Below are 111,614 nucleotides of genomic sequence, written 5' to 3' on the forward strand. Positions count from 1 at the left end.
CAGAAACGCCACGACGCGTTCTTCGCGATGATCCAGGCCGCCTCACGCGCCGCCGAGACCCCCACCCTCGGCGGCGCCGCCCCCACCGTCATGATCCACATCACCGCCGACGACCTCACCACCACAGACACCGGCGACGGCCGGCACGGCATCGCGCACCTCGACGGCGTCGACGCGCCCGTCCCCGCCACCGTGGCCCGCCGGATCGGATGCACCGGAGACATCCTCCGCGCCGTGTTCACCCCCGAAGGACGCATCCTCGAGCTGCGCAGCATCCAACGCTGCTTCACCCCCACCCAACGCAAAGCCATCGTCGCCCGCGACGGAGGCTGCATCATCCCCGGCTGCACCATCCCCGCCGCCTGGTGCGAGATCCACCACGTCCAAGACCACGCCCACGGCGGACCCACCGAAACCGACAACGGCGTCCTGCTCTGCTGGTGGCACCACCACCACCTCGACACCTCCGGCTGGACCATCCACATGCACCACGGCGTGCCCTACATCGTCCCGCCCCGCTGGATCGACCGCGACTGCACACCCCGCCCCGCACAAGGATCCGCCACCCGCATACGCACCCGCATCCGCCGCACCCTCACCCGCATCCGCACCTGACCCACCACGGCACACCTTGCTGACTGCCTCGACTGCCGACTGCCCCGACCTGGGTGGCTGGCCGGTACGCTCGCGTTCGTGAGCGCAACCGACACCCGGACATCCGCCCTCGTCGACCTCGGAGACGACCTGCGCGTCTCACCGCAGGGATACGGCGGCATGTCCCTCACGGACGTGTACGGCCCGATCTCCGATGACGACGCCCTCCGCACGCTCACGCACGCGGTCGATGCGGGCGTGACGTTCATCGACACCGCGAACGTGTACGGCGAGGGCCGCAGCGAGCGCATCATCTCGCGGCTCCTCGCCACGCGTCGCGACGAGGTGCAGCTCGCGACGAAGTGCGGCATCGTGCCCGGCGGCCGCATCGGCGAGAGGTCGGTGCGCGGCGACCGCGCCCACATCCGCGAGCAGATCGACCTGAGCCTCAGCCGCCTCGGCACCGACCACGTCGACCTCTACTACCAGCACCGCGTCGACCCGAACGTGCCCATCGAGGAGACCGTCGGCGCGTTCGCTGAGCTCGTGCAGGAGGGCAAGGTCCTCCACATCGGCCTCTCGGAGCCCACCGGAGACGAGCTGCGCCGGGCCGCTGCGGTCCATCCGATCGCCGCCGTGCAGAGCGAGTGGAGCATCGTCAGCCGCGACGTCGAAGCGCACGTCGTCTCGGCAGCGCGCGAGCTCGGCGTGGGCTTCGTGCCCTACTCCCCGCTCAGCAGGCAGTGGCTCACCGGCGCGTTCGACGCCGCGGCGATGGTCGAGGGCGACGGGCGGCCGAAGTTCCCGCGCTTCGCGCCCGAGGCACTCTCAGCCAACGCGCCGATCCTCGCCGAGGTGCGCGACCTCGCGGCCGACGCCGGCGTGACACCCGCACAGCTCGCGCTCGCCTGGCTCTCCGCGAAGGGCGAGCAGCTGGGGCTCCCGGTCGTGCCCATCCCCGGCACGCGCTTCGCCGACCGCGTCGACGAGAACCTCGGCGCCGTCGGAGTGCGCCTCGACCCGGAGGTCGTCGCGCGACTCGACAGCATCGCAGACCGGGTCACGGCGCACCGCTCGTTCGACCCGCTGTGGGTCTCGGATGGCCGCGAGCAGCCGGGCGCTCCGCAGAACCCGCGGCCGACCACCTGACCGTCAGGCCCGTTCGTCGACGAGCGGCTCCAGCGCAAGGGCCGCGACGACCGCGATGAGCGGAAGGGCGACGAGCGCCTGCAGGATCGCTTCCATGATGCCTCCTCCCCGGATGCACCCTGCATCCAGGCATCCAGAGAACAGGCCGCGCCCCAGCGGTGCCCCTGTGCGGGCTCAGAACGGCCTGCGCGGAGCCTGATGAGGTCGCAGGGAACGCTCGGAATCCCCTGACGATGCGGCCTATGCTGACGGGCATGACCGCCGATGCGCTCCTCGACCCGCTCTTCCTCGATGTCGCGGATCCGGCCATCCGAGACCTCCGCACCCTGCGCGAGGATCTCGCGGTCGCGCCGACGCCCCTGCAGCCGCTCGACCGCCTGCGCGACAAGCTGGGCGGCGGTCCACGGCTCTGGGTCAAGCGCGACGACCTGACGGGTCTCGCGCTGGGCGGCAACAAGACGCGCAAGCTCGAGTACCTCCTCGCCGACGCACGGCAGCACCGTGCCGACGTGATCGTCACCGTCGGCGCCGGCCAGTCGAACCACGCCCGCCAGACGGCAGCCGCCGCGGCCAAGGCCGGGCTCGAGTGCGTCCTCGTGCTGCGGGTGCCCGCCGACGCGACGCCCGAGTACCGCGGCTCGGGCAACGTGCTCCTCGACCGAGCGCTCGGGGCGCAGGTCGTGCTCGTCGAGGAGACGGCGGATGACGCGCACCCCGAGATCGCGGCAGCCGACGCGGTCGTCGCGCAGCTGCGGCAGGACGGCCTCCGGCCGTACCTCATCCCGACGGGAGGCTCGACACCGGTCGGCGCCCTCGGGTATCTCGAGTCGTACGCGGAGCTCGCCGACAGCGGCCGCACCTTCGACGAGATCGTCTTCGCGAACGGCAGCGGCGGCACGCATGCGGGCCTCCTCGCGGCCCGCGAGCTGCTTCCCGGCGCCGGTCGCCCGCGGATCCACGGCGTCGCCGTCTCGCCCGAAGTCGACGCCCTGACCGACACCGTCGAGTGGATCTCGCGCGAGGTGCTCGGGTTCTTCGGGCGCGAGCCCGCCGAGTCGCCCTGGCTCGACGCGGCGCACATCGGCCCGGGCTACGGCGTCCTGACGGAGGGCGGCACCGAGGCCATCCAGCTCTTCGCGCGCACCGAGGGCATCCTCCTCGACCCGGTCTACACGGGGAAGGCGGCGGCCGCGCTCATCGCCGGCGTCCGCTCGGGCGCGTACTCCGACGACGAGGACGTGCTGTTCCTCCACACGGGCGGCGCTCCTGCGCTGTTCGCGCACGCTCCCGCGCTCACGGAGGCGTTCTCGAGCTGAGCCGCGCGGTGCTCCCGCCCTGCCCATCCCGGCGGATAGTCTCGGCGGCATGACCGCAGATTCGCGCGCCTGGACCACGGCATGGCAGATCGCGCGCATCGCGACCGCGATCGCCCTCGTCTCGGCGACCGCTGCGCAGTTCTCGCGGACGGTCGGCAACGCGCTGACGAAGACGGAGGCGCACGCGTCTCACCTGCCGACCGTGATCTCGAACTTCTTCAGCTACTTCACGATCGAGTCGAACCTCTCGAGCGCCATCCTGCTCGTGGTCGCCGCGATCTGGACGTGGACCCGCGGTCGCGACGGCCGCCGCGAGCCCGCGGGGCTGTCGCTTCTGCTCGCCTGCGTCTCGACGTACATGATCGTGACGGGCGTCGTCTACAACATCCTCCTTCGCGGCATCGAGGACCCGACGACCTCGGTCGCGTGGGCGAACGAGGTGCTCCACGTCGTCGGCCCGCTCTTCCTGCTCGCCGACGTGCTCGTCGCCCCGCGACGCGGCGCCCTGCCCTGGCGCGCGCTGGCCGTCGTGATCGCCTTCCCCGTCGTCTGGGCCGTGTACACGCTGCTCCGCGCGAACGCGATCACGGGGCCGGCGACCGGCAATCCCTGGTGGTACCCGTATCCGTTCCTCGATCCGCATCTCCAGGGCGGATACGGCGGGGTCGCGCTGTACATCGTCGGCATCGCCTCGGCCATGGGCGTCATCGGCGCCGCCGTCATCGGCGTGGGGCGCTGGCGCGCAGCGCGCACGGCGGCCGAGCGGATGGCCGCCGGCCGGCTCCCCGAGGAGCGCACGCCGATCGCGTAGCGCCGGATGGCCGCCGAATCGGGCGGGGAGCCGCGCGGCTCTAGGATGGAGAGCATGTCGAAGGTCCTGGAATCCCTCCCCGTCGGCGAGCGCGTCGGCATCGCCTTCTCCGGGGGTCTCGACACCTCCGTCGCGGTCGCGTGGATGCGCGACAAGGGAGCCATCCCGTTCACCTACACCGGCGACCTCGGGCAGCCCGATGAGGACGACATCGAGTCGATCCCCGGCCGCGCCCTGACCTACGGCGCGGAGGCCTCGCGCCTTATCGACTGCAAGCCGCTGCTCGTCGAGGAGGGCCTGTCGGCCCTTGCATGCGGCGCGTTCCACATCCGCTCGGCGGGTCGGACCTACTTCAACACGACGCCCATCGGGCGCGCGGTCACGGGCACGCTGCTCGTGCGCGCGATGAAGGAGGACGGCGTCGACATCTGGGGCGACGGCTCGACCTACAAGGGCAACGACATCGAGCGCTTCTACCGCTACGGCCTGCTCGCCAACCCGCGCCTGCGCATCTACAAGCCGTGGCTCGACGCGCAGTTCGTCTCCGAGCTCGGCGGGCGCAAGGAGATGAGCGAATGGCTCGTCGCGCATGACTACCCCTACCGCGACTCCGCGGAGAAGGCGTACTCGACCGACGCGAACATCTGGGGCGCCACGCACGAGGCGAAGACCCTCGAGGAGCTCGACGTCTCGCTCGAGACCGTCGAGCCCATCATGGGCGTCCGCTTCTGGGACCCGGCCGTCGAGATCGAGACCGAGGACGTCACGGTCACGTTCGACGCCGGCCGCCCGGTCGCCCTCAACGGCGTCGAGTTCTCCGACCCGGTCGCGCTCGTCTTCGAGGCCAACCGCATCGGCGGCCGCCACGGCCTCGGCATGAGCGACCAGATCGAGAACCGCATCATCGAGGCGAAGTCGCGCGGCATCTACGAGGCGCCGGGCATGGCGCTCCTCTTCATCGCCTACGAGCGCCTCGTGAACGGCATCCTCAACGAGGACACCCTCGCGACCTACCACGAGCAGGGTCGCCGCCTCGGCCGTCTCATGTACGAGGGCCGCTGGCTCGAGCCGCAGTCGCTCATGCTGCGCGAGTCCATCCAGAAGTGGGTCGGATCGACGATCACCGGCACCGTCACCCTGCGCCTGCGCCGCGGCGAGGACTACACGATCCTCGCGACCGAGGGCCCCGGCCTGTCGTACGCACCCGAGAAGCTCTCCATGGAGCGCGTCGGCGACGCGGCGTTCGGCCCGACCGACCGCATCGGCCAGCTCACCATGCGCAACCTCGACATCGCCGACTCGCGCTCGCGCCTCGAGGGCTACGTCTCGCGTGGCCTCATCGGCGGCACGACGGGCGAGCTCATCGGCGCCCTCGAGAAGGGCGAGGCCGAGGAGATCACGGCCGGCACGGAGGCCGACGAGGCGCTCGACGCCGCGGGCGAGTCCGCCGCGTTCGACACCGGCACGGACTGAGCCCGGCGAGCGCAGCGAGCTGCCCGGTCATTGAGCGAGCGCAGCGAGTCGAAATGCAGTCTTGACGAAGCGGCCCCTCCGATCGGAGGGGCCGCTTCGTCGTACCGGATCAGCGCCCGATGCTCGCGTTGATCCGGTCGTGCGCGATGACCCAGATGATGAGCCCCACGAGCGGGAACGCCAGGATCACGATGATCCACAGCAGCTTGAGCACACCGCCGATGGCGGGGTCGGCGATGGTCTTCACGATGGCGTAGATGATCGCGCCCAGCCAGATGAGGCCGGCCACACCGATCCCGATCACGCCGATGATGCCGAGGATGTCCATGGCCTCACCCTAGGTCGGGTCGCGTCGCGATGCGTTCACGAGACGGCCTTCCGGATGTCGGCGCCCCGTGCCATCCTCATCTCGGATCCGGGCAGCGGGCCCGGCGGAGAGAGGACATCCCATGGCCTTCAAGATCTCGCCCTACATCAGCTTCGTCGACAACGCCGCGGAGGCGCTCGAGTTCTACCAGAGCGTGCTGGGCGGCACGCTCAACATCTCGAAGATGAGCGAGTACCCCAGCCCCGAGCTCGATGAGGCCGATGCCGACAAGGTGATGCACGGCCAGCTCGAGCTCGAGAACGGCTTCACGCTCATGGCCTCGGACACCCCGACCGGCATGCCGCGCGACGAGGGCGCGAACCTGTCGGTCACGATCTTCGACGGCGACGCCGAGGAGCTCCGCGGCATCTTCGAGAAGCTCGCCGACGGGGGCAGCGTGGTCGTTCCGTTCGAGCAGGCGCCGTGGGGCGACTGGTTCGGCATGCTGTCCGACCGCTTCGGCGTGCAGTGGATGGTCAACAGCGGAGCCTGACGACCTCCGAGGCGGGCCTCCGGCGCTTCGGAGGCCCGCCTCAGCGCCGCAGGATGCGCCGCGCGAGACCGTTGCCGATCGCCTGCACGAGCTGCGTCACGATGATGATGATCACGAGCGCGCCGGCGGTCACGACCGGATCGAACTGACGATAGCCGTAGGCGATGGCGTAGTTGCCCAGGCCCGTGCCGCCGATCATGCCCGCGACGGCCGACATGTCGATGATCGCGATCGTCGCGAAGGTGTAGCCCAGCACGAGGGGGCCGAGTCCTTCGGGCAGGATCACGGTGAGGATGATGCGCCACGGCCCGGCGCCGGTCGAGCGGGCCGCCTCGATCACCCCGGTGTCGACCGTGACGAGGTTCTGCTCCACGATCCGCGCGATGCCGAACGTCGCGGCGATCGAGATCGCGAAGATCACCGCGGCGTTGCCGATCCCGATTCCGATCACATAGCGCGCGAGCGGCTGCAGCGCCGCGAGGAAGATGATGAACGGGATCGGGCGGAACGTGTTGACGAGCAGGTTCAGCACCCAGTAGACGACGGGCTGCTGGAGCACGCCGCCGCGACGCGTGACGAAGAGCGCTGTGCCCACGACGAGGCCCGCGATCCCGCCGATGACGAGCGAGGCTGCGACGAGCCACAGCATGACGCCGGTCTGCTCGACGAGCTCCGGGAAGATATCGCCGATCTGCTCCAGGATGTCGTTCACGCGGCCACCTCCGTCACCGTGACGCCGTCGCCGATCTCGGCGAGAGCGCCGCGCACGGCCTGCTCGTCGCCGCGCACGGCGATCGTCAGGAGGCCGTACACGCGTCCCTGGATGTCGTCCACGCCGCCGTGCACGAGGTTGAAGTCGACCCCCGCTCGCGCGAGGGCGCCGAACACGCGGGCCTCCGACGCGCCCTCGTCCGTGAACGAGATCGTGAAGAAGCGGCCCTCGTGCTGCGTCCGGAGCGCCGCGAGGGCGTCCCCATCGGGAAGCGCGCGGACGACCGTGCGCACGAAGCGCTTGGCCGTCTCCGTCTGCGGCCGCGTGAAGACGTCGTATGTCAGGCCCGATTCGACCACCCGACCGCGCTCCATGACTGCGACCTTGTTCGCGATCCGCGCGATCACGTCCATCTCGTGCGTGATGACGACGATCGTGATGCCGAGCTCGCGGTTCACTCGCGCGAGCAGGTCGAGCACCTCGTCGGTCGTCTCCGGGTCGAGGGCGCTCGTCGCCTCATCGGCGAGCAGGATGCCCGGGTTCGCGGCGAGCGCGCGGGCGATCCCGACGCGCTGCTGCTGGCCCCCTGAGAGCTGCTCGGGGTACGCATTCGCCTTGTCCGCGAGCCCGACGAAATCGAGAAGCTCCGCGACCCGCTTCGCGCGCTCGGCCCGGGGCATCCGCGCCACCTCGAGCGGATACGCGACGTTGCCGCTGATCGTGCGCGAGCGCAGCAGATTGAAGCGCTGGAAGATCATGCCGATGCCCTGCCGCAGCTCACGCAGCCGCCGCTCGGGGATGGCCGTGATGTCGGTGCCGTCGACGTCGATCGAGCCGGCCGTCACCGGCTCGAGGCCGTTGATGAGCCGGACGAGTGTCGACTTCCCGGCTCCGGAGTAGCCGATGATGCCGAACACGTCGCCCCGCTCGATCTCGAGCGAGACGCCGTCGACGGCGACCACCGGCCCGTCGCCGCGCCGCTGCGGCGGATAGCTCTTCGTGACATCGGAGATCGTGATGTGCGGCATGGCTCCTCGGCTCTCGGAAAGCGCGATACGCGGGCGGCCTCGGGCCACCCGCGTATCGTAACGCGGCGGGGTCGGTCAGCCGGCGCTCTGCGCCTGCTCCTGGACCTCCTCGAGCGACGCCTGGAGCTCCTCCTTGGGCGTCTGCACGAACTCGGCCGTGCCGCTCGCGCTCTCCTGAGCGCCGTCGAGCACGTCCTGGTTGGTCTGGTAGATCTCGACCAGCTTGTTCAGCACCTCGTCGTCGACGTCCTCGGCGCGCGTCGCGAAGATGTTGACGTACGGGAGCGCCGAGGGGTCCGACGGGTCGTCCGACGCGATCGCGTCCTCGCCGGTGAGACCGGCGTTCTCCAGGAAGTCGTTGTTGATGATCGCGGCCGCGACGTCGGGCAGCGACGTGCCGATGAGCGATGCGTCCAGGCCCTCGACCTTCACGCGCGACTCGTCCTCGACGACGTCCTCGAGCGTCGAGAAGGGGCTGCCGCCATCCTTCAGCTCGATGAGGCCCGCCGACTGGAGGACGAGCAGGCCGCGGGCCTGGTTCGTCGTGTCGTTCGGCACGATGACCGTCTCGCCCTCGGGGATGTCCTCGACGCTGTCGTACTTGTCGGAGTAGAGGCCGAGCGGGTAGATGGCCGTCGAGCCGATGGGCTGCAGGTCATCTCCGGCCGAGACGTTGTAGTCGGCGAGGTAGAGGATGTGCTGGAACTGGTTGATGTCCAGCTCGCCCTCGCTGAGCGCGGGGTTGGGCTGCGTGTACTCGGTGAAGTCGACGATGTCGACGTAGATGCCCTCCTCCTCGGCCGCGGCCTCGAAGACGGCCCAGTAGGGCTCGCTCGCGCCGACGACGCCGAGCTGAACGGGGTCGGCCTCGGTTCCGCGGGTCTCCGCGGCGGGCTCTTCGGCGGCGTCGCCGCCACCGGAGGCGCAGCCGGCAACGGCCAGGAGGCCGACGACGGCGAGGGGTGCCAGAGTGCGAATGCGGAATGCCATGTGAAGCTCCTCGGGTGCAGGGATTCCACGGTAGGCAGACGCGCCGCCGACCCGCCAACCAGGCGACACAGAGCGCAACAGGATGGCCGTCCGCGCGGGTCAGCGGAACGGCGCTGCCACGGCGTTGCGGTGGTACTCGAAGATGATGCTCGTGCGCGTGGTCGCGACCGACGGCTGCGCGGAGAGATGGTCGACGACGAACTGCCGGACGTCCGATGCGCGCTCGACCGCGATGTGGACGAGGAAGTCGTCGGCGCCGCCGATGAAGAACAGCTGCACGACCTGCGGCAGGCGCCGCACCTCGTCGGCGAACGCGACGATGCTGTCATGTCGTGACCCGGGGCGCAGCGTGACCCCGACCATCGCCTGCAGGCCGCGGCCGAGGCGCTCCTGGTCGACGCTGGCGTGGAAGCCGGTGATGACACCGCGCTCGACGAGCGAGCGCATGCGCGCGTGGGCGGTCGAGGGCGCGATGTCGAGAGCCGCCGCGAGGTCGGCGTTCGTGATCCGCCCCTCGCGCTCGAGGATGGCGAGGATGCGGGCATCGAGGTCGTCGAGCCGCTCGGTTCGAACATCCTTCGATCGCGGGTCGCGTCCGGGGCCGTCCATGGACGAAAGCGTAGCGACATCCGCTCCCTTTCCGAAGGATCTTCGGGACCGGATGACCTCGGGCGATGATCCTGCGAGCATCGAAGGAGAGCGGCTCACGAGGCCGCGCGCCGTCGACGGAGACCAGGAGCCCCACCATGCGCATCGGAATCCCCACCGAGATCAAGAACAACGAGAACCGCGTGGCCCTCACGCCGGCGGGCGCCGACGCCCTCGTCCATCGCGGTCACGAGGTGCTCGTGCAGGCGGGCGCGGGGGCCGGATCGCACTTCTCCGACGATGACTACCGCTCCGCGGGCGCCCGCATCGTCTCGGACGCGGAGACGGTGTGGGGCGACGCCGAGCTGCTCGTCAAGGTCAAGGAGCCGATCGCTTCGGAGTACGGCCACCTGCGCGACGACCTGACGCTGTTCGCCTACCTCCACCTCGCCGCCGACCAGCCGCTGACCGACGCGCTCATGGCGGCCGGAACGACGTCCGTCGCGTATGAGACGGTGCAGCTCGCCGACCGGTCGCTCCCGCTCCTCACGCCCATGAGCGAGGTCGCCGGACGCCTCTCGATCGCCGTCGGCGCCTATCACCTCACTCGGCCGCAGGGTGGCCGGGGGATGCTGCTCGGCGGCATCGCCGGCGCCCCGCGTGCCGAGGTCGTCGTCATCGGCGGCGGTGTCGCGGGCGAGCATGCCGCGGCGAGTGCGCTCGGCCTCGGCGCGCAGGTCACTGTGATCGACGTGAGCCTGCCGCGCCTGCGCGAGCTCGAGCACCGGTACGGCGGAGCCCTGCAGACGCGGCATTCGACGCGGTACGCGATCGGGGAGGCGCTCGAGCGCGCCGACCTCGTGATCGGATCGGTGCTCATCCCCGGGGCAGCGGCCCCCAAGCTCGTCACCGACGAGATGGTCGCCGCGATGAAGCCCGGATCGCTGCTCGTCGACATCGCGATCGACCAGGGCGGATGCTTCGAGGGCTCGCACGCGACGACCCACGACGACCCGACTTTCCCCGTGCACGACAGCCTCTTCTACTGCGTCGCGAACATGCCCGGCGCCGTGCCCGAGACGTCGACGCGTGCCCTGACGAACGCGACGCTGCCCTACATCGCCGCCATCGCCGACCGCGGCTGGCATGCGGCCGCGCAGGCCGACCCCGCCCTCGCGAAGGGACTCAACGTGTTCGGCGGCTCCGTGACGAACGCGGGCGTCGCCTCGGCCTTCGGCTACGCACTCGCCAGCTGAGGAGGCTCCTCCTCGGATCAGCCTCGGAGGAATGCGAGCACGGCGAGCACACGCCTGTTCACCGTCGAATCCTGTGCGATCTCAAGCTTGCCGAAGATCGTGTTGATGTGCTTCTCGATCCCGCTCTGGCTGAGGTAGAGGCGCTGCGCGATTGACGCGTTGCTGTGCCCTTGCGCGATGAGCTCCAGGACCGAGCGCTCTCGATCAGTGAGCGCCGTGATGCGCGTGTCCGGCGACTCCTTCGCTGCGATGAGCTGTCGGATCACCTCCGGATCGAACGCGGTCCCTCCGTCGCGCACCCGCGAGAGGGCATCGAGGAAGCCCGTGATGTCCGAAACGCGGTCCTTCAGGAGGTATCCGACGCCGCCGCGCCCGTCCAGAAGGCGGCTCGCATGCCGTTGCTCGACATACTGCGAGAGGACGAGCACACCCACATCAGGGTGGTCGCTGCGGATCCGCAACGCCGCGTGGATGCCCTCATCGACGAAATCGGGCGGCATCCGGACATCGAGGATCACGAGATCCGGCGGATCGGCCTCGACGAAGCGAAGGACCGCATCCGCCGTTCCCGCGGCGTAGACGACGGTGTGGCCCTCGGCGGCGAGGAGCTGGCTGAGCCCCTCACGCAGGAGTGCCGAGTCCTCGGCGAGTGCTATGCGCAAGGGATCACCGCCTCCACCGTCGTCGGCCCTCCTCTGGGGCTGTCCACCGTGAGGACGCCGCCGCGCGCCTGCACGCGGGAGGCGATGCCGGAGAGCCCGGGGCCATCCGGATCCGCCCCGCCGCGTCCCTCGTCTCGCACGGTGAGGACGAGCGCGCGTCCCGTGAACGCGAGGTCGATGTCGATGCGCGGCGCGCCCGAGTGCTTGAGTGCATTCGTGACCGCCTCGCTGGCCACGAAGTAGGCCGCGGCCTCGGCCGCACGATCGGTGAGACGCGGGATGTCGGCGCGCAGTCGGATCGGGATCTCGGTGCGCTCCCGCAGCGCCGCGAGCGCCGCGGAAAGACCGTCGCGGATGAGCATGGCGGGGTATGTGCGCCAGGCGACCGCGCGCAAGTCGTCGAGGATCCGCTGCGTCTCCTCCCGCGCGCGCCGATGCAGCTCGCGTCGGTCGGCGGCCTCGGCCGCGCGTTCAGCGCGCGCCAGAAGGATCGACAGTGCCACCACGCGTTGCTGCACGCCATCGTGGATGTCCCGCTCGATGCGGCGACGCTCCGCGTCGACCGCGGCGACGACGTCGTCGAGCGTCCCGTGGAGCCGGGACAGTTCACGCGCGAGCTCCCCGGCCCCGGGTCGTGCGAACCGCGCCCACGCTCGCCGGTCGAGCCACGCAATCCCCGCGAGGCCCGAGACGGCGAGGAACAGCAGGAGGACCCCGGGGAGCGCGTACCCGGCGACGACCGGCCAGGTGACCGCGCCGGGGGCGGCCGCGAAGATCGGCACGGCAGCGCCCGTCGCCGCGCCGAAGAGCATCTCGACGGCCACCACGATCCCGAGGGCGAGCAGGACGAGCACCGCGCAGGCGATGACGCCGAGTACCGTCTGCACGAGGAGGAGGAGGATGAGTCGCTCCCCTGGCGGCGGCACGCTCCGGTCGTTGCCGTCCACGCGCGTCAGGCGTCTCGCCGACCACGCCGCGATCGTCCGTGCGGGTGCCGTCGAGAGCGGCGCTGCGAGGATCGCGAACAGGAGAGCGGGCACGAGAAGAGCGCCGAGCACCAGCGACCCGGATGCCGCTGCGGCACGGCGGACGAAGCGCCCGTCGTGCCGCCTGATGGGGCGTGCCGCCGAACTCATGAGACCATCTTCGCCCGGCTCCGCTGTCGGACACGCACGACGACGAAGATGAGGGCCGCTGCCCCGATTCCGACGATGACAAGCAGCTGGAGGACGTCTGCATACCGCTCGACGACGTGCCAGTGCTCGCCGAGACCGAAACCTGCCAGCACGAACGCGGTGTTCCAGAGAGCGCTTCCGGCGGCCGTGAGGAGGGTGAACCTCATCAGCGGCATACGCTCGATCCCGGCAGGGATCGAGATGAGGCTCCGGACGAGCGGCAGCATGCGCCCGAAGAGCACCGCCTTCGAACCGTGGCGCGCGAACCATGCCTCCGCCCGGTCGACATCCTGCACCTTCATCAGAGGGACCCGGGCCACGATCCGACGCAGGCGCTCGCGGCCGAGCAGCGCGCCCAGGCCGTAGAGCACGAGCGCGCCGTGAACCGAGCCGACCGTCGTCCACAGGAGCACCTCCAGCAGGCTGAAGGTGCCGCGGCTCGCCGTGAAGCCGGCCAGAGGGAGGATGATCTCGCTCGGAAGCGGCGGGAACAGGTTCTCCAGGGCGATCGCCAGCCCCACCCCCGGCCCGCCGAGGGTCTCCATCAGGGAGACCGCCCATTCGGCGATCGCGTTCAGGTTCTCCGCGTCATTCTGCATGCTGTCGACGCTACGGAGCGGCCGCATGAGGGGCAGTGGGGCGCTCCTCCGTAAGTGGTGGGGTTTTCCGCAGTTCTCCCGAGAAACGGCCGCTCGGCCGACGGCGATCCCTACTCTGGCGTGCAGACGGGCAGGGAGGTGCGCAGATGGGCAACTGGTCGGACGTGCTGGGTGCGGTGCGGCTGCCGGATGGCCGGACGGTTCGGGGAACGGGCCTCCGCAGGCCGCGCGGGACAGCGCCCGACCCGGAGTTCGCGGTCTACCTGCTGTCCCGCGACCCCCACGTCGCCGCGTGGCCGAGCAGATGGGTGCGGTGGGGCGACTTCCGGCTTCCACGCCACCCCGAGGATGCGCTCGACGCGCTCCGTGAAGCGCACCGGCGCGCGGCGCTGCATCGCGTCGAGATCGTGTGCGGCGGAGGGGTCGGCCGGACGGGGACGGCCATCGCCGTCCTGGCGCGGATGAGCGGGGTCCCGGCATCCGAGGCGGTCGCCTGGACGCGCGCGCACTATCACCCGCGCGCCGTCGAGACTCCGCGTCAGCGGGCGTGGGTGGCCTCCGTCGCGGTCGAGACTAGCCCCGGTCGTCGAGACCGACGCACGGAGCACTAGCCTCGACGACGAGCGCTAGTCTCGCGGGTGGGGCGGGCTCGCGAGCTCGTCGCTCGAACCGGCGTCGGCGGCGAGCTCGTCGACGAAGAGGCTCTCCTCGTCGATCGTCCTGTTCCGGTACGCCTGGCGGCCGACCATGTGCGCCGAGAGCGGCGCGGTCGCCATCTGGATGACGACGATCGGCACGAGCATCGCCACGGCCGCCCACGACCGCAGCGACAGCGCGGCCGCGATCGCGATGAGGAGGAGGCCCAGCACCTGGGGCTTCGTCGCGGCGTGGAGGCGCGACGGCACGTCGCGGAAGCGCAGGAGGCCGATCGCGGCCGTGAGGCACAGCAGCGCCCCCACCAGGACGAGAACGAGGGCCGTGGTGTCGAGGATCTCGTCGCCGCTCATCGGTCCTGCTCCTTCCGCGCGACGAAGCGGGCCACCGCGATCGAGCCGAAGACGCCGATCGCGGCGATGATGAGCATGATCGGCAGCGTGCGCGTGTGCTGGTTGATGACCGCCTCCGCGCCGAGAACGCACAGCACCATGCTCAGCAGCACATCGCTCGCGACCGCGCGATCCAGGATCGACGGGCCCACGACCATCCGCACGATCGTGAGCGCGGCAGCGATCGCGAAGACCGCGAGGATGGCGATGACGAGCGGGTTCATCGGGCGCCTCCCTGCGCGATGCGGTCCTCGACGGCAGGTGCGCCGTCCCGGATGAGCGCGACATCCTCGCGCGAGCCGACCGCGCGCACGGCGCGCGCCTCCCAGCGGAGGGCGGACGCGCGCTGGCTCTCGACATCCGCCGCCGAGCGGACGCCGATCACGTGCAGATACAGCACGCGGTTCTCGCGATCGGCCTCGACGACGAGCGATCCCGGGATGAGCGAGGTCGCGACCGCGGTGTGGGTCATCACGAGGTCGTCGTCGATGCGCAGCGGGACGCGGATGATCGCGGCGCCGGGCTGCCCGGGCGTCAGGGTCTGCCACGCCACGGTGACCGCACCGCGGACGAGCGATGCGAGGAAGACGACGACGAAGACCACGCCGAACCAGATGTTGACGCGTCCCGAGAGCTCGGCCGTCGGCAGGCGGAACACGGTCGTCACGAACAGCGCGATGACGAGGCCCGTGACCGCGGCGAGCACCGTGAACTGGCCCCAGAGCAGCATCCAGAGCACGACGAGCCAGACGAAGAACGGAAGCTGCCGCCAGACCCGGCTGAGCAGCGTGCGGGGAGCTGCCGGGCTCATGCTCCGCCCTCCACGTCCTCGAGCTGGACGAGCGAAATCGGCTCGAGCAGCGACTGGCCGATCCGCTCGCAGACATCGTAGAGCGGGCCCGCGAAGACGGTCAGGCCCACCGTGACCGCGACCATCCCGACCGTCGCGGTCGTCATGATCCGCGGGATGACCCGGCGCTCGGTCTGCACACCCGCCGCGGGGGCGTCGGAGAGGTGCGAGATGCGGACCTCGGTCTCGGTCGAGTCCTCCTCCTCGCGCCAGAACGCGAGATTCCACGCGCGCATGAGGGCGTACAGCGTGAGCAGCGACGTGATGATGCCGCCCGCGATGACGACGTACATGAGCGGAGTGCCCACGCGGGCGGCCGCCTCGAAGAGGGCGAACTTGCCGATGAAGCCCGAGAACGGCGGCAGGCCGCCGAGGTTGAGCGCGGGGATGAAGTACAGCGCCGCGAGCAGCGGCGCCGCCGCGAAGAGGCCCTTGACCTTGAGGATCGACGTCGACCCCGCGCGGCGCTCGATGAGGCCGACCGCGAGGAAGAGGGTCGTCTGCACCACGATGTGGTGGACCATGTAGTAGATCGTCGCCCCGACGGCCTCCTCGGTCGCGATCGCGAGCCCGAAGATCATGTAGCCGACGTGGCTCACGAGCGTGAACGAGAGGATGCGCTTGAGCTCGGCCTGCGCCACGGCGCCGAGGATGCCGACGAGCATCGTCGCGAGGGCGACGACGAGCAGCAGCGCGTTGATGTCGGAGTCGTGGAAGAGCTGGGTCTCGGTGCGGATGAGCGCGTACACGCCCACCTTGGTGAGGAGGCCCGCGAAGACGGCCGTGACCGGCGCGGGCGCGGTCGGGTACGAGTCGGGCAGCCAGAACGACAGCGGGAAGACGGCCGCCTTGATCGCGAACGCGAGCACGAGCAGCACGTGGATGACGAGCTGCACGTCGGAGGGGAGCTCGACCATCCGCTCGGCGATCTGCGCCATGTTCACGGTGCCGAGCGCGCCGTAGATCACGGCGATCGACGACAGGAAGAGGATCGACGACACGAGCGAGACGACGATGTAGACGACGCCCGAGCGGATCCGCGCCTTCGTGCCGCCGAGCGTGATGAGCACGTACGACGCGACGAGCAGGATCTCGAACCCCACGTAGAGGTTGAAGAGGTCTCCCGCGATGAAGGCGTTGAAGATGCCCGCCGCGAGGATGAGGTACGACGGGTGGAAGATCGAGACGGGGGTTTCGTCGTCGCCGTCCGCCGCGCCCTGGCCGACCGAGAAGAGGAGGACGGCGAGGAGCACGACGCTCGACACGGCGACGAGAAGGGCTGCGAGCCGGTCGACGTACAGGACGATGCCGAACGGCAGCGGCCATCCGGCGACCGAGACCGCGAGCGGCGTGCCGAGGTCGACCGCGATGAGGAGCACGACCGCGAGCACGAACGTCACGCTCAGCGTGAGGATCGACAGCGTCACCTGGAGGCGGCGCCGGCGACCGAAGATGAGGGTCAGGGCCGCTCCGAGGAGCGGGATGGCGACGAGGAGCGGCACGAGGTTGCTCACGGGCTCTCCTCCCCTCGGTCGTCCTGATCAGCGCGGCGTCTGTATTCCGAATCCGGTATGTCGACGGGGGCGTCATCCTGCAGGCCCGGGGCATCCGCCGCGTGCAGGAGTGTGATGGGCGACGCGGCGACGCCCACGAAGTCGGTGACCGACTCGTCGCCGGTCTCCGCGTCCTCCTCCTCGACCTCGAGCACGTCCTCCGTCTGGATCGCGCGCTCGCGCAGCGACAGGTCCTCCTCGTCGTCCTCGACCGTGTCGGCCCGGCCGAGCTGCCACGACCGGTAGATGAGCGCGAGGAGGAATGCGCTCACGGCGAAGGTGATGACGATCGCCGTGAGCATGAGGGCCTGCGGGAGGGGATCGCTCTGCGGCCCGTCGTCGCCGTAGAACGGCGAGACCCCGGGGTACCCCATGACGGTCAGCAGCAGGAGGTTCGTCGCGTTGCCGAGGAGCAGGAAGCCGATGAGCACGCGCGTGAGGCTCCGCTCGAGCATCGCGTAGACGCCCGCCGCGTACAGGCCGGCCATGATCGCGATGAGCGTGAACGAGGTGGTCATCGGGTCACCGCCGTCTGCTCCTGCGCATCCTTCTCGGTGCGCAGCTGGCGATCCACCTCGGCGCCGAGGCTCCTCAGGACGTCGAGCACGAGCCCGATGACGACCAGGTAGACGCCGATGTCGAAGATCGTCGACGTGACGAACTCGACGTGGCCGACGAGCGGCAGATCGGCCTCCCAGACCCCGCGCGTGAGCGGGTCGAGCCCGAACAGCAGCGGCACGACCGCAGTCCCCACCGCGAGCACCATCCCGATGCCCAGCAGCTGGCCGGCGTCGCCCGGCGCCGCGACACCGAGCTCATATCGCCCTCCGGCGATGTACCGCATGACGAGCGCCATGCCGGCGACGAGCCCGCCCGCGAATCCGCCGCCGGGCAGGTTGTGGCCTGCGAAGAGCAGATAGAGCGACACGACGATGATCGTGTGGAAGAGGATGCGCACGATCACCTCGAGCAGGATCGAGCGCGCCTCGCGGCTCATCCGCTGTCCGCCGACGAGCCACGCGCGCGGCCGGTCGCGGTTGGCGCTCGTCTCGGTGCGGATCCCATCCGTCGTCTCCACGAGCGGGCGTGTGCGGCCCGCCTTGCGCGCGGCCCGCGGGAGCTTCCGGGTCGTCGAGCGCAGCGTGTCGGAGCGGTGCGTGACGAACACGAGCGACGCGACGCCGGTCGCCGCGAGGACGAGCACCGAGAGCTCGCCCATCGTGTCCCACCCGCGCAGGTCGACGAGGGCGACGTTCACGATGTTCCGGCCGTGGCCGATCTCGTAGGCCATCTCGCCCCACGCCGTCGAGATCGGCTCGTGGATGCGCGCACTCGAGGCGAGGACGGCCACGACCGCCATCGTGATGCCGACCGCGATCGCGAGGACGGCGCGCGCCACGGGGGCCACCGAGTCGTTGTGGCTTCCGAGCCGAGACGGCAGTCGGCGCAGCACGAGCGCGAAGGCGATGAGGGTGATCGCCTCGACGAGCACCTGCGTGAGCGCGAGGTCGGGAGCGCCCTCGACCGCGAAGAGCACGACCATCCCGAGCCCCGTGACCGAGACGAGCACGACGCCCGTGTAGCGCTTCCGCGCGCGCACCGCGAGGATGCCCGCGGCGATCATGAGCGGTGCGGCGGCGAGCTGCACGGGGTGCTGCCACGCGTCGAGCGCGACGCGCCACTCGTGGCCGGCGATGAGCACGGTCCCCTCCGCGGCCACGAACACGACGAAGATCGTGCCGACGTACAGGGGCAGCGACCCGCGCTGGGTGAGCGAGGTCACCGCGACCGACAGGCGGTCGACCGTGCGGGTCGTCGCGTAGTAGACGTCGGCCGCCTGGATGCGCAGGACGCGGCCCGATGCATCCCAGCCGGTGCGGCGCGCGACCCAGAAGACGCCGGCGCCCGCGACGATCGTGAGCAGCGACAGCAGGAGTGCGGGCTCGAGACCGTGCCAGAGCGCGAGGTGGTAGTGCCCGTCGCCCAGGGCGGTGTCGGCATAGCCCGACAGGACGTCGTCGAGGAGCGGCGCGACGAGCCCGCCCGCGAGCGCGAGCGACGCGAGGATGAGCGGGGACGTGAGGAACCCGAGCGGCGGATCGGGCCAGTGCGTCTGCTCCCGCTGCGCGCCGCTCGCGTCGCGCTTCGTCCAGAACGCGCCCCAGACGAAGCGGAGGCCGTACGCGAGCGTGAGCGCCGATCCGAGCACCACGCCGACGAGGGCGATGAGACCCCAGACGTCGCCCGCGAGCGCCTCGTCGAGGAGCGCCGTGAAGGCGGCCTCCTTCGCCACGAACCCGAGGGTCGGCGGCAGGCCGGCCATCGTCGCGACGGCGACCATCGAGAGGGCCGCCATCGTCGGCGCCTGACGGCCGACGCCGCTCAGCTCGTCGATGTCGCGCGTCGAGAGCTGACGGTCGATCACGCCCACGACGAGGAAGAGGGCCGACTTGAACAGCGCGTGCGAGAGGAGGAGCGCGATGCCCGCGAGCGCGGTGTCTCGCGCGCCGAAGCCGATCACCGTCGAGATGAACCCGAGCTGGCTCACCGTGCCGAAGGCGAGGATGCGCTTGAGGTCGGTCTCGCGCAGCGCCTGGACGCCGGCGAGGATCATCGTCACGACGCCGAGCGTGACGACCACGGGGCGCCAGGGGTCGCTCTCGGCGAAGGCGGGAGCGAACCGGGCGAGCAGGTAGATGCCCGCCTTCACCATGGCGGCGGCGTGGAGGTAGGCGCTGACCGGAGTCGGCGCGGCCATCGCACCGGGAAGCCAGAAATGCAGGGGGAACAGCGCCGACTTGCTGACGGCGCCCACGAGCAGGAGCACGAGCGCCACATCGACGAGCGGGCCGGTCGGCGCGAGCTCGAGGATGCCCGACAGGCTCGTGGTGCCCGCGACCACGACGAGGATCACGACGCCGACGAACATGACGAGGCCGCCGAGCGTCGTCACGAGGAGTGCCTGCAGGGCAGCACGGCGGCTCGCGGCACGTGTGTGATAGTGCCCGATGAGGAGGTACGAGAGGATGCTCGTCATCTCCCAGAACATGACGAGCATGACGGCGTCGTCGGTCAGCACGAGCCCGTACATCGCCCCCGCGAAGGCGAGGAGCACCGCCGAGAAGCGGCCCAGACCCGACGTCTTGCCGCGGAAGTACACACGGCAGTAGAGCATGACGAGCGCGCCCACGCCGGTCACGACCAGGGTCATGACCCAGCTCAGCGTGTCCATCCGCATCGAGAGCGCGACGTCGAGCGGCCCGATCCAGGTGTATGACTCGAACGGAATGGGGCCGTCGATCACACGGGGCGAGACGACCACCGCATGCACGAGCGCCGCGAGGGGGAAGAGGGCCGCGACCCAGAAGACCCGCGCTCCGAGCCACTTCGCCAGAACCGGAAGCAGAAGGGCTCCGCCCGCGAACATCGCCAGGAGCACGAGCATAGGCATCTCCTCTGGCTCGTCGCGCGCGGCGGGTCAGGTGCGGGGTTTCCCTCCATTCTAGGTGCCGATCCGCGTGATCCTGCCGAAAACCTGGGAAATGCCCTCTGCGGCACGCATCTTGAGGCGCTCCAGAGCCCCTCTCGACGGTTAGGCTCGTGCGGTGCGTCTCGTCATCGCCCGCTGCTCCGTCGACTACACCGGTCGACTCAATGCGCATCTGCCGCTCGCCACGCGCGTGCTCATGCACAAGGGCGATGGGAGCCTGCTCGTGCACTCGGACGGCGGCTCGTACAAGCCGCTGAACTGGATGAGCCCGCCCTGCCGTCTCGACGTCGTCGAGCCGGATGAGGAGCTCGCCTCGGCCGGGGTCGTGCAGGTGTGGAAGGTCACGCACAAGAAGACCGGCGACGCCCTGACGGTGCGCATCCACGAGGTGCTGAGCGACACGCAGCACGACCTCGGCGTCGACCCCGGCCTCATCAAGGACGGCGTCGAGGCCGACCTGCAGCGCCTGCTCGCCGAGCAGGTCGATCTCATCGCAACCGGCGCGACCCTCGTGCGCCGGGAGTACCCCACCGCGATCGGGCCCGTGGACCTCCTCGTGCGCGACTCGACCGGCGTCGCGATCGCGGTCGAGGTGAAGCGCCGCGGCGACATCGACGGCGTCGAGCAGCTCACGCGGTACCTCGAGCTTCTCGGCCGCGACCCCCATCTCGCACCCGTGCAGGGCGTGTTCGCTGCCCAGGAGATCAAGCCGCAGGCCCGCGTGCTCGCAGAGGACCGCGGCATCCGCTGCCTGACCCTCGACTACGAGGAGATGAAGGGCATCGAGTCGGGCGTCCCGCGCCTGTTCTGAGGCCGCTCGGGCGCGAGCATGGACCGCAGAAGCGCGGCGGGTGCATCCGCGGCCGCGCGTGCGCGCTCTGCGGGCGCAGCGAGTGCCCATTCGTCGAGTCCGCGCAGAAGGCCGAAGGCGGCCGCCGCGAGGACGTCGACGGGCAGATCCGCGCGCACCTCGCCTGAGGCGACCCCGACATCCAGCACCTGTCGGACCCATTCGCGGACGCGGTCGAGCAGGGCGATGCGCGCGTCGTCCGCTCCGGGTGCCGGCAGATAGAAGATCCGCCCGAGAAGCTGGAGAGCACGATCCTCGGCCCCGAGCTCGGCGAGGTCGTTCAGCACCTCATCGACGAGGGGCCAGAAGGCGCGCCCGGCGAAGCGCTGCGGGTCCGGCGGGCTCCAGCGCATGCGCACCTCGCCGATGAGCGCACTCACGACGGCGTCGAGGAGCTCCGCCTTCGATGACACCGCGTGGTAGAAGGAGCTCTTGCTGATTCCCGCCGACCGGATGATGCGGTTGAGCGACGCGGCTTCGTAGCCGACCGCGGCGAATTCGACGACCGTCGCCTCGATGAGCGCGTCGCGATGCGGACCGGTGAGCTGTGCCATGCCTACATCGTACTGGACCAGGTGGTCCAGTACGATGTAGGGTGCCAGTGGACCAGATGGTCCAGAGGAGGAACATGCTCATCCCCACCGCGCTCGATGCACAGCTCGCGGCCCAGCGCCACGATCGTCTCCGGGTCCTGGTGATCGGCGCCGGCGTCGCAGGGATCACGGCCGCTCAGCTGCTCCGCCGACAGGGGCTGCATCCGGTGCTCGTGGATCACCTGCCGACGATGGACCATCCGGGCTACATGCTCGCCCTGATGCCGACGGTCGACGGCGCGTTCGCCGATCTGGGCGTGCAGGAGGCCTGCCGCGCCGCCGGGACGCCACTCGCTCGCTACCGGTTCCGCTCGCACCGCGGCCGCCCGTTGCGGACCGATCCGCTCGGCGAGCTGCTCCGTGTGTACGGCGACTACAACGGGATCGCACGCGGAGCGCTGCTCGACGTGCTGACGTCGCACGGCTGCCCTGTCACGTGGGGGACGACGATCGATCGGGTCGATGCGGACGGACACGCGCGGTTCGTGGATCGGGAGGGGTCGCCACAGGCTTCCGCGCCGTTCGACCTCGTGATCGGCGCGGACGGCATCCGTTCGCGGATGCGCGCCGTGCTCGGGGCGGCCGAGCCCGACGTCGTCACAACGGGATGGTCGGGCTGGGTCGCGTGGGCTGACGACCTCGGCGAGCACGACCTTGGCGAGGAGGTCTGGGGCGACGGCTTCTTCCTCGGCGTGTACCCCGTGAAGGATCGGCTGGGCGTGTTCCTCGGCGGGCCCGATGAAGAGCTTCTCGACGGGCCGGCGGCATTCGCCGAACGCGTCCGGCAGAAGACCTCCGGGCTCGGCACGCGGCTCGAGGCGGCCCTCATCGCGGTCGTCGAGGCGCCCGACCCGCACCTCTGGCGCCTCGACGACGCCCGGGCACGGCGCTGGGTGCTGTCACGCGGCGTCCTCCTGGGCGATGCAGCCGCGGGCTTCCTCCCAACGGCGGGCATGGGCGCCGGGATGGCCATCGAGTCGGCATGGATGCTCGCGCGCATGCTCGCGCACGCCGAGCGAGACACGCTCACGGCCGTCCTTCACGCATGGGAGCGCATCGAGCGCCCGCGCGTCGAAGCCGCTCAGGGCACCTCGCGGGCGCTGGCGAGGCTCATGTTCCGACGAGGCGCCGACGTCGCCTGGCTGCGCGAGTCGCTGATGCGGGTGCTGAGCGTCCGTGCGGCACTGCGGCCGATCCTTCGGCTGCTGGCCGAGCGCCCCGATCCCGACGCGGTCGCGCGAGACGTCACCTCCCCGGCGAGACGGATCAGCCCCTAGGCCCGGCGCAGGCGCAGCGTCACGAGCTCGAACGGCCGCAGCTCCAGAGCAAGTGGATCGCCCGACCCGGACTCCAGCGCGCGCTCGAGGAGGTCCGTCCGCCGCGCATCGGCGACCGCGAACCCCGGCACGAGCCGGCCCGAGGCACGCGCCCCGCGGGCCTCGTACAGGCGCACGACGACGTCCCCTGACCCGTCCTCCGCGAGCTTGACCGCCTCGACGAGGATCGAGGGCGCTCCGTCGATCCGCACGATCGGCTCGACGGGGCGACCGCGCCGAATGCGCGGGGGAAGGTTGAGCCGGTAGCCCTCTGCCGCCGCATCGAGAACCCCGCCGGTCGACACCGCATGGCGGAAGACGTGCACGCCCTGGTCGGCCTCGGGATCGGGGAACACCGGTGCCCGCAGCAGCGACTCCCGCACGCGCGTCGCGCCGCCCCCGCCGGCACGCGCACGGCGCGTCACGTCGTGGCCGTACACGCGGTCGTTCGCGATGGTGACGCCGAAGCCGGGCTCGTCCACGTGCAGCCATCGATGCGCCACGGTCTCGAACCGCGCGGCATCCCACGACGTGTTGGCGTGGATCGGGCGGCGGATGTGTCCGAACTGGATCTCCGACGCCGCCGTGTCGGCGAGCACGTCGACGTCGAACGCGAGCTTGAGGAGCTTCTGCCGCTCGTGCCAGTCGACCGTCGTCTCGATGTCGAGCGCGGACCCGTGCGGGGCGATCCGCAGGCGCTGCACGACGGAGGACCTCCCCACCTCGCGCTCCACGACGACCGCGTTCCCCTCGATCCGGATGGCCGCAGTGCGGGCGGGCGCGAGCGGGGTGCGGTTGAAGTGGTGGTCGATGTCCCACGCGTCCCACTGGTTCGGGGTGTCGCGGAACAGCTGCAGCACGTTGCCGCGCCCCTCGGGCGGCACGACCTCGCGGCCGGCTCGGCGGTCGACGAACGACACGATCTCGCCGTCGGCGTCGATCACGACCCGGAGGGCGTCCGACTCGAGCACGTACCCGCCGTCGGCCTCGCGCACGGATGAGCCCGCGCCATCCGCTCGTGTCGGCGCTGCGGCGAGCGCCGACGCCCCGTGGAGCGCGATGGGCGCCGCGTTGAACACGACCTCCTGATCGCCGTCGCCCGCGAGCACGTCGAGCGCGCCGGCGATGAGCGCCTCGAGGTCGTCGGCCACGCGCGCGTAGTTCTCCTCGGCCTGCTGGTGCACCCAGGCGATCGACGAGCCGGGCAGGATGTCGTGGAACTGCTGCAGGAGCACGGTCTCCCATGCGCGGCGAAGGGCATCGGCCGGGTACGGCGCCCCGTGCCGCACGGTCGCGACGGTCGCCCACAGCTCGGCCTCGCGCAGGAGGTGCTCGCTGCGCCGGTTGCCCGCCTTCGTGCGCGCCTGCGACGTGTACGTGCCGCGGTGGAACTCGAGATAGAGCTCGCCCGACCACGTCGCCGGCGACGGATGGCCCGCGCGGGCCTGCGCGAAGAAGGCGTCGGGGCGCAGGAAGTCGACGCGAGGCGACCCCTCGAGGTCGCGCTTGCGGAGGCCGGTCTCGATCATCTCGCGCGTGGGCCCTCCCCCGCCGTCGCCGTAGCCGAACGGCACGAGCGACAGATCGCTGATCCCGCGCTCGGCGTTCTGGCGCTCGGCGCGCGCGAGGTCGACCGCGCCGAGGTCGGAGTTGTACGTGTCGACAGGAGGGAAGTGCGTGAACACGCGGGTGCCGTCGACGCCCTCCCACAGGAAGGTGTGATGCGGCATGACGTTCGTCTCGTTCCACGAGATCTTCTGGGTGAGGAAGTTCTCGGATCCCGATGCCGCGACGATCTGCGGCAGCGCACCGGAGTATCCGAAGGAGTCCGGCAGCCACACCTCAGTCGTCTCGACCCCCAGCTCGCGCAGGAAGAACCCCTTGCCCGCGACGAACTGGCGAGCGAGCGCCTCGCCGCCCGGCATGTTCGTGTCGGATTCGACCCACATGCCGCCCACCGGCGCCCACCTCCCCTCGGCGACGCGCTCGCGGATGCGCGCGAAGAGCTCGGGATAGTGCTCCTTCATCCACGCGTACTGCTGCGCCGACGACGCCGCGAACACGAAGTCGGGGTAGCGGTCCATGAGGTCGAGCACGTTCGAGAACGTCCGCGCGCACTTGCGGATGGTCTCGCGCACGGGCCAGAGCCACGCCGAGTCGATGTGCGCATGGCCGACGGCCGCGACCCGGTGCGTCGAGGCGGGGGATGCCGCGGCGAGCGCGGGTGAGAGCGCCTCCCTCGCGGGCGCGGCGGTCCCCGGGACGTCGTCCGGGTCGAGGGCGTCGGAGGCCCGCTCGAGGGCGCGGAGCAGGCCCGCGCGCCGCGTCGACCGCTCGGGAAGCACCGCGAGGAGACCCTCGAGCGTCGACCAGTCGCGCTCGAGCGCCGCGACCTCGCGATCGCGCAGCACGAGGCGCACGCCCCCGAAGCGGTACAGGGGGTCGCTCCCCGCCGTCGCCTTGTCACCGAGCGCCGTCGGGCGGAACTCCCAGTCCGACCCCACGTCGGGGTTCGAGGCCGCCTCGATGAGCACGTCGACGTGCGCGGCTGCCGCATCGACGGCGACCCAGTCGTTGCGCGGCTCGAGTCCCTTGAGCACGCTCCCCTCGGGCGTGTAGACGAGGCCCTCGCACTGGAAGCCGGGCTGCCCCGCGATGAACCCGAGATCCACGACGAGCTCGATGTCGTGCGTCCCCGCCTCCGCGCGCTCGCGCCATCCGCTCGGCACCTCCGCGCGCACGCGGAACCAGGTGGTGCCCCACGGGCGCCCCCACGCGTCGCCCGATGCGATCGGCCTGAAGCCGTCGCGCGGCACGGCGCCGAAGGGCACCGGCTCGTCCGGCGCCTCCCACGCATCGAGCTCGATCAGGACCTGCTCGGCGCGGATGGCCGGGGCGATGCGATCGCGGTAGGTGCGGGCGATGCGGCTCGCGATCAGGGCGGAGTCATCGTGCATGGGGTGAGACAAGCACGAGAGCGACGTCGCTGTCACGCGGCGCGCAGCGATCCGGCAAGGACGCCGTCGACGGCGACGCACCGCGGATAGGGTGGGGAGCATGGCGTCCGAGATCTCCCCCTGGTCCTGCATCCTCTGGGACGTCGACGGGACCGTCGCCGACGCATCCGCCGGGATCCTCCCCCGCATCACGCAGGTCCTCACCGACCTCGGCCGGACCCCGCCCGGCCCCGACGAGCTGTCGGCCTGGATCGGCCCGCCCATGCTCGAGTCGTTCCAGGTGCGCGGCATGCTGAGCCCCGAGGAGGCCGTCGACGCCGTCGCACGCTACCGCGAGCTCGCCGCGCGCGAGGGCTACGCCGAGTCGGTCGCGCTGTATCCCGGCGTCGCCGACCTCATCCACGCCGTGAACGCGGCGGGCGTTCCGCAGGCGACCGCGAGCACGAAGCCCGAGAACCAGGTGATCGCGATCCTCGAGCACTACGGGCTCGCCGGCTGCTTCACCTCGATCACGGGCGCGTCCTCCGACGCCGACTCACTCGACACGAAGGCCACCGTGCTCGCGAAGGCGCTCGAGCGGCTGAAGGAGGCGGGGGTCGACACGTCGCACCCCGTGCTCATCGGCGACCGCCACCACGACGTCGACGGCGCCACGGAGCACGACGTTCCCGTCATCTTCGTCCGATGGGGCTTCGGCACCCCGGGCGAGGAGGAGGGCGCGATCGCGGTCGTCGACGACATCGACCAGCTGCGGCCGCTTCTGCTGTCCGAGCAGTCCGAGCAGTCCGACGCCGCCTAGCCCGCCGCCGTGTTCGACGACTTCGACATCGAGCTCGAGACCGTCCTGGCGTGGGTCCTGCCCGCACTCGCGGTCTTCGCGGGGGCCGCACTCGTCGTCGTGCTGACGGTGTGGATCGTCAAGCGCGCCCGTCGGGGTCGCCGGGCGCGTGCACGGGCGGCGACCGCCCTGGACGGCGTCGGCACGAAGCTCGTCGCGCTCGACGACGCGGTGGACGAGCTCGAGCTCGAGCTGCAGCTCTCGGGAGCCCTGTACGGCGGCGACCCGCCGCCCACGCTGCGCCGGTCGCGCATGACCGCGCAGCACACGCGCGACGATGCGTTCGGCGAGTACCGCGCGCTGCGCGAGTCGACCGAGCTTCCCGCACGCGTCCGCCGAGCCGCGCGCGCCCTCACGACGCGCCTCGACAGGGCGCTGCAGGCCGTCGAGGCCGCACGCGGCGAGCACAGCGCCTGGATCGCCTCGCACGTGACGGCGGCCGAGCAGGTGGCGTCCGCCCGCGAGCGCCTCGCGGGCGTCACCGAGCGGATGGGCGACCCCACGGCGCTCCTCGACGACCTCGCGGCACGCGCGGATCGGTCGGAGTGGGACGACGCCGCGGGCGCGGCGGACGACGCCCGAGCGGCGCTCGAGGATGCTCGTCGCCTCCTCGACGAGGCGGAGCGAGCCGCGCAGGACCCGTCCCGATCGGCCCTGGACGACCTCGCGGCGGCTGAGCGCCGACTCCGCACGGCCGAGCAGCGGTCGCGCGCGCTCGAAGAGCGCCACCGCATCGTGCTGCAGGCGGCGCAGGCGGTGCGCGGCGAGCTCGACGCCGCAGCCGCGGCCATCCGCTCGGCCACGGGCATCCGCGCGGCGCTCGAGCCATCCGATGCCGAGCGCCTCGGGCGCGAGATCGAGCGGGCGGCCGACGAGCTCGATCGGCTGCGCGCGGAGGCGGAGCGCCGGCCCGTCGCGACGAACGAGGGCGTCGCCCGTCTGCGCGACCGTCTCGACATGGCCCTCGCGGATGCCCGCACGGCGCAGCAGCGGCTGCTCGGCGCTCGCAGCGCCCTCCCCGGCACCCTGGCCACCGCACGCTCGGCGCTCGCCCGGGCGGAGACGGCGGTCGGCCACGGCGCGTCGCTCGAGGCGCGGGTGCGGCTCGACGCCGCCCGCGCGGAGCTCGCCCAGGCGCGGCAGACCGTCGACCCGGTGGAGGCCCTCGACGACGCGCGTCGCGCCATCCGCCATGCCGAGGATGCGAAGGCGCTCGCCGACCACGACCGCGCGAGCGCGTGACCGCCGGCCCGCCCGGGCAGAAGGAAGGGCCCGTGCGAGCTGGTCGCACGGGCCCTTCGAACGCTGTGGGTTACAGCGGGCGGATGTTCTCCGCCTGGAGGCCCTTGGGGCCCTGGGCGATTTCGAACTCCACGCGCTGGTTCTCTTCGAGCGAGCGGTAGCCGCTCGCGCTGATCGCGGTGTAGTGCGCGAAGACGTCAGAGCCGCCCTCGTCAGGAGCGATGAAGCCGAAGCCCTTCTCCGAGTTGAACCACTTGACGGTGCCTTGCGTGCTCATGTACTGCCGTTCTTCTTGATGGGTGCCGATGCAGATTTCGCGCCGACCGAGGCCCACGCTACGGGAGTCGAGCCGAAATGGATAGGGCCATCTGCCGAATGACGAAGATGGTCGGCAGATGGCCAGGAAAGGAATCAGCCCTCATCAACTAGGGGGGATAGCGATGAGGGCTGGACGACCGAGAGGGACGTCTGCGAACACGATACTGCATTTGTCCCCCAAATGGGGGACAAAATCGAGATTCATCAGATCGTGACCTTGCACCCCCCGGGGGCGTGTGGCGGCGCTTGTTTCTCGGGCTCAGGCCCGCTGTTCTCGAGGCCAGGACACCGTGTCTCACGCGGCGCCGGAACCGTGCCCGGATAACGACACCCCGCGAGACACGCACACCCCACCAATGCGCCCATGTCTCACACGGCGCCGGAATCACCCCCGGATAGCCACACCCCGCGAGACACGGGCACCCCACCGCCAACTCCCCACCGCCATCACCCCCCGCACCAGCGCCTCACCGCGTCCACGCGCAGGACCCCGCGCCCTCACAGCAGGGCGCGGGGTCCGGATGGTCGCGGTGCGGTGCGGGTCAGAGCCCCTGGGCCACGCGGTAGTAGACGGCGTTCCAGCGCAGCTCGCGCTCGAAGCCGGCGAGCGTCGTGTCGTCGTCGATCGTGACGAGCTCGACGCCCGACATCTTCGCGAAGTCGCGGAAGACCTCCACGCCGACCTGCGTCGACATCACCGTGTGGTGCGCGGCGCCGGCGGCGAGCCACGCGGCCGCCGAGGTGTGGAAGTCGGGCGCGGGCTTCCACAGCGCGTGGCCGACCGGCAGCTTCGGCATGGGCGCGGGGAGCTCGACGTTCTCGACGACGTTCGCGACGAGGCGGAAGCGGTCGCGCAGGTCGCTCATCGCGACGACGACAGCCGGGCCGGGGTCGGCGGTGAAGACGAGGCGCACGGGGTCCTCGCGGTCGCCGATGCCGAGCGGGTGCACCTCGAGGCGCGGCTTCGCCGTCGTGAGCGACGGGCTGACCTCGAGCATGTGCGCACCGAGGATGAGCTCGTTGCCGGGCTCGAGGTGATACGTGTAGTCCTCCATGAGGCTCGCGCCACCGGGGAGGCCCGCGCCCATGACGGCCGCGAGGCGCACGAGGACCGCGGTCTTCCAGTCGCCCTCGGCACCGAAGCCGTAGCCGTCGGCCATGAGGCGCTGCACGGCGAGACCCGGGAGCTGACGGAGACCGCCAAGGTCCTCGAACGACGTCGTGAACGCGCTGAAGCCGCCCGCCTCGAGGAACGACCGCAGGCCGAGCTCGATCTTCGCGCCGTAGCGCAGCGACTCGGCGCGCTCCCCGCCCGGGCGGAGCTCCTCGGCCACGTCGTAGAGCTCGAGGTACTCGTCGACGAGCGCGTCGACGTCGGCCTCGCTCGCCGCGTCGACGGCCTCGACGAGATCGTTCACGCCCCACGTGTTGACCTGCACGCCGAGGCGGATCTCCGCCTCGGTCTTATCGCCCTCGGTGACGGCGACGAAGCGCATGTTGTCGCCGAAGCGCGCGAGCTTGAGCCCCTGCGCGGCCGCGCGGCCGGCAGCCGCACGCGCCCACACGCCGACGCGCGCGGTGACCTTGGGGTCGCTCACGTGGCCGACCACGGTCGTCCGCGGAATGCCGAGTCGCGTCTCGATGTACCCGAACTCGCGGTCGCCGTGCGCGGCCTGGTTGAGGTTCATGAAGTCGAAGTCGATGTCGGCGTACGGCAGGTCGACGTTCACCTGCGTGTGCAGGTGGAGGAGCGGCTTCTGGAGCGCGTTCAGGCCCGAGATCCACATCTTCGCCGGGCTGAACGTGTGCATCCACGCGATGAGGCCGATGACGTTGTCGTCAGAGTTGGCCTCGAGCACGATGCGGCGGATCTCGTCCGATCCCGTGAGGACGGGCTTCCAGACCACTCGGACCGGGACATCCGGCGAATCCACGAGGCCCTGCGCGACCTGCTGCGACTGCTCGGCCACCTGGCGGAGCGTCTCCTCGCCGTAGAGGTGCTGGCTCCCCGTGAGGAACCAGACCTCGTGCTGTGCGAGATCCGGGATGATGCTGCGGCTCATCGGTTCATGCCTCCCTGCGGCGTCTGGCCGTACACGTTCTGATAGCGGTTGTAGAGGTGGTCGATCTTCTCCTGCGGGATCGGCACCGGCTCGCCCAGCTGGCGGGCGATGTGGATGCTGCGCGCGGCATCCTCGACCATGACCGCCGCCTTGACGGCGTCCTTCGCGTCCTTGCCGATCGTGAAGGGGCCGTGGTTCTGCATGAGGACGGCGCGCGAGCGGTGCCCCCGCAGCGTCTCGACGATCCCGCGGCCGATCGAGTCGTCGCCGATGACCGCGAACGGCCCGATCGGGATCTCTCCGCCGAACTCGTCGGCCATGCCCGTGATCACGCAGGGGATGGGCTCGGCGCGGGCGGCCCACGCGACGGCGTAGGTCGAGTGCGTGTGCACAACGCCGCCGACCTCGGGCATATTCCGATACACGTATGCGTGCGCGGCGGTGTCGCTCGAGGGGCTGCGCTCCGAGCCGGCGGTGCCCTCGATGACGTCGCCGTCGAGGTCGCACAGGATCATGTTCTCGGGCGCGAGCTCGTCGTAGCTCACACCCGACGGCTTGATGACGAACAGGTCGGCGCCGGGCACGCGGCCCGAGACGTTGCCGCCGGTCCACACGACGAGGCCGTAGCGCGTGAGCTCGCCGTGGAGCTTCGCGACGTCGGCGCGGACGCGGTCGATCGAAGCCTGGACCTCGGGGCTGAAGTCGGTCATGTCGTTCCTCGCTCTCAGGAGTCGGCAGGCGACGCGGACACGGCGGAGACGGCGGCAGCCTCGGCCGCGAGCCCCGCGCGCCAGCGCTGCAGGTAGGTGTCGAAGGCGGCGACGTCGGCCGCCTCCGGGACGATGGTCTCGGCCGACGCGCTCGCGAAGAGCTCCTCGTCGAGCCAGGTCGAGAGGTCGCGGCCCGAAGCCGAGCCGTCGATGACCGCGCGGCGGTACTGGCCGAGGATCGCGATCCCCCAGGCCCCGCCCTCGCTCGCGGTCTCGGCGACCGAGACGGGGGCGCCGATGGCGGCCGCGAGGATGCGCTGCGCGACGCCGCGCGTGCGGAACATGCCGCCGTGCGCGCGCATCTCCTCGATCGCGACGCCCTCGTCGGTGAGCGTCCGCATGCCGAGGCTCAGGGTGGCGAACGCGCCCTGCAGCTGCGCGCGCGCGAAGCCCGCGAGGGTCAGTCGCGCGTCGGGCGTGCGCACGAACATCGGCCGTCCCTCGGTCAGACCCGCGATGGGCTCGCCCGAGAGGAAGTTGTAGACGAGCATCCCGCTGTCGGCCTCGGCCTCGAGCGCCGTGCCGAGGAACGCCTCGAAGACCGCATCGGGCGCCGACGGATGGCCGAGCGCCGTCGCGAACTCGCCGAGGACATCCGCCCAGGCGTTGAGCTCGCTCGCGCCGTTGTTGCAGTGGACCATCGCGACCGCGTCGCCCGCGGGGGTCGTGACGATGTCGATCTCCTCGTGCGGCGTGCGCGGACCCTCCTCGAGCACGACCATCGCGAAGATGCTCGTGCCGGCGCTGACGTTGCCCGTGCGCGGCGCGACGGCGCCGGTGGCGACCATGCCCGTGCCCGCGTCGCCCTCGGGCGGGCAGAGCGGGATGCCCGGCTGCAGCGACCCCGACTCGTCGAGGAGAGCGGCACCGTCGGCCGTGAGGGTGCCGGCGTCCTCGCCCGCGCTCAGCACCTCGGGCAGCGCGTCGGCGATCCGCAGCCCCTCCGCGCCGTGCTCGGCGGCGAGGCGGTCGAAGGTGCTCAGCATCGTCGCGTCGTACGTGCCGGTCGCGGTATCGATCGGGAACATCCCCGACGCGTCGCCCACGCCGAGCACGCGGCGCCCCGTGAGCAGCTCGTGCACGTAGCCCGCGAGGGTCGTGAGCGCGTGCACGCGGGGCACGTGCTCCTCGCGGTCGAGGACGGCCTGGTGGAGGTGCGCGACCGACCAGCGCAGCGGGATCGCGAAGGCGAAGGCCTCGCTGAGCTCGGCCGCCGCGGGCCCCGTGTTCGTGTTGCGCCACGTGCGGAACGGCACGAGCAGCTCCCCCTCCGCGTCGAACGCGAGGTAGCCGTGCATCATCGCGGAGACGCCGATCGCGGCGAAGGTCGAGGGCTTCGCGCCGTGGTCGCGCTCGACGCTCTCCGCGAGCTCGCGGTACGCGGCGCGCACGCCCGCGCGGACGTCGTCGAGCGAGTACGTCCACAGCCCGTCGACGAGCTGGTTCTCCCACGTGAAGCCGCCCGTCGCGAGCGTCGTTCCGTCCGGTGTGACCAGGCACGCCTTGATGCGGGTCGACCCCAGTTCGATCCCGAGCGACGCCTGCGCGATTGCATCCGACATCTGTCCTCCTCGACGCGTCCATGACCGCGGATGTGAGCGCTCACATTGATGTGTGCGGTTCAGATTACCGCGCACGAGGGCCATCCGCAATCGCCGGATGGCCGGTGCCGGCTCCGCGGGCCGTCAGCCCCGGCGCGGAGAGGCGGTCGACCCGCGCACGATGAGGCGCGGCGCGACCGCGGCAGGGGCGGTCGCCTCTCCCCCGTCAAGACGCCCGTCGAGACGCGCGACGAGGCGCGCGACGGCGAGCCTCCCGATCTCGGCGAAGTCCTGGTGCGCCGTGGTGAGCGGCGGCAGGCAGTGCGCGGCCTCGGGGATGTCGTCGAACCCCGTCACGCTCACGTCGTCGGGCACACGCAGCCCGCGGTCGGACAGGCCGTGGATGATCCCGAGCGCCATCTGGTCGTTGCCCGCGACGATCGCGGTCGTCTCCGGCGCGATCGACGCGGCGAGCGCGTAGCCCGCATCGGCCGTCCAGTCGCCCTCGAGGGTCGGGAGCGGCGCGAGTCCGCGCTCGCGCGCCGTGCGCTCGAAGGCGGCGCGACGCAGATCGGCCTCGATGTATCCCGCCGGACCGGCGATATGCTGGATGGCCGTGTGCCCCAGGCCGCGGAGGTGGTCGACGAGCGCGCCGACGCCGGCGAGCTGGTCGACGGCCACGGCATCGGGGCCCTCGCCGCCCGCCTGCAGGGTGAGGACGGGCAGGTCGACGCCCTCGAGCTCGGCCAGCATCACCCGGTAGGGCGTGATCGCCACGAGCGCCTCGACCGAGTGATCGAGGAGGAACTCGACGCCCGCCCGCACGGCGTCGGGCTCGGGCACGACGCTCGTCACGAGCGGCCGGTACCCGGCGTCGCGCACCGCGTGCTCGACCGCGAGCAGGGTGCTGACCGGCCCGAACCCGGCCGTCGCCGGCGTGAGCACGCCGATCGATCCCGTGCGGCTCGTCGCGAGGGTGCGTGCGGCGACGCTGCGCCGGTAGCCGAGCTCGCGGATGGCGTCGAGCACCTTCTCGCGCGTGGCCGGGCGGATGCCCTCGAAGTCGTTCAGCACGCGCGAGACGGTCTGGTGCGAGACGCCCGCGCGCTGCGCGACGTCGTAGATGCTCGGCACTCGCCGCTGATCCGCCATCCGGTCCTCCTGCGCCTCCCACGCTAGCGGCACATCCCGCAACCCCTTCGCGGATGTCGGAGGGTGCCCGTAGCGTCGGCGCCATGCACGGGATCGTTCCTCCTTATCTGCTCGAGCGCCTCACCCGCCACGGAGACGAGGCGGTGTCGACGTGCGCGGCGCGCACGCTCACCGTCGACGGCGCGCTGCGCACGAAGCGGTCTCTGGCGGCGCCCACGACGTGGCCGCGCGCGGCGATGGCCGCGCCCGGGCCGCAGCGGACGATCTCCGACGCGCAGAACACGACCGCGCTGCCCGGCAGCACCGTCCGCCGCGAGGGCGATCCCGCCACGGGCGACACGGCGGTCGACGAGGCGTACGACGCGCTCGGCGCGACCTGGACGATGCTCTTCGATGCCTTCGGGCGCGACTCGCTCGATGGCGTGGGCCGCCCGCTTCTGGCCACCGTGCACTACGGCGACCGGTACGACAACGCCTTCTGGGACGGCGAGCGGATGGTCTTCGGCGACGGGGACGGCGAGGTCTTCCGCTCGTTCACCTCGGCGATCGACATCGTGGGGCACGAGCTCGGGCACGGGCTCATCCAGTCGACGGTCGACCTCGTCTACCAGGGGCAGCCCGGGGCACTCAACGAGTCGATGGCCGACGTCATCGGCAGCCTCGTGAGGCAGCACCAGCTCGGCCAGACCGCCGAGCAGGCCGACTGGCTCATCGGAGCGGGCGTCTTCACGGATCAGGTGCAGGGCGTCGCGCTGCGCTCGATGAAGGCACCGGGCACCGCGTACGACGACGACGCCCTCGGTCGCGACCCCCAGCCCGGGCACATGGACGACTACGTCGAGACGAGGAGCGACAACGGCGGCGTGCACATCAACTCGGGCATCCCGAACCGCGCCTTCCACCTCGCGGCGACCGCGATCGGCGGTCACGCGTGGGATGGCGCGGGCCGGGTCTGGATGGATGTGCTCGAGCGGCGCCTGGTCGCAGCCGACGCCGACTTCGCGACGTTCGCGGCGGCCACGATCGCCGCGGCGGAGGAGCGATTCGGCAGCGGCTCGGCCGAGCACCGCGCGGTCGCGGACGCCTGGCAGCAGGTCGGCGTGACGGCGAGCGCGGCATCCGCGGAGGCGCCCGCGGCCGCTGAGGACGAGACCGTGCGCGTCGAGCGGTCGGGCGGGATTCTCGGGCGGGTGCACGTGGCCGAGGTCCCCGAGTCGGAGCTCCCCGAGCCGGAGCGGGAGCGCCTCGAGTCGCTCGTCGAGACCGTCGCCGCAAGCGACGAGCCCGAGCGCGCCGTCCCCGACGCCTACACGTGGCGGATCGAGATCTCGCAGCGCATCGACATCACCGTCGGCGAGCGCGAGCTGCCCGACGAGGTGCTCGCCCTGCTGCGCGACATCCTCCAGCGCGGCGAGCGCACGTCGCGCGTGAGCCTCGAGCAGGGAGGCGGGCCCGCCGACGGCCGCGCGCCGTAGTCATCCGCCGCGGCAGCCATCCGCCGCGGCAGCCGCCCGCCTCAGCGCGTCTCGTCGTCGCTGTGCTCGAGCCGGATGTCGCGCGCCTTCGCGAGGTCCTTGCGGTGGCGCTCGGCCTCCTTGTCGATGCGCGTGCCGTCGCGCAGCGGAAGCTGGATGCGCTCCTCCGCCGGGAGGCCGGCCTGCAGCTGGCGACCGCGCTCGAGCTCGGCGTCGAACTCGGCGCCGACGAGCAGCGCCATGTTGGCGATCCACAGCCACAGCAGGAAGACGATCACGCCCGCGAGCGATCCGTACGTCCGCTCGTAGTTCGAGAAGTTCGCCACGTAGAACGCGAAGCCCAGCGACGCGATCACGAGGATGACGATCGCGAGGACGGCGCCCATGCTGATCCAGCGGAACCGCGGCTGCTGGACGTTGGGCCCCGTGTAGTAGAGCAGCGCGATGAGGAACACGACGATGAAGGCGAGCACGGGCCATTTGCCGATGCTCCAGGCCAGCAGGGCCGCGTCGCCCAGACCGATCACGTCGCCGATCGCCTTCGCCACCGGTCCCGAGACGACGAGCAGCACCGCGGCGACCGCGAGCGAGGCGACCGCGATCACCGTGACGAGCAGCTGGAGCGGCTTGAGCTTCCAGAACGGGCGCCCCTCCTCGACGTCGTAGATGCGGTTCATCGCGCGGCTGAACCCGCCGACGTAGCCGGATGCCGACCAGACGGCGAGCACGAGACCCGTGACGAACGCGAAGCCCGCCGCCGGGGAGTTCGCGATCTCCTCGATCGGCTCACGCACGGTGTCGACCGTGTCCTGCGGGGCGAACGAGCCGATGATCGAGAGGACGGCGCCGGCCGCCTCGTCGCCCTGGCCGACGAGGCCGAGCAGCGAGAACACGGCCATGAGGCCCGGGAACAGCGCGAGCACGCTGTAGTAGGTGAGGCTCGCGGCGAGGTCGGGGCACTGATCCGTCGAGAACTCGCGGATCGACTTCCGCAGGACGAACGCCCAGGACGGACGGCGGATGTCCGTGGGCGAGTCGGGCTCGCGCGGGTGCTCGGGGGCCGTGGTGCGCGCGTCGTCGTCGCGGTTCGGGGCGGTGTGCGTTCGCGTCATGTCCCTGCCTTTCTGCTCCACCATCGATGGAACACGGCGGGGCCGCTTTCCGCGCGCGGGTTGACCCGGCGCGGACTCTGTGCAATCAGGGACCGGCGCGCCCGCTCAGTGCCCGGCGCCGAGTCCTCCCGAGAGGCGACCGTGGAAGTCGGTCGTCGCGTCGTTCATCCCCTCGATGACGACGCTCTTCCCGTGCTGCGCGTACTTCGTGACGATGGCGTCGAGCGCCGCGACCGTCGAGGCGTCCCAGATGTGCGAGCGCGACATGTCGATGACGACCCGCTCGGGGTCCTGCGTGTACGCGAACTGGGTGGTGAGGTCGTTCGACGACGCGAAGAACAGCTCGCCGTCGACCGCGTACCGCGCGACCGGGCCATCGCCATCCGCCCCGACCTCGCGCGTGACGCTCGTGAAGTGCGCGACGCGCCGCGCGAAGAGGATCATCGCCGCAACCACCCCGACGCCGACGCCGACCGCGAGGTTGTGCGTCCACACGGTCGCGACGACGGTGAGGACCATGACCGCGGTCTCGCTCTTCGGCATCCGCCTGAGCGTCGACGGGCGCACGCTGTGCCAGTCGAACGTCGAGATCGACACGACGATCATGACCGCGACCAGGGCGGCCATCGGGATGATCGCGACGACGTCGCCGAACACGAGGACGAGGATGAGCAGGAAGACGCCCGCGAGGAACGTCGAGATGCGCGTGCGGGCGCCCGACGCCTTCACGTTGATCATCGTCTGGCCGATCATGGCGCAGCCGCCCATCCCGCCGAAGAGCCCCGAGAGCACGTTCGCGGCGCCCTGGCCGAGCGTCTCGCGGGTCTTGCGCGAGTGGGTGTCGGTGATGTCGTCGACGAGCTTCGCCGTCATGAGCGACTCGAGGATGCCGACCACCGCCATCGCGGCCGAGAAGGGCGCGATGATCGCGAAGGTCTCGCCCGTGAGCGGCACGTTCGGGATGAACAGCTCGGGCAGGCTCTCGGGCAGCTCGCCCTGGTCGCCGACGGTCGGCACGCTCAGCCCGAAGACGACCGCCGCCGCGGTGAGCAGGACGATCGCGATGAGCGGCGCGGGCACCGCCTTCGTGAGGCGGGTCATGAGGTACATGATGAGGAGCCCCGCCGCGACGAGCGGGTACACGAGCCACGGGACGCCGATCAGCTGCGGGAACTGCGCCGCGAAGATGAGGATCGCGAGCGCGTTGACGAAGCCGACCATGACCGAGCGGGGGATGAACCGCATGAGCTTCGCCACGCCGAGCAGGGCGAAGACGACCTGGAACACGCCCGCGAGGATCACCGTCGCGATGAAGTAGTCCATCCCGTAGTCGCGCGCGACCGAGGCGATGACGAGCGCGACGGCTCCCGTCGCGGCGCTGATCATGGCCGGCCGTCCGCCGAGGAACGCGATGGTCACCGCCATGACGAAGGAGGAGAAGAGGCCGAGACGCGGGTCGACGCCCGCGATGATCGAGAACGCGATCGCCTCGGGGATGAGCGCGATCGCGACGACGAGACCGGCGAGCACCTCGCGCGTGAGGAGGCGGGGGCTCCGCAGCGCCTGGAGGACGGTCGGCTCGATCCGATAGCGGGAGGCGGGATCGGCTGCGGGCGTGACGGCGGTCATGCGGCTCCTTGCGCGGGGGCTCGGGATGGTCGGGACGGTTCGAGCGCGCGCCCTTGCGCGGATCGCCGACACAGGTCGACGGGAGAGAATGGCGGATGGTCCGAAGGCCCGGGCCACAGGAACTCTACCCTAACGTGAGGGTAGAGTCGCGGCGAGGGGAGTCGGATGGCCGAGTCGGGCATGATGCACATCGGCGAGCTCGCCGAGCGGACCGGCCTGTCGCTGCGCACCATCCGGCACTACGACGAGGTCGGCCTCGTCAAGCCCTCCGGTCGCAGCGAGGGCGGCTTCCGGCAGTACGACGCCGACGACCTGAGCCGGCTCATGCTCATCCGCCGGATGAAGCCCCTCGGCTACACGCTCGAGGAGATGGCCGAGCTGCTCGCAGTCATCGACGCACGGCAGGGCGGGGACTCGACCCCGGAGAGCGACGCGGCGCTCGAGAGATTCCGCGAGGATGCGGCCGCCCGGCGGCGCAAGCTCGCCGAGCAGCTCGCGATGGCCGACGAGTTCATCGCGCAGCTCGAGGCGCGCTGAGCCGCACCACCATCCGCTCGGTCGAGCAGTGCCCATCCGCTCGGTCGACGCGGAACGCGGCAACCGAGACAAAGCACTCCGCGAAGGCCCCTCCACCATGTCTCCCTTGCCGCGGTTTTCCGCCGCCTAGAACCTCGGCAAGTGAGACATGCAGAACCCAACGGTTGCGTAACGCTCGAGTTCGGATCACGATCTGTTCGGAACGCCCAGCACGCCGGTCGTGATCAGCGCCTGGCGCTGATGTCCACCCGGGTACGGCGAAGGGCCCCGATCCGAAGACCGGGGCCCTGTCTGTGCGCGAGGTGGGACTTGAACCCACACGCCCGTGAAGGCACTGGCACCTGAAGCCAGCGCGTCTGCCAATTCCGCCACTCGCGCGCAGAATCCGGATCGCTCCGAACTCAACTTCCCGAGGATATCACGCACGAGAGGCCCTCGCGAAAGCGCGACCGCGGGCGCGTCGCACCCGCATCTCGTACATCCCGCGGATGATCCGCATCCTCCCGGAGGCGCCTTCCAGGTCGCCCGGACCCGGCTTTCCAGACGACGTGGCTACGATGACCCTGACCAGTCGGCCTGCATGAGGAGCCCAGTGGGACTACTTGACAGCTTCGAGAAGGGGCTCGAGCGCGCCGTGAACAGCGCGTTCGCGAAGACCTTCCGCAGCGGGCTGCAGCCCGTCGAGATCGCGTCCGCCCTGCGCAGCGAGCTCGACAAGAAGGCCGCCATCGTCACCCGCGACCGCGTCCTCGCACCGAACAGCTTCACCGTCCGCGTGAGCCCCGCGGACGCCGAGCGGATGGATGCCCTCGGCTCCGCGCTGCGCACCGAGCTCGACGAGATCGTCCGCGCGCATGCGGCCAAGCAGGGGTACAGCTTCCCCGGGCCCGTCTCGATCGCCCTGCGCACCGACCCCGACGTCGCGACGGGCACGCTCGGCGTCGACTCCGTCATGGCCGAGGGGCGCGTCGACTGGCGCGCGGTCGTCGAGATCGCCGGACGGCGTCATCCGCTCGAGCGCGCGCGCACCGTCATCGGGCGCGGAAGCGATGCCGACATCACCATCCCCGACCCCGGCACGAGCCGCCGCCACGTCGAGGTGCTGTGGGACGGCGAGCGCGCCATGGTCCGCGACCTCGGCTCGACCAACGGCTCGAAGCTCGACGGGCGCCCCGTGAAGCAGGCGGCCCTCGCGAACGGCCAGGTCATCACGATCGGCCGGACCGACATCGTCTTCCGGCTCGTCCCGTCGGCCGCTCCCCCGCAGCGCGTTCCGCGTCACGAGGCCGCCACCGAGCTGTACGACTTCCGCGGAGGCGACCGATGAACGAGCTCACCCAGCTGCTGCTGCAGTACGCGTTCCTGCTCGTGATGTGGCTCTTCGTCTTCGTCGTGGTCTTCTCCCTGCGCGCCGACATCTTCGGCGTGCGGGTGCGCAAGCTGCCGAGCAGCGCCACTGCGAGCGCACCGCCGAGCGCGCCGAGCACGCCGCCGTCCGGGGCACCGGCGGCCGCGAAGCCCGCGCCCGCCGCCGGCGGGGGCACGCGCATCGTCATCACCTCCGGCCCGAAGGCCGGCCTCGAGCTCCCGCTCGGACGCGACCCCCTGACGATCGGCCGCTCGAGCGAGTCGGGCCTCGTCATCCGCGACGACTACACCTCGAGCCACCATGCGCGGCTCGTTCCGTGGGGCGAGCAGTGGATGCTGCATGACCTGCAGTCGACGAACGGCACGTTCCTGGACGGGAGGAAGGTCTCGCCTGACGCCCCGGTCCCGGTGCCCTTCGGCGTCCCGGTGAAGGTCGGCGCGACGACGTTCGAGCTGCGGAAGTAGCCCCCGGCCGATGGTCTTCACAGGGTCCAGCGCCGCCATATCCCACACGGGGAAGGTGCGCTCGAACAACCAGGACTCCGGCTACGCCGGGTCCAACCTCTTCGTCGTGGCCGACGGGATGGGCGGCCACGCGGGCGGCGACGTCGCGTCGGCCGTCGCGATCCAGAAGATCGAGCCCCTCGACCAGGTCTACGGCTCCCCCGCCGAGGCCGAGGCCGCGCTCAAGATGACGATCACGTCGACCGCGGGCGATCTCATCCAGATCGCCGCGAAGCGCCCCGAGCTCGCGGGCCTCGGCACGACGGTCAGCTCGATCGTCATGGTCGACGACTACGCCGTCATCGCGCACATCGGCGACTCCCGCATCTACCTCTACCGCGACGACGAGCTCACGCAGATCACGACCGACCACACGTTCGTGCAGCGGCTCGTCGACTCGGGTCGGATCACGCCCGAGGAGGCCCGCTTCCACCCGCGGCGCTCGGTGCTCATGCGCGTGCTCGGCGACATGGACGCGCACCCCGAGGTCGACACGTTCATCATGCCGACGCACGAGGGCGACCGCTGGGTGCTCTGCTCGGATGGGCTGTCGGGCGTCGTCGACGAGGCGCACATCACGAAGGCCCTCCGCCAGGGCTTCGCGCCCGGCCGCACGGCCGACATCCTCCTGAAGTACGCGCTCGACGGCGGCGCGCCCGACAACGTCACGATCGTCATCGTCGACGTCGGCGGCCAGCACCCGCTCTACACGGGCACGCCGACGATCGTCGGGTCGGCGTCGAACCCCGACGGCGTCGTGGTCGACGTCGCGCCGAGCCGCAGCGTGCTGCCGACGAGCTGGTTCCACCCGAACCGCGCGGCGGCCAACGAGCCCACCCACTTCGAGCCGGAGCCCGAGTACCTGCAGGAGCTCATCGCCGAGGACCGGCGACGCCGCAGGCGGCGCCGCCTGGGCGCGATCGGCGCCCTGCTGCTGCTCATCGCGGCCGTCGCGGGCGGCCTGGCCGCCTTCTTCAGCTGGACGCAGACGCGCTACTACGTCGGCGCCGACGACGACACGGTCGTGATCTACCAGGGCATCCAGCAGTCGCTCGGCCCGGTCTCGCTGTCCGAGGTGCGCGAGGACACGGATGTCGTGCTCGCCGACCTGCCGCAGGCCTACCGCGCGCAGGTCGAGCGGACGATCACGGCCCGCTCGCTCGCCGACGCCGAGGCGATCGTCGAGCGGCTGCGCTCGTACCAGCTCGAGCCCGGCGAACCCGATGAGACGCTCGACGAGGACGCCCCGTCCGAGGACCTCTCGACGCCGACGCCGACACCCACGCAGACGCCGGAGGGCGAGGGATGACCGCCGCCGACACCCAGATCCAGAAGGCGCTCCGCCGCGTGCGCCGGCCGCAGCCGCTGCGCAACCGCGAGCTGCTCCTGCTCCTGTTCGCGCTCGCGCTCTCGGCGGGTGCCGTCGTCCTCGTGCAGTTCGGGGCGGTCGGCGAGCTGCAGCCCGGGATCTTCGTCGGGCTCGGCATCGTCGGCTTCCTGACGCTCGCGCTCCACGTCGTGCTGCGGATCCGCGCCTCGCAGGCCGATCCGTTCCTCGTCCCCATTGCGACCCTGCTCACGGGCCTCGGCATCGCGATGATCCACCGGATCGACGTCTACAACGCCACGGTGGACGCGCACATCGCCGCGCCGAGCCAGATCGCCTACGCGGGGATCTCGATCGCGCTGGCGATCGCCCTCGTGTGGGCGCTCGTGAACTACCGCGTGCTCTTCCGCTACACGTACATCTTCGGCCTCACGGGCATCGTGCTCCTGGTGCTGCCGTTCATCCCGTTCCTCAACGGCGGCGGCAACGCGGTCGTGTGGATCAACGTGTTCGGCTTCAACTTCCAGCCCGGCGAGCTCGCGAAGATCTGCCTCGCGATCTTCTTCGCCGGCTACCTCGTCCGCACGCGCGAGAGCCTCGCGTCGACCGGCAGGCGCATCCTCGGATTCACCTTCCCTCGCGCCCGCGAGTTCGGCCCGCTCATCGTCGTGTGGCTCATCTCGATGGCGATCATCGTGCTCCAGCGCGACCTCGGCACGGGTCTGCTCATCTTCGGGATGTTCGTCACGACGCTGTACGTCGCGACCGGCAAGACCGGATGGATGCTCACGGGCGTCGTGCTCGCGGTCGCGGGCGCGATCGGCGCATCGTTCGTGCTGACGTACGTCCACAACCGCTTCGACACATGGCTCAACGCCCTCGACCCCGCGCTGTACGACGCGTCGGACGGCGGCAGCTTCCAGCTCGTGAACGGCATCTTCGGCCTCGCGCACGGCGGCCTCTTCGGCACGGGTCTCGGACAGGGTCGGCCCTACCTGACGCCCGTCTCGCAGAGCGACTACATCTTCCCGAGTCTCGGCGAGGAGCTCGGGCTCGTCGGCCTGTTCGCGATCCTCTGCCTCTACCTCGTGTTCACGGCACGCGGGCTCCGCATCGGCGTGCTCGGCCAGGACGACTTCGGCAAGCTGCTCGCGACCGCGCTGTCGTTCACGCTCGCCCTCCAGGTGTTCATCATGGTCGGCGGCGTCACGCGGGTCATCCCGCTGACCGGCCTGACCACCCCGTTCCTCGCCGCGGGCGGTTCGTCGCTGGTGTCGAACTGGCTCATCGTGGCGCTCATCCTGCGCATCAGCGACGCGGTGCGCCAGCAGCCGAGGGCGGTGATCGGATGACCGGGCGTTTCGACTCGCTCCGCTCGCTCAACGACCGGGAGGAGGCGGTGATCGGATGACCAAGGAGCTTCGCAGGCTCAGCATCGTCGTGCTGTTCATGTTCCTCTCGCTCTTCGTCGCGACGAGCTGGATCCAGGTGGTCTCGGCCGCCTCGCTCAACGAGAACCCGCTCAACCGCCGCACGCTGTACGACAGCTTCGAGGTGCAGCGCGGCTCGATCATCGCCGGCGGCCAGGAGATCGCGACGTCGACGGCGTCGAACGACATCTACGCGTGGCAGCGCCAGTACGCCAGCCCCGAGCTGTGGTCGACCGTGACGGGATACATGAACCCCGTGCTCCAGTCGGTGACCGGTCTCGAGCAGGCGATGAACCAGGAGCTGTCGGGTCAGGCGGCCTCCGCCTTCTTCCAGCGCATCGACCAGATCATCTCCGGTCAGGATCCGCGCGGCTCGAGCATCGAGCTGAGCCTCGACCCCGCCGCGCAGCAGGCCGCGTACGACGCCATGACGAGTCGCGGCTACACGGGCGCGGTCGTCGCGATCGAGCCGTCGACCGGCCGCATCCTCGCGATGCTCTCGACGCCCGGCTACGACACGAACCAGCTCGCGGTGCACGACTCCGACGCGGTCAACGCGACCTACGACGCGCTCGAGGCCGACGCCCTCGAGCCGCTGCAGAACCGCGCGATCGCGGGCGACCTCTACCCGCCCGGGTCCACGTTCAAGCTCATCACCGTCTCCGCCGCGATCGCGTCGGGCGACTACACGATGGACTCGAAGCTGCCGAACCCCGCCTCGTACGAGCTGCCCGGCTCGTCGCACGTCGTGCGCAACGCGACCGGCGGCACGTGCGGATCGGGCGACGAGGTGACACTCCACGACGCCATCCGCCTCTCGTGCAACGTGCCGATGGCCGAGCTGGCCGTCGAGCTGGGCGACGACGCGATCCGCGCGGCCGCCGAGAAGTACGGCTTCAACCAGAGCTTCACCACGCCGCTGCCCTCGACGGCATCGTCGTACCCCGAGCTCGACGACGACGCGCAGACCGCGCTCACGGGCTTCGGGCAGGGCCAGGTGCAGGCGACGCCGCTGCAGATCGCGATGCTGGCCGCCGGCATCGCCAATGACGGCCTCGTCATGAACCCGTGGATGGTCGACGACGTCATCGGGTCGGATCTCTCCGTGCAGCAGACCTTCGAGCCCTCGCAGTTCGGCCAGGCGCTCGACGCCGATCTCGCCGATGCGATCACCGACGCGATGACGGCGAGCGTGCAGGATGGCGCGGCCACCAATGCAAGAATTGACGGGGTCGAGGTGGCCGGGAAGACCGGGACTGCGGAGACGCCGAACGACGGCCCCTACACCCTCTGGTTCACCGGCTTCGCGCCGGCGGATGATCCGCAGGTCGCGGTCGCCGTCGTCGTCGAGGACGGCGGCGGTCAGGGCCAGTCGGGGAGCGGGAACACGATCGCGGCTCCCGTCGCGAAGGAAGTCATGGAGGCGGTGCTGGGACGATGAGACCTACACGAGGTGTTTCCTTCGGCGGCCGCTACGAGCTGAACTCGCGCATCGCCATCGGCGGGATGGGCGAGGTCTGGGAGGCGACCGACCACGTCATCGGGCGCTCGGTCGCGATCAAGATCCTCAAGGACGAGTACATGGGCGACCCCGGGTTCCTCGAGCGCTTCCGCGCCGAGGCCCGTCACGCCGCGCTCGTCAACCACGAGGGCATCGCGAGCGTCTTCGACTACGGCGAGGAGAACGGCTCGGCCTTCCTCGTCATGGAGCTCGTCCCCGGTGAGGCGCTGTCGACCATCCTCGAGCGCGAGGGCGCGCTGCCGCCCGAGCGCACGCTCGACATCACCGCGCAGACCGCCGCCGCGCTGCAGGCCGCCCACGCGGCCGGACTCGTGCACCGCGACATCAAACCCGGCAACCTGCTCATCACGCCCGACGGCCGCGTGAAGATCACCGACTTCGGCATCGCCCGGATCGCCGACCAGGTGCCCCTCACGGCGACCGGCCAGGTCATGGGCACGGTGCAGTACCTCTCGCCCGAGCAGGCCTCCGGCCACCCGGCGAGCCCCGCGACCGACACGTACTCGCTCGGCATCGTCGCGTACGAGTGCCTCGCGGGGAAGCGCCCCTTCACGGGCGAGTCGCAGGTCGCGATCGCGATGGCGCAGATCAACGAGCAGCCCCCGCCGCTGCCATCCGACGTGCCGCAGCCGGTGCAGAACCTCGTGATGGCGATGATCGCCAAGAAGCCCGAGGATCGCCCCGCCTCGTCGGCCGCCGTCGCACGCGCGGCCAACGCGCTGCGTCGCGGCGACGTCGCGGCAGCGGCCGCGGCCGTGCCGGCCGTCGCGGCGGGCGCCGCGCTCGCCGATGACGACCTCACGCAGCTGCTCGGCACGGGCGACGACGCCACGACCCGCCTCATGAACTCGACCCGGCCCATCCCCTTCGATCCGGGCCTGCCGCCCGCGGAGGCCGAGGAGCCGAAGAAGAAGAAGCGCAGCTCGTGGACGTGGCCGCTCATCGCGCTCATCGTCCTCCTGCTGCTCGTGCTCGGCGGAACGGTCGCCGCGTTCCTCATGAACCAGGACGAGGGCGACCCGACGACCGAGACGAGCAGCCCTCCGCCGAGCTCGTCGCAGCCGTCGACGACCCCGACCCCCAGCGAGACCGCGACGCAGCTCGTCGACGTCGATGCGCTCGGCCTCGTCGGCCGGCCGTACGAGGAGGCGCTCTCGGTCCTCAGCGACGCCGGCCTGGCCGGCACGCGCGCCGAGGGCGAAGAGGCGACGAGCCCCGACCAGATCGAGACGGTCGCCTCCGTCTCGCCGCGCGGCAACATCGCGGCGGGGTCGACGATCGAGCTCACGGTGTACACCGCGCCCACCTTCGCATCCGCGGAGGCCGCGACGTTCGAGTACAACGGGTCCACGAGCGTGAGCTCGGTGCCCGCGGGCGCCTCCCTCGTGGTGCGCTGGAATCAGTACAGCTGCCCCGAGGGCTTCGGAGACGCGACCTACGACGTGACGCTGACCGGCGCGAACTTCGCGGATGTCGGCGGTCCCCAGCGGCAGTTCCTCCAGAACGAGACGAGCGCCGTGATCACCGCCGGCGAGGCCGGTCAGACGATCACCGCGAACTACACGGTCAGCTGCAGCGGCATGCCCGACAGCACGCAGGTGGCCCCCGCCTCGAGATCGGTGACGATCGAGGCCGACGAGCCCGAGAGCAGCCCGACCCCGACGCCCACCCCCGACGGCGGCACGGACGGCGGCTCGAGCGACACCTCGTCGAACGGCCAGGGTCAGGGCCAGAGCGGCACCGGCCAGGGCGGCTCGACGACGGGCTGATCGTCTCGTCGGCGGGGCCGACGTTCAGCGGGTGAGGCTATGCTGACCCCGCCTGCTACTCCGGGGGGTCCATCTGTGAAGGCCGAGACACGCGTCCTCAACGACCGCTACCGCGTCGATGAGCTCATCGGCCGAGGGGGCATGGCAAGCGTCTTCCGCGGCTTCGACGAGAAGCTCGGCCGCACGGTCGCCATCAAGATCCTCGAGAAGGATCTCGCGGGCGACAGCACGTTCCGGACGCGCTTCCGCCTCGAGGCGCAGGCCGCCTCCCGCATGGCCCACTCGTCGATCGTGCGCGTGTTCGACGCCGGGGAGGACACCGAGACCGACGCCACGGGCGGCGTCCGCCCGGTGCCGTACATCGTCATGGAGCTCGTGACCGGCACGCTCCTCAAGGACATCATCGCGCGCGGCCCGGTCGCCCCGAAGGATGCCGTGCGCTACGCAGACGGCATCCTCGAGGCCCTCGAGTACTCGCATCGGGCCGGCGTCGTCCACCGCGACATCAAGCCGGGCAACGTCATGATCACCGAGTCCGGCCAGGTCAAGGTCATGGACTTCGGCATCGCCCGTGCCGTCTCGGACTCGTCGTCCACGGTCGCCCAGACCACGGCCATCCTCGGCACCGCCGCGTACTTCTCGCCCGAGCAGGCCAAGGGCGAGTCGGTCGACGCGCGCGCCGACCTCTACTCGACCGGCGTCGTGCTCTACGAGCTGCTGACGGGGCGCCCGCCCTTCCGGGGCGACTCGCCGGTCGCCGTCGCCTATCAGCACGTGAGCGAGACGCCCGTCACGCCGACCGCCCTCAACCCCGACGTGCCCAAGGGCCTCGACCCCGTCGTGCTGCGCGCGCTCGCGAAGGACCCCTTCCAGCGCTATCAGGACGCCGCACGGTTCCGCGAGGCGCTCGACGCCGCTCTCGACGGCCGTGCGCCGACCAAGCGCGAACTCGACACGCTCACCAACGAGCTCTACGGCCCGAGCCCGCGCCAGGCGCAGGAGACCGCGCGCACGCTCCAGCAGCTCTCGAGCGACACGACGATGACGCGGACGCAGTCCGGCCCCCCGGTCGTGTGGATCTGGTCGGCGGTCGCGCTCATCGCGGTGCTGATCGTCGCCCTCGTCTTCTGGCTCGCGACCATCCGCCCGTGGGACGGCACGCCGTCGACTGCCCGCATCATCCCCGATGTCGCCGGGATGACCTACGAGAAGGCCGTCGAGGAGCTCGAGGCGCGCGATCTCGTGCCGGTGCGCGAGGACGTGCCGAGCGACTCGGTGCCCGAGGGCGTCGTCGTCGAGACGGACCCTGGCGCCGATCTCTCGGTGAGCCCGAATCAGCGCGTCGAGGTGCTCGTGTCGGAGGGGCCCGAGGTCGCGGTCGTCCCCGCACTCGTCGGACTGACGGAGTCGCAGGCGCGCGACGCGATCTCGAAGGCGGGGCTCTCGCTGGGCGCGATCCTGCCGGTGGACGACGCCGAGCACAAGGCCTCGACGGTGCTCCGCGTCCACGCGGGAGACGACGAGGTCGCGGAGGGCGACGAGCTCCCCGCCGGTGCCACGATCGACCTCGAGGTCGCCACCGGCCGCGTCCAGGTCAACGATCTCAAGGGATTCTCACTCGACGCCGCGAAGCGCGCGCTCGAGGAGCTCGGCCTCACGGCGGAGGTCGTCGAGGACGACACGTGCCAGGAGTCGGACCAGCCGGGCGTCGTGTCGCAGTCCGAGATCGGATCGGTGCCGATCCAGTCGACGATCCGCATCCGCGTCTGCACGGGCAGCGAGCCGACGCCCACTCCGACCCCGACGCCCACGCAGGGCATCGACGCCGACCCAGCCGAGCGCTAGACGGCGCCGGGCGCGCCTCCCCGACCGGTCCTCCACTATCCTTCGGAAAGCAGACCAGGTCAGGGAGGCGTGCCGATGGCCATCCACGAGGACGTTCCGCTCACGGTGAGCCCGAAGACGCGCGGAGACGTGTACTCCGCGGACTGCCCCTGCCGGAATCTGCTGGATGTCGTGGCGAACAAGTGGGCGGCGCTCGCGATCGGCGCACTGGCGGATGGCCCGGCGCGCTTCGGCGAGCTGCAGCGGCGCCTAGAGGGGATCTCACCCAAGGTCCTGACGGCCACGCTGCGCCGCCTCGAGACGTACGGGCTCGTCGATCGGACCGTTCTTCCCGAGGTGCCGCTGCACGTGGAGTACGAGCTCACCGACGTCGGGCACAGCGCACTCGGCCCGATCGTCGCGCTGCGGCAGTGGGCCGACTCGAACTACGCGCACGCCGTCGCCGTACTTTCCCAAGGAAAGTAGAACCCCTTGCGGGTAACCACTGTTCGCCGGTTACCGTCTTGTCCCGCGGCGCCACCGTGATGCCGTGACGACGAGAAGGAGCGATCTTGACGACGAACCCGACCATCCCCTCGCAGACGATCTCGGCCGTGGTGTCGCGCACGGGAGGCGCGATCGATCTCCCCGGCAGCCTCGAGGATGCGACGCTTCCGGCACCCGGAGCACCGACCGGCCACGATATCCTCGTCGCGGTGAGAGCCGTCTCGGTGAATCCCGTCGACGTGAAGGTCCGCGCAGGCGGTGCGGGCGCTGACGATGCTCGAGTCCTCGGCTGGGACGCCGCGGGAACCGTCCTCGCGGTCGGCGAGCTCGTCACGCTGTTCCGGCCCGGCGACGAGGTCTACTACGCGGGCAGCCTCGATCGGCCCGGCTCGTATGCCGCACAGCAGCTCGTCGACGAGCGCATCGTCGCCCACCGGCCGAAGAGCCTGAGCGTCGCCGAGGCCGCGGCGCTGCCGCTCACGACGATCACCGCGTGGGAGGCGCTCTTCGACAAGCTGCGCCTGACCGAGAGCTCGACCGGCACCATCCTCGTGCTGGGCGCACCCGGAGGCGTCGGATCGATCCTCATCCAGCTCGTCAAGGAGCTCACCGGCCTCCGCGTGATCGCAACGGCGTCCCGCCCCGAGTCGCGCGCGTGGGTCGAGGAGCTCGGCGCCGACGTCGTCGTCGACCACCGCGCGGCGGATCTGGACCGGCAGATCCTCGAGGCCGCGCCCGGCGGCGTCGATTTCGTCTTCACCGCCCAGAGCAGGGGGCGGACCGCCCTGTTCACGAAGGTGGTGCGCCCCTTCGGGCAGATCGTCGCCATCGACGACGACCGCGATGTCGATCTCCTGGCCCTCAAGGACAGGTCGATCTCGTGGCACTGGGAGCTCATGTTCACCCGGCCCCGGCACGGCTGGGACCTCCTCGCCCAGCACGATCTGCTCGAGAGGGTCACCCAGCTCATCGACGAGGGCCGCATCCGCACGACGCTCACACAGACCCTGGCTCCGCTCAACGCCGAGAGCCTGCGACAGGCGCACCGCCTGGTCGAGTCCGGCCAGGTGGTGGGCAAGATCGTCGTCGCCGAATCGAGGTGACCGGCGGACTCATGCGGTGCCGCCGAGGCACCCCGCGGCCACGGAATCGCGCGCGCGCCTAGTAGACTCATGCGCATGGCACGAGCATCCCAGGGCGAAGAACCTCTCGAGCGCAGCGAGAGCGGCAAGGCGCCGAACCCCGTGTGGTTCAAGCCGGTCATGGTGGGCTTCATGCTCATCGGCCTCGTCTGGATCCTCGTCTTCTACCTCTCGGGCATGGCCTTCCCCATCCCCGACATCGGCGCATGGAACCTCGTCATCGGCTTCGGCATCGCCTTCATCGGCTTCCTCATGACGACGCAGTGGCGATAGCCGCTCTCCCCTCTTCCGCGCCCTGAGCGCGAAACGAGACGGGTCGGAACCGAATGGTTCCGACCCGTCTCGCTGTCGTGACGCGGCTACGCGTCGACCGGCTCGAGGCCGATGAACTTCATGCGGTCCTCGCCGTAGAAGCACGACTGCAGCGCGAACGCGCCCTTGAGGCCCACGAGGTCGGCGGTCGACGACCAGATCTTCGAGGTGTACCGGATGTCCACGATCTCGTAGACCTGGTCATCCCCCTCGACTCGGATGCGCTGGCCCATCTCCCACGGCAGGAGCACGTCGCCGCCGCAGTTGTTGTGCGCGGCCCACACCGGCGGCACACCGTCGCGCTCGTACGAGAGCATCTCGGTGAAGGTTCCGTCGCACCAGTCGAGCTCGGTCTGGCCGCCCGAGACGCCCAGCTTCACGGTGGGGAGCTCCTCGAAGACCTCCTCCTGCACCTGCTGGACCTTCTCGGCGACGCCGACCTTGATCGCGCCATACGCCTGCTCGACCGACTGCGGAGCGAGGAGCGTGCCGGCGCCGAGGCCGATCCCGCCCACGAGGAGCAGGACGCCGAAGACGGTGAGGACCGTGTTCCAGGCGCCGCCGCGACGCGATCGCTTGGCCGTGTGCTGTCCGCCGCGCGCGCGACGGGTCACCGGCGGAGCCGAGGGGTGCTCGGGCGATTCGCTCATCGCGGGTCCTTTCACGATCCGCTTGCGAGCTTACGCCAGGGGGCCGTCCGAGCCGAGGCCGGGCTCCCTCTCCCCAGCGATCTCCCGGCCCGGGCCATCCGAATGACAACGGTGTGATTCATCCCCAGCTCGCCTCACACCTGTGAATAACAGAGGTGTAATTCATCCCCAGGTGGGGATAGATCTGTGGATAACCCCGTGGAGAAGTGGGGGAACCAGGTGGAGAACCCCGTGGAGAGGGGGTGGAGAACGGGGGGGTTAACCGTGGAGAACCTACCCACAGCTGTGGACAGCTTGTGGAGAACTCGCCCGATCCGGACGTGCGCGCAGCCTGGCTGCACGGGTCGCGAGCCGCGCACCTGCCGCCAGTGGCCGCCATCCGCGCGTGAGACCGGCCGTTCGCGGCAAGCGTCCCTCAGACGCAGCCGGTCCTTGCCGCGAGTGGCCGCCATCCGCGCCCGCAAGCGGCCCCACGCGGCAGGCGCCGGCCCACACAGGCGAAGGGGCCGGATCCCAGACGGATCCGACCCCTTGGCGTCTGCCCTGCGTGTCAGGTGAGCGACGGGTATCCCAGCACGGGCGGCACGGCGAGGAGCACGAGAAGCGCGACGCCCACGAGCGACAGCAGCGCGATCTGCAGACCGCGGCGGTTGCGGCCGCTCGTCCGAGCGAGGACCAGTCCGACGACGAGGCCCGTGATGAGGCCGCCGACGTGCGCCTGCCACGAGACGTTGAACCCCGGGATGAACCCGATGACGAGGTTGATGCCGAGCACCACGAGGATGCCGCGGATGTCGCCGCCCAGCCGGCGCCCGATGACGAGCAGCGTGCCGAGGAGGCCGAACACGGCTCCCGAGGCGCCCACGACGGGCGTCGAGAAGGCCAGCAGGGCCACCGCGACCGAGCCGCCGATCGTCGAGAGGACGTACACCGCGAGGAAGCGCCCGCTGCCGATGATCGGCTCGAGGATACGGCCGATCATCCACAGCGACAGCAGGTTGAGGCCCACGTGCCAGAAGCCGCCGTGCACGAGCGCGACCGTCACGAGCCGCCAGGGCTGCGTGGTGCCGGTCAGCTCGGGGTACAGCGTCGGAGCGTAGAACGCGAGCCACTGCTGGACGCCGATGGCGCCGCCGAAGCCGTATCCGTCGACCATCTGGAGGAGGTAGGCGACGGCCGTGATGCCCGCGATCCACGCCATGACGCGCGGACGGCCGCCGGCGATGGCGACCGCGCCGCCTCCGCGCCAGCGTCGCTCAGCGCGGCGCTGGGCGGGTGTGCGGCTCTTGCGCTGCTCCTTCATGCACTCCGGGCACACGACGCCGACCGGCCCCTGGGTCTGGCAGTCCGCGCAGATCGTGCGCAGGCAGCGCTGGCACAGGACGAAGCTCTGGCGATCGGGGTGCCGATAGCAGTAGTCGTCGGGATTCCGGGGTCGGTCGGCGGTGGTCACGCGAGCGCCGTGTCAGACGGCGACGACGTCGATCGACGAGATGACGACGTCCTCGCGCGGGCGGTCGGCCGCGCCGGTCGGAACCTGGGCGATCGCGTCGACCACGGCGCGCGACGAGTCGTCGGCGACCTCGCCGAAGATCGTGTGCTTGCCCTGCAGCCACGGGGTGGGGTCGGTCGTGATGAAGAACTGCGACCCGTTCGTGCCGCTCAGCTTGCCCGTGATGGCGTTCGGGCGCTTGCCCGCGTTGGCCATGGCGAGCTTGTAGGGCGCGTTGAAGTCGAGCTCGGGGTGGATCTCGTCGTCGAACGTGTAGCCGGGGCCGCCGACGCCCTGGCCGAGCGGGTCGCCGCCCTGGATCATGAAGTTCGGGATGATGCGGTGGAAGATGACGTCCTTGTAGAGGGGGCCCTCGCCGGCTGCGCCCGTGCGCGGGTCGGTCCACTCCTGCGAGCCGTCCGCCAGCCCGATGAAGTTCTGGACGGTGCGGGGTGCGTGGTCCCCGAAGAGGTTGACCACGATGTCGCCGTGGTTCGTGTGGATGGTCGCGACGGCGGTGTGCTGAGTCATGGGCACATTCTCTCAGAGTCCGCAAGGCCGGAGCTGATCGGGGATGCCATCTGGCAGGATGGTCGAAAGCAGACCCCATCGACGCGGGAGGGCACACGTGAGCCTCAGCCTCAGCAGGAAGCAGAAGAAGGAGCTCAAGAAGCTCCAGCAGTCCGCGGCGCACGTCTGGGAGGCGCAGCAGGTCGTCGCCGCCGGCGCCGCCGACGTCGCACGGCAGGCGGGTCGCCAGCTCGAGACGTTCGGGCGCAAGCAGGTCGCACCCGCGGTCGAGGAGAAGTACCACGAGATCCTCGAGCCCTACGTGAACCGGGCTCGCCCGTTCGTGGACCAGGGCGTCAAGGCCTCGAAGAAGTTCATCGACGGATCGGTCGTGCCGGTCGCCGGCGCGGTCGTGGGCAAGGCCCTCTCGGCCTGGGACGTCGCTGCCGAGACGCGCGACAAGCTCGCCCGCTCGCGCGCCGGCATCCCCGTCGTCGCTCCCAAGAAGAAGTCGAGCGCGGGCCCGGTCATCGCCCTCATCCTCGGCATCGCCGCGGCCGCCGGCGTGCTCTACGCCGCGTGGCAGACGCTGCGCGCCGACGACGAGCTCTGGGTGGCCGACGACCCGCTCGCGGCGCCCGACGCCTGACCTGAGGATCCGGCGCGGCGGGGCGACCCGCCGCGCCGTTCCGCTGCGCTCGCGGGTGCTCCTCGCGGAGCGCGACGCTGAGGAGGAGAGCGGATGGCCGACGGCACGACGACGCAGGATGGGCTCGAGCGCGTCCGCGCGGCCGCCGCGGAGCGCGGACTCGACATCGACGTGCAGGCGTCTCCGCGTGCCACGTCCCTCGAGGAGGCCGCCGCGCTCCGCGGCATCACGCCCTCCGACATCGTCAAGACCCTCGTCGTGAAGGGAAAGGGCGACCGGTTCTACTTCGCGCTCGTACCCGGCGATCGCTCGATCTCGTGGTCGAAGCTGCGCGCCGTGGTCGGCGTGAACAGGCTGCGCCTGCCCGAGCCGCCCCTCGCTCTCGAGGCGACGGGGTACGAGCGCGGCACGATCGTCCCGCTCGGATCCACGCGGGACTGGCCCGTCTACGCGGACGAGCGGATGGTCGGAAAGCGCGTCTCGATGGGCGCGGGAGCCCACGGCTACACGCTGTTCGTCGACGCGGACGCCCTGATCGCCGCCTACGGCGCGACCGTCGCCGACATCACCGACCCGATCGAGGCCATCCGCTGACCGCTATCCCGAGACGCGGACCGAGGACGCCTTGTTGTTCATCGTGCTGCTGATCGAGCTCGAGTACGAGTAGTAGCCGTACGACGCCCCGCCGTAGTTCGTGTGCTCGTAGACCTTCACCTTGCAGTTCGAGTAGCCGCGCATCGACGAGGCGCGGTCCTGGAACGAGATGTTGGCGTTGCCCATCCACTGCCCCGACACGCACGAGCTCGATCCGTAGAGGTCCCAGTACGAGCCGCTGTACGACGTGCCGTCGTACAGGCGCGCGAGCAGGTACGTCGCCGCGACGCCCGCCTCGATCCCGTCGGCACTCGACGAGCGGGCGGATGGCGCGGCCGCGTCGACGACGACCTGGCCGGTCTGCTCGAGGACGGCGGCGTGGAGGTCCTCCCCGCGCGGCACGCAGATGGTCTCGCCCGTGTCGACGAAGACGCCGCAGTCCTGCTCGACCGATGCCGTCGCGGGCGCCGCCGCGATCGCACTCGCCCCGACAGCCGCGATGCAGGCGAGCACCGCTCCGATTCGCTTCCTCATGGCGCCCATGCCGACTCCTCTATCCGGAGCCCCGATCGACGAACCCCGTCCCCGGAATCTCGCACGCCACGCGGGCGGTGTCAAGGCGTTGTGTCCTCCGAATGGGGGACACGCCGCGGACGAAGTGTGAGACGATTCGGGACACCGGAGCATTACAGGGTGTGAACGCAGTGGAACACGACGTGGCAGCCGTGCCGTCGCAGGCCGACGAGGCGCTGCTCGACGCGGTCGCACGCGGAGACCACACGGCGTTCGCCACGATCTACGAGCGCCACGTGCGCACGGTCTTCCGCTTCGCGCTGAGCCTCGGCATCTCACCGCGCGACGTCGAGGACGTGACGCAGGAGGTCTTCGTGGTCGCGTTCAAGAAGGCCGCGAGGATCCGCACCGCCGACGGATCCGCCCTCCCCTGGCTCATGGTCACGTGCCGCAACCTCTCGTACGCGCATCTGCGGAAGCGCGCGAAGGATCACGCGAACCTCGACGCCGGAGAGCACGACGTCGCCGATCCGACGGCGTCGCCCGAGAGCCGCGCCCTGCAGGCCGAGCTCTCCCTGACGATCGCCGAGGCGATCGGCCGCCTCTCGCCGCGGGACCAGGAGCTGGTCCATCTGTGCCTCGACCGGGGGATGACCTACCGGCAGGCCGCGCACGCGCTCGGCGTCACCGACGGGACGGTGCGAAACCGCCTGTCGCGTGCCAGGGCCGAGCTGCGCAGCTCCCTCCGCGGCGCCTTCCGTGAGCAGGGATCATGAGACTGCACCCCCCGACCGACGACCAGGTCGCGTCGATGCGCCGCAAGATCTTCGCCGAGATCGCCCGGAACCGCGCACGGCGTCGCTCGCGGCTGACGTTCACCGCGGCCACGACCGCGCTCGTCGTCGCCGTCACCACCGCGGGCGCCATCCTCGTCGAGATGGCGAAGCCCGACGACCTCAACGTGAGCTTCGACTGCTACACGACGGCCGACCTGTCGGCGCCGCACGGCACGACGTCGTTCGTCGACGACGACCGCGATCGCGACCGCACGCTCGCTCTCGAGGATCGGGTCGCGCAGGCCCTCGAGTTCTGCATGGCGGGCTACAACGCGGTGCCGACCGACGGCGACGTCGAGATGGTGCGGGTCGTGAACCCCACCGTGTGCATGATGCAGGATCGCCGGCTCGCCGTGCTGCCCAACGAGCAGTACGCATCCACGGAGGACTTCTGCGAGGGTCTCGACCTCGCGGCCCCGTTCGAGTAGGCCGCGGTCAGCGCGCGGGAGCGAGCAGAGCCGCGAGGCGCTGCACCGCGAAGGCATAGCCCTGCACGCCCGCTCCGACGATCACGCAGCTGGCGACATCCGACAGGTACGAGTGGTGGCGGAACGGCTCGCGCGCGTGCACGTTCGAGATGTGCACCTCCGCGAAGGGCAGGTGCACGCCGGTGAGGGCGTCGCGCAGCGCGACCGACGTGTGGGTGAGCGCGCCGGGGTTGATCACCACCGCGTCGCAGTCGCCCCGCGCCTCGTGGATCGCGTCGACGAGCGCGCCCTCGTGGTTGCTCTGGATGGCCCGCACCTCGAATCCGAGATCGGCGGCCGTGCGCTCGACGAGCGCCACGACGTCGTCGAGCGTGTCCGAGCCGTAGATCTCGGGCTCGCGCGTGCCGAGGAGGTTGAGATTCGGCCCGTTCACGAGCAGGATCCGACCGTTCACGTGCGTTCCCTTCGTCACAGGAGTCCGGCCATCCGCAGGGCGGTGTCGACGAACGAGACCCGCTCGATCGACCGCACGCGGCTGAGCGGGATCCACTCGGCCATGTCGGTCGACCCGTCGAGCTCGTAGGCGAGGGACCCGCCCGTGATCGTCGCCCGGTAGACGATCCGCAGCGCCTGCATGTCGCCGGTCCCCGCGAGCCGCTTGCGGGCGGGGATGACGACCGAGTCGATCCCGATGACGTCCCCGAGCTCGACCTCGTAGCCCGTCTCCTCGCGCACCTCGCGTCGGCAGGTCTGAGCGGGATGCTCGCCGGGGTCCATCCCGCCGCCCGGCATCGTCCAGGCGGGCTTCGACCCCTCGATCCAGCGCGAGAGCAGCACGCGCTCGGCCTCGTCGACGATGACGGCGTAGGCGGCGACTCTCAGGTCCATGACGTCAGCCTACTGATCCCGGATCGCGGCGCCGTCGGCCTCGCCGCGCGGCGGGACCGGCACGAGCTTGCCGGTGCCGGCGGCGGCGCGGGGGCGCGCGGTCGTCCGCACCCTCATCCGCACGCCGTCCAGGGTCGCACGCAGCGGGGAGCCGATGAACAGGCCGAGGGTCGCGCCCGCGGCGAGCGCGATGCCGATCATGCCGGCGGTCACGAGCGCCTGCGTCGCGACGATGAGCCGCGCGGTGTCGTCGCCGGCCTCGACCATCCCGAGAAGACCCCGGAACACGGCGGAGCCCGGAACGAGGGGGACGATCGCGGCCGTCGTCACGGCGACGGATGGCACGTGCAGGCGCTGGGCGATGAGCGCGCCGACGAGGCTCGCGGCGAACGCCCCCGCGAAGCTCGCTCCGGCGGCGTCGAGTCCGGCCGCCGAGGGCACCGCGTAGCCGGTCCAGGCGATCGTCGCGAGCAGGACGCTCACGACGACGATGCGGAGGCCGGCGCCGTTCATGACCGCGACGGTGATCGCCACGATCACCGCGCCGACGATCTGACCCGCGAACGGCCCGAACGGCAGCGCCTCGCTCGGCAACTGCAGGCCGACGCCGAGCGCGCTCGCGAGCTGCAGCCCGACCACGATGCCGAGCACGACGCCGAGGGTCTGCAGGGTGAGCTCGAGGATGCGCCCTCCCGCGGTGAGCGCGAATCCGTCGATCGCGTCTTGCGCGGCGCCGACGACGGCGAGACCCGCGAGCATGAGCACGATGCCCGAGGAGACGACGATCGTCGAGCGGACGTCGGTGAACGGCTCGACGCCGAGGCGCGACAGGAGCGCGACGACGACCGTGACGGCGACGAGCGTGAACGCGCCGACCACCTGGCTGAAGAACATGGGCACGCGCAGCTTCGCGAGCCCCGCCTGGGAGCCGGCGACGCCCAGCGCGGCGAGGAAGGTCACGGCCAGCGCGATCCACGACGCGCCGAACATCACGCCGACGCCGACCGCGAGGAGCGCCTGCACCGTGATCACGACGCCGGGCTGATAGAGGAACGGCGTGCGGCGGATCTGGCGGAACCGCGCCCGCGCCTCGCCGAGCTCGAGGCCCTCCTCGATCTCGGTCACGAGCGCCTGGAGGCGCTGGAGCTTCGCGTGATCGGGAACGGCCGACCGCACGACCTGCATGAGGGTGATCGGCAGGTCGTCGCCTCCGCGGTGATCCGACACCGTCACGGAGTTGTAGGTCACGTCGACGTGCACGCTCTTGAGCCCGTAGGCGCGGGTGATGCGCAGGGCCGCGAGCACGACCTCCTTCGCCGACGCGCCGACCGACAGCATGACCTCGGCCACCCGCATCGCGAGGTCGATGATCCGCACGGCCATCGCGTCGTCGACGACCGTGAGCAGCTCGGTGGGGGCGGCCTTCGACGCGTCGCTCCACAGCGCCCTGCGGACGCTCTCCATCACGCGCCGACGACGATCCTGAGCCATGCCCTCCATCCTGTGCCACGAGGTTCACCGTTCGCCGAACGATCCGGGATTTCCGCTCCGCACGTCTTTCGGAACCTCACCCCGTTTCGACTCGCTCCGCTCGCTCAACGACCGGACCCGGGCATCCCGCAGCGACCGAGACGATCCGGACTCCCCCTCCGGACATTGAGCGAGGGAGCGCAGCGACCGAGACGAAATGCCGCAACCCAGCCTCCGAACGCCCCGCGTTTCGACTCGCTCCGCTCGCTCAACGACCGGGCCCGGGGCATCGCGCAGCGACCGAACGCGCAGCGAGCCGGCCCCGGGCGGAACCCGGGGCCGGCTCGCGGTGCGGCAGCGCGTCAGCGCGCGGAGGCGCCACCCGGTCGGAGAGTCGCATCCCCTGCCGCGACCTGCACCGAGATCTCGCGCGGCGACGAGCTCTCGACGTCGAGGCGGTTGTCGAAGTCGCCTGCCGAGACGTCGGAGCGCACGGCGTAGGTCTCGTCGGGGAGCACGAGGTCGAGCGAGCCCGCGCTCACGTCGACCGTCACCTCGGCGGGCGCGTCGCCCGTGAGCTCGGCGTCGAGACGGCCCGCAGCGACCGTGAAGCCGGCCTCCGCGACGTCGGCGAGCGCGAGGTCGGCCTGGCCCGCGCTCAGGTCGACCTCGAGCGACGCGGCCGAGCCGTCGAGGCTCAGGTACCCCGCCCCGACCTCGGCGTCGACCTCGCCGAAGTCGCCCTCGGCCGTGAGGCTGCCGCCCGAGAGCGAGAGGTCGACATCGAGGCCCGCGCCCTTCAGGCGCTCCGGCAGCGTCAGCACGACGGTCTGCTCGTCGTCGAACCAGTCGCCGCCGAACCAGTCGCCGCCGAACCACCAGCCGCGGAAGAACCCGTCGCGGCGGTCGACCGTCAGCTCGCCGCCGTCGCGCGAGACGCGCCATCCGTCATCCGCGTTCGTGACCTCCAGCACGGCCGCGTCGACGTCGCCGTAGGCGATCGCGAAGGAGGCCCCGGAGGCGTCGATGTCGAGGGAGGTCACGCCGGCGGCCGCCGCCGTGAGGGTCTCGTCGACCGAGAACGCGCCGCGCGCCGCGGCGACGCCCGAGCCGATGGCGGTGCCCAGCAGCGCCACGCCGCCGATCACCGCGACGACGAGCGCGACGACCTTGCCGCCCGATGCGGGAGGGGTGGGAGGGGCCGGACGCGGGGGCACGGCCGCGGGATCGTACGCCGACGCATCGAAGGCCGGCGGGGTGGTGGGGGTGCTCATCGTGTCGCTCCTGTCTGGGGCGTTCCGCCCGTGTTCTCGATGTGGGCGAGAGCTGCGAGAACGCGGCGGTTGCCCGACTCGTCCGGCTCGAGGTCGAGCTTCTGGAAGATGGAGGTGACGTACTTCTCGACGCTCGCCTCCGAGACGAAGAGCACGCCGGCGATCGCCTGGTTCGACTTGCCCTCCGCGATGAGAGCGAGCGTCATGCGCTCGCGCTCCGTGAGCCGCGTCATCCGCTCATCGCGGGTGCGCCGGCTGAGCAGCTGCGCGACGACCTCGGGGTCGAGCACGGTCGCGCCCTGCGCGATGCGGTCGACCGACTCGACGAACTCCGCGACGTCGGCGACCCTGTCCTTGAGGAGGTAGCCGACCGCGCCGCCCTGCGCCGTGATCAGCTCGCTCGCGTAGCGCTCCTCGACGTACTGCGAGAGGACGAGGACGGGGAGCTCGCGATGCGCCGCCCGCACCTCGATCGCCGCGCGGATCCCCTCATCGGTGAAGGTCGGAGGGAGGCGCACGTCGAGGATGCAGAGATCCGGGGCGGATGCCTCCACGGTCGCCAGCAGATCGCTCGCGTCGGGAAGGGCCGCGACGATCTCGTGGCCGGCGTCCTCGAGGAGGCGCACGAGGCCCTCGCGCAGGAGGACCGAGTCCTCGCAGATCAGGATGCGCATGGCACGCTCACCTCCAGGGCGGTCGGTCCGCCGTTCGGGCTGTCGAGGCGGACGGTGCCGCCCGCCGACAGGATGCGGTTCGAGATGCCGTCGAGGCCGCCGCCGGGGAGCACGCGCGCCCCGCCGATGCCGTTGTCCTCGACGCGGGCCCAGAGCACGCCGTCGTCGCGGCGGCGCACGATCACCCGGCACTCCGCGGCACGCGAGTGCTTCGCGGCGTTCGTGAGCGACTCCGCGATCGCGAAGTACACCGCCGCCTCGGCCTCCCGGCTGCACCGGCCGTCCATCCGCACGTCGAGGTGCACGGGGATGTGCGAGCGCCCGGCGAGCGCGGACAGGGCCGCGTCGAGGCCGCGGTCGTCGAGCACGGACGCGTGGATGCCGCGCGCGAGCTGGCGGAGCTCGGTGATGGCCGCCTTCGTCGAGGTGTGCGCCTCCTCGATGAGCGAGCGGGCGGCATCGGGGTCGCTGTCGATCTTCTGCTGGGCGAGGCCGAGGGTCATCCCGACGGAGACGAGACGGGGCTGCACGCCGTCGTGCAGATCGCGCTCGATGCGCGTCCGCTCCACCTCGGAGGCGCGCACGGCGCCCGCTCGCTGCGCGTCGGAGGTGCGGGCCTGCGCGGCGAGCTGCTCCTCCTGCGACGGCACGACGATCGCGCGGCTCAGCACGCCGTGCAGGAGCGCGAGCCCGACGATCCCGGCAGCGGTCACGATGACGCCCAGGATGCCGGCGAGCGGCGCCCACGCGGCGGCGAACTCGAGGCCGAACGCGCCGCGCACGGTCTCCGCGCCCGAGAGAGGAGCGAAGCAGATCGCGATGGACCAGATGAGCAGGCGGAAGAGCCCCATGACGATCACGCCGAAGACCGTCGCGATCGCGAGGTTGGCGATCGCCCGCCAAATGCGCGGGTCGACCGCCTGACGCAGGAGCGTGCGGAGCCAGCCGCCGAAGCCGGGGCCGACGCGGAGGCGCCATGCGAGCGCGGGCAGGCCGAAGCCGTACAGCCCGTCGACACGCGCGGTCTCGAGCCAGGCGACGGCGAAGAGGACGTAGACGAAGGCGACGAGCAGCAGGAGCCCGAAGCCGAGGAGCGGGAGGGTGCCGAGGCCGAAGCCGAGCAGCCCGAAGAGAGCGGTGAACGCGAAGGCGCCCAGGAAGCCGAGCGCCGCGAGATGGGCGATCGCCCCGGCCACCCGGAGCGGGCGCGACGTCCTCGCGGTCGAAGCGGAGGCGAGCTGTGTGGTCATGCCTCCAAGCTAGGGCGGCCCTCGCGCGGGCGCCCCAGAGTCAGCCGGAGACGTTCTTTCGGGTTTTCCCGAATCGCGTCACGGCGCCGCGGCGCACGTCGGCGCCGGGGCCTGCTCGAGCGCGTGCCACGCCGAGATCCCGCCCGCGAGCGAGCGGAGCGGATGAGCGCGCCACTCCGGGCGCCCGCGGAGCACCTCGGCCGCGCGGCGCGACCGCACCCCGAGGGCGCAGTGCACGACGACCTCGCGCCGCTCGACGAGCGCACGCCGCACGGCTTCGGGCGGCTCCTCCCCCGCCTCGATCTCGTCGAGCGTCCAGCGGACGGCATGCGGGATGGCCCCGGGCTCGGATGGCGCGCGCACGTCCACGACGAGAGGCGCGGCGCCCCCAGCCAGGGCAGCGCGGAGCTCGGCGGCCGAGACGATCGGCACCGCGCCATCCTCCGTGGCCCCCGCCCCGCCGTCCCCCGTGGCCTCCGCCGTGCCATCCGCTGGGGCCTGCGCCGGGCCATCCGCCGCGAACGCCACCTCGCGCCATCCGGCGCCGAGTGCGTCCACGACGACGACGCGGCCGAGGAGGGGGCGTCCTGCTCCGGTGATGAGCTTGATCGCCTCGGCCGCCATCTGGGCGCCGACGAGCGCGCACAACGGGCCGAACACGCCCGCCGTCGCGCAGTCGAGCGCCGCCCCCGGCGCATCCGGGTAGAGGTCGCGGTAGCGCGTGCCGCGCTCGGCCCAGACGACCCCGACCTGACCCTCCCACCGGAGGACCGATCCCCAGACGAGCGGAAGGCCGAGCGCCGCCGCCGTGTCGTCGACGAGGTACCGCGTGGCGAAGTTGTCCGAGCCGTCGACGACGAGGTCGTAGTCCGCGAGAACGCCGGCCGCGCTCCGCGCATCCAGACGCAGCGCGTGCGCGCGCACCTCGATCCCGGGGTTCCGCGCCGCGATGGCGTCGCGTGCGGATGCCGTCTTCGGTCGTCCGATGTCCGCGACCCGGTGGATCACCTGGCGCTGCAGGTTGCCGAGCTCGACGGCGTCGTCGTCGACCACGCCGAGCACGCCCACCCCCGCCGCGGCGAGCGCCAGCAGCACGGGCGAACCGAGGCCGCCTGCGCCCACGACGAGCACGCGCGCCGCACGCAGCCGGCGCTGCGCGGCATCGCCCATGCCGGGCAGGATGAGCTGCCGGCCGTACCGCTCCCGCTCATCGTCGGAGAGCGCCGGACCGGGTGCCACGAGCGCCGTCACAGGACCGCCATCCCCTCGGTCTCCGACGATGCGCGGGCATGCCGCCGCCGGGGGATGCGCCCCGCGTGCGCGGCGAGATGGCCCGCCTCGACGGCATGGCGGAACGCGGCGGCCATCCGCACGGGGTCGTGCGCGCGGGTCACCGCTGTCGCCAGGAGCACCGCGTCGCAGCCGAGCTCCATCGCGAGCGCCGCCTCCGACGCCGTGCCGAGGCCCGCGTCGAGCACGACGGGAACCGATGCGCGCGACACGATGAGCTCGATGTTGTGGGGGTTGAGGATGCCGAGGCCCGTCCCGATCGGCGCGCCGAGGGGCATGACCGCCGCGACCCCGAGCTGCTCGAGCCGTAGCGCCGTGACGGGGTCGTCGTTCGTGTACGCGAAGACCGTGAAGCCCTCCGCGACGAGCCGCTCCGCGGCGTCGAGCAGCTCGACCGGGTCGGGCAGGAGCGTCGTGTCGTCGGCGACGACCTCGAGCTTGATCCAGCTCGTGCCGAACGCCTCGCGCGCGAGCTCGGCCGTGAGCACCGCGTCGTGCGCCGTGCGGCAGCCCGCGGTGTTGGGGAGGAGGCGGATGCCGCGCTCGCGCAGCAGGGCGTAGAGGCCGCCCGCTCCGCTTCCGTATCGCCGCACGGCGACCGTCGTGAGCTCGGTGCCCGACGCCCGCAGAGCCTCGTCGAGCACCTCGAGGCTCGGCGCACCGCCCGTGCCGACGATGAGCCGCGACGACAGGGCGACGCCGTCGATGACGAGCGGCTCCACGTCAGCCGCCCTGCGCCGCGGTGAGCACCTCGACCCGCGCGCCCGGGCCGAGCCGATGCGACCCCCAGCGGGCGCGCGGCACGAGGACCGCGTCGACCGCGACCGCGACGCCGAGGGGCGCGCCGTCCTCGGCCGTGCCCTCGGGCGTCACCGCGCGGCCCGTGAGCGCCGAGACGACCGTCGACACCGCCGCCCCCTCGGGCAGCCGCAGAGCACTTCCGTTGACATCGATCTCGATCATGCGAGGACTCCTTCACGGTCACAGGGCGCGGCGTCGCGCCCGGGTTGGAGGCGGGTGGGGGCGAACCGCCCAGGGTCGAGCAGGTCGGCCTCGACGCCGCGCGGCGGGGCGACGTCGTCGACGATGCGGCGGCAGAGGTCTGCGATGAGCGGGGCGAGCAGCACGCCGTTGCGATGCGTTCCCGTCGCGACGACGAGGCCCGGGGCGGTCCGCCCGACGAGGGGCAGATGATCGGGGGTCGCCGGACGGGCGCGGGCGGTCGCCTCGACGAAGCGGTACTCGTCGACGAGCGGCATCACCTCGGCCGCATCGCGGAGCAGCGCCGACACGCCCCCCGCGGAGACCGCGTCGTCGGCGTCCTCGCGCTCGGTCGCGCCCACGACGAGTCCGCCGTCGACACGCGGCACGAGGTAGACGGCACGGCCGCGGACGAGGGAGCGGACCGTGTGCGCGAGGCGCGGGAGGCCCGCCGCGTGGAGGCGGAGGATGTCTCCGTGCACCGGGCGCAGCACGCCGGGCGGCGTCGCGCCCAGGTCCGCCGCGCCGAGCGCGTTCGCGACGACCACCTCGGCCGCGGCGATCGCTGTCCCGTCGGAGAGCTCGACACCGTGCACAGCACCGCCCCGCCCGCGCAGCAGGCGCCTCGCCGCGAGCGGACGGAGAGCGGATGGCGCGAGCGCGCCCCGAAGCGCGCGGACGAGGGCACGCGGATCGACGCGATGGTCGCCGTCCGCCGCGTACGCGCACGAGAGTCCCGGCCCGAGCAGGGGCTCGGCGGCCCGCGCTTCTCGGACGCTCCGTCGCTCTGCCTGCACCGCGGGCGCCGCGTCCACGAGCTCGACGATCCGACGGCGGTCGGCGTCGTCGACCCCGACGAGAAGCGTCGGGGCGGCCTCGTACCCGCACGCCGCGGCGCCGCCGGGCAGCGATGCGACGAAGTCGGGGTATGCTGCCGCCGCGGTGCGGTGGAGCGCCACGGCAGCGCGCTCGGTGTGCTGGAGCTCGCCCGCGGGGCTCAGCATTCCGGCCGCGGCATACGTTGCGCCGTCTCCCGGGCGGGGGTCGATGAGTCGCACCGAGCGCCCCGCGCGCGCACACGCGACGGCGATCGCCGTGCCGACGACCCCTGCGCCGATGACGGCGACGTCGACCCTGCTGTCAGCTCCGGACACGGGGCTCGTCGAGGTAGACGGACGCGCCGGCGGCGACGAACTCCTCGGACTTCCGGCGCATGGCCGCGATCGCCTCCTGCTCCTCGGCGCCGCCGAAGCGGTCGCGGATGTCCTGGGAGATCCGCATCGAGCAGAACTTCGGGCCGCACATCGAGCAGAAGTGCGCCGTCTTGGCCGGCTCGGCCGGGAGCGTCTCGTCGTGGAAGGCCTCCGCCGTGTCGGGGTCGAGCGAGAGGGCGAACTGATCGCGCCAGCGGAACTCGAAGCGCGCCTTCGACAGGGCGTCATCCCGATCCCGCGCCCCCGGATGGCCCTTCGCGAGGTCGGCTGCATGCGCCGCGATCTTGTACGTGATGACGCCCGTCTTCACGTCGTCGCGGTTGGGCAGCCCCAGGTGCTCCTTGGGCGTGACGTAGCAGAGCATCGCGGTGCCCCACCGTGCGATCTCGGTCGCGCCGATCGCCGAGGTGATGTGGTCGTACCCCGGGGCGACGTCGGTGACGAGGGGGCCGAGCGTGTAGAAGGGCGCCCCCGAGCAGAGCTCCTGCTGGCGCTCGACGTTCTCCCGGACCAGGTGCAGCGGCACGTGCCCGGGCCCCTCCACCATGACCTGCACGTCGTGCTCCCACGCCCGGTGCGTGAGCTCGGCGAGCGTGTCGAGCTCGGCGAACTGCGCCGCGTCGTTGGCGTCGGCCGTCGAGCCGGGGCGCAGGCCGTCGCCGAGCGAGAACGCGACGTCGTACTGCGCGAAGATCTCGCACAGCTCGTCGAAGTGCGTGTAGAGGAAGTTCTCGCGATGGTGGGCGAGGCACCAGCCCGCCATGATCGAGCCGCCGCGCGAGACGATGCCCGTCACCCGCTCTGCCGTGAGCGGCACGTAGCGCAGCAGCACGCCCGCGTGGATCGTCATGTAGTCGACGCCCTGCTCGCACTGCTCGATCACGGTGTCGCGGAAGATCTCCCAGGTGAGGCGATGCGCCTGCCCGTCGACCTTCTCGAGCGCCTGGTAGATCGGGACCGTCCCGATCGGCACGGGCGCGTTGCGGATGATCCACTCGCGCGTCGTGTGGATGTCGTCGCCCGTGGAGAGGTCCATGACCGTGTCGGCGCCCCACGTCGTCGCCCACTGGAGCTTCTCGACCTCCTCGGCGATCGAGCTCGTGACGGCCGAGTTCCCGATGTTCGCGTTGATCTTGACGAGGAACGCCCGCCCGATGATCATGGGCTCGCTCTCGGGATGGTTGATGTTGCTCGGGATGATCGCGCGCCCCGCCGCGAGCTCGGAGCGGACGAGCTCGACGTCGCACCCCTCGCGCAGCGCGACGAAGCGCATCTCGGGCGTGATGACGCCCTGCCGCGCGTAGTGCATCTGCGTCACGCGCCGGCCGGGACGTGCGCGGCGGGGGCGGGCGGACTCTCCCCGCCACTCCGCGGAGGCGGCGCCGCGCCGCGCGGCCGCACGGCCGTCGTCGTGGAGGTCGCGCGGGCGCCCGTCGTACTCCTCGACGTCGCCGCGTGCGGCGATCCAGTCGGCCCTCAGCGGCGGCAGTCCGCGCACCGGGTCGCTGCCCGGGCCCGACGTCCGATATGCCGTGAACGGCTCGTTCCGCTCGCCGTTCGGCGAGTCCGTGAGCACGATGCGGGTGACCGGCACCCGGATCCCGTGCTCGTCGTCGTGCAGATATGCGAGCGAATGCGTCGCTTCCAGGGTGCGCAAAAGAGCTGCTCCTACTTCCTACGCCGGCATGACCCGAACAGGTTCGACGGTCGCGAGCAGCGTCAGCTCGTTCTCAGCCCCTGCTGGGACTCCCGTGTGGACCGGATCAGAGTAGCAGGGAGCCGCGGTCGCGCAAGTCGGCGGGTCAGAGCGCGTCGAGCAGCTCCCTCAGCCGGGCAGATTCCTCTTCGGGCATGGAGTAGCCGTGCTCAGTCGCGGGGTACTGTCCCGCGCGCACTTCCGCGACATAGCGTTCGACGCCGGCAATCATGTCCCCCCGCAGCTCCGCGTACCGCTTGACGAAGCGCGCCGCACGACCCCCGTATATGCCGAGAAGGTCATGGAATACGAGCACCTGGCCGTCGGTGGCGGGGCCCGCGCCGATGCCGATCACGGGGACGCTCATCCGGGGCATCAGGGCGTCCGTGACGTCGCTCGGGATCGCCTCGAAGACGATCGCGAAGCATCCGGCCTCCTGCAGAGCGAGTGCGCCCTCGCACACCGCGAGCGCGTCGTCGGCGGTCCGCCCCTGCGCGCGGTATCCGCCGAGAGCGGTCGCCGTCTGCGGCGTGAGGCCGACATGCCCCATGACGGGGATGCCCGCGCGGACGATGGCGCGCGCGCGATCGACCGACGTGCCGCCGCGCTCGATCTTGACCGCATCGCACCCCGTCTCCTTCACGAAGCGCTGCGCGGTCGCGACGGCGATCTCGTCGGAGGCCTCGTACGAGCCGAAGGGCAGGTCCGCGACAAGCAGAGGGCTCTGCAGACCCCTGCGGACCGCGGCCGTGAGCATGATCATCTCGTCGACGGTGACGGGCACGGTGCTGTCGTATCCGAGCACCGTCATCGCGGCCGAGTCGCCCACGAGCACGACGTCGACGCCCGCCGCCTCGGCGACCTGCGCACTGGGATGGTCGTAGGCGGTCACCATCGCGATGCGCTCGCCTGCGGCCTTGCGCGCGGCGAGGTCGGCCGGCGCGACGCGCGGGCGGGCCGCCGGCCGCGTGCTCATGCGCGCGCCGTCAGGAGACGGTCGACCGCGTCATCGACCTGGATGATGCCGTTGCCCCGGTCGACGTGCACGACGACGGGCTCGTATGTCTCGAGGTCCTTCTCGTCGTACTCGGCGTAGGAGACGACGATGATCGTGTCGCCCGCGTGCACGAGCCGGGCGGCAGCGCCGTTGACCTGCATGACCCCCGAGCCCCGCTCCCCCGCGATCGTGTACGTCTCGAAGCGCGCCCCGTTGTCGACGTCGAGCACGTGCACCTGCTCGTGCTCGAGGATGTCCGCCGCCTCGAGCAGATCGGGGTCGATCGTGATCGAGCCGACGTAGTTGAGGTCGCTTCCCGTGATGGTGGCGCGATGGATCTTCGACTTGAGCATGATGCGGCGCATCAGGATTCTCCCTTGAGGATGCGGTTGTCGATGAGGCGTGCGGCGCCGACCCTGGCCGCGACCGCGAGCAGCGCGTCCCGATCGACGCGGACGAGAGGACGGAGGTGCTCGGCGTCGCGCAGCTCGAGGTACTCCGGCTCGATGCCGGCGTCCGCGAGGACGGATCGCGCGGCCGCGAGCAGCACCGCGCCATCCCGCTCGCCCCGGGCCGCGAGATCCTCCGCTGCGGTCAGCGCCCGGTTCAGCGCGGTCGCCTGCGCCCGCGCTGGGGCATCGAGGTAGACATTGCGCGAGCTCATCGCGAGGCCGTCCGGCTCGCGGACGATCGGGCACGCCTCGATCCGCACGGGCAGGTCGAGGTCGCGGACGAGCCGGCGCACGACGAGCACCTGCTGCGCATCCTTCTGTCCGAAGAAGGCGACGTCAGGGGTGACGATCGAGAGCAGCTTGGCGACGACGGTGGCAACGCCGTCGAAGTGGTGCGGGCCGCGGTGCGCGCCGCACAGCACGTCGGTGATGCCGGACACATGGATGGTCGTGGCGAAGCCGGCGGGATACATCTCGGAGACGGGCGGGGCGAAGAGGATGTCCGCTCCCGCCTCCTCGGCGAGCGCGGCATCCCTGGCCTCGTCGCGCGGATAGGAGCCGAGGTCCTCGTTCGCCCCGAACTGCGTCGGGTTGACGAAGAGCGACACGACCACGACGTCTGACGCCTCCCGCGCACGGCGCATGAGCGAGAGGTGTCCCTCGTGGAAGGCCCCCATCGTGGGCACGAGGCCGATCGAGGCGCCCTCGGCTCGCACGGCGCGCACGGCGGCGCGCATGTCGGACACGGTGCGCACGATCCTCATGTCGCGTGCTCCTTCCTGCGTGCGAGCGCGCGGGTCGCCTCGCACAGCTCGTCGAAGAGCGGGACGAGCTCGGGCCGGCCGGCCGAGATCGCCGCGCGCTGGCGCTCGACCGTCTCCTCGTCCCCGCGGGCGATCGGTCCCGTCAGGGCTGTCGCCGGTCCTCCCGACGCCCAGTTCTCGACGGTGCGCCGCACGAGCGGAGCGAGGAGCAGGCGCGCCTCCTTGGCCGGGATGCCCGCGGTCTCGGCGATCCGCTCCGCGGCATCGGCGATGGTCACGAGGAAGTTCGCCGCGACCGACGCGGCTGCGTGGTAGGCCGCCCGGTGGGCCTCATCGAGGGGGAACGCGCGTGCGCCGAGCAGGAGCGCGATGCCCGTCGCGGTCTCGAGCGCCTCGTCCGACCGCCCCGCGACCGCGCACGCGACGCCGCGGAACACGGCCGGGTCGTCACCGCCGGTGAACGTCTGCAGGGGGTGGAGGCCGAAGTCGACATCGTGGATCGGCACCGCGCCGGAGGTGTGGCCGATCATCCGCCCCGCCGCCGTCGCGGCGTGCGCCGCGGCAGCGATCTCCCCGTCCGGAACGCACAGCAGCACGACGGGCGCGTCGGGGATCTCCTCGCCCCGCCCGACCGGGCCGTGCACGACGACGCCCGCCGCCCGGAGGGCACGGGCGATGCTCCGGCCGAGTCGGCCGGGGCCGACCACCGTGACGCTCTCGAGGGCGCTGTGCGGGGTGCGGAGGATGCTCATGGTCTCGGTGCGCGGGGGACGCGCGCGACATGAGTATCCGCCTCATGGGCCGATCGAGCAAAATCGGGCGGCAATGTGCACAGTGGTACCGGTGAGTGTCTTACCGATCTGCTCCCTGGTTCGTTTCATGTCTGTGCATGGTGATTTCACCGACGACTGTCGGCCACTCGGATCCTCGCTCCGGTCCCCGGCCTGTGACAGGCTCGAAGCCGTGATCGACCCGCGCTCCTCCCTGCTCGCGTCCGCGCGCGAGGCCGTCGCCCTGGTGGGGCCGTCGGTCCCCGCGCACGACGACTTCGTCGCGGCTCTCGAGGCGCACGGCGCGGCCGCGCTCGACCGCGAGGGACCGCCCGCGCACCTCACGGCGAGCCTGTTCGTCTTCGACTCGACCGGCGAGCAGATCCTCCTCTGCCTCCACGGCAAGGGGAGGTTCTGGGTGCAGCCGGGCGGCCACCTGGAGGCCGGGGACACGTCGCTCGCGCAGGCCGCCGCACGCGAGCTCGAGGAGGAGACGGGCGTCTCCCGCAGTCTCCTCTGCGACGTCCGGGTCGTCGACCTGGACCACCATCCGCTGAGCTCGCGGTTCGGCCGATGCGCATCGCACCTCGACGTCGGCGTCGCGGCCGTCGTCGACCGCGACGCCGTTGCCCTCCAGGTCAGCGATGAGTCGGACGACCTGGCGTGGTTCCCCCTCGACGACCTGCCCTCGCCGCTGCCGCCCGCCTTCGACGAGCGCCTCGCACGCGTGCGGGCGGCGTACGCGGTCGCCCGCTGACACATCCCTCTGCAAGGCGCCATCGGCCATCCCTCCCCCGGTCCTTGAGCGAGCGAGGAACGAGCGAGTCGAAACGCCGCGACCGGGCCTCGAGAACCGCCCTGTGCGAACTCACCCCTGCCCGAGCGACTCCTGCAGAGCTCGATCGGCGTCCCGCAGCACGGCCGCGGCCACCTGGAGCCCTTCGACGCGGCCGAGCTCGACGTCCTCGTGCTCGATGTTGACCCACATGTCCGGGTCGACCTCGTGCAGAGCACGGAGGAACTCCGTCCAGTACGCCGTGTCGTGCCCCTTGCCGAGCGCGACGAAGTCCCAGGCGGCGGGCTTCGGCCATTCGTTCGCCCATTCGTCGCCCCCGAGGCTCGTGCGCGACTCGGACGGGTCGAGCCGCCGGAAGCCGTTGTCGAGCACGCCGTAGAGCTGCGCGGTCTCGCGGTTGATGCGGACATCCTTCGCCGCTGCGTGGAAGACGAGCTCGCCCAGCTCTCGCACGACCGCGACGGGGTCCATCTGCTGCCAGAAGAGGTGCGACGCGTCGAGCTCGACGCCGATGTGCGTCGCGCCCGTCGTCTCGACGAGACGATGCACGTCGCGGGTGTTGAAGACGACGTTCTGCGGGTGCAGCTCGAGCGCGACCTTGACGCCGTGGTCGGCAGCGAGTCGGTCGATCTCCCGCCAGAAGTCGCCGACGACTTGCCATTGGTAGTCGAGCACGTCGAGGTGCGCCGAGTTCCAGGCGTTCACGATCCAGTTCGGGAATCGCGCCGTCTCGTCGGACCCGGGCAGACCCGACATCGTGACGACGCGCGTCTGACCCAGGCGGGCAGCGAGGCGGATGGATCGGCGCACGTCCTCCGCGTGCCGCGCGCGGATGTCGGCCTTCGCGTGCAGCGGGTTGCCATTGCAGTTGAGACCGGCGATCTCGACGCCGGTCCCCTCGAACTGCCCGAGGAAGTCGTCGCGCGCGGCGTCGGACACGAGGATGTCGTCGAGGGACGGGATGTGGACCGCCGGGAGGAATCCGCCCGCGTTCAGCTCGATCCCGGTGAGACCGAGCGACGCCACGACCTCGAGCGCCTCGGGAAGCGTGCGGTCGTGCAGGATCGCGTTGTAGACGCCCAGCCTCATGCGCGCACCTCCTGCGGGATCGCGACCGCCGCGCCGCGTCGCGCGGCGGACTCCGCCACCGCCTGGAGCAGCCGCATGTTGCGGACCCCCTCCTCGAACGTCGCGCACCGCGGCAGCGATGCCTCCTCCTCGATGCCGGCGACCTCCTCGAGGAACGCCCGCGCCTGGTACACGAAGCCCTCGTTCTGACCGAACCCGACACCGGTCGCGTCCATGGCGAGACCTCCCCTGAGGTACGGATGCTCGGGGCCGAGGAGCACCCGCCGGAAGCCGCGCTGCGCGACCGGGCCCTCGTTGAGCATGAGTCCGATCTCGGACGGCGTGCGGAAGTCGAACGACGCCGAGCCGTTCTCGCAGAACACCTCGAGGACGAGCGTGTTCGCGTGCCCCGAGGCGACGCGGGAGACCTCGATCGCCCCTGCTCCGCCATCCGCGAAGTCGAACGAGAACGCGGCGTAGTCGTCGTTCTCGACGGTGTCGAACGTGTCCGACACGGCGCCGTGCTCGTGGCCGATGACGGCGCCGAGGGGCTCGGGGCGCTCGGGGATCACGGTGGCGAAGCGCCCACCCGACACCTCCGCGATGTCGCCGCCGATGAACTCGGCGATATACGCGAGGTGGCTGCCCACATCGGCGAGCGCTCCCGAGCCCTGCGCGCCCTTGAAGCGCCAGCTGATCGGGATGTGCGGGTCGGCGGCGTAGTCGGTCCAGTAGCGTCCGCTGACGTGGAGCACGCGGCCGAGCACGCCGCTGCGCACGAGGTCGCGGAGATACGCGATGCCGGGCGAGCGCCGGTAGGTGAAGCCGACGCGCGCGATGCTCGTCGCCGAGCGCGCGGCGTCGGCCATCGCGACCGCGTCGTCGAGGCTGTCGCTGAGCGGCTTCTCGCACAGGACGTGCTTGCCGGCGGCGAGGAGCCCTTCGACGATCTCGCGGTGGAGATGATTCGCGACGACGACGCTGACGACGTCGATGTCGGGCGCCTCGGCGATCGCCTGCCACGACGTGTCGCTGCGCTCATAGCCGAAGCGCCGCGCGGCGAGGGAGCCGAACTCGGCGTTCACGTCGCCGATCGACACAAGGCGAATGGGCGGAAGCGTCGAGGCGTAGACGGTGGACGCCGCACGGTACGCCGCGGCGTGGGCGCGGCCGGCCATGCCGGCTCCGATGACGGCGACTCCGAGGCTCTCGGGCATCGGCTCTCTCCTTCGAGGTCTCGCCCGGCCTTCCGGCCGCGGCGTCATTGCAGGTGCGAGGATGGGATGAACCGCGTTGGAGCGGTACAACGATCACGGTAGACTACGACGTAATGTCCTGTCAAAAGGGGAATCTCATGACCGCGTCCCGACCGACGATCTACGACGTCGCCCAGCGCGCAGGCGTGTCGAAGTCGCTCGTCTCCCTCGTTCTCCGCGGCTCGCCCAAGGTCAGCCCGGAGCGGCGTCGCGCGGTCGAGGAGGCCATCCGCGCACTCGACTACCGTCCGAGCCGAGCCGCCACCGCGCTCGCCGGGGTGCGCACACGCAACATCGGCCTCGTGATCGACGACTTCCGCAACCTCTGGTTCGTCGACCTCCTCGATGGCATGCGCGATGTGCTCGACCCCGCCGGCTTCCAGGTCAGCGTGGCCGACCTCCGCCGAGACGCGCACGCGGTCGAGGGCTTCATCGCGACCCATGCCGAGGCCGTCGTCGTCGCCGCCGAGCCGGATGCGGCGGCCCTGCGCATCCCCGTCCCGGTCGCCGTCGTCGGCGGGCGCGCGGGCTCGATCCCCGGCGCGGACACGGTCGCGAACGACGACACCGAGGGCGCGCGGATCGCGACGCGGCATCTCCTCGAGCTCGGCCATCGTCGCATCGGGCATCTCACCGGCGGAGGAGGGTCGGCGGCCCTGCGGCGCGCTGCGTACACCCGTGTGATGCGCGAAGCCGGGCTCGATCCGCTGCTGACCGGCGGTGAGCACGAGACGAGCGACGAGGGGGGCTACCGCGCGGCACGGCAGCTGCTCGAGGCGCATCCGGACGTGACCGCGATCTTCGCGTCGAACGACGTCATGGCGCTGGGCGCCGCGGCCGCCCTGCGCGACCGAGGTCTCGCCATCCCGCGTGACGTGTCGCTCGTCGGCTACGACGACTCGCCCCTCGCGAACAGCCGCTACCTGTCGTTCACGACGATCGACGATCGCAGCCGCGACGTGGGAGCGGAGACCGCGCGCGCCATCCTCGCCCGACTCGACGACCCCGAAGCCGAGCCCCGGCACATCCGCCTCTCGCCGACGCTCATCGACCGGGGATCGACGGCGCCGCCCCGCGCACGATAGAGAAGGTTCGTCAGCCGCGCCCTCTCATGCAGCGCGTCGGCAACGAGTGTTCCCCGTCCGTTCACCGCAGGCCCCCTTCGCCGTGCGACGCTGACGGCGGATGGAGAACGCAGACGCGATGCCGCTGCCGGCGATCCTGGCGATCGCCGGCTTCTTCACCGTGATCGTCGCGATCGCCGTCGTGGTCGCCCGGGCGCTCGCGCGGAGCTACCGGCCGGTCGGCGAGGAGAGGTCCCGCGCCGACCGCCTCCAGGTGGGCGGAGTCCGCGTCGAGGCAGGCATCACGTCGTGGGCCAGGCACCCGGGCGGCGGCGAGGAGGCCCCGGCGATGCGCCTGCACGTGCGCTTCCCGTTCCGCGGATCCTCGCACGATGCGGAGCTCGTCGTCCGCATCGATCGCGCGCTCGTCGCCGGCTTCTCCCCCGGGTCGACCGTCCACCTGCTTGTCGATCCCGCTGATCCGAGTGATGTCGCGATCGATCGATCCCGCAGCCCCGTCGAGCTGCCGCGCTCCCGGTGAGCTCCGGCGCGGAAACGCGAATCGCCCCGGCCGAGTGGCCGGGGCGATTCCTGCGTGTGGAGCCTAGGAGATTCGAACTCCTGACATCTTGCTTGCAAAGCAAGCGCTCTACCAACTGAGCTAAGGCCCCGAGAGGAGACGGAGTGGGGCTACCAGGACTTGAACCTGGGACCTCTTCATTATCAGTGAAGCGCTCTAACCGCCTGAGCTATAGCCCCGTCTTGCGAGAGCCGAACTCTCAACCTGCAAGAGCATACCCGAACCGGGAGGCCGGCGCCAATCGACGCCGCCCTCCCGGGGGTGTCGCACCCGATCGCCGATGAGACTAGCCCCGGTCGCCGATACCTGCGCCCGGAGCGCTAGTCCGGGCGACGGGGGCTAGTCTCACCGGAAAGGGGCCGCTCAGCCGAGCGCGACCGCGATCTCGTTGGGAGCGGCGTCGAGCTCGACGGTCGCGACGGTCTCGCCCGTCGTCAGGTCGACGGCGTGCACGGCGTTCGACGCGGGCTCGGTGACGTAGGCGATGTCGCCGTTCACCTTGATCGTGGGGTGCGGGTCCTGCCATTCGGCCGGCCCCTCCCACGCCTCCACGACGGGGAACGCGTCGACGATCTCGCCCGTCTCGGGGTCGAGCACGTGGATCTGTCCGTCGGTCGAGAGGATGTACGCGAGATCCTCCGGCCCGCGCACGACATCGCGGTACGTGTACTGCACCTCGTCCGGCAGCTCCACGACCTCGTAGGTGTGCGCGGCGGTGTCGATGAGCGTCACCGCGTTGAGCAGGTAGCCCTCGGCGTCGGGGTCGCTCTTGTAGTCGCCGACGACGATCGGGCTCGTCTCCGAGACGTACGCGTTGCCCATCCGCCCGTACTCGTCGGGCGCCGTGAACTTCTCGAACGCGCCGTCGTGGAAGAGGAGCGCGCCATCCTCGCAGCCGAAGATCACGGCCTCGCCGGCCGCGGTCCCCTCGCCGTGGATGCCGGGGCACTCGTCGCTCGACGCGAGCTCATCCCAGTGGTCGTCGTGCGCGTGGAGCGCGACGGCACCCGACCGCGCGGTCTCGTCGCCGACGGTCGTGAGCAGAGTGCCGTCCTCGAGGACGATCGAGACGCCGTGGTGCGCGGCCTCGGAGCGGTGCGTCTCGCCCTCCGGAAGCGAGTCGTAGCCACCAGCGAACACGTCGGTGTCGAGGATGGTCGTCTCGCTCGTCGCGTCGTCGTAGAGCACCGTCTTCCCCTCGTGCACGACGACGTGCCCGGCGGCAGCCGCCTCGAACACGAGGTCGGTGAGCTCGGGCGCTCCCGTGTCGAGGATCTGGAATCCCTTCGACGTGGTCACGGCGATCGTCCGTCCGTCGCCGAACGGATTGAGCCGCGTGAACTCCTCGGTCTCGAAGGTGTCCACCACCTCGAGCGAGGTGCCGTCGAGCACCGCGATGCCGTTCTCGTAGGCCACCGCGACGCGACCCTCCGCCGGAGCCGCCGGCTCCTCGCTCGCGGTGTCGGGGGCGGCACCTGAGCCCGACGTGGTCGCGCACGCGGTCGCGAGGAGGGAGACCCCCGCGATCACGGCCGCCGCCGTCAGACGTCGTGTGTGTCGTGTCATCGTGTTCCTTTCCGGGATGGCCTTCAGCTCAGGCCCTGGGAGATGCGCTCGGTGTTCGCGCGCATCATGGTGAGGTAGGTGTCGGCGCCCTCTCCGGGCTCCGTGAGCGACTCCGTGAAGAGCTCGACGACGTCGACCTCGATGCCGACCTCGCTCGCGAGCACCTGCACGAGCCGGTCGGGCTGCGAGGACTCCGCGAAGATCGTCGGAACCCCCGCCTCCTCGATCGCGCCCGCGAGGTCGCGCAGGTCGGCGGCGCTCGGCGCCGCGAGGGTGGTGCCGCCGGGGATGACCGCGCCGATCACGCGGAAGTCGAAGCGGTCGGCGAGGTATCCGAAGACGTGGTGGTTCGTGACGAGGGCACGTCGCTCCTCGGGGATCGCCGCGAACGCCGCGGTCATCTCCTCGTCGAGCGTCGCGAGCTCACTCCGATAGGCGTCCGCGTTGCCTCCGACGACGGCGGAATCGATCCCCGGGATGTCGGCGACCGCCGCCTCGAGCGCATCGACGACCTCGACCATCCGCGCAGGGTCGGTCCAGAAGTGCGGGTCCGGCGCACCGCCCTCGGCGTACGGCAGGACGTCGACGACGTCGCCGGCCGCGAGCATCCGCGCCCCCTCCGCCTCCGCGCGGTCGAGGTGCTGCTGCAGCCCCTCCTCGAGGCCGAGCCCGTTCGACACGATGAGGTCGGCATCGCCGAGCGACGCGGCCTCCTGTGCCGAGATCTCGAAGGAGTGCGGATCGGCGTTGCGCTTCATGAGGGTGAGCACCTCCGCCTCGTCGCCCACGACGCTCTGCACGACGTCGCCGAGGATGTTCGTGGTCACGACGATCCGCGGCGTCTCGTCCGCGGGGGCGATGGCCGCGCACCCGCTCACCGCGAGCGCGAGCGCAGCCAGCAGCCCGGCAGCCATCCGCCTCATCGCCCGACCTCCGCGACGAACGCGGGAGCCGTCGGCGTCTCGAGCGATCGCGCGACGCGCGCGCCGTCGGCGTAGGCGATCTCGTGGACGACCCCCTCGCGCGGCGCGTTCACGTACGCCCGCTGCGCATCGACCGTGAGCGAGACGCCCGCGAGCGCGTCGGCGTCGGCCAGCGTCTGCGGCAGGAGCGGCTCGGACGCCCCGATCTCGGCACCGGTCTCGGCGAGGTAGACGCGCACGCGGCCCTCCGCATCGAGCGCGACGACATGACCGTCCGCGTCGTCGACCGCCGCGACGCGCAGAAGCGGCGCCTCCGTCTCGACGAGCCGCCACGCCCGCTCCCGGGTGTCGAGCAGCCAGAAGCCGCTCTCCCCCGCGAGAGCGGCGACCGTCGGGCGCCCCTTGCGGCCGTCGAACGCGGTGGCGCGCTCGGCGGTCGTCCCCTCGGGGTACGGGATGCGCTCGAAGACGGGCTCGCCGCGGTCGACCGTCGCGAGCACCGCGCCGTCGGCGCAGCCCACGACGAGCCCGACGCGCGTCGTGATCGTGCCCTCGGCGTCGACGCACGGTGTCTCGGCCTGCGCCTGGTGGCCCTCTGCCGTGACGAGGCGCAGACTCTGCACGCGGCCATCCGCGTCGGCCTCGCTCACGAGCGCGCCCGCACCGAGCGGCGCGATGATGCCGTCGGCGGAACCGGCGTCGAGACGCAGCGTCTCGACGATCTCGCCGTTCGAGAGCGCCTTGTTATCGAGCAGCACGGCGTCTTCGCCGAGGACGATGCCCGTCGCGCTGGCCGTCGCGAGCGGTCCCGTCGAGACCGCGGCGGTGCCCGACCCCTCGAGCGTGCCGACGAGGCGCGGCTCCGCGCGGTAGTAGTGGAAGTGGTCGACGTGATCCCAGGTCCACGTGCCGCTGTCGACGATCTCGACCCCAGCCTCGGTCGTCGCGAAGACGTAGCGGCCATCCGTCGCGACCGCGGTCGGAGCGCCGATCTCGCCGAGCTCGACGGCCGTTCCGTCAAGCAGGTCGAGCACCCCGACGGCCCCCTCCTCGTCGATCGAGACGAGCTGAAGCGGCGGCTCGTCGACCTGAGCGGCCCCGGCCACCGACCCGTGTCCGTCGGCTGCCGGTGACGAGCTCGTCGGCGGTGCGGCCGCCGGCGCGGTTCCGGCGCATCCGGCGAGGAGCAGAGCTCCCGCACCCAGGGCGATCGAGAGTCGGTGGCGGGGGAGGTTTCGGGTCATGGGTTCCTTCCGGGTCATCGGATCGCCGCCGTTCGGGCGATGTGCGGTTCGCGCGAGCGCGCGGTCGCGGAGGCGTGCGTCGGCCCATCCGCGGTCTCCGGGCCATGGGCCGCGGTGCGGCGGCGCATCCGGTCGATGCTCGATCGGACGACGCCGGACAGCGCCGCGAGGAGGATGGCGCTGCCCGCGATCGAGGCGCCGGCGGCGGTGCCCGCGTTCCACGACACGAGGAGGCCCACGAGCACCGAGAGCGCGCCGATCGCGCCCGCGAGCGCCATCGTGACGGGGATGCGCGTCGTCCAGGGCCGCGCGGCGACCGCCGGTGCGAGCAGGAGCCCCACGACGAGCAGCGACCCGACGGCCTGATACGACGAGACGACCGCGAGCGTCACGAGCCCGACCAGCGCGAGCTGCGCACGACGGGGGCGCAGGCCGAGGGTGTGCGCGATGCGCCGGTCGAACGCCGACGCGACGAATGCGCGATGGAACAGGGCGGCGACCGCGACGGTGACGACGAGCGCGCCGGCGAGGAGCGCGATGTCGCCGAGGTCGACCGCGAGGATGTCGCCGAAGAGCATGGCGGTGGCATCCGTGGCGAAGGTGCGCGAGTGCGACACGATGATCACGCCGAGGGAGAGCATCCCGACGAAGAGCAGCCCGATGCTCGTGTCGTATGACAGCCGCCCCCGCCGCTGCAGCGCTCCGATGGCCGCGCTCATCGCGACGGCGCTCACCGCGCCTCCGATGAGGACCGGCAGCCCCAGCACGGTCGCGATCGCGACGCCGGGGAGCATGCCGTGGCCGATGGCCTCGCCGAGAAAGGCCATCCCGCGGATGACCACCCAGGTGCCGACGATGCCGCAGATGAGGGCGACGAGCACGCCGCCGGTGAGGGCGCGCAGGACGAACGCCGTGCTGAGGGGATCGAGGAGCCAGGAGGACACGGTGGTCGAGCCTAACTCAAAATGAGAACGATTATCAATTGCTATAGTGGGCGGGATGCGCTCCCATCGCCCCGCCCTGCTCGCCCATTCGCTGTGCTTCGCCTACGGAGCAGAGGATGCCGTGCACGACATCTCCATGCATCTCGCCTACGGCGAGGTGACGGCGATCGCGGGCGCCAACGGCTCGGGGAAGTCGACCCTCGTCGAGCTCCTCGCCGGCGTGCGCACGCCGCGGTCAGGTCGGGTCTCCCGAGACGGCGACGTCGCCCTCGTGGTGCAGCGCCCCGAGGCACCCGACACCCTGCCCGTGACGGTGCGCGAGACGGTCGCGATGGGCACCTGGGCGCGCGGGGCCCGTCGTCGCCGAGCGGATGGCCGGCGAGCGGTCGCCGACGCGATCGCGCGCGTCGAGCTCACGGGACTCGAGGAGCGCCCCCTCTCCAGCCTCTCGGGAGGGCAGCGTCAGCGCGCCCTGCTCGCGCAGGGGATCGTGCGTCGCCCGGCTATCCTGCTCCTCGACGAGCCCGCCGCCGGGCTCGACGCGCGCAGTCGCGACCGCACCCGCGCCATTCTGCGCGAGGAGGCCGCGCGCGGAGCGGCGGTCGCCTGCGTGACGCACGACGAGACGTCGATCGCGGCGGCCGACCGGATCATCCGCCTCGAAGCGGGACGCGTGGTCGCCTGAGGCGAACGCGAAAGGGCCGGGCATCCGAGGATGCCCGGCCCTTTCGCGTGAGGCGGGTCAGTTCGAGGTGAAGCCCACGAGCAGACCGCCCGTGATCTTCACGGCGAGGTTGTAGATCCCCGCCACGACCGCGCCCAGCACGGTCACGACGATGAGGTTGAGGATGGCCACCACCGCGGCGAACGCCATCACCTGCGGAAGCCCGACGAACGCGGACAGCGTCAGCTCTCCGTCGGAGAACGCCGCCATGAGCTCATCGGCCTGGGCGATGAGGCCCGTCGTCTGCACGACCATGTAGATGAGGAAGAACGTCACGATCGTCACGACGGCGAGCGCCACCGCGGCGAGGAAGGACAGCTTCACGGCCGACCAGAAGTCGACGTACACCAGGCGCAGACGCACCTGCTTCGCGCTGGTCTTGTGCGCCTGCTTCTTGGCGAGCTTGTCCGCTACTGTGCTCATGCGTCAGTGGTTCCTTCGGGGGTCTCGGATCCCGGGGCCGCCTCGTCGGCGTCTTCCCCGCTCTCGTCGCTCAGCCCGCGTTCGGTGTTTCGGGCGATCGCGAGGATGCGGTCGTTCTTGTCGGGCCGCGCGAAGACGACACCCATCGTGTCGCGGCCCTTCGCAGGTACCTCGGCCACGGCAGAGCGTACCACCTTGCCCTTTTCGAGAACCACGAGAACCTCGTCATCCTCCTGGACGATGAGGCCGCCGGCCAGCACGCCGCGGTCGTCGTTGAGCTTGGCGACCTTGATGCCGAGACCGCCGCGGCCCTGGACCCGGTACTCCTCGATCGCGGTGCGCTTGGCGTAGCCGCCGTCGGTCACGACGAACACGTACGAGCCGGGTGCCGCCACCGATGCCGACAGCAGGTCGTCGCCCTCGCGGAACGACATGCCCTTCACGCCGCTCGTCGAGCGGCCCATCGGACGCAGCGCGTCGTCGGTCGCCGAGAACCGCAGCGACATGCCGTGGTGGCTGATGAGGAGGATGTCGTCGTCCGCGTTCACCGTGAGCGCACTGACGAGCTCGTCGCCGTCGCGCAGGTTGATCGCGATGATGCCGCCCTGGCGGTTCGAGTCGTACTCCGTGAGCCGCGTCTTCTTCACGAGGCCCGAGCGCGTCGCGAGCACGAGGTACTCGGCGTCGTCGTACGACTTCAGCTCGATCACCTGGGCGATCTGCTCGTCGGGCTGCAGCGCGAGGAGGTTCGCCACGTGCAGGCCCTTCGCGTCGCGGCCGGCCTCGGGAACCTCGTAGGTCTTGGTCCGGTAGACGCGGCCCTTCGTCGTGAAGAAGAGGAGCCAGTGGTGGGTCGTCGTGACGAAGAAGTGCTCCACGACGTCGTCGGCGCGCAGCTGCGCGCCCTTCACGCCCTTGCCGCCGCGACGCTGGGAGCGGTAGTTGTCGCTGCGCGTGCGCTTGATGTAGCCCTCGCGCGTGATCGTGACGACCATCTCCTCCTCGGCGATGAGGTCCTCGATCGACACGTCGCCGTCGAAGCCGTGGAGGATGTGGGTGCGGCGCTCGTCGCCGAAGCGGTCGACGATCTCGGTGAGCTCCTCGCGGATGATCACGCGCTGACGGCCCTCGTCGGCGATGATCGCCTTGTAGTCCTCGATCTGCGCCTCGAGCTCGGTGGCCTCGTCGATGATCTTCTGGCGCTCGAGGGCGGCCAGGCGGCGCAGCTGCATCTGCAGGATGGCGTCGGCCTGGATGTCGTCGATCTCGAGGAGCGCCTTGAGGCCCTCGCGCGCCTCGTCGACCGTCGGGGAGCGGCGGATGAGCGCGATCACCTCGTCGAGGGCGTCGAGCGCCTTGAGGTACGCGCGCAGGATGTGCATGCGCTCCTCGGCCTTGCGGAGGCGGAACTCCGTGCGGCGGACGATGACGTCGAGCTGGTGGGCGATCCAGTAGTGCACGAAGCCGTCGAGCGGGAGCGTGCGCGGCACGCCGTCGACGATCGCGAGCATGTTCGCGCCGAAGTTCGTCTGCAGCTCGGTGTGCTTGTAGAGGTTGTTCAGCACGACCTTCGCGACCGCGTCGCGCTTGAGCACGATCACGAGACGCTGGCCCGTGCGGCCCGAGGTCTCGTCGCGGATGTCGGCGATCCCGGTGACCTTGCCCTCGCGGGCGAGCTCGCCGATCTTCACGGCGAGGTTGTCGGGGTTCACCTGGTACGGGAGCTCGGTGATCACGAGGCACGTGCGGCCCTGGATCTCCTCGATCTCGACGACCGCGCGCATCGTGATCGACCCGCGCCCCGTGCGGTACGCCTCGTGGATGCCCTTCGTGCCGAGGATCTGCGCACCGGTCGGGAAGTCCGGGCCGGGGATGCGCTGCATGAGGCCGCCGAGCAGCTCCTCGCGCGGCAGGTCGGGGTTCTCGAGAGCCCACAGGGCGCCGTCGGCGACCTCGCGCAGGTTGTGCGGGGGGATGTTCGTCGCCATGCCGACCGCGATGCCGACCGAGCCGTTGACGAGGAGGTTCGGGAAGCGCGCCGGGAGGACCGACGGCTCCTGGGTCTCGCCGTCGTAGTTGTCCTGGAAGTCGACGGTCTCCTGCTCGATGTCGCGCACCATCTCGAGCGCGAGCGGGGCCATCTTCGTCTCGGTGTATCGGGGCGCGGCCGCGCCCTGGTTCCCGGGCGACCCGAAGTTGCCCTGTCCCTGCGCCAGCGGGTACCGCAGCGACCAGGGCTGCACGAGGCGCACGAGGGCGTCGTAGATCGCCGTGTCGCCGTGCGGGTGGTACTGACCCATCACCTCGCCGACGACGCGGGCGCACTTCGAGAACTTCTTGTCGGGCCGGTAGCCGCCGTCGTACATCGCGTACACGACGCGGCGGTGCACGGGCTTGAGGCCGTCGCGCACATCCGGAAGGGCACGCCCCACGATCACGCTCATCGCGTAGTCGAGGTAGCTGCGCTGCATCTCCGACTGCAGGTCGACCTGGTCGATGCGGCCGTGGTTGTGGGCCGCCGTGAGGTCGGGGCGCTGCTCGTCGTTGCTCTCGTCAGTCATGGTCTCTCAGTTTCGGATCAGTTCGTGAGGTCGGCGTGCGACATCTCGACTCGCTTCGCTCGCTCGACGACCGGGTGGCGTCTCGCTCGCCGGAGTCGTCAGATGTCCAGGAACCTCACGTCCTTCGCGTTGCGCTGGATGAAGCTCCGGCGGGACTCGACGTCCTCGCCCATGAGCACCGAGAAGATCTCGTCGGCCGCGGCGGCGTCGTCGATGGTCACCTGACGCAGCGTGCGCGTCTCGGGGTTCATCGTCGTGTCCCACAGCTCCGAGTCGTTCATCTCGCCGAGACCCTTGTAGCGCTGGATGCCCGCGTCCTTCGGGAGGCGCTTGCCGGCGGCCGCGCCCTCCTTGAGGAGCGCGTCGCGCTCGCGGTCGCTGTAGACGTACTCGTGCGGCGCGTTCGACCACTTCAGGCGGTAGAGCGGCGGCATCGCGAGGTACACGAAGCCGGCCTCGACGAGCCCGCGCATGTAGCGGAACAGCAGCGTCAGCAGGAGCGTCGTGATGTGCTGGCCGTCGACGTCGGCATCCGTCATCAGCACGATCTTGTGGTAGCGCGCCTTCTCGATGTCGAACTCGGGCCCGATGCCCGTGCCGAACGCCTGGATCATCGCCTGGACTTCCTTGTTGCCCAGCGCCTTGTCGATGCGCGCCCGCTCGACGTTGAGGATCTTGCCGCGCAGGGCGAGGATCGCCTGCGTGTGCGGGTCGCGGCCGCCCACGGCCGAGCCGCCTGCGGAGTCTCCCTCGACGAGGAAGATCTCGCTGATCGACGGGTCCTTCGACGTGCAGTCCTTGAGCTTGTCGGGCATCGCGGCCGACTCGAACACGCTCTTGCGCCGCGCCGTCTCGCGCGCCTTGCGCGCGGCCATCCGCGCCGTCGCCGCGTCGATCGCCTTGCGGATGATGTTCTTCGCCTGCGCGGGATTCCGCTCGAACCAGTCGGCGAGCTGGTCGTTCACGACCTTCTGCACGAAGGCCTTGGCCTCGGTGTTGCCGAGCTTCGTCTTCGTCTGGCCCTCGAACTGCGGCTCGGAGAGCTTCACGGAGATGACGGCGGTCAGCCCCTCGCGGACGTCGTCGCCCGTGAGGTTGTCGTCCTTCTCCTTGATGATGTTGTTCGCACGCGCGTACCGGTTGACGAGAGAGGTGAGCGCCGCGCGGAAGCCCTCCTCGTGGGTGCCGCCCTCGTGCGTGTTGATCATGTTCGCGTACGTGAAGACGTTCTCGGTGTAGCTCGTCGTCCACTGCATGGCGATCTCGACGGCCATCCGGCCATCGCCCTGCTCCGACTCGAGCACGACGATCTCCTCGTTCACGCGCTCGGCCTTGCGCACCTTGTTCAGGTACTCGACATAGTCGACGAGGCCGCGCTCGTAGTGGAAGACGTTGTGGCGCTTGACCATCTCGGTCGAGCCGTCCTCGGCCTCGACCTCCTCCGCCGACGACTCGCGCTCGTCGGACAGCTCGATGCGCAGGCCCTTGTTGAGGAACGCCGTCTGCTGGAAGCGGGTGCGGAGGGTCTCGTAGTCGAACTCGACGCCCTCGACGAAGATCTCCGCGTCGGGCCAGAACGTGATGCTCGTGCCCGTCTCCTCGGTGGCCTCGCCCTGCTCGATCGGCGCGATCGGCACGCCGCCGCCCGAGAACGACTGGCGCCAGACGTAGCCGTCGCGCTTGACCACCGCGTCGAGGCGGGTCGAGAGCGCGTTGACGACCGACGAACCGACGCCGTGCAGGCCGCCGGAGACCGCGTAGCCGCCGCCGCCGAACTTGCCGCCCGCGTGCAGCACGGTGAGGACCACCTCGAGCGTCGACTTGCCCTCGGTCTTGTGCATCGCGACGGGGATGCCGCGGCCGTTGTCGACGACCCGCACACCGCCATCCGCGAGCAGCGTCACGACGATCGTGTCGCAGTAGCCCGCGAGCGCCTCATCGACCGAGTTGTCGACGATCTCGTAGACGAGATGGTGCAGACCGCGCGGACCGGTCGACCCGATGTACATGCCCGGGCGCTTGCGCACGGCCTCGAGGCCCTCGAGGACCTGGATCGCATCGGCGCCGTACTCGTTCTGCACCTTGCGGGGGCCCGATGCGGCGTCGCCCCTCTCGTCTGCCCGACCGTCGTCGATCGGCTCGGACTCGTTCTGAGGGGTTTCGCTCGTCATAGGAAGAAGTGCTCCACATCTGTGATCGGCAGCCTTCCGAGTCTATCGTCCCGAGCGCTCGGCCGCGGCCGTCACCGCCCGTCTCACGCGAGAAAAACAGGCAGCCTACGATCCGACCCGTGCTAGCCGTAGGTATCGCGCGGGCCGCGCCCTGGAACGCGCCTGATGCCGTGATTCCAGGAGGGCACGTCGGGCCCGAAGAAGCGGATGTCGGTGACGCCCGCCTCGGGGTACAGCTGCACGACCCGCGTGAGGAAGTGCGCGCGCATGAGATGCATCTGCTTGCTGCGCGGCGTCGAGTCGCACCGCACGACGACGACGCCGTTCGAGAAGGTCTCGATCCGGGAGTGCGCGGCGTTGTCGGGCCCGGCGATCTCCTCCCAGTTCAGGGCGAGGTCCTCGCGCTGGAGGTGCGGCTCCCATCCGCTCGATCGGGTGAGCACGTCGAGCGCCTCTCCCAGCGGCTTCGGGTCGCGCCCCGGCGCGAACGGCGCGTTCTCATCGTCGTCGTCGACGATCCGCCGCTTCTTCCGGTACCTCTTGCTGGGCTCGAGCCCGCGCAGCCGCAGGTACGTCGCGATCGTCTCGGGGACCTCGGGCTCAGCCATCCGAGGGCTCCGGAGAGAGCGGATGGTCCGCGAGCGGCCCGAGGACGGCTCCGGCCTCGATGCGCACGGCGTTCGCACGCAGCGGCTCGGGCACGTCCGCGGCGACGGCCGCGGTGACGAGCACCTGCTCGAAGTCGGCGACCACGTCGGCCAGGCGCCGGCGGCGGTCGGCATCGAGCTCGGCGAACACGTCGTCGAGGATGAGGATGGGGTCGCCGCCCTGAGACTCGGCGCGCAGCAGCTCGGCCGACGCGAGGCGCAGGGCGAGCGCGACCGACCACGACTCGCCGTGCGACGCGTAGCCCTTCACGGGGAGGCCGCGAACCGTGAGCAGCAGGTCGTCCCGATGCGGACCGACGAGGGTCAGCCCGCGGTCGAGCTCCTGCGCGCGGCGCGCAGCGAGCGCGGATCGGAAGAGCTCCTCGGTCGAGCCCTCCTCCGCGCCGGCGGGCAGCTCATCCCCCTCCTCGGGATCGGCGCCGCGGACGGAGAGCACCCAGCTGAGCTCGGGGCGATGGTCCTCGCCCGCCACCCCCGCGTAGGCCGCGGCGACGGGCTCGGCGAGATCCTGCGCGAGGCGCACGCGCGCGTCGATGAGCTGCGAGCCCAGCGCCACGAGCTTGTCATCCCACACGTCGAGCGTCGACAGCTGCGCCCCCTTGAGACCGCGCGCCCGCGCGGACTTCAGCAGCGCGGTGCGCTGCCGCAGGGTCCGCTCGTAGTCGGCGATGACGCCGGCCATGCGCGGCGTGCGCTGGATGAGCAGCTGGTCGGCGAAACGACGACGCTGCGAGGGGTCGCCGCGCACGATCTGCAGGTCCTCGGGGGCGAAGAGCACAGCCTGCGCGTAGCGCGGCAGCTCGGAGGTGCGCACGGGAGAGCCGCTCACGCGGGCGCGGTTCGACCCCTGCTTGTTGATCTGGAGCTCGAGGGTCACGCGACGGGCGCCGTGCGCGAGGCGCGCGCGGACGAACGCCGCGTCCTTCCCCTCGCGCACGAGCGGGGCATCCGACGACACCCGGTGCGAGCCGAGCGTCGCGAGATACGCGATCGCCTCGGCGAGATTGGTCTTGCCCTGGCCGTTCCGCCCGACGAGGACGTTCGGCCCCGGCTGCAGGGCGAGCTCGGCCTCTGCATAGTTGCGGAAGTCGACGAGGCTGAGGTGCTCGACGATCATGTCCTCGACCTCCTTCCGGGATGCGCGGAGGCGATCCAGGACGTCGTGTCGCGACGTTTCGTCTCGCTCCGCTCGCTCAACGACCGATCAGCGGCGCGCGGCCCGCGCCGGGGCCCTACCTCAGCAGCAGGTTCGGCTGGAGCAGGTACTTGAACGAGTCCTGACCCGCCTGGTCGACCGACGTCTGGCTCGTGATGAGGATCGGGCTCAGCTTGTTCGCGTTGTCGCTCGACGTGAACGTCACCCGCACGAACTCGCTCTTCACCGCGCCGAGCGCCTCGAGCAGGTACTGCGGGTTGAGCCCGAGGGTGACCTCGTCGCCGCCCGTGAGGTGCGCATCGACCGACTCGGACGCGCGGGCCTGGTCGCCGCCCGAGGCGTCCATCGTGACCTGCGAGGTCGAGAACGTGAAGCGCAGCGGCGCCGAGCGGTCGAGCACGAGCGACACGCGGCGCACGGCCTCCGCGAGGTCGGCGGTGCTCACCACCGCGTAGTGCTCGGTCTGCGCGGGGAACAGACGGCGGACCGGCGGGAAGTTGCCCTTGATGAGCAGCGACGTCACCGTCTTGTTGCCGGCCGTGAAGGCGATGATCTCGCGGTCGCCCGAGCCGGAGAACGCGATCGAGATGTTGCCGCCGTGGGAGAAGGTCTTGCCGACCTCCTGCAGCGTGCGCGCCGGCACGAGCGCCGTCGCCTCCTGCTGGCTGCCGTCCCACGGGATGTCGCGGAGCGCGACGCGGTACCGGTCCGTGGCGACGAGGCTCAGGCCCGTGCCCGAGACCTCGAGCTGCACGCCGGTGAGGACGGGGGTCACGTCGTCGCGCGACGCGGCGAACGCGACCTGCGAGATCGCGGTCGCGAAATCGTCGCCGGGAACGAGGCCCGACTCGCCCGTGACCTCCGGGATCGCCGGGTATTCCTCAACCGGCATCGACGCGAGAGCGAAGCTCGCGGAGCCGCACGTCAGCGCGATGTTGCCGTCGTCCTCGGTCGAGATCTGGATCGGCTGGTTCGGCAGGCGGCTCGCGATGTCGGAGAGCAGTCGGCCGTGCACGAGGATCGTGCCCGGCTCGTCGACCGTGGCCTCGATCGTCGTGCGCGCCGACGCCTCGTAGTCGAACGCCGAGAGGGCGAGGCTGCCGTCGCCGTTCGCCTCGATGAGCACGCCCGCCAGGATCGGCTGAGGGTTGCGCTGCGGCAGCAGCTTGACGACGAATGAGACGGCCTCGCTGAAGACGTCGCGGTTCACGTGGAACTTCACGTGTCGCTCCCCTCGGAATCACAACAACGGGCGCTCTTGGCCCACGGGTCTCCCATGCTAGTGCCCCGCGTTCGACCGTCCGTCGAGAAGGTCATCGGAGGCCCTTTCAGACAAGAGATCTCTTAACCGTGTTAACCGCTGTGGACAGTGTGGATAACTCTGTGGATGCGAGGCGGGAGTAGGGAACGACATGTGTGTGACTTGTGGAGGAGCTGCGGACGCGTCGTGGACGGCTCGGATGGCCGCCGAGCCGCTGTCACAGGCGGTTCCACACATCCGTGGCGTGTCCTCCACACCATCCGAGGCGTGTCTCCCCAGTTATCCACAGGAGTTTTCACATGGGGAGAACTTGTTATAGGGGGTCGACGCGCCCTGCGTCAAGAGCGCGTTCAGGCATACGTCACGCGGCGTACAGGTGACGGAAAGCGCATGTCCCGATCGAGGCCGTATTGTCCGGCAGACGCCGACGAGGGCCCGGAACGCGTGGTTCCGAGCCCTCGTGCGGGAAGGGGCGGGTCAGCGCCGCCCGAGCTGCGTGGTGATCTCCTGCACCTGGTTGTAGACCGAGCGCTTCTCCTTCATGAGCTCGTTGATCTTGCGGTACGCGTACATCACCGTCGTGTGGTCGCGTCCTCCGAAGAGCTGCCCGATCTTGGGGAGCGAGAGGCTCGTGCGCTCGCGGCAGAGGTACATGGCGATCTGACGGGCCTGCGCGACGGACTGGGCGCGGCTCGAGCCGTGCAGATCGTCGGCGGTGAGCTTGAAGTAGCCGGCGGTCACGCTGATGATGTCGTTCGGCGACACGACGGTGTCCTCGGACTGGTCGACGATGTCGCGCAGCACGGTCTGGGCGAGCTCGAGGGAGACGGGCGACCTGTTGAGGCTCGCGAACGCTGAGACGCGGATGAGGGCGCCCTCGAGCTCGCGGATGTTCGTGGAGACGTTCGAGGCGATGTACTCGATCACGTCGTCGGGGATGTCGAGGCGCTCGGCCTGCCCCTTCTTCCGCAGGATCGCGACGCGCGTCTCGAGATCGGGTGCCTGGACATCCGTGATGAGGCCCCATTCGAAGCGGCTGCGCATGCGGTCCTCGAAGCCCGTGAGGAGCTTGGGCGCGACGTCGCTCGTGATGACCACCTGCTTGTCGTGGTCATGCAGCGTGTTGAAGGTGTGGAAGAACGTCTCCTGCGTCTCTGCCTTGCCCTGCAGGAACTGGATGTCGTCGATCAGCAGGATGTCGACCTCGCGGTACCGCGCGTTGAAGGCGGCGCCGCGGTTGTTCGCGATCGAGTTGATGAAGTCGTTCGTGAACTCCTCGCTCGAGACGTAGCGCACGCGGACGCCGGGATAGAGGTTGAGCGCGTAGTCGCCGATCGCGTGGAGGAGGTGCGTCTTGCCCAGGCCCGAGTCGCCGTAGATGAAGAGCGGGTTGTACGCCTTGGCCGGTGCCTCGGCGACGGCGACGGCCGCGGCGTGCGCGAACCTGTTCGACTGGCCGATGACGAAGTTGTCGAAGGTGTACTTCGGGTTGAGGCGGGTGTCCTCCCGCGACCTGCTCTGCGGCGGCGCCGACGCGGACGTCGATGCGACAGGGCGCTGCGGAGCCTCCACGGGGACCGGCGGCGCGGGCGCGTCGAAGGACGCCTCGGTGAGCTCGGGATTCACCGACACGCGGAACGACTTGGCGTCGGCGCCGATGCGCTCGAGCGCCTCCATGATCGGCTCGCGCATGCGCTTGTTGATCTGGGCGGCCGTCAGATCGTTCGGCACGTCGATGTAGAGGGTGCCCCCCATGACGCCCTGAGGGACGGCGAGACTCAGGTATCCCTCGAGAAGAGGAGTGATCCGATCGTCGCTGGCCAGCTCCGCCAGCACCGTGCGCCAGACGGGGACGTCCGGGATCTCGTGCGCGCTCATGGCCTCCCCTAGCCTGTGGATAACTTCGTGACACGCTAGTGGATGGATGGCGAACGGCAAACTCCGTCTTGGCGCGCGCTCGCGTGTTCCTGCGGGCGCGGATCCGACACTGTGGAGATACTGTCAGGTTGTCCGCCTCATTTGCAGGATCGCCCTCGGTCGGCGTACTCTAAATCGGTTGACTTATGCCCTTCCGGGCTCCACCAACTCTCGTCTCCGGTCACATGATTCCGGTGACCATCCCTCCGGAGTGATTCCATGAGCAAGCGCACTTTCCAGCCCAACAACCGCCGTCGTGCCAAGAAGCACGGCTTCCGCGCTCGTATGCGCACCCGCGCCGGCCGCGCCATCCTCGCCGCACGTCGCGGCAAGGGTCGCGTCGAGCTCTCGGCGTAATCCCGACGACGAGTCCGTGCTCGCGAGGCCGCATCGCCTGGTCCTCGGCGCCGACTATCGCAAGGTCGTGCGTCGAGGCTCTCGATGCGCCGGTGCGTCGACCGTGACGCACGTCGTGCACTCCTTCGAGGAGCGCGCGCCGCGGTTCGGATTCATCGTCAGCAAGGCCGTCGGCAACGCCGTCACGCGGAACACCGTGCGCCGCCGCCTCAAGGCGGTGTGCGCGGAGGCGCTTCCGGACGTGCGACCGGGGGCCGATGTCGTCATCCGCGCCCTGCCCTCGGCGGCCGACGCCACCTTCCAGGAGCTCCGCTCCGAGGTGACGCGCTGCCTCGCGCGCAAGGCGGCGGCATGAGCGTGCTGCCCGCGTCGGCCACAGGGTCGGCGCGGTTTCGCGTATCCGACGCCGTTCGGGCGCTCCCGCTGCTGCCGCGCAACGCCGGCCTCGTGCTCCTGCATGGATATCGCGCGACGATCTCGCACCTCTACGGCGACGTCTGCAAGTACTACCCCTCCTGCTCCGCATACGCGGTGACGGCCGTGCAGCAGCACGGTCTCGTGAAAGGATCGGGACTGGCGGCGATGCGCATCGCCCGGTGCCACCCGTGGGCTGCGGGCGGCGAAGACGACGTGACGCCGCACCCGCGCTTCCGCTACGACCTCACCCGTCACGGCTTCGTCGTGCCGCTACGAAAGGACTGACCTCCGTGGACTTCCTCGGAATCATCCTCTGGCCCATCCGCTGGGTCATCGAAATGATCCTCGTCGGCTGGCACGCCGTCCTGACCTTCTTCGGCATGCCGGTGGACGGCGGACTCACCTGGGTCCTCTCGATCGCCGGCGTCGTCGTCATCGTGCGCACGGCTCTGATCCCGCTCTTCGTGAAGCAGATCAAGAGCCAGCGCAAGATGATGGAAATCGCTCCTGAGATGAAGAAGATCCAGGAGAAGTACCGGGGCAAGCGCGATCAGCTCTCTCGCGAGGCGATGAGCCGCGAGACCATGGCGCTGTACAAGAAGCACGGCACGACGCCGGTGTCGAGCTGCCTGCCTCTGCTCGTGCAGATGCCGGTCTTCTTCTCGCTGTACTACACGCTGTACGACATCAAGGCGCACGCGGCCGCGAACAAGGGCGGCGTCGGCCTGCTGTCGCCGGAGCTCACTCAGCAGTTCAACGACGCGAAGCTCTTCGACATCGCGCCGCTGAGCGAGACGCTCGTCGACGCCATCCAGTACCGCCCCGACGGCTGGGTCGGCACCACGATCATCCTCGTGATCATGGTCGCCCTGATGATCGCGACGCAGTTCTTCACGCAGCTGCAGATCGTCTCGAAGAACCTCTCGCCCGAGGCCAAGACCGGCCAGGCGTACCAGATGCAGCGCATCATGCTCTACATCATCCCGTTCGCGATGATCTTCTCGGGCGTCTTCTTCCCGCTCGGCGTCGTCTCGTACTGGTTCTTCAACAACCTCTGGACGATGTGCCAGCAGTTCCTCGTGATCCGCGAGCTCCCGACGCCCGGCTCGGATGCCGCGAAGGAGCGCGAGGCGCGTCTCGCCCGCAAGGGCAAGGCGATCAACAGCCAGGGCAAGGTCGTCACGATGGCCGAGTACGAGGCCGAGCAGCAGGAGCTGCTGCGCAAGGCCGAGGAGGCCCGCGCGAAGCAGCCCAAGCGCCAGCAGCCCATGAGCGCGAAACGCGCGAAGAAGCAGGAGCGGCCCGACGGCGCGTCGAGCTGACGCCCCCTCCGCCCGGACCGGCCACACGAGAATGGACGCCATGAACACGCAGCCCGCCACCGCGGCCGACGCCCCCACCGAGGCCGACCTCGAGCGCGAGGGCGACGTCGCCGCCGACTTCCTCGAGGGCCTTCTCGACATCGCCGACATCGACGGCGACCTCACGCTCGACGTGCGCCAGGGGCGCGCGTACGTGTCGGTCGAGTCGGACGACGCGTCGCTGCGCGTGATCTCGCACCCGGACACCGTGCAGGCTCTGCAGGAGCTCACCCGGCTCGCGGTGCAGAGCGAGACCGGCGCCTTCTCGCGGCTCATCCTGGACATCGGCGGCTCGCGCGACATCCGCCGTCGACAGCTTGAGACGCTCGTCGACGCGGCCGTCGCGAAGCTCGAGGAGGGGGCCACGCAGGCGTCCCTTCCGTCGATGTCGTCGTACGAGCGCAAGCTCGTGCACGACATCGCTGCGGACCGCGGTCTCGTCTCGGAGTCGTACGGCGAGGGACCCGACCGCCACACGGTCATCCGCCGCGGCTGATGGTCTCCTCCCCCGCCGGCCTCGAGGCCGAGCCCGCCGAGGCGGCCGCGCTCTTCGGAGATCGGATCGATCTGGCGCGCACGTACACGCAGGCGCTCGCCGAGCACGGCGAGGAGCGCGGGCTGATCGGCCCCCTCGAGGTTCCGCGCCTGTGGTCGCGCCACATCCTCAACTCCGCCGTGACGGCGCCCCTCTTCCCCGAGGGCGGACGCGTCGGCGACGTGGGGTCGGGTGCCGGCCTGCCGGGGCTCGTGCTCGCGATCGCGCGGCCGGACGTGCAGTGGGTGCTCATCGAGCCGATGGAGCGTCGCACGACCTGGCTCAACGAGCAGGTCGCGGCGCTCGGCCTCGACAACGTCGTGGTCGAACGCGCACGCGCCGAAGAGGCGGGGCGCTGGGAGGGTGTGCTCGACGCCGTCACCGCACGCGCGGTGTCGGCGCTGAGGACGCTCATCCCCTGGACTGCTCCGCTCGTGCGCGACGGCGGAGAGCTGATCCTTCTGAAGGGGCAGAGCGCTCCGAACGAGATCGATGCCGCGGCGAAGGCCATCCGGAAGTACAAGCTCTCGGATGTCCGCGTCGAGATGGTCGGCGAGGGCACGATCTCCGAGCCCACGCGGGTCGTGCGCGCTCTCGTCCGCGCGTAATTGCCTGCTGATCTGGGATTCCCTTCGTCGTACGACCGGTGATGGTTCCGTGCGCCGCCTCTCGGTAGCCTCGGAGCATGGATCAACGCGAGCGCGACGAACGCATCCGCGCGTACTACGGGGAGCATTTCGACGAGGGCGAGCGCCTGTCCTCGCGATCGGCGGCGGGTCGACTCGAGTTCCTCCGTGTTCAGTCGCTGGTCCGCGCCCGGCTGCAGCCCGCGTCGACCGTGCTGGACGTCGGCGGCGCGACCGGCACGCATGCGCGCTGGCTGGTTGCCGACGGGCATGCCGTGACCCTGGTCGATCCGGTGCCTGCCCAGGTCGACGTCGCTGCCCGCATCCCCGGGGTGAGGGCTCTGGTCGGGGATGCACGTTCTCTGGAAGACGTCGACGCGAGCGCGGACGCGGTGATCATGCTCGGGCCGCTCTACCACCTGCAGGATCGGGCCGATCGGCTGCGCGCGTTGGCTGAGGCGCTCCGCGTCCTGCGCCCGGGTGGAGTCGTGTTCGCGGGAGCGATCTCTCGCCTCTCTGCACTGACCAAGACGGTGCTGGCTCGTGGATTTCGCGATCTGCCCGCGGATGAGGTGCGCGTGCTGCTCGAGAACGGAACCACGGCGGGATCGCTGGCGCCCGCCGCGGGGCGCTTTCCGGGTGGTCATCATCACACGGCTGCGGAGCTCTCCCACGAGCTTTCGGAGGCCGGCTTCGTGGACGTGGAGGTCGTGGGGCTGGAAGGTCCCGGCGGGATGGGTCTCGAGCTGATGGCGCCGGACGAGGAGGTGGTCGCGGCCGGGGACGTGCTTGCGAAGCGCCTGGAGGCGAGTCCGTATGGCCCGGACCTGTCACCGCACCTTCTCGGCATTGCGTCGAGACCGCACGAGGTGTGAGTCGCTGCGCACCCGGCGTGGTCCTGGGTGCAGATGTGTTTCACGTGAAACCCGCGCGGGAGTGGCTGGATTGGTTGCGTGTGTGCACCGGGTTCGCGCGGCGTTTCACGTGAAACGCCGCGGGCCCTCGCGGATCGCATCGCTGCCTCGTGTGACGGCTCCTGGATGCGTGGCCGGCCACGCTCTCGGGCGCTGACGATACGGAGTGACGCGCGGCGGGAGTGGCGGTCCGCGACGTCGATGAATCTGGATCTTCCGGTTCACCGCGAGTACGCGCCCGGATGGGACGATCACGAGGATCGGAACGCATTTGCGTCTCGACCGGCGCAATGGACCCGGGCGTACCGGCGCTCGCCCGCACGCGCACACCACTCGGCACTGAAGCCTGAGATGTCGCGTTTCACGTGAAACATTGCAGAGCGCGCCGACCGCGGTCGCGGCCAGCGGGTGTCGCGCGAGCTGTAGCGCCCCATGCCGTCCCGAGGCGCGTAGGTCCGGAGGAGAGGACGCGTTGTGAGGATGGTGAGTCGTTCCACGTGGAACAGAGCCATGTTGCTCCGTGTTGGCGGCACCTTGAAGACGGAAGCGACGCCTCGGACTCGGCAGCGTGAGGGACCTGGGAGCGCGACGAGACGTCGATGTGGAAGCCCGCTTGCTCGTGGGCGCTTCCCGTCTGTTCCCGGGCCGCACTCGCGCTCTGCAGGAATCTCACTCGTCAGATCCAGTGCAGCGCGGGTTGTCTCCGTGATTTGATGCGGGACGTTCCTCGATGTGTTCCGCCCGTCGGTCTCCCCCGCCCTAGCCGCGTTCGGCTCTCCGGTCGCCCTGCATCGACTCCGCAGATGCGGTTGGGTAGACCGTTGGCTCGAGACCAGACCGGTCGGGACGTTTCACGTGAAACACCTGGGCGGCCGACCGAATCGGACCGCGGCTACAATCCGGACCGTGAACTCATCGCTCTGCAAGACCCGGGTGCTACCCCGCGCGCATCTCGGTTGCACAGGCACGATGGCTCGCACGGCTTATCCCGGGCTCGAGTGCGGCCTTGCCGCACACGATGTTTCACGTGAAACACTGCGGGCCATCGGCGCGAGAACCGGACCGGTCGTACGGCGAACGCCGTGATCGACGTGACGTTTCACGTGAAACATCCCGTCGGCGCGAACACCCGTCCTCTACCTGGGTGCCCCTGCAGGCGTGGCGGGGTATCGCCCGTTAGAGTGGAGAGCGTCTGCTCGCGGCGAAGGGATGAGTGTTTCACGTGAAACAGTCCGGCAACATCACGGAGCCTGACGACAGTCCGATCGCGCGGGAGCTGGCCGACCTCACAGCCCGTCGCCGCGCGCTTGCGGACGTCGAGGTGTCGTTCACCGGCCCCACTCGGATCATGACGATCTCGAACCAGAAGGGCGGGGTCGGCAAGACCACGACGACAGTGAACATCGCTGCCGCGATCGCCTCGCTGGGCGGTCGTGTCCTCGTGATCGACCTCGATCCGCAGGGGAACGCGTCGACGGCGCTCGGTGTCCCCCACAACGCCGAGAGCCCGAGCATCTACGACGTCCTGATCGACGACGTTCCACTGAAGGATGTGGTCCAGCAGAGCCCTGAGGGCGAGACACTGGTGTGCGCACCGAGCAACATCCACCTCGCCGGCGCTGAGATCGAGCTGGTCACGCAGGTCGCCCGTGAGCAGCGACTGAAGACCGCTCTGGCGGAGTATCTCGAGGATCGCGAGGAGCGCCTTGACTTCGTCCTGATCGACTGCCCTCCCTCGCTGGGGCTTCTCACGATCAACGCGTTCACGGCAGCGACCGAGGTGTTCCTCCCGATTCAGTGCGAGTACTACGCGCTCGAGGGATTGAGCCAGCTCCTCGGGAACGTGAAGATGATCCAGAAGCACCTCAATCCGCGCCTGCGTCTGTCGACCATCCTTCTCACCATGTTCGACGCGCGCACGCGACTGTCTCAGCAGGTCGCCGACGAGGTGCGAGGGCACTTCACGGGCGAGGTGCTCGACACCGTCATTCCGCGCTCCGTGCGCGTCTCCGAGGCACCGAGCTTCGGGCAGACGGTCATCACATACGACGGCAACTCCGCGGGTGCGATCGCGTACCGCGAGGCCGCGCTCGAGATCGTGCGACGCGGAAGCGCGGACGCGAAGGAAGGGGAATCCTGATGGCGAAACGTACTGGTCTGGGTCGCGGCATCGGAGCGCTCATTCCGACCTCGGAGCTGAGCGACGAGCGTCCCGTCGACGTCTTCTTCCCGTCGTCGACGAAGACCAAGGGCTCGAGCGCCGGCGAGACCGCGCCGCGGAAGCGCGCGTCGAAAGAGGAGGCCTCCCCCACGTCGGGCGAAGAGCTCGTCGAGGTCCCGGGTGCGCGCCTCGTGCACATCGACCCGAAGGCGATCGTCCCCAACCCGCGTCAGCCGCGCACGAACTTCGACCCCGACGATCTCGCCGAGCTCGTCCACAGCGTGAAGGAGTTCGGCGTCCTGCAGCCGGTCGTCGTGCGCGACAAGGGCGACGGGACGTACGAGCTCATCATGGGCGAGCGCCGCACGCGAGCGTCGCGAGAGGCCGGACTGACCGAGATCCCGGCGATCATCCGCGACACGGCGGATGAGGACCTCCTGCGCGACGCTCTGCTGGAGAACCTCCACCGGTCGCAGCTGAATCCGCTCGAAGAGGCGTCCGCGTACCAGCAGCTCCTCGAGGACTTCGGGATCACACAGGAGAAGCTCGCGACTCGGATCGGACGCTCGCGCCCCCAGATCAGCAACACCATCCGTCTCCTCCGGCTGCCGGTGCCCGTGCAGCAGCGAGTGGCGGCGGGCGTGCTCAGCGCCGGCCACGCGCGCGCGATCCTCTCCCTCGAGACCGAGGAGCAGATGCAGCAGCTCGCGGACAAGATCGTCAACGAGGATCTGTCGGTCCGGGCTGCCGAGGCCGCGGCCAAGCAGATCGCGGCGGCCGGCACCGCAGCTCCCCAGCGCACGCCTCGCCCTCAGGGTGGAGCGCGGCGCGCCTACCTCGATGAAGTGGCGACGCGACTCGGCGACCGCTTGAGCACGAAGGTCCGGATCAAGCTGACGGCAAGAAAAGGCCAGGTCACGATCGATTTCGCTTCGATCCAGGACCTCAATCGGATGCTCGAGGAGATCGGCGAGACCGCTTACGGCGAGTGAGGGCGGCGGCTAGCGTGGTCGCATGACCGCGCCCACGCCGTACATCTTCTTCCCCGGCACCTGCCGGGAGGCCCTGGAGCACTATCGCGCCGTGTTCGGCGGTGAGCTCGAGCTCCACACGTACGGCGAGTTCGGGCGCACCGACGGCCCTGCCGACGACATCGCGCACGGCGACCTCCTCGGGCCCGTCTCGCTTCAGGGCGCGGACGCCGGCGCCGACGAGGACCCGGTCGCGTTGACCGGGGTCATGCTGTCGCTCCTGGGGCGATCTGACGCGGCTACGCTGCACCGATGGTTCGATGCGCTGGCCGAGGGCGGAACCATCGTCTCGCCGCTCGAGAGGCGCTCCTGGGGCGACTGGGACGGGATCGTCGTGGATGCGCACGGGCTGCGCTGGCTGATTGGCTACCGCGGGGCCTGAGCGCTGTCCGTAGGGCATGCGCCACACGACCGTCAAGGGGTTTCGAGCAGGGTCACGGATTCGTAACGTCGAATCCGCACGACCTGTCGAGACACCGAGCCGGGAGGACGAAGCCCCATGGAGACGACCGAGAACGCAGGCACGAGCGGAGCGCAGAGCGGGCAGGACCCGCGCGATGCGAAGGACGGGGGCCCCTTCCCCGAGCAGGAGCAGGAGACGCAGCCGGGGCTGACCGAGGAGATGACCCCCGAGCCCGACCACGGCGAGTCGAGCTGGGTCGGTCGAGGCCGCCTGATCGGGCGCAAGGCGCTCATCACGGGCGGCGACTCGGGCATCGGCCGCGCGGTCGCGCTCGCGTACGCGCGAGAGGGCGCGGATGTCGCGATCGCGCACCTTCCCGAGGAGGAGGCCGACGCAGCCGAGACGCGGCGTCTCGTCGAGGCGGAGGGTCGCGTGTGCGCGACATTCGCCGTCGACCTCACCTCCGAGCAGGAGACCGTCGAGCTCGTGCGCGCGGCGCGCGAGGCCCTCGGCGGCATCGACATCCTCATTCCCAACGCCGCCTACCAGAAGCAGCGCGACGGCATCGAGTCGATGCAGGTGTCGGAGATCGAGCGCGTGTTCCACACGAACCTCGTCTCCGCCATCGTGCTGGCCCGCGAGGCCGTGCCGCACATGCCGGCAGGCGGCTCGATCATCGTCACGACGTCGATCCAGGCGTCCGAGCCCTCCCCCGGGCTGCTTGACTACGCCATGAGCAAGGCCGCTCTCGTGGCCTACGCGCAGGCTCTGGCGCAGGAGCTGGCCGAGAAGGGCATTCGGGTCAACGCGGTCGCTCCTGGCCCCATCTGGACGCCGCTGATCCCCGCGACGGGCTTCCCTGCCGACAAGGTGAAGACCTTCGGCTCGGACACCCCGCTCGGCCGGGCCGGCCAGCCGGCCGAGCTCGCGGGCGCCTACGTGTACCTCGCGAGCGACGAGGCCACGTATGTCACCGGTGCGGTCATCCCGGTCACCGGGGGCCGCCCCTTCTGAGAGGAGGCACGCAGATGCCCAACCCGAGGATCAAGGACGAGAAGCTCTACGAGGAGCTCCGCGAGGACGGCGCGTCGGCCGAGAAGGCCGCACGCATCGCGAACGCGGCCGCGCGAGACGGCCGGAGCTCGGTCGGCAAGCGCGGCGGCAAGGCGGAGGACTACGAGGAGCGCACGGTGCCGGAGCTGAAGAAGCGCGCGAAGGAGCTCGGAATCGAGGGGTACTCCAAGCTCCGCAAGGGCGAGCTCATCGACCGGCTCCGCAACCACTGAGCCGCCCCGCGGCCGCACCCCCTCCATGTCTCACTCGGCGAGGCCATCCGGACCCGGATCCCTCGTCGAATGAGACATGCAGAGTCGGGAAGCGCGGGAGAGCGCGGGCGGAATGGGGTGCGCGCGGCCCTCGTGCGCGTGCACGCGCGTACGCTTGACGGGTGGAGCTGCCCGCCGAATCCCTCCCCCGCCGCCGCGCGAGCGTCGAGGTGCTGCGCGCCGAGGCGGCTGACGAACTCGCGGCCCTCATCCACGAGCGGCTGCGCGAGGGCGAGGATCCCTGGGACTTCATGGAGGACCTCCCCACGGTCGACGAGCTCGTCGTCTTCACGCTCCGGGCTGAGTACATCGAGGCGGATGGCGGCCTGCGGCCCACGCACGCGCGCAATCAGCGCGTGCTGCGGCTCATCGCGGCCGAGTACCCCGAGCTCACGAAGGCCGTCTGGCGGCTCATCGGCCAGGAGAACACCCACCGCCGCTGGGACGCCGTCGTCCGGGTCGTGGATCGCGGCTGACACGGCGAAGCCGCCCTGCGGACGGATCCGCAGGACGGCTTCGAGGTGCACGCGGCGCAGGATTCGGTCCTGCGCGGAGTCTCAGCCCAGGTAGGGGGCGAGATCCTGCTCGAGCGCGAACTTCGGCTTGGCGCCGATGATGGTCGAGGCGACCTCGCCGTTCTGGAAGACCTTCATCGCCGGGATCGACGTGATCTGGTACTTCATCGCGAGGTCGGGGTTCTCGTCGACGTTGAGCTTGAGGATGGTGATCTTGTCGGGGTTCTCGGCCTGGATCTCGTCCAGGACGGGCGCGACCATGCGGCACGGACCGCACCAGGCGGCCCAGAAGTCGACCAGCACCGGGCCGTCGGCCTGGAGCACATCCTGCTCGAAAGTGGCCGACGAAGTGGCCTTGACGTTGCTCATGGGATCTCCTTGTTCAGCAGCTAAGGGGGAGAACACCGGATGGCGGTGCGATGTTCCCCGGGTCAGGCTTCGACCAGCTGGTCCTCGGTCGGGGCCGGCTCTCCCGCGTCGCCCAGCGACGCGAGGAAGTGCTCGGCGTCGAGCGCGGCGACCGTGCCCGACGCGGCCGCGGTGACCGCCTGGCGGTACGACGGGTCGATCACGTCGCCGGCGGCGAACACGCCGCGCGCGGACGTGCGCGACGAGCGGCCGTCGACCGCGATCGTGCCGTCGGCCGTCAGCTCGAGCTTGTCGTGGACGAGGTGGGTGCGGGGGTCGTTGCCGATCGCCACGAACAGGCCGTCGAGCGCGAGGTCGCGGGTCTCGCCGGTGACGGTGTCGCGCAGCGTCACGCCCTCCACGGCCGACTCACCCTGCACGTCGGCGACCTCGGCGTTCCACACGAACTCGATCTTCTCGTTCGCGAAGGCGCGGTCCTGCATGATCTTGGAGGCCTTGAGGCTGTCGCGGCGGTGGATCACGTAGACCTTCGAGGCGAACTTCGTGAGGAACGTCGCCTCCTCCATCGCCGAGTCGCCGCCGCCCACGACCGCGATCTCCTTCTCGCGGAAGAAGAAGCCGTCGCAGGTCGCGCACCACGAGACGCCGTGACCGGACAGGCGCTCCTCGCCGGGCACGCCGAGCTTGCGGTAGGCGGAGCCCGTGGCGAAGATGACGGCCTGGGCCTCCTCCACGGCGCCGCTGCCGAGGGTGACGCGCTTCACATCGCCCGCGAGGTCGAGCTCGGTCACGTCGTCATAGCGGACCTCGGCGCCGAAGCGCTCAGCCTGCTCCTGCATCTTCTGCATGAGCTCGGGGCCCATGATGCCCTCGGGGAACCCGGGGAAGTTCTCGACCTCGGTCGTGTTCATGAGCTCGCCGCCCACTTCGACCGAGCTGGCCACGACGAGCGGCTGCAGGTTCGCGCGCGCCGCGTAGATCGCCGCCGTGAATCCGGCCGGACCTGATCCGATGATGATGAGCTGTCGCACGCGCGCCTCCTGAGGTGTCTGGATGACTCAACCCATGGTAAGTCTGCGGTATTCCATAGATATCCGTCAATGTGTCAGGACGGCCGTGGCGGCGGGGCGGTGCTCTCGCGCACGACGAGCTCGGTCGGCACGACGTCGACCCCCGGTCGGCTCTCGGCTCCGGTCCGCAGCTGCGCGAGGGCGGCCGCGACGGCCCGTCGACCGGCGTCCGCGAAGTCCTGATGCACGGACGTGAGCGGCGGGTCGTACGCGACGGCGTCGGCGGTGTCATCGAAGCCCACGACGCTCACGTCCTCGGGGACGCGGCGCCCCGCCTCCCGCAGCGCGCGGTAGAGGCCGAGCGCCATCTGATCGTTCGCGCAGAAGACGGCCGTGCACGACGGATCCGCGGCGAGAGTCCGTCCGATCTCGTAGCCGGACTGCGCCGACCAGTCGCCGCGGAGCAGCGGCGGCACGTCGCGCCCGGCGCGCTCGAGCGTCTGCCGCCATCCGTCCGCGCGGCGCTGCGCGGGATGCGACTCCTCGGGGCCGGTCAGATGCCACACCGTGCGGTGTCCGAGCGAGAGCAGGTGCTCGGTCGCCTGGCGCGCGCCGTCGAACTGATCGGTGTCGACCACGACGTGGGTGTCATCCGCGCTCGTGTCCATGAGCACGATCGGGACCCCCGGCGGGACGAGCGTCTCCGCGCGATCCAGCAGCTGCTTCTCGATGTTGAGGATGAGCGCGTCGACGGCGAGCTCCTGGAGCCGCGAGTACACGCGCTTGACGCCGCCCTCGGCCTGCGCGCGGAGCGGGATGAGCGTGGTCGTGTACCCCTCGACGGCAGCCGAGTGCGCGATCGCCTCGATCGTGCGGATGTCGCCGATCGTCGACAGCGTGCTGGAGACCACGCCGATCGTCCGGAAGGACCCGAGCTTGAGGGCGCGCGCCGCGCTGTTGGGCCGGTAGCCGAGCTCGTCCATCGCCGCGATGACCAGCTCGCGGGTCTCGTCGAGCACTCCGCCGAAGCCGTTCGCCACGCGCGAGACGGTCTGCGCCGAGACGCCGGCATGGGCCGCGACATCGGCCATCGACACGCGGCGTCCCTCGGAGGTGCGGCGTCGGCGCCGGGGGCGGGGGGAAGCGTCTTCGTCCATCGTCCTGAAACCGTATCGTGACCCCGCCGAGTTGCGCGCTCATCGATGTCGCGTACGATGTTTACGCAAACATAGCTGTTCCCACACTCCTGTCGACGCAGCGGAGGACCCCAGGATGATGACGACGTCGCCTGCCGTCTCGGTGAAGCCACCGGGCCGGGCGCAGACGAGAGCCGCGCGCCATGCACGCGGCCGATGGACCGGATGGGGGTTCCTCGCTCCGTTCATGATCGTGTTCGCGCTCGTCTTCCTCGCCCCGATCGCGTACTCGATCTACCTCAGCCTCTTCCGCTCGCAGCTCGTCGGCGGCACGGTCTTCGTCGGCCTCGACAACTACGTCGCGGCGTTCTCCGACGCCGCGTTCTGGGAGGGCTTCGTCCGCGTCGCGCTGTTCCTCGTCGTGCAGGTGCCCATCATGCTGTGCATCTCGCTCATCGCCGCTCTCGCGATCGACAGCGGCCGCCTGTACGGACGGGACTTCTTCCGCATCGGCATCTTCCTGCCCTACGCGGTGCCGGCCGTCGTCGCCGCGTTCATGTGGGGCTTCATGTACGGCGAGCGCTTCGGGCTCGTCGGCAACCTCGAGGACCTGCTCGGCATCGCGCTCCCCGAGCTGCTCTCCCCCGACCTCGTGCTCGCGTCGATCGGCAACATCGTCACGTGGGAGTTCGCGGGCTACAACATGCTCATCTTCTACTCGGCGCTGCGGGTCATCCCGACCTCTCTCTACGAGGCGGCGGCGATCGACGGCGCGAGCCAGTTCCGGGTCATCCGCGCGATCAAGCTCCCGGCCATCCGCGGATCGCTCGTGGTGGCGACGATCTTCTCGATCATCGGCAGCTTCCAGCTCTTCAACGAGCCGAGCATCATGCAGTCGCTCGCGCCGAACGCGATCACGACCTCGTTCACGCCCAACCTGTACGCCTACAACCTCGCGTTCTCGGGCCAGCAGCTCAACTACTCCGCGACCGTCGCGATCATCATGGGCGTGATCACGATGGTCATCGCCTACGTCGTGCAGCTGCGCGGGATGCGGAAGGCCGACTGACATGTCCACCACGAGCCTCGTCACCCTCCGCCCCGGCGCTCGCGCGCGCCGCCCGCTCGGCACGATCGACCGCCCGCGTCGCAGCGTGCTCCTGACCGCGCTCACCGCGATCATCCTCATCTACTCGCTCATCCCGCTCGTCTGGCTGTTCATCAACGCGTCGAAGACGCAGGACGACCTCTTCACGACGTTCGGCCTCTGGTTCGGCGACGAGTTCGCGCTGTTCGACAACATCGGCCGCGCGCTCACGTACGACGACGGCATCTTCCTGCGCTGGTTCGCGAACACCCTCCTGTACGTGATCGTGGGCGCGGGCGGGGCGACCCTGCTCGCCGTCCTCGGCGGCTACGCCCTCGCGAAGTACGACTTCCCGGGCAAGAAGGCCGTGTTCGCGGTCGTCATCGGAGCGGTCGCCGTGCCGGGCACCGCCCTGGCCGTGCCGACCTTCCTCATGTTCAGCGAGATGGGCCTCACGAACACGCCGTGGTCCGTCATCGTCCCGTCGCTCATCTCGCCGTTCGGCCTCTACCTCATGTGGACCTTCGCGAGCGAGGCCATCCCGACCGAGCTCATGGAGGCCGCGCGGATCGACGGCGCCAGCGAGTTCCGGATCTTCTGGCAGGTCGCGCTGCGCCTGCTCGCTCCCGGGATGGTCACGGTGCTGCTGTTCACGATGGTCGCGACGTGGAACAACTACTTCCTGCCGCTCATCATGCTGCGCGACCCCGACTGGTACCCGCTCATCATCGGCCTCAACCAGTGGAACGCACAGGCCGCGACCGCCGGCGGCACGGCGATCTTCGACCTCGTCCTGACCGGGTCGCTCCTCACGATCGTCCCGCTCATCATCGCCTTCCTCTTCCTCCAGCGCTTCTGGCAGTCCGGCCTCGCGGCCGGGTCCGTCAAGGAGTGACCGTCCTCACCCACCACAAAGGAGTGCCAACCACATGACCCGCACCTTCCGCCGCCTGGGCCGCCGCGCCCTCATCGGCACCGCCTTCACGGGCGTCGCAGCCCTCGCCCTCGCCGGGTGCTCGGGCGGCGCCGCCGACCCCGACACCGCCGCCGAGGAGGGCGGCGAGCTCACCGTCTGGGCCTGGGATCCGACCGTCGAGACCATCGCGGACGCATACCAGGAGGAGCATCCCGACGTCACCATCGACGTCGTCAACGTCGGCACCGGCAACGACCAGTACACCGCTCTGCAGAACGCCATCACCGCCGGGTCGGGTGCCCCCGACCTCGCCCAGGTCGAGTACTACGCGCTGCCGCAGTTCGCGATCGGCGAGTCGCTCGCCGACCTGACGGAGTTCGGCGCGGCCGACCTCGCCGACGCGTTCGCCCCGGGCCCCTGGAACGCCGTGAACTACGGCGGAACGGGCGTCTGGGGTCTGCCCCTCGACTCGGGCCCGATGGCGCTGTTCTACAACCAGGCCGTCTTCGACGAGCACGGCATCGAGGTGCCGACCACGTGGGACGAGTACCTCGAGGCTGCGCGCGCTCTCCACGAGGCGGACCCCGACCTCTACATCACGAACGACACGGGCGACGCGGGCTTCGCGACCTCGATGATCTGGCAGGCGGGCGGCCAGCCGTTCCAGGTCGACGGCACCGACGTCTCGATCGACCTCGCCGACGAGGGCTCCGCGCGCTTCGCCGAGTACTGGCAGCAGCTCGTCGAGGAGGACCTCGTCGCGCCGATCAGCTCGTGGAGCGACGAGTGGTACCAGGGCCTCGGCAACGGCACGATCGCGACGCTCACCATCGGCGCGTGGATGCCCGGCAACTTCGAGACCGGCGTGCCGGACGCGGCGGGCGACTGGCGCGTCGCGCCCATGCCGCAGTGGGAGGAGGGCGGTACCGCGACCGCCGAGAACGGCGGGAGCGCGATGAGCGTGCTCGAGAGCAGCGAGAGCAAGGCGCTCGCCTACGACTTCCTCGAGTTCGCCGCGAACGGCGACGGCGTGCAGCTGCGCATCGACGGCGGCGGTTTCCCCGCGACGGTCGCGGACCTCGAGTCGGAGGAGTTCCTCGCGAAGGAGTTCGAGTACTTCGGCGGTCAGACCGTGAACGAGGTTCTCTCGGAGTCGTCGGCGAACGTCGTCGAGGGCTGGGAGTACCTGCCGTTCCAGGTGTACGCGAACAGCGTGTTCAACGACTCCGTCGGCAAGGCGTACGTCGGCGACACGACGATCGCCGAGGGCCTCGCCGAGTGGCAGGAGACCCTCGTGAAGTACGGAGCCGACCAGGGCTTCACGGTCGAGTAGCCGCGACCTCCCCTCGCGGGGTGCGTCGCGACCGCGACGCACCCCGCGCCTCGTCCCGCGCCATCCGCCGGACCATCCCCATGACAAGGAGCCGATCCATGCAGACGCACCGCTGGCTGCGCACCCCCGAAGGCACGACGCGACGCATCTCGTACGGCGCCGACTACAACCCCGAGCAGTGGCCCCGAGAGGTGTGGGACGAGGATGTCCGCCTCATGCGCGAGGCGGGCGTCGACGTCGTCTCGGTCGGGATCTTCTCGTGGGCGAAGATCCAGCCGGCAGAGGACACGTGGGACTTCGCGTGGCTCGACGAGGTCATCGACCTGCTGCACGCGAACGGGATCGGCGTCGACCTGGCGACGGCCACGGCGTCTCCTCCGCCGTGGCTCACGATCAAGCACCCCGAGGTGCTCCCCGTCACGCACCACGGGCACATCCTCTCTCCCGGCGCGCGTCAGCACTGGCGCCCGACGTCGCCGGTCTTCCGCGGCTACGCCCTGCGCCTCGTCGAGGCGCTCGCCGAACGCTACCGGGACCATCCGGCGCTCGTCGCGTGGCACGTCAACAACGAGCTCGGCTGCCACAACGCGTGGGACTACTCGGATGACGCGGCGCGCGCCTTCCGCGGATGGCTCGAGAGGCGCTACGGCACGATCGAGCGACTCAACCACGCGTGGGGCACGGCGTTCTGGTCGCAGCAGTACGGGTCCTTCTCCGAGATCCTCCCGCCGCGCGAAGTCGACTCGCATCCGAACCCGACGCAGCAGCTCGACTTCAAGCGCTTCTCGTCCGACGCGCTCAAGGAGCACTTCATCGCCGAGCGCGATCTGCTGCGGCGGATCACCCCCGACATCCCCATCACGACGAACTTCATGGTGATGGGCGAGACGCAGCACGCGGACTACGCCGACTGGGCGCACGAGCTCGACTTCGTCTCGAACGACCACTACCGGCACCCCGGGCCGCAGTCGTACGACGAGCTGGCCTTCTCGGCGGCGCTCGTCTCGGGCATCTCGCATCGCCGCCCGTGGTTCCTCATGGAGCACTCGACGAGCGCGGTCAACTGGCAGAGCGTGAACCGCCCGAAGCGCGAAGGTGAGCTCGTCCGCGACTCGCTCACCCATGTCGCCCACGGAGCGGACGCCGTCTGCTACTTCCAGTGGCGCCAGTCGGCGGCGGGGGCGGAGAAGTACCACTCGGCGATGGTCCCGCACGCCGGCCCCGACAGCCGGGTGTTCCGCTCGGTCGTCGAGCTCGGCGCGACGCTGCGGCGCCTCGACGACATCGCGGGCGCCGAGGCCGTGCCGGCCCCTGTCGCCATCCTGTTCGACTGGGACTCGTGGTGGGGCAGCGAGCTCGACTCCCACCCCACCGAGCTGCTGCGGTACCGGCAGGAGGCCCTCGACTGGTGGACCGCCCTGCGGGATGCCGGCGTGCGCGTCGACGTCGTGCCCGCCGACGTCGACCTCTCGGGCTACCGCCTCGTCATCGCCCCTGTGCTCTACGCCGTCCCGGCCGCGCTCGCGGAGACGCTGGCGGCCTACGTCGAGGCGGGCGGGCACCTCGTCACGACGTACTTCTCGGGTGCCGTGAACGAGGACGACCGCGCGTGGCTCGGCGGCTACCCCGGCGCGTTCCGGGAGCTGCTCGGCGTGCGCGTGGAGGAGTTCCGTCCTCTGTACGACGGCGAGACCATCCGCCTCGACTCCGGCGCGATCGGCACCCTCTGGAGCGAGCCCGTCGACCTCGTGGACCCCGGCGTCGAGGTGCTCGCGCGCTACGCGGAGTCCGAGCTCGACGGCTCCCCTGCCGTCACGCGGCGCGCCCTCGGCGCAGGATCCGCCGCCTACGTCTCGACGCGCCTCGGCGCCGAGGGGCTCGGCACCATCGTCCCCGCGCTGCTCGAGGGCGCAGGCGTCGAGAGCGAGCTGCCGGAGGCGCTGCGCGGGCGAGCCGCGCTCACGCTGCGCGGCTCGGACGGCGCCCGCTTCGCGTTCGTGCTCAATCGCACGGATGACGAGCTGCCTCTCGACGGGGTCGCCGGCGCGCCGCTTCTCGGCGGGAAGACCCTGCCTCCGCGCGGCGTGGCCGTGTTCCGCCAGGGATGAGGGGTCACTCCCCTAGTAGACAACTCCCCTAGGTGTGTTGTCTACTAGGGGAGTGACCCTCTCGCGCATCATCCTCGGCCTGCTCGCTCTCGCGCCGATGACCGGCTACGACCTCAAGCGGCACTTCGACTCCACCGCGCGGCACTTCTGGGCGGCCGACAAGGCGCAGATCTACCGGACGCTCGCGCGCCTCGTGGACGACGGGCTGGCGGCCGTCGAGGTCGTGCCCGGTGCGGGCGCGCCCGACCGCCAGGTGCATCGCATCACAGCGGAGGGGCGGGCGGCGCTCGCCGAATGGCTGGTCTCCCCCGTCGAGGCGCATGCCGACCGCGACCCCTTCCTCGCGCGTCTCTTCTTCGCCGACGGGCTCGAGCCGGAGGCTCTCCGCCGGCTTCTCGCGGTGCGCCGTCAGGAGGCGGAGGAGCTCCTCGCGCACTTCGAGAGCATCCGAGACACGACGGGCGCACCCCGCGATCGCGCTGCCCGCTTCCGTCTGGCGACGCTCGCGAACGGCATCGCGCACATGCGGGCGGAGCTCGCCTGGCTCGACGAGATCGAGGCGGACCTGCCATGAGCGCCTTCCCCGTCACCCATCCGGCGCATGCGGAGACCGGTCCTCGACCCCTCGTGCTCCTCCACGGCGGGAACGTCGCGAACTGGATGTGGGCGCCGCAGGTCGAGGCGTTCCGCGACCGGCTGGTCCTCACGCCGGATCTGCCGGGATTCGGCGCGCGCACGGCGGAGGACTGGCCCGGCCTCGACGCCGTCGCCGATGACGTCGTCGCGCAGGTGCGGTCGGCCGGGGTCGGCGGCGCGTTCGACCTCGTCGGACTGTCGCTGGGCGGAGTCGTGGCCCTCCGGCTGCTGGCCCGGCACGGGGCGGATGTGCCGCGAGCGCTCGTGACGGGGGCTCCGCTCACGGGTGTGGGGCGCAGCGCGCGGGTCATCACCGCGCTGCAGCTCGCCCTGTGGGACGCCGCCTGGTTCTGGCGTGCGCAGGCCGCGGCCTTCCGGCTGCCGGAGGATGCCCGCGAGGAGTTCGTGCGGCACGGGCTCTCGGTGCGGAAGGAGAACGCCCGTGCGATGTCGGCCGATGTCGACGCGGGCCGCGTGCCGACGGGTCTCGGCGCCTACGGCGGCGCCCTCCTCGCGGTCGCCGGGGAACGCGAGCCGGCTGTCGTGCGCCGGTCCCTCGCCGTGCTCCGGGCAGCGCTGCCGACCGCGCGGACGGGCCTCGTCCCTCGGATGCACCACGTCTGGAACGTCGAGGATGTCCCCCTCTTCAACGACGTCGTGCGCGAGTGGATGGATGGCCGGATGGACCCGCGGATCGCGCGCGCCGACTGAGCCCGAGAGCCGGGGCGGCAGGTCTCGCGGAGATTCTGACCACGACTCCCCGTTCTGCCCGGGTGGAACTGCCCGCCTGGCGTGGTGCGACGGGCGACGCGCCCGGGGCGCTCGCGCCGCGCCGATAGCGTCGGAGGCGCCCGCGTTCCGCGGGTGCTCCGCTCGGGCGACCCCAGCGCCCGGAGCCGCACCGGCAGGCGTCCCCAGCGCTCCGGTGACCGCCTGCGGCGGGCGCGCCTCGGAAGGCGCCCGCCGCAGGTGAGCGTCAGCGCCTGAGCCGCGCGCGGATGAGCTGCGTGACGGACTTCAGCTCGGGTGAGCGCAGGACCGCGAGGGCGACGACGTAGACGAGCGCCGTGGCGCCGCCGATGAGGATGCACCCCGCGATCGCCTGCGCGATGCCGTCGAGCATCCACCCCCCGGCGCCGCCGCACAGGAGGTACACGCCGACGCCCGCACCGGCGGCGGGGAGGGCCGCCAGCGCGAAGCGCAGCAGGGCCCGGAGCGAGACGCCGAGGCCGAGCGGCCCGAGACGACGCCGGAGGAGCCAGGTCGCGAGCACGACCTGCGCCGTGCTCGACAGCGACTGCCCGGTGGCCACGGCGGCCGTGAGGTAGGGGCGCAGCTCGTCGGTCGAGAACACGAGGATCGACGCCGTCGCGAAGGTCACCGACAGCACGCCCTGGAAGACGGTGAACCAGAACGGCGTCCGCGTGTCGCCGTAGGCGTAGAACGTGCGCTGCACGACGAACTGGACCGCGAGCGGGACGAGCCCGATGAGGAATCCGATGAGCACGAGGGAGGCCTCGACCGCCTGCTCCCCGTTCTCGGTGAAGATCCGGGCGACGGGCGCCGCCGCCGCCATGACGGCCGCCGTGGCGAGCACGCAGAGGAGCCCGAGCATCCGGATGGCCCGGCCGATGTCGGCGCGCACCTCGTCGTCGCGCCCGGCAGCCGCGTGCTCGCTGAGCTGGGTGAAGTAGGGGGTGCCGATCGAGAGGACGATCACCGAGTACGGGAGCATGAACACGAGCCACGACGTGAACCAGACGGTCACGGACGCCTGCCCGGACGCGTCCGAGATCGTGCTCTGCTGGTACATCGACACGAGCTGGCCGATGACCATCATGAGGAACGTCCAGCTCGTGAGGCTGCCGACCTCGCGCAGGCCCATGCCGCGCCAGCGGAAGTCGGGGCGGATGCTCAGCCCCGTGCGGCGCCAGAAGAACAGCAGGACGAACATCTGGGCGACGATGCCGAGCGTCGCGACGCCGCCGAGGAGCGCCACCTTGGGGAGGTTCCAGCCGCCGTCCGCGGTCGTCCACTGCGCGAGGGACGACTGATGGCCGCCGAACACGGCGATGAACACGCCGAATCCCGCGATCGAGACGATGTTGTTGACGATCGGCGCCCACGCGTACGGGCCGAACACGCGGCGCGCGTTGAGCGTCTCGCCGAGCAGCGCGAACATCCCGTAGAAGAAGATCTGCGGCAGGCACCAGTAGGCGAAGGCGACCGCGAGCGCGATGGTGTCGGGGTCGAACCGGGCGCCGTACAGCCAGATGAGCGGCCAGACGAGGATCATCGCGAGCACGCTCGCGCCCGCGAGCAGCACACCGCCCAGCGTCATGAACTTCGAGATGTGCGAGGCCCCGCCGTCCTCGCGCGCGCTCCACCTCACGATCTGCGGCACGATCACGGCCGTCAGGACGCCCGTCGAGATGATCATGAAGATGTTGTTCGGCAGCTGGTTCGCCGCCGTGAACGCGTCGGAGGCGTTGCCGAACGAGCCGACCGCCGCGATGAGGACGATCGAGCGCACGAGACCCGTGACCCGCGAGGCGAGCGTCCCGGCCGCGATCATGGCGCTGGAGCGGCCGAGGCTAGTCATCCGATGCGTCCCTCTCCCCTGCGGGCGGGCCATCCGCGCCGTCCGCCGTCGCGCCGTCCGCGTCCGCGCCATCCGGGGTCGCGCGCTCGGCCATCCGCCGACGTCGCCGGAGCACCGTGCGGATCACGCCGCCCACGACGAGCAGCACGATGATCGCGACGAGCACGCCGATGCCGATGCGCTCCCACTCGGCGCGAACGGTGACGTCCATGGTCTGCACGCCGCCGATCTGCTCGCCCGATGCCGTGAACAGCGAGACCGCGAGCTGCACCTCGCCGCTTCCGACGCGCGCCTCGACGGGGATCTCGACGCGCGGGTTGCTGCCCGCCGGCACCTGCACCTCGATGCGCTCCTGCACGTCGAGGCGCACGTTGTCGGGCTGCACCTCCAGCACGACTGTGATGGGCCACGCGAGGCTGTTGCGCACCCAGACCGGCAGCGGCGCCTCGGCGCTCAGCAGCTGCACCTGGTCGGACACCGTGACGCCGATGCCGTCGACGCGCTGAGCCGTCAGCTCGGCGTGCGCGCCGATGGCCTCGCGCCAGCGGTCGGGGTCGTCGGTCCATCCGACGCCGAGCAGCTGCAGGGCCTCGGCGCGCGCCTGGCCCGTGAGCAGCTCGGGCTCGTCGAGCGCCGACGCCATGTGCGCGAGGCCCGGCTCGGCGGACGTGAAGGCCGAGACCGCCGCGGTGCGCTCAGGGTCCGGCGCGACCTCGGAGACCGTGACGGGCTGCGCCTCGGCCTCGAGGACGTCGGTGAGCGGCACGGCCTCGACCGACGCATTGCGGGTGACGCTCTCGATGGCGTC

At 70.8% G+C, this 111,614-nt stretch carries 111 protein-coding genes, 3 tRNA genes, 1 pseudogene and 1 riboswitch (1 of these 116 running past the window's edge); of the genes and pseudogenes, 51 read left to right on the forward strand and 64 right to left on the reverse strand.

What is annotated here, in order from left to right; genetic code table 11:
- The 5 genes from PKE79_RS04345 to argG form a co-directional block, all read left to right on the forward strand.
- Positions 1–615 (forward strand): HNH endonuclease signature motif containing protein (locus tag PKE79_RS04345; RefSeq protein WP_271172444.1); only part of this gene is annotated, 615 nt, incomplete at its 5' end.
- A 78-nt stretch (positions 616–693) separates the two neighbouring features.
- Positions 694–1,743, forward strand: coding sequence for an aldo/keto reductase (locus PKE79_RS04350; protein ID WP_374727754.1), 1,050 nt, complete (start codon positions 694–696; stop codon positions 1,741–1,743).
- A 254-nt stretch (positions 1,744–1,997) separates the two neighbouring features.
- The gene (locus PKE79_RS04355; protein WP_271172445.1) at positions 1,998–3,059 is read left to right on the forward strand and encodes a D-cysteine desulfhydrase family protein; all 1,062 of its coding nucleotides are present in this window, start codon (positions 1,998–2,000) and stop codon (positions 3,057–3,059) included.
- Between the two features lie 49 nt (positions 3,060–3,108).
- A complete protein-coding gene (locus PKE79_RS04360; RefSeq protein WP_271172446.1) occupies positions 3,109–3,870 on the forward strand; it encodes a Pr6Pr family membrane protein in 762 nt (253 codons plus the stop codon).
- Between the two features lie 54 nt (positions 3,871–3,924).
- The gene (argG, locus tag PKE79_RS04365) at positions 3,925–5,343 is read left to right on the forward strand and encodes an argininosuccinate synthase (RefSeq protein WP_271172447.1); all 1,419 of its coding nucleotides are present in this window, start codon (positions 3,925–3,927) and stop codon (positions 5,341–5,343) included.
- A 109-nt stretch (positions 5,344–5,452) separates the two neighbouring features.
- Here argG and PKE79_RS04370 read toward each other — a convergent pair whose 3' ends face one another.
- The gene (locus PKE79_RS04370) at positions 5,453–5,671 is read right to left on the reverse strand and encodes a PLDc N-terminal domain-containing protein (RefSeq protein WP_271172448.1); all 219 of its coding nucleotides are present in this window, start codon (positions 5,669–5,671) and stop codon (positions 5,453–5,455) included.
- A gap of 121 nt (positions 5,672–5,792) precedes the next feature.
- Here PKE79_RS04370 and PKE79_RS04375 point away from each other — a divergent pair, with 121 nt between their 5' ends.
- Positions 5,793–6,203: a VOC family protein gene (locus PKE79_RS04375; RefSeq protein WP_271172449.1), complete on the forward strand. Its 411-nt coding sequence runs from the start codon at positions 5,793–5,795 to the stop codon at positions 6,201–6,203.
- A 40-nt stretch (positions 6,204–6,243) separates the two neighbouring features.
- On the opposite strand, the gene PKE79_RS04380 is transcribed toward PKE79_RS04375, so the two are convergent.
- The 4 genes from PKE79_RS04380 to PKE79_RS04395 form a co-directional block, all read right to left on the reverse strand.
- A complete protein-coding gene (locus PKE79_RS04380) occupies positions 6,244–6,852 on the reverse strand; it encodes a methionine ABC transporter permease (protein WP_271172679.1) in 609 nt (202 codons plus the stop codon).
- A 59-nt stretch (positions 6,853–6,911) separates the two neighbouring features.
- A complete protein-coding gene (locus tag PKE79_RS04385; protein WP_271172450.1) occupies positions 6,912–7,943 on the reverse strand; it encodes a methionine ABC transporter ATP-binding protein in 1,032 nt (343 codons plus the stop codon).
- Positions 7,944–8,018: 75 nt separating this feature from the next.
- Complete coding sequence (locus PKE79_RS04390; RefSeq protein ID WP_271172451.1) at positions 8,019–8,933, reverse strand: MetQ/NlpA family ABC transporter substrate-binding protein; 915 nt, start codon at positions 8,931–8,933, stop codon at positions 8,019–8,021.
- A gap of 99 nt (positions 8,934–9,032) precedes the next feature.
- Complete coding sequence (locus PKE79_RS04395) at positions 9,033–9,542, reverse strand: Lrp/AsnC family transcriptional regulator (protein WP_271172452.1); 510 nt, start codon at positions 9,540–9,542, stop codon at positions 9,033–9,035.
- A gap of 137 nt (positions 9,543–9,679) precedes the next feature.
- Here PKE79_RS04395 and ald point away from each other — a divergent pair, with 137 nt between their 5' ends.
- Positions 9,680–10,777, forward strand: coding sequence for an alanine dehydrogenase (ald, locus tag PKE79_RS04400; protein WP_271172453.1), 1,098 nt, complete (start codon positions 9,680–9,682; stop codon positions 10,775–10,777).
- 17 nt (positions 10,778–10,794) lie between these two features.
- Here ald and PKE79_RS04405 read toward each other — a convergent pair whose 3' ends face one another.
- From PKE79_RS04405 to PKE79_RS04415, 3 genes are read right to left on the reverse strand one after another with little or no spacing between them, the layout of a single operon-like run.
- Positions 10,795–11,439, reverse strand: coding sequence for a response regulator transcription factor (locus PKE79_RS04405; RefSeq protein WP_271172454.1), 645 nt, complete (start codon positions 11,437–11,439; stop codon positions 10,795–10,797).
- Positions 11,430–12,575, reverse strand: a complete 1,146-nt coding sequence (locus tag PKE79_RS04410; protein WP_271172455.1) for a sensor histidine kinase — start codon at positions 12,573–12,575, stop codon at positions 11,430–11,432. Before PKE79_RS04410 ends, PKE79_RS04405 begins: the two co-directional genes overlap by 10 nt.
- The gene (locus PKE79_RS04415; protein WP_271172456.1) at positions 12,572–13,213 is read right to left on the reverse strand and encodes a DedA family protein; all 642 of its coding nucleotides are present in this window, start codon (positions 13,211–13,213) and stop codon (positions 12,572–12,574) included. The genes PKE79_RS04410 and PKE79_RS04415 overlap by 4 nt, the downstream gene beginning before the upstream one ends.
- Positions 13,214–13,359: 146 nt before the next feature.
- Here PKE79_RS04415 and PKE79_RS04420 point away from each other — a divergent pair, with 146 nt between their 5' ends.
- Positions 13,360–13,824 carry a protein-tyrosine phosphatase family protein gene (locus PKE79_RS04420; RefSeq protein ID WP_271172457.1) on the forward strand — a complete coding sequence of 155 codons (465 nt, stop codon included), beginning with the start codon at positions 13,360–13,362 and terminating at the stop codon, positions 13,822–13,824.
- A 15-nt stretch (positions 13,825–13,839) separates the two neighbouring features.
- Here PKE79_RS04420 and mnhG read toward each other — a convergent pair whose 3' ends face one another.
- The 6 genes from mnhG to PKE79_RS04450 are packed head-to-tail and all read right to left on the reverse strand — an operon-like array spanning position 13,840 to position 20,107.
- Positions 13,840–14,220 (reverse strand): monovalent cation/H(+) antiporter subunit G, encoded by a 381-nt coding sequence (mnhG, locus tag PKE79_RS04425; protein WP_271172458.1) that lies wholly within the window; start codon positions 14,218–14,220, stop codon positions 13,840–13,842.
- Positions 14,217–14,483: an MrpF/PhaF family protein gene (locus PKE79_RS04430; RefSeq protein ID WP_271172459.1), complete on the reverse strand. Its 267-nt coding sequence runs from the start codon at positions 14,481–14,483 to the stop codon at positions 14,217–14,219. Before PKE79_RS04430 ends, mnhG begins: the two co-directional genes overlap by 4 nt.
- Positions 14,480–15,070 carry a Na+/H+ antiporter subunit E gene (locus tag PKE79_RS04435; RefSeq protein WP_271172460.1) on the reverse strand — a complete coding sequence of 197 codons (591 nt, stop codon included), beginning with the start codon at positions 15,068–15,070 and terminating at the stop codon, positions 14,480–14,482. The genes PKE79_RS04430 and PKE79_RS04435 overlap by 4 nt, the downstream gene beginning before the upstream one ends.
- Positions 15,067–16,623: a Na+/H+ antiporter subunit D gene (locus tag PKE79_RS04440; protein ID WP_271172461.1), complete on the reverse strand. Its 1,557-nt coding sequence runs from the start codon at positions 16,621–16,623 to the stop codon at positions 15,067–15,069. The genes PKE79_RS04435 and PKE79_RS04440 overlap by 4 nt, the downstream gene beginning before the upstream one ends.
- A complete protein-coding gene (locus PKE79_RS04445) occupies positions 16,620–17,180 on the reverse strand; it encodes a Na(+)/H(+) antiporter subunit C (protein WP_271172462.1) in 561 nt (186 codons plus the stop codon). Before PKE79_RS04445 ends, PKE79_RS04440 begins: the two co-directional genes overlap by 4 nt.
- The gene (locus PKE79_RS04450) at positions 17,177–20,107 is read right to left on the reverse strand and encodes a Na+/H+ antiporter subunit A (RefSeq protein ID WP_271172463.1); all 2,931 of its coding nucleotides are present in this window, start codon (positions 20,105–20,107) and stop codon (positions 17,177–17,179) included. Before PKE79_RS04450 ends, PKE79_RS04445 begins: the two co-directional genes overlap by 4 nt.
- Before the next feature lie 160 nt (positions 20,108–20,267).
- Between PKE79_RS04450 and nucS the strand changes: the two genes are divergently transcribed.
- Entirely contained in the window at positions 20,268–20,963 is a 696-nt protein-coding gene (gene nucS, locus PKE79_RS04455) for an endonuclease NucS (RefSeq protein WP_271172464.1), read from the forward strand.
- On the opposite strand, the gene PKE79_RS04460 is transcribed toward nucS, so the two are convergent.
- Positions 20,915–21,556, reverse strand: a complete 642-nt coding sequence (locus PKE79_RS04460; RefSeq protein WP_271172465.1) for a TetR/AcrR family transcriptional regulator — start codon at positions 21,554–21,556, stop codon at positions 20,915–20,917. The genes nucS and PKE79_RS04460 overlap by 49 nt on opposite strands.
- Before the next feature lie 74 nt (positions 21,557–21,630).
- Between PKE79_RS04460 and PKE79_RS04465 the strand changes: the two genes are divergently transcribed.
- Positions 21,631–22,872, forward strand: coding sequence for an FAD-dependent oxidoreductase (locus tag PKE79_RS04465; protein ID WP_271172466.1), 1,242 nt, complete (start codon positions 21,631–21,633; stop codon positions 22,870–22,872).
- Here PKE79_RS04465 and PKE79_RS04470 read toward each other — a convergent pair.
- Positions 22,869–25,868, reverse strand: a complete 3,000-nt coding sequence (locus PKE79_RS04470) for an alpha-mannosidase (RefSeq protein ID WP_271172467.1) — start codon at positions 25,866–25,868, stop codon at positions 22,869–22,871. The genes PKE79_RS04465 and PKE79_RS04470 overlap by 4 nt on opposite strands.
- Positions 25,869–25,968: 100 nt before the next feature.
- On the opposite strand from PKE79_RS04470, the gene PKE79_RS04475 reads away from it, so the two are divergent.
- Together PKE79_RS04475 and PKE79_RS04480 are read left to right on the forward strand one after the other, a co-directional pair.
- On the forward strand, positions 25,969–26,667 hold the full coding sequence (locus PKE79_RS04475) for an HAD hydrolase-like protein (RefSeq protein ID WP_271172468.1): 699 nt from the start codon (positions 25,969–25,971) through the stop codon (positions 26,665–26,667).
- Between the two features lie 9 nt (positions 26,668–26,676).
- Entirely contained in the window at positions 26,677–27,948 is a 1,272-nt protein-coding gene (locus tag PKE79_RS04480; RefSeq protein WP_271172469.1) for a coiled-coil domain-containing protein, read from the forward strand.
- A 70-nt stretch (positions 27,949–28,018) separates the two neighbouring features.
- Here the strand turns inward: PKE79_RS04480 and PKE79_RS04485 are convergent, their stop codons facing one another.
- The 5 genes from PKE79_RS04485 to PKE79_RS04505 form a co-directional block, all read right to left on the reverse strand.
- Positions 28,019–28,225, reverse strand: coding sequence for a cold-shock protein (locus PKE79_RS04485; RefSeq protein WP_271172470.1), 207 nt, complete (start codon positions 28,223–28,225; stop codon positions 28,019–28,021).
- Positions 28,226–28,808: 583 nt separating this feature from the next.
- Positions 28,809–30,329, reverse strand: a complete 1,521-nt coding sequence (araA, locus tag PKE79_RS04490; RefSeq protein ID WP_271172471.1) for an L-arabinose isomerase — start codon at positions 30,327–30,329, stop codon at positions 28,809–28,811.
- Positions 30,326–31,039, reverse strand: coding sequence for an L-ribulose-5-phosphate 4-epimerase (locus tag PKE79_RS04495; RefSeq protein ID WP_271172472.1), 714 nt, complete (start codon positions 31,037–31,039; stop codon positions 30,326–30,328). The genes araA and PKE79_RS04495 overlap by 4 nt, the downstream gene beginning before the upstream one ends.
- Before the next feature lie 14 nt (positions 31,040–31,053).
- Positions 31,054–32,661: a xylulokinase gene (locus PKE79_RS04500; RefSeq protein WP_271172473.1), complete on the reverse strand. Its 1,608-nt coding sequence runs from the start codon at positions 32,659–32,661 to the stop codon at positions 31,054–31,056.
- A gap of 123 nt (positions 32,662–32,784) precedes the next feature.
- Entirely contained in the window at positions 32,785–33,792 is a 1,008-nt protein-coding gene (locus PKE79_RS04505) for a LacI family DNA-binding transcriptional regulator (RefSeq protein ID WP_271172474.1), read from the reverse strand.
- 83 nt (positions 33,793–33,875) lie between these two features.
- Here PKE79_RS04505 and PKE79_RS04510 point away from each other — a divergent pair, with 83 nt between their 5' ends.
- The gene (locus PKE79_RS04510; RefSeq protein WP_271172475.1) at positions 33,876–35,267 is read left to right on the forward strand and encodes a protealysin inhibitor emfourin; all 1,392 of its coding nucleotides are present in this window, start codon (positions 33,876–33,878) and stop codon (positions 35,265–35,267) included.
- Between the two features lie 41 nt (positions 35,268–35,308).
- Here the strand turns inward: PKE79_RS04510 and PKE79_RS04515 are convergent, their stop codons facing one another.
- Both PKE79_RS04515 and PKE79_RS04520 read right to left on the reverse strand, forming a co-directional pair.
- Positions 35,309–36,379 carry a YihY/virulence factor BrkB family protein gene (locus PKE79_RS04515; RefSeq protein ID WP_271172476.1) on the reverse strand — a complete coding sequence of 357 codons (1,071 nt, stop codon included), beginning with the start codon at positions 36,377–36,379 and terminating at the stop codon, positions 35,309–35,311.
- A gap of 105 nt (positions 36,380–36,484) precedes the next feature.
- The gene (locus tag PKE79_RS04520; RefSeq protein WP_271172477.1) at positions 36,485–38,008 is read right to left on the reverse strand and encodes a SulP family inorganic anion transporter; all 1,524 of its coding nucleotides are present in this window, start codon (positions 38,006–38,008) and stop codon (positions 36,485–36,487) included.
- A 165-nt stretch (positions 38,009–38,173) separates the two neighbouring features.
- Here PKE79_RS04520 and PKE79_RS04525 point away from each other — a divergent pair, with 165 nt between their 5' ends.
- Positions 38,174–38,545 carry a MerR family transcriptional regulator gene (locus PKE79_RS04525; protein WP_271172478.1) on the forward strand — a complete coding sequence of 124 codons (372 nt, stop codon included), beginning with the start codon at positions 38,174–38,176 and terminating at the stop codon, positions 38,543–38,545.
- 294 nt (positions 38,546–38,839) lie between these two features.
- On the opposite strand, the gene PKE79_RS04530 is transcribed toward PKE79_RS04525, so the two are convergent.
- Positions 38,840–38,923: transfer RNA gene (locus PKE79_RS04530), tRNA-Leu, on the reverse strand.
- A gap of 214 nt (positions 38,924–39,137) precedes the next feature.
- Between PKE79_RS04530 and PKE79_RS04535 the strand changes: the two genes are divergently transcribed.
- The 10 genes from PKE79_RS04535 (at position 39,138) to PKE79_RS04580 (ending at position 50,211) form a co-directional block, all read left to right on the forward strand.
- Positions 39,138–39,872, forward strand: coding sequence for an FHA domain-containing protein (locus tag PKE79_RS04535; RefSeq protein ID WP_271172479.1), 735 nt, complete (start codon positions 39,138–39,140; stop codon positions 39,870–39,872).
- Positions 39,869–40,378, forward strand: a complete 510-nt coding sequence (locus tag PKE79_RS04540; protein ID WP_271172480.1) for an FHA domain-containing protein FhaB/FipA — start codon at positions 39,869–39,871, stop codon at positions 40,376–40,378. The genes PKE79_RS04535 and PKE79_RS04540 overlap by 4 nt, the downstream gene beginning before the upstream one ends.
- Before the next feature lie 10 nt (positions 40,379–40,388).
- A complete protein-coding gene (locus PKE79_RS04545) occupies positions 40,389–41,726 on the forward strand; it encodes a PP2C family protein-serine/threonine phosphatase (protein ID WP_271172481.1) in 1,338 nt (445 codons plus the stop codon).
- Positions 41,723–43,096: an FtsW/RodA/SpoVE family cell cycle protein gene (locus PKE79_RS04550; protein ID WP_271172482.1), complete on the forward strand. Its 1,374-nt coding sequence runs from the start codon at positions 41,723–41,725 to the stop codon at positions 43,094–43,096. Before PKE79_RS04545 ends, PKE79_RS04550 begins: the two co-directional genes overlap by 4 nt.
- A gap of 55 nt (positions 43,097–43,151) precedes the next feature.
- Entirely contained in the window at positions 43,152–44,615 is a 1,464-nt protein-coding gene (locus PKE79_RS04555) for a peptidoglycan D,D-transpeptidase FtsI family protein (RefSeq protein ID WP_271172483.1), read from the forward strand.
- Positions 44,612–46,465 carry a serine/threonine protein kinase gene (locus tag PKE79_RS04560; protein ID WP_271172484.1) on the forward strand — a complete coding sequence of 618 codons (1,854 nt, stop codon included), beginning with the start codon at positions 44,612–44,614 and terminating at the stop codon, positions 46,463–46,465. The genes PKE79_RS04555 and PKE79_RS04560 overlap by 4 nt, the downstream gene beginning before the upstream one ends.
- 75 nt (positions 46,466–46,540) lie before the next feature.
- Entirely contained in the window at positions 46,541–48,310 is a 1,770-nt protein-coding gene (gene pknB, locus PKE79_RS04565) for a Stk1 family PASTA domain-containing Ser/Thr kinase (protein WP_271172485.1), read from the forward strand.
- A 75-nt stretch (positions 48,311–48,385) separates the two neighbouring features.
- A complete protein-coding gene (locus PKE79_RS04570) occupies positions 48,386–48,775 on the forward strand; it encodes a winged helix-turn-helix transcriptional regulator (RefSeq protein ID WP_271172486.1) in 390 nt (129 codons plus the stop codon).
- 86 nt (positions 48,776–48,861) lie between these two features.
- A complete protein-coding gene (locus PKE79_RS04575) occupies positions 48,862–49,899 on the forward strand; it encodes a zinc-binding alcohol dehydrogenase family protein (RefSeq protein ID WP_271172487.1) in 1,038 nt (345 codons plus the stop codon).
- 75 nt (positions 49,900–49,974) lie between these two features.
- On the forward strand, positions 49,975–50,211 hold the full coding sequence (locus PKE79_RS04580; RefSeq protein ID WP_271172488.1) for a cell division protein CrgA: 237 nt from the start codon (positions 49,975–49,977) through the stop codon (positions 50,209–50,211).
- 86 nt (positions 50,212–50,297) lie between these two features.
- Here the strand turns inward: PKE79_RS04580 and PKE79_RS04585 are convergent, their stop codons facing one another.
- The 3 genes from PKE79_RS04585 to PKE79_RS04595 all read right to left on the reverse strand — a co-directional run bounded on the left by PKE79_RS04585 (position 50,298) and on the right by PKE79_RS04595 (position 52,923).
- Positions 50,298–50,900: a hypothetical protein gene (locus tag PKE79_RS04585; protein ID WP_271172489.1), complete on the reverse strand. Its 603-nt coding sequence runs from the start codon at positions 50,898–50,900 to the stop codon at positions 50,298–50,300.
- A gap of 550 nt (positions 50,901–51,450) precedes the next feature.
- Entirely contained in the window at positions 51,451–52,353 is a 903-nt protein-coding gene (locus PKE79_RS04590) for a rhomboid family intramembrane serine protease (RefSeq protein WP_271172490.1), read from the reverse strand.
- Positions 52,354–52,365: 12 nt separating this feature from the next.
- On the reverse strand, positions 52,366–52,923 hold the full coding sequence (locus PKE79_RS04595; RefSeq protein ID WP_271172491.1) for a peptidylprolyl isomerase: 558 nt from the start codon (positions 52,921–52,923) through the stop codon (positions 52,366–52,368).
- 97 nt (positions 52,924–53,020) lie between these two features.
- Here PKE79_RS04595 and PKE79_RS04600 point away from each other — a divergent pair, with 97 nt between their 5' ends.
- Positions 53,021–53,551, forward strand: coding sequence for a DNA helicase (locus PKE79_RS04600; protein WP_309299963.1), 531 nt, complete (start codon positions 53,021–53,023; stop codon positions 53,549–53,551).
- A 93-nt stretch (positions 53,552–53,644) separates the two neighbouring features.
- A complete protein-coding gene (locus PKE79_RS04605; RefSeq protein WP_271172493.1) occupies positions 53,645–54,145 on the forward strand; it encodes an aminoacyl-tRNA deacylase in 501 nt (166 codons plus the stop codon).
- Positions 54,146–54,148: 3 nt separating this feature from the next.
- Here the strand turns inward: PKE79_RS04605 and PKE79_RS04610 are convergent, their stop codons facing one another.
- A complete protein-coding gene (locus tag PKE79_RS04610) occupies positions 54,149–54,679 on the reverse strand; it encodes a hypothetical protein (protein ID WP_271172494.1) in 531 nt (176 codons plus the stop codon).
- Positions 54,680–54,840: 161 nt separating this feature from the next.
- Here PKE79_RS04610 and PKE79_RS04615 point away from each other — a divergent pair, with 161 nt between their 5' ends.
- Complete coding sequence (locus PKE79_RS04615; protein WP_271172495.1) at positions 54,841–55,434, forward strand: RNA polymerase sigma factor; 594 nt, start codon at positions 54,841–54,843, stop codon at positions 55,432–55,434.
- Positions 55,431–55,922 (forward strand): hypothetical protein, encoded by a 492-nt coding sequence (locus PKE79_RS04620; protein ID WP_271172496.1) that lies wholly within the window; start codon positions 55,431–55,433, stop codon positions 55,920–55,922. The genes PKE79_RS04615 and PKE79_RS04620 overlap by 4 nt, the downstream gene beginning before the upstream one ends.
- A gap of 7 nt (positions 55,923–55,929) precedes the next feature.
- On the opposite strand, the gene aroQ is transcribed toward PKE79_RS04620, so the two are convergent.
- The 15 genes from aroQ to PKE79_RS04695 form a co-directional block, all read right to left on the reverse strand.
- Complete coding sequence (aroQ, locus tag PKE79_RS04625) at positions 55,930–56,376, reverse strand: type II 3-dehydroquinate dehydratase (RefSeq protein ID WP_271172497.1); 447 nt, start codon at positions 56,374–56,376, stop codon at positions 55,930–55,932.
- 14 nt (positions 56,377–56,390) lie between these two features.
- The gene (locus PKE79_RS04630; protein ID WP_271172498.1) at positions 56,391–56,810 is read right to left on the reverse strand and encodes an NUDIX hydrolase; all 420 of its coding nucleotides are present in this window, start codon (positions 56,808–56,810) and stop codon (positions 56,391–56,393) included.
- A 9-nt stretch (positions 56,811–56,819) separates the two neighbouring features.
- Complete coding sequence (locus tag PKE79_RS04635) at positions 56,820–58,301, reverse strand: threonine/serine exporter family protein (protein WP_271172499.1); 1,482 nt, start codon at positions 58,299–58,301, stop codon at positions 56,820–56,822.
- A gap of 341 nt (positions 58,302–58,642) precedes the next feature.
- Positions 58,643–59,554 carry a hypothetical protein gene (locus PKE79_RS04640; protein WP_271172500.1) on the reverse strand — a complete coding sequence of 304 codons (912 nt, stop codon included), beginning with the start codon at positions 59,552–59,554 and terminating at the stop codon, positions 58,643–58,645.
- The gene (locus PKE79_RS04645; protein WP_271172501.1) at positions 59,551–60,228 is read right to left on the reverse strand and encodes a response regulator transcription factor; all 678 of its coding nucleotides are present in this window, start codon (positions 60,226–60,228) and stop codon (positions 59,551–59,553) included. Before PKE79_RS04645 ends, PKE79_RS04640 begins: the two co-directional genes overlap by 4 nt.
- Positions 60,216–61,478 (reverse strand): sensor histidine kinase, encoded by a 1,263-nt coding sequence (locus PKE79_RS04650; protein ID WP_271172502.1) that lies wholly within the window; start codon positions 61,476–61,478, stop codon positions 60,216–60,218. The genes PKE79_RS04645 and PKE79_RS04650 overlap by 13 nt, the downstream gene beginning before the upstream one ends.
- Before the next feature lie 78 nt (positions 61,479–61,556).
- Positions 61,557–62,729, reverse strand: coding sequence for a ThiF family adenylyltransferase (locus PKE79_RS04655; RefSeq protein ID WP_271172503.1), 1,173 nt, complete (start codon positions 62,727–62,729; stop codon positions 61,557–61,559).
- Positions 62,726–63,490, reverse strand: a complete 765-nt coding sequence (locus tag PKE79_RS04660) for a thiazole synthase (RefSeq protein WP_271172504.1) — start codon at positions 63,488–63,490, stop codon at positions 62,726–62,728. Before PKE79_RS04660 ends, PKE79_RS04655 begins: the two co-directional genes overlap by 4 nt.
- A gap of 1 nt (position 63,491) precedes the next feature.
- The gene (gene thiS / locus PKE79_RS04665) at positions 63,492–63,731 is read right to left on the reverse strand and encodes a sulfur carrier protein ThiS (RefSeq protein ID WP_271172505.1); all 240 of its coding nucleotides are present in this window, start codon (positions 63,729–63,731) and stop codon (positions 63,492–63,494) included.
- A complete protein-coding gene (locus PKE79_RS04670) occupies positions 63,728–64,903 on the reverse strand; it encodes an FAD-dependent oxidoreductase (RefSeq protein WP_271172506.1) in 1,176 nt (391 codons plus the stop codon). Before PKE79_RS04670 ends, thiS begins: the two co-directional genes overlap by 4 nt.
- Positions 64,890–66,620: a phosphomethylpyrimidine synthase ThiC gene (gene thiC, locus PKE79_RS04675; protein ID WP_271172507.1), complete on the reverse strand. Its 1,731-nt coding sequence runs from the start codon at positions 66,618–66,620 to the stop codon at positions 64,890–64,892. Before thiC ends, PKE79_RS04670 begins: the two co-directional genes overlap by 14 nt.
- Positions 66,619–66,726, reverse strand: a riboswitch (TPP riboswitch). Its footprint overlaps the gene before it by 2 nt.
- 39 nt (positions 66,727–66,765) lie before the next feature.
- Entirely contained in the window at positions 66,766–67,635 is an 870-nt protein-coding gene (gene panB, locus PKE79_RS04680) for a 3-methyl-2-oxobutanoate hydroxymethyltransferase (RefSeq protein ID WP_271172508.1), read from the reverse strand.
- Positions 67,632–68,021: an aspartate 1-decarboxylase gene (panD, locus tag PKE79_RS04685; protein WP_271172509.1), complete on the reverse strand. Its 390-nt coding sequence runs from the start codon at positions 68,019–68,021 to the stop codon at positions 67,632–67,634. The genes panB and panD overlap by 4 nt, the downstream gene beginning before the upstream one ends.
- The gene (gene panC / locus PKE79_RS04690) at positions 68,021–68,872 is read right to left on the reverse strand and encodes a pantoate--beta-alanine ligase (RefSeq protein ID WP_271172510.1); all 852 of its coding nucleotides are present in this window, start codon (positions 68,870–68,872) and stop codon (positions 68,021–68,023) included. The genes panD and panC overlap by 1 nt, the downstream gene beginning before the upstream one ends.
- A complete protein-coding gene (locus tag PKE79_RS04695) occupies positions 68,869–69,624 on the reverse strand; it encodes a DUF2520 domain-containing protein (RefSeq protein WP_271172511.1) in 756 nt (251 codons plus the stop codon). Before PKE79_RS04695 ends, panC begins: the two co-directional genes overlap by 4 nt.
- Positions 69,625–69,835: 211 nt before the next feature.
- Here PKE79_RS04695 and PKE79_RS04700 point away from each other — a divergent pair, with 211 nt between their 5' ends.
- Positions 69,836–70,399: an NUDIX hydrolase gene (locus PKE79_RS04700; protein ID WP_271172512.1), complete on the forward strand. Its 564-nt coding sequence runs from the start codon at positions 69,836–69,838 to the stop codon at positions 70,397–70,399.
- Positions 70,400–70,510: 111 nt separating this feature from the next.
- On the opposite strand, the gene PKE79_RS04705 is transcribed toward PKE79_RS04700, so the two are convergent.
- Positions 70,511–71,527: a sugar phosphate isomerase/epimerase family protein gene (locus PKE79_RS04705; RefSeq protein ID WP_271172513.1), complete on the reverse strand. Its 1,017-nt coding sequence runs from the start codon at positions 71,525–71,527 to the stop codon at positions 70,511–70,513.
- Positions 71,524–72,723: a Gfo/Idh/MocA family protein gene (locus PKE79_RS04710; RefSeq protein ID WP_271172514.1), complete on the reverse strand. Its 1,200-nt coding sequence runs from the start codon at positions 72,721–72,723 to the stop codon at positions 71,524–71,526. Before PKE79_RS04710 ends, PKE79_RS04705 begins: the two co-directional genes overlap by 4 nt.
- Before the next feature lie 137 nt (positions 72,724–72,860).
- Here PKE79_RS04710 and PKE79_RS04715 point away from each other — a divergent pair, with 137 nt between their 5' ends.
- Both PKE79_RS04715 and PKE79_RS04720 read left to right on the forward strand, forming a co-directional pair.
- Positions 72,861–73,847, forward strand: a complete 987-nt coding sequence (locus tag PKE79_RS04715; protein ID WP_271172515.1) for a LacI family DNA-binding transcriptional regulator — start codon at positions 72,861–72,863, stop codon at positions 73,845–73,847.
- A 100-nt stretch (positions 73,848–73,947) separates the two neighbouring features.
- Positions 73,948–74,367: a DUF3592 domain-containing protein gene (locus tag PKE79_RS04720; RefSeq protein ID WP_271172516.1), complete on the forward strand. Its 420-nt coding sequence runs from the start codon at positions 73,948–73,950 to the stop codon at positions 74,365–74,367.
- A gap of 57 nt (positions 74,368–74,424) precedes the next feature.
- Here the strand turns inward: PKE79_RS04720 and PKE79_RS04725 are convergent.
- The 6 genes from PKE79_RS04725 to aztB all read right to left on the reverse strand — a co-directional run bounded on the left by PKE79_RS04725 (position 74,425) and on the right by aztB (position 79,083).
- A tRNA-Ala gene (locus PKE79_RS04725) sits at positions 74,425–74,497 on the reverse strand.
- Positions 74,498–74,511: 14 nt separating this feature from the next.
- Positions 74,512–74,585: transfer RNA gene (locus tag PKE79_RS04730), tRNA-Ile, on the reverse strand.
- A gap of 184 nt (positions 74,586–74,769) precedes the next feature.
- Entirely contained in the window at positions 74,770–75,972 is a 1,203-nt protein-coding gene (gene aztD, locus PKE79_RS04735) for a zinc metallochaperone AztD (RefSeq protein ID WP_271172517.1), read from the reverse strand.
- A 23-nt stretch (positions 75,973–75,995) separates the two neighbouring features.
- Positions 75,996–76,895 (reverse strand): zinc ABC transporter substrate-binding protein AztC, encoded by a 900-nt coding sequence (aztC, locus tag PKE79_RS04740; RefSeq protein ID WP_271172518.1) that lies wholly within the window; start codon positions 76,893–76,895, stop codon positions 75,996–75,998.
- Complete coding sequence (locus PKE79_RS04745; protein WP_271172519.1) at positions 76,892–78,139, reverse strand: ABC transporter; 1,248 nt, start codon at positions 78,137–78,139, stop codon at positions 76,892–76,894. The genes aztC and PKE79_RS04745 overlap by 4 nt, the downstream gene beginning before the upstream one ends.
- A 14-nt stretch (positions 78,140–78,153) precedes the next feature.
- On the reverse strand, positions 78,154–79,083 hold the full coding sequence (gene aztB, locus PKE79_RS04750) for a zinc ABC transporter permease AztB (RefSeq protein WP_271172520.1): 930 nt from the start codon (positions 79,081–79,083) through the stop codon (positions 78,154–78,156).
- Between the two features lie 55 nt (positions 79,084–79,138).
- On the opposite strand from aztB, the gene aztA reads away from it, so the two are divergent.
- Entirely contained in the window at positions 79,139–79,768 is a 630-nt protein-coding gene (gene aztA / locus PKE79_RS04755; RefSeq protein WP_271172521.1) for a zinc ABC transporter ATP-binding protein AztA, read from the forward strand.
- Positions 79,769–79,825: 57 nt separating this feature from the next.
- On the opposite strand, the gene PKE79_RS04760 is transcribed toward aztA, so the two are convergent.
- The 8 genes and pseudogenes from PKE79_RS04760 to PKE79_RS16810 all read right to left on the reverse strand — a co-directional run.
- Positions 79,826–80,230, reverse strand: coding sequence for a DUF3566 domain-containing protein (locus tag PKE79_RS04760; RefSeq protein ID WP_271172522.1), 405 nt, complete (start codon positions 80,228–80,230; stop codon positions 79,826–79,828).
- Positions 80,227–82,791, reverse strand: a complete 2,565-nt coding sequence (gene gyrA / locus PKE79_RS04765; RefSeq protein WP_271172523.1) for a DNA gyrase subunit A — start codon at positions 82,789–82,791, stop codon at positions 80,227–80,229. Before gyrA ends, PKE79_RS04760 begins: the two co-directional genes overlap by 4 nt.
- Positions 82,792–82,889: 98 nt before the next feature.
- Entirely contained in the window at positions 82,890–84,962 is a 2,073-nt protein-coding gene (gene gyrB, locus PKE79_RS04770) for a DNA topoisomerase (ATP-hydrolyzing) subunit B (protein WP_271172524.1), read from the reverse strand.
- 122 nt (positions 84,963–85,084) lie between these two features.
- A complete protein-coding gene (locus tag PKE79_RS04775; RefSeq protein ID WP_271172525.1) occupies positions 85,085–85,570 on the reverse strand; it encodes a DciA family protein in 486 nt (161 codons plus the stop codon).
- Complete coding sequence (gene recF / locus PKE79_RS04780) at positions 85,563–86,747, reverse strand: DNA replication/repair protein RecF (protein ID WP_271172526.1); 1,185 nt, start codon at positions 86,745–86,747, stop codon at positions 85,563–85,565. Before recF ends, PKE79_RS04775 begins: the two co-directional genes overlap by 8 nt.
- 115 nt (positions 86,748–86,862) lie before the next feature.
- Complete coding sequence (gene dnaN / locus PKE79_RS04785) at positions 86,863–88,008, reverse strand: DNA polymerase III subunit beta (protein ID WP_271172527.1); 1,146 nt, start codon at positions 88,006–88,008, stop codon at positions 86,863–86,865.
- 516 nt (positions 88,009–88,524) lie between these two features.
- A complete protein-coding gene (gene dnaA / locus PKE79_RS04790) occupies positions 88,525–89,784 on the reverse strand; it encodes a chromosomal replication initiator protein DnaA (protein ID WP_374727778.1) in 1,260 nt (419 codons plus the stop codon).
- Positions 89,757–89,925 (reverse strand): annotated as a pseudogene (locus tag PKE79_RS16810) (chromosomal replication initiator protein DnaA); the annotation flags it as partial. The pseudogene PKE79_RS16810 and the gene dnaA, both read right to left, overlap by 28 nt.
- Before the next feature lie 258 nt (positions 89,926–90,183).
- On the opposite strand from PKE79_RS16810, the gene rpmH reads away from it, so the two are divergent.
- From rpmH to PKE79_RS04855, 13 genes are all read left to right on the forward strand, one after another.
- Positions 90,184–90,321: a 50S ribosomal protein L34 gene (rpmH, locus tag PKE79_RS04795; protein ID WP_156242570.1), complete on the forward strand. Its 138-nt coding sequence runs from the start codon at positions 90,184–90,186 to the stop codon at positions 90,319–90,321.
- A gap of 16 nt (positions 90,322–90,337) precedes the next feature.
- The gene (rnpA, locus tag PKE79_RS04800) at positions 90,338–90,676 is read left to right on the forward strand and encodes a ribonuclease P protein component (protein ID WP_271172529.1); all 339 of its coding nucleotides are present in this window, start codon (positions 90,338–90,340) and stop codon (positions 90,674–90,676) included.
- Entirely contained in the window at positions 90,673–91,023 is a 351-nt protein-coding gene (gene yidD / locus PKE79_RS04805) for a membrane protein insertion efficiency factor YidD (RefSeq protein WP_271172530.1), read from the forward strand. The genes rnpA and yidD overlap by 4 nt, the downstream gene beginning before the upstream one ends.
- 5 nt (positions 91,024–91,028) lie before the next feature.
- Positions 91,029–92,060 carry a membrane protein insertase YidC gene (gene yidC / locus PKE79_RS04810; RefSeq protein WP_271172531.1) on the forward strand — a complete coding sequence of 344 codons (1,032 nt, stop codon included), beginning with the start codon at positions 91,029–91,031 and terminating at the stop codon, positions 92,058–92,060.
- Between the two features lie 40 nt (positions 92,061–92,100).
- A complete protein-coding gene (locus tag PKE79_RS04815) occupies positions 92,101–92,595 on the forward strand; it encodes a Jag family protein (RefSeq protein WP_271172532.1) in 495 nt (164 codons plus the stop codon).
- On the forward strand, positions 92,595–93,242 hold the full coding sequence (rsmG, locus tag PKE79_RS04820; RefSeq protein WP_271172533.1) for a 16S rRNA (guanine(527)-N(7))-methyltransferase RsmG: 648 nt from the start codon (positions 92,595–92,597) through the stop codon (positions 93,240–93,242). The genes PKE79_RS04815 and rsmG overlap by 1 nt, the downstream gene beginning before the upstream one ends.
- A 77-nt stretch (positions 93,243–93,319) precedes the next feature.
- Positions 93,320–94,135 carry a class I SAM-dependent methyltransferase gene (locus PKE79_RS04825; RefSeq protein WP_271172534.1) on the forward strand — a complete coding sequence of 272 codons (816 nt, stop codon included), beginning with the start codon at positions 93,320–93,322 and terminating at the stop codon, positions 94,133–94,135.
- Positions 94,136–95,387: 1,252 nt separating this feature from the next.
- On the forward strand, positions 95,388–96,314 hold the full coding sequence (locus tag PKE79_RS04830) for a ParA family protein (protein WP_271172535.1): 927 nt from the start codon (positions 95,388–95,390) through the stop codon (positions 96,312–96,314).
- On the forward strand, positions 96,314–97,327 hold the full coding sequence (locus PKE79_RS04835) for a ParB/RepB/Spo0J family partition protein (RefSeq protein ID WP_271172536.1): 1,014 nt from the start codon (positions 96,314–96,316) through the stop codon (positions 97,325–97,327). The genes PKE79_RS04830 and PKE79_RS04835 overlap by 1 nt, the downstream gene beginning before the upstream one ends.
- Positions 97,328–97,349: 22 nt before the next feature.
- Positions 97,350–97,748 (forward strand): VOC family protein, encoded by a 399-nt coding sequence (locus PKE79_RS04840; protein WP_271172537.1) that lies wholly within the window; start codon positions 97,350–97,352, stop codon positions 97,746–97,748.
- Positions 97,749–97,865: 117 nt separating this feature from the next.
- The gene (locus PKE79_RS04845; protein WP_271172538.1) at positions 97,866–98,783 is read left to right on the forward strand and encodes an SDR family oxidoreductase; all 918 of its coding nucleotides are present in this window, start codon (positions 97,866–97,868) and stop codon (positions 98,781–98,783) included.
- Between the two features lie 14 nt (positions 98,784–98,797).
- Positions 98,798–99,055: a DUF7218 family protein gene (locus PKE79_RS04850; RefSeq protein WP_271172539.1), complete on the forward strand. Its 258-nt coding sequence runs from the start codon at positions 98,798–98,800 to the stop codon at positions 99,053–99,055.
- Positions 99,056–99,216: 161 nt separating this feature from the next.
- On the forward strand, positions 99,217–99,570 hold the full coding sequence (locus tag PKE79_RS04855) for a tryptophan synthase subunit alpha (protein WP_309299964.1): 354 nt from the start codon (positions 99,217–99,219) through the stop codon (positions 99,568–99,570).
- Positions 99,571–99,651: 81 nt separating this feature from the next.
- Here PKE79_RS04855 and trxA read toward each other — a convergent pair whose 3' ends face one another.
- The 3 genes from trxA to PKE79_RS04870 all read right to left on the reverse strand — a co-directional run bounded on the left by trxA (position 99,652) and on the right by PKE79_RS04870 (position 102,079).
- Entirely contained in the window at positions 99,652–99,978 is a 327-nt protein-coding gene (gene trxA / locus PKE79_RS04860; RefSeq protein ID WP_271172540.1) for a thioredoxin, read from the reverse strand.
- A 62-nt stretch (positions 99,979–100,040) separates the two neighbouring features.
- On the reverse strand, positions 100,041–101,009 hold the full coding sequence (gene trxB, locus PKE79_RS04865) for a thioredoxin-disulfide reductase (protein WP_271172541.1): 969 nt from the start codon (positions 101,007–101,009) through the stop codon (positions 100,041–100,043).
- Between the two features lie 74 nt (positions 101,010–101,083).
- Positions 101,084–102,079, reverse strand: a complete 996-nt coding sequence (locus tag PKE79_RS04870) for a LacI family DNA-binding transcriptional regulator (protein ID WP_271172681.1) — start codon at positions 102,077–102,079, stop codon at positions 101,084–101,086.
- 184 nt (positions 102,080–102,263) lie between these two features.
- Here PKE79_RS04870 and PKE79_RS04875 point away from each other — a divergent pair, with 184 nt between their 5' ends.
- The 6 genes from PKE79_RS04875 to PKE79_RS04900 all read left to right on the forward strand — a co-directional run bounded on the left by PKE79_RS04875 (position 102,264) and on the right by PKE79_RS04900 (position 108,915).
- Entirely contained in the window at positions 102,264–103,193 is a 930-nt protein-coding gene (locus tag PKE79_RS04875; protein WP_271172682.1) for a carbohydrate ABC transporter permease, read from the forward strand.
- A 1-nt stretch (position 103,194) separates the two neighbouring features.
- Complete coding sequence (locus PKE79_RS04880) at positions 103,195–104,106, forward strand: carbohydrate ABC transporter permease (RefSeq protein WP_271172542.1); 912 nt, start codon at positions 103,195–103,197, stop codon at positions 104,104–104,106.
- Positions 104,107–104,140: 34 nt separating this feature from the next.
- Complete coding sequence (locus PKE79_RS04885) at positions 104,141–105,460, forward strand: ABC transporter substrate-binding protein (protein ID WP_271172543.1); 1,320 nt, start codon at positions 104,141–104,143, stop codon at positions 105,458–105,460.
- Between the two features lie 98 nt (positions 105,461–105,558).
- The gene (locus PKE79_RS04890; protein ID WP_271172544.1) at positions 105,559–107,568 is read left to right on the forward strand and encodes a beta-galactosidase; all 2,010 of its coding nucleotides are present in this window, start codon (positions 105,559–105,561) and stop codon (positions 107,566–107,568) included.
- A 52-nt stretch (positions 107,569–107,620) separates the two neighbouring features.
- Positions 107,621–108,142, forward strand: a complete 522-nt coding sequence (locus PKE79_RS04895) for a PadR family transcriptional regulator (RefSeq protein ID WP_271172545.1) — start codon at positions 107,621–107,623, stop codon at positions 108,140–108,142.
- Positions 108,139–108,915, forward strand: a complete 777-nt coding sequence (locus PKE79_RS04900) for an alpha/beta fold hydrolase (protein WP_271172546.1) — start codon at positions 108,139–108,141, stop codon at positions 108,913–108,915. Before PKE79_RS04895 ends, PKE79_RS04900 begins: the two co-directional genes overlap by 4 nt.
- Before the next feature lie 265 nt (positions 108,916–109,180).
- Here PKE79_RS04900 and murJ read toward each other — a convergent pair whose 3' ends face one another.
- Both murJ and PKE79_RS04910 read right to left on the reverse strand, forming a co-directional pair.
- Positions 109,181–110,806 (reverse strand): murein biosynthesis integral membrane protein MurJ, encoded by a 1,626-nt coding sequence (murJ, locus tag PKE79_RS04905; protein WP_271172547.1) that lies wholly within the window; start codon positions 110,804–110,806, stop codon positions 109,181–109,183.
- Positions 110,799–111,614, reverse strand: the end of a protein-coding gene (locus tag PKE79_RS04910; protein ID WP_271172548.1) for a DUF6049 family protein. The gene runs 1,449 nt beyond the window's last position; only the last 816 of its 2,265 coding nucleotides appear in the window; its start codon lies off the right edge, out of view; its stop codon occupies positions 110,799–110,801. Before PKE79_RS04910 ends, murJ begins: the two co-directional genes overlap by 8 nt.

It is taken from the genome of Microbacterium barkeri, from assembly GCF_027921765.1.
GTDB lineage: Bacteria > Actinomycetota > Actinomycetes > Actinomycetales > Microbacteriaceae > Microbacterium > Microbacterium barkeri.

Coding starts and splice junctions, on each gene's coding strand:
- PKE79_RS04775 (WP_271172525.1), bottom strand. CDS start 85,570: ATGGCTGAGCCCGAGGTCCCCGAGACGATCGCGACGTACCTGCGGCTG.
- PKE79_RS04540 (WP_271172480.1), top strand. CDS start 39,869: ATGAACGAGCTCACCCAGCTGCTGCTGCAGTACGCGTTCCTGCTCGTG.
- araA (WP_271172471.1), bottom strand. CDS start 30,329: ATGAGCCGCAGCATCATCCCGGATCTCGCACAGCACGAGGTCTGGTTC.
- PKE79_RS04710 (WP_271172514.1), bottom strand. CDS start 72,723: ATGCCCGAGAGCCTCGGAGTCGCCGTCATCGGAGCCGGCATGGCCGGC.
- PKE79_RS04570 (WP_271172486.1), top strand. CDS start 48,386: ATGGCCATCCACGAGGACGTTCCGCTCACGGTGAGCCCGAAGACGCGC.
- PKE79_RS04900 (WP_271172546.1), top strand. CDS start 108,139: ATGAGCGCCTTCCCCGTCACCCATCCGGCGCATGCGGAGACCGGTCCT.
- PKE79_RS04760 (WP_271172522.1), bottom strand. CDS start 80,230: ATGAGCACAGTAGCGGACAAGCTCGCCAAGAAGCAGGCGCACAAGACC.
- aztD (WP_271172517.1), bottom strand. CDS start 75,972: ATGACACGACACACACGACGTCTGACGGCGGCGGCCGTGATCGCGGGG.
- PKE79_RS04650 (WP_271172502.1), bottom strand. CDS start 61,478: ATGACCACACAGCTCGCCTCCGCTTCGACCGCGAGGACGTCGCGCCCG.
- PKE79_RS04550 (WP_271172482.1), top strand. CDS start 41,723: ATGACCGCCGCCGACACCCAGATCCAGAAGGCGCTCCGCCGCGTGCGC.
- PKE79_RS04715 (WP_271172515.1), top strand. CDS start 72,861: ATGACCGCGTCCCGACCGACGATCTACGACGTCGCCCAGCGCGCAGGC.
- PKE79_RS04500 (WP_271172473.1), bottom strand. CDS start 32,661: ATGTCGGATGCAATCGCGCAGGCGTCGCTCGGGATCGAACTGGGGTCG.
- recF (WP_271172526.1), bottom strand. CDS start 86,747: ATGATCGTCGAGCACCTCAGCCTCGTCGACTTCCGCAACTATGCAGAG.
- PKE79_RS04610 (WP_271172494.1), bottom strand. CDS start 54,679: ATGAGGAAGCGAATCGGAGCGGTGCTCGCCTGCATCGCGGCTGTCGGG.
- PKE79_RS04580 (WP_271172488.1), top strand. CDS start 49,975: ATGGCACGAGCATCCCAGGGCGAAGAACCTCTCGAGCGCAGCGAGAGC.
- PKE79_RS04845 (WP_271172538.1), top strand. CDS start 97,866: ATGGAGACGACCGAGAACGCAGGCACGAGCGGAGCGCAGAGCGGGCAG.
- PKE79_RS04870 (WP_271172681.1), bottom strand. CDS start 102,079: ATGGCCGATGTCGCGGCCCATGCCGGCGTCTCGGCGCAGACCGTCTCG.
- PKE79_RS04450 (WP_271172463.1), bottom strand. CDS start 20,107: ATGCTCGTGCTCCTGGCGATGTTCGCGGGCGGAGCCCTTCTGCTTCCG.
- PKE79_RS04470 (WP_271172467.1), bottom strand. CDS start 25,868: ATGCACGATGACTCCGCCCTGATCGCGAGCCGCATCGCCCGCACCTAC.
- mnhG (WP_271172458.1), bottom strand. CDS start 14,220: ATGAGCGGCGACGAGATCCTCGACACCACGGCCCTCGTTCTCGTCCTG.
- PKE79_RS04360 (WP_271172446.1), top strand. CDS start 3,109: ATGACCGCAGATTCGCGCGCCTGGACCACGGCATGGCAGATCGCGCGC.
- PKE79_RS04585 (WP_271172489.1), bottom strand. CDS start 50,900: ATGAGCGAATCGCCCGAGCACCCCTCGGCTCCGCCGGTGACCCGTCGC.
- PKE79_RS04515 (WP_271172476.1), bottom strand. CDS start 36,379: ATGACGCGAACGCACACCGCCCCGAACCGCGACGACGACGCGCGCACC.
- PKE79_RS04605 (WP_271172493.1), top strand. CDS start 53,645: ATGGCCGACGGCACGACGACGCAGGATGGGCTCGAGCGCGTCCGCGCG.
- PKE79_RS04840 (WP_271172537.1), top strand. CDS start 97,350: ATGACCGCGCCCACGCCGTACATCTTCTTCCCCGGCACCTGCCGGGAG.
- PKE79_RS04885 (WP_271172543.1), top strand. CDS start 104,141: ATGACCCGCACCTTCCGCCGCCTGGGCCGCCGCGCCCTCATCGGCACC.
- rpmH (WP_156242570.1), top strand. CDS start 90,184: ATGAGCAAGCGCACTTTCCAGCCCAACAACCGCCGTCGTGCCAAGAAG.
- PKE79_RS04520 (WP_271172477.1), bottom strand. CDS start 38,008: ATGACCGCCGTCACGCCCGCAGCCGATCCCGCCTCCCGCTATCGGATC.
- PKE79_RS04880 (WP_271172542.1), top strand. CDS start 103,195: ATGTCCACCACGAGCCTCGTCACCCTCCGCCCCGGCGCTCGCGCGCGC.
- PKE79_RS04890 (WP_271172544.1), top strand. CDS start 105,559: ATGCAGACGCACCGCTGGCTGCGCACCCCCGAAGGCACGACGCGACGC.
- PKE79_RS04630 (WP_271172498.1), bottom strand. CDS start 56,810: ATGGACCTGAGAGTCGCCGCCTACGCCGTCATCGTCGACGAGGCCGAG.
- PKE79_RS04510 (WP_271172475.1), top strand. CDS start 33,876: ATGCACGGGATCGTTCCTCCTTATCTGCTCGAGCGCCTCACCCGCCAC.
- PKE79_RS04635 (WP_271172499.1), bottom strand. CDS start 58,301: ATGGCTCAGGATCGTCGTCGGCGCGTGATGGAGAGCGTCCGCAGGGCG.
- PKE79_RS04465 (WP_271172466.1), top strand. CDS start 21,631: ATGCTCATCCCCACCGCGCTCGATGCACAGCTCGCGGCCCAGCGCCAC.
- PKE79_RS04485 (WP_271172470.1), bottom strand. CDS start 28,225: ATGAGCACGCAAGGCACCGTCAAGTGGTTCAACTCGGAGAAGGGCTTC.
- trxA (WP_271172540.1), bottom strand. CDS start 99,978: ATGAGCAACGTCAAGGCCACTTCGTCGGCCACTTTCGAGCAGGATGTG.
- rsmG (WP_271172533.1), top strand. CDS start 92,595: ATGGTCTCCTCCCCCGCCGGCCTCGAGGCCGAGCCCGCCGAGGCGGCC.
- PKE79_RS04415 (WP_271172456.1), bottom strand. CDS start 13,213: ATGCAGAATGACGCGGAGAACCTGAACGCGATCGCCGAATGGGCGGTC.
- PKE79_RS04475 (WP_271172468.1), top strand. CDS start 25,969: ATGGCGTCCGAGATCTCCCCCTGGTCCTGCATCCTCTGGGACGTCGAC.
- gyrB (WP_271172524.1), bottom strand. CDS start 84,962: ATGACGAGCGAAACCCCTCAGAACGAGTCCGAGCCGATCGACGACGGT.
- PKE79_RS04380 (WP_271172679.1), bottom strand. CDS start 6,852: ATGCTGTGGCTCGTCGCAGCCTCGCTCGTCATCGGCGGGATCGCGGGC.
- PKE79_RS04370 (WP_271172448.1), bottom strand. CDS start 5,671: ATGGACATCCTCGGCATCATCGGCGTGATCGGGATCGGTGTGGCCGGC.
- PKE79_RS04555 (WP_271172483.1), top strand. CDS start 43,152: ATGACCAAGGAGCTTCGCAGGCTCAGCATCGTCGTGCTGTTCATGTTC.
- PKE79_RS04825 (WP_271172534.1), top strand. CDS start 93,320: ATGGATCAACGCGAGCGCGACGAACGCATCCGCGCGTACTACGGGGAG.
- gyrA (WP_271172523.1), bottom strand. CDS start 82,791: ATGACTGACGAGAGCAACGACGAGCAGCGCCCCGACCTCACGGCGGCC.
- PKE79_RS04645 (WP_271172501.1), bottom strand. CDS start 60,228: ATGCGCATCCTGATCTGCGAGGACTCGGTCCTCCTGCGCGAGGGCCTC.
- PKE79_RS04395 (WP_271172452.1), bottom strand. CDS start 9,542: ATGGACGGCCCCGGACGCGACCCGCGATCGAAGGATGTTCGAACCGAG.
- ald (WP_271172453.1), top strand. CDS start 9,680: ATGCGCATCGGAATCCCCACCGAGATCAAGAACAACGAGAACCGCGTG.
- panB (WP_271172508.1), bottom strand. CDS start 67,635: ATGAGCACGCGGCCGGCGGCCCGCCCGCGCGTCGCGCCGGCCGACCTC.
- thiS (WP_271172505.1), bottom strand. CDS start 63,731: ATGATCGAGATCGATGTCAACGGAAGTGCTCTGCGGCTGCCCGAGGGG.
- panD (WP_271172509.1), bottom strand. CDS start 68,021: ATGCGCCGCATCATGCTCAAGTCGAAGATCCATCGCGCCACCATCACG.
- PKE79_RS04495 (WP_271172472.1), bottom strand. CDS start 31,039: ATGACCGACTTCAGCCCCGAGGTCCAGGCTTCGATCGACCGCGTCCGC.
- PKE79_RS04560 (WP_271172484.1), top strand. CDS start 44,612: ATGAGACCTACACGAGGTGTTTCCTTCGGCGGCCGCTACGAGCTGAAC.
- aztC (WP_271172518.1), bottom strand. CDS start 76,895: ATGAGGCGGATGGCTGCCGGGCTGCTGGCTGCGCTCGCGCTCGCGGTG.
- PKE79_RS04505 (WP_271172474.1), bottom strand. CDS start 33,792: ATGGCGGATCAGCGGCGAGTGCCGAGCATCTACGACGTCGCGCAGCGC.
- PKE79_RS04385 (WP_271172450.1), bottom strand. CDS start 7,943: ATGCCGCACATCACGATCTCCGATGTCACGAAGAGCTATCCGCCGCAG.
- PKE79_RS04720 (WP_271172516.1), top strand. CDS start 73,948: ATGGAGAACGCAGACGCGATGCCGCTGCCGGCGATCCTGGCGATCGCC.
- PKE79_RS04545 (WP_271172481.1), top strand. CDS start 40,389: ATGGTCTTCACAGGGTCCAGCGCCGCCATATCCCACACGGGGAAGGTG.
- PKE79_RS04815 (WP_271172532.1), top strand. CDS start 92,101: ATGAACACGCAGCCCGCCACCGCGGCCGACGCCCCCACCGAGGCCGAC.
- PKE79_RS04525 (WP_271172478.1), top strand. CDS start 38,174: ATGGCCGAGTCGGGCATGATGCACATCGGCGAGCTCGCCGAGCGGACC.
- PKE79_RS04875 (WP_271172682.1), top strand. CDS start 102,264: ATGACGACGTCGCCTGCCGTCTCGGTGAAGCCACCGGGCCGGGCGCAG.
- PKE79_RS04705 (WP_271172513.1), bottom strand. CDS start 71,527: ATGAGGCTGGGCGTCTACAACGCGATCCTGCACGACCGCACGCTTCCC.
- PKE79_RS04640 (WP_271172500.1), bottom strand. CDS start 59,554: ATGAGCACCCCCACCACCCCGCCGGCCTTCGATGCGTCGGCGTACGAT.
- PKE79_RS04445 (WP_271172462.1), bottom strand. CDS start 17,180: ATGACCACCTCGTTCACGCTCATCGCGATCATGGCCGGCCTGTACGCG.
- PKE79_RS04460 (WP_271172465.1), bottom strand. CDS start 21,556: ATGGCACAGCTCACCGGTCCGCATCGCGACGCGCTCATCGAGGCGACG.
- PKE79_RS04375 (WP_271172449.1), top strand. CDS start 5,793: ATGGCCTTCAAGATCTCGCCCTACATCAGCTTCGTCGACAACGCCGCG.
- murJ (WP_271172547.1), bottom strand. CDS start 110,806: ATGACTAGCCTCGGCCGCTCCAGCGCCATGATCGCGGCCGGGACGCTC.
- PKE79_RS04410 (WP_271172455.1), bottom strand. CDS start 12,575: ATGAGTTCGGCGGCACGCCCCATCAGGCGGCACGACGGGCGCTTCGTC.
- PKE79_RS04390 (WP_271172451.1), bottom strand. CDS start 8,933: ATGGCATTCCGCATTCGCACTCTGGCACCCCTCGCCGTCGTCGGCCTC.
- PKE79_RS04695 (WP_271172511.1), bottom strand. CDS start 69,624: ATGAGCATCCTCCGCACCCCGCACAGCGCCCTCGAGAGCGTCACGGTG.
- PKE79_RS04620 (WP_271172496.1), top strand. CDS start 55,431: ATGAGACTGCACCCCCCGACCGACGACCAGGTCGCGTCGATGCGCCGC.
- PKE79_RS04850 (WP_271172539.1), top strand. CDS start 98,798: ATGCCCAACCCGAGGATCAAGGACGAGAAGCTCTACGAGGAGCTCCGC.
- aztA (WP_271172521.1), top strand. CDS start 79,139: ATGCGCTCCCATCGCCCCGCCCTGCTCGCCCATTCGCTGTGCTTCGCC.
- PKE79_RS04355 (WP_271172445.1), top strand. CDS start 1,998: ATGACCGCCGATGCGCTCCTCGACCCGCTCTTCCTCGATGTCGCGGAT.
- PKE79_RS04745 (WP_271172519.1), bottom strand. CDS start 78,139: ATGACCCGAAACCTCCCCCGCCACCGACTCTCGATCGCCCTGGGTGCG.
- panC (WP_271172510.1), bottom strand. CDS start 68,872: ATGAGGATCGTGCGCACCGTGTCCGACATGCGCGCCGCCGTGCGCGCC.
- PKE79_RS04835 (WP_271172536.1), top strand. CDS start 96,314: ATGGCGAAACGTACTGGTCTGGGTCGCGGCATCGGAGCGCTCATTCCG.
- PKE79_RS04420 (WP_271172457.1), top strand. CDS start 13,360: ATGGGCAACTGGTCGGACGTGCTGGGTGCGGTGCGGCTGCCGGATGGC.
- yidD (WP_271172530.1), top strand. CDS start 90,673: ATGAGCGTGCTGCCCGCGTCGGCCACAGGGTCGGCGCGGTTTCGCGTA.
- PKE79_RS04435 (WP_271172460.1), bottom strand. CDS start 15,070: ATGAGCCCGGCAGCTCCCCGCACGCTGCTCAGCCGGGTCTGGCGGCAG.
- PKE79_RS04595 (WP_271172491.1), bottom strand. CDS start 52,923: ATGACTCAGCACACCGCCGTCGCGACCATCCACACGAACCACGGCGAC.
- PKE79_RS04430 (WP_271172459.1), bottom strand. CDS start 14,483: ATGAACCCGCTCGTCATCGCCATCCTCGCGGTCTTCGCGATCGCTGCC.
- argG (WP_271172447.1), top strand. CDS start 3,925: ATGTCGAAGGTCCTGGAATCCCTCCCCGTCGGCGAGCGCGTCGGCATC.